The 113,088-nt window shown below is 58.4% G+C and carries 109 protein-coding genes and 2 pseudogenes (1 of these 111 cut by a window edge); 59 read left to right on the top strand and 52 right to left on the bottom strand.

What is annotated here, in order from left to right; genetic code table 11:
* Nucleotides 1–413: the final stretch of an alpha/beta hydrolase gene (locus OC605_RS06620; RefSeq protein WP_262136557.1), read on the top strand. It extends 535 nt beyond the left edge of the window; the window shows 413 of its 948 coding nt (coding positions 536–948); its start codon lies beyond the left edge, outside the window; the stop codon is at nt 411–413.
* 105 nt (nt 414–518) lie between these two features.
* Here OC605_RS06620 and OC605_RS06615 read toward each other — a convergent pair whose 3' ends face one another.
* Nucleotides 519–1,250 carry a DUF2059 domain-containing protein gene (locus OC605_RS06615; RefSeq protein WP_123441772.1) on the bottom strand — a complete coding sequence of 244 codons (732 nt, stop codon included), beginning with the start codon at nt 1,248–1,250 and terminating at the stop codon, nt 519–521.
* Between the two features lie 108 nt (nt 1,251–1,358).
* On the opposite strand from OC605_RS06615, the gene OC605_RS06610 reads away from it, so the two are divergent.
* Nucleotides 1,359–1,991, top strand: coding sequence for a 2OG-Fe(II) oxygenase (locus OC605_RS06610; protein ID WP_122692359.1), 633 nt, complete (start codon nt 1,359–1,361; stop codon nt 1,989–1,991).
* A 2-nt stretch (nt 1,992–1,993) separates the two neighbouring features.
* Nucleotides 1,994–2,479, top strand: coding sequence for a DUF523 domain-containing protein (locus OC605_RS06605; RefSeq protein ID WP_262136556.1), 486 nt, complete (start codon nt 1,994–1,996; stop codon nt 2,477–2,479).
* Nucleotides 2,480–2,703: 224 nt separating this feature from the next.
* Here OC605_RS06605 and OC605_RS06600 read toward each other — a convergent pair whose 3' ends face one another.
* On the bottom strand, nt 2,704–3,267 hold the full coding sequence (locus OC605_RS06600; protein WP_262136555.1) for a transporter substrate-binding domain-containing protein: 564 nt from the start codon (nt 3,265–3,267) through the stop codon (nt 2,704–2,706).
* A 135-nt stretch (nt 3,268–3,402) separates the two neighbouring features.
* Here OC605_RS06600 and OC605_RS06595 point away from each other — a divergent pair, with 135 nt between their 5' ends.
* Nucleotides 3,403–3,828, top strand: coding sequence for a DUF4399 domain-containing protein (locus tag OC605_RS06595; protein ID WP_039757489.1), 426 nt, complete (start codon nt 3,403–3,405; stop codon nt 3,826–3,828).
* A gap of 123 nt (nt 3,829–3,951) precedes the next feature.
* Here OC605_RS06595 and serA read toward each other — a convergent pair whose 3' ends face one another.
* A complete protein-coding gene (gene serA, locus OC605_RS06590; RefSeq protein ID WP_024014707.1) occupies nt 3,952–5,181 on the bottom strand; it encodes a phosphoglycerate dehydrogenase in 1,230 nt (409 codons plus the stop codon).
* Nucleotides 5,182–5,386: 205 nt separating this feature from the next.
* On the opposite strand from serA, the gene OC605_RS06585 reads away from it, so the two are divergent.
* From OC605_RS06585 to OC605_RS06570, 4 genes are all read left to right on the top strand, one after another.
* Nucleotides 5,387–6,781 carry an FAD-binding oxidoreductase gene (locus OC605_RS06585; protein WP_262136554.1) on the top strand — a complete coding sequence of 465 codons (1,395 nt, stop codon included), beginning with the start codon at nt 5,387–5,389 and terminating at the stop codon, nt 6,779–6,781.
* A gap of 41 nt (nt 6,782–6,822) precedes the next feature.
* Complete coding sequence (locus OC605_RS06580) at nt 6,823–7,488, top strand: fumarylacetoacetate hydrolase family protein (protein WP_024014705.1); 666 nt, start codon at nt 6,823–6,825, stop codon at nt 7,486–7,488.
* Nucleotides 7,489–7,803: 315 nt separating this feature from the next.
* Nucleotides 7,804–8,727, top strand: a complete 924-nt coding sequence (locus tag OC605_RS06575; RefSeq protein WP_136493139.1) for an SdiA-regulated domain-containing protein — start codon at nt 7,804–7,806, stop codon at nt 8,725–8,727.
* A 189-nt stretch (nt 8,728–8,916) separates the two neighbouring features.
* On the top strand, nt 8,917–9,834 hold the full coding sequence (locus OC605_RS06570) for an SdiA-regulated domain-containing protein (RefSeq protein WP_262136553.1): 918 nt from the start codon (nt 8,917–8,919) through the stop codon (nt 9,832–9,834).
* Between the two features lie 79 nt (nt 9,835–9,913).
* Here OC605_RS06570 and rpiA read toward each other — a convergent pair whose 3' ends face one another.
* On the bottom strand, nt 9,914–10,588 hold the full coding sequence (rpiA, locus tag OC605_RS06565; protein WP_007913886.1) for a ribose-5-phosphate isomerase RpiA: 675 nt from the start codon (nt 10,586–10,588) through the stop codon (nt 9,914–9,916).
* Nucleotides 10,589–10,905: 317 nt separating this feature from the next.
* Between rpiA and ilvA the strand changes: the two genes are divergently transcribed.
* Together ilvA and OC605_RS06555 are read left to right on the top strand one after the other, a co-directional pair.
* Entirely contained in the window at nt 10,906–12,420 is a 1,515-nt protein-coding gene (gene ilvA / locus OC605_RS06560; RefSeq protein WP_071172186.1) for a threonine ammonia-lyase, biosynthetic, read from the top strand.
* 41 nt (nt 12,421–12,461) lie between these two features.
* A complete protein-coding gene (locus OC605_RS06555) occupies nt 12,462–12,875 on the top strand; it encodes a DUF2269 domain-containing protein (protein ID WP_262136552.1) in 414 nt (137 codons plus the stop codon).
* Between the two features lie 120 nt (nt 12,876–12,995).
* Here the strand turns inward: OC605_RS06555 and OC605_RS06550 are convergent, their stop codons facing one another.
* Nucleotides 12,996–13,652 (bottom strand): HAD family hydrolase, encoded by a 657-nt coding sequence (locus OC605_RS06550; protein ID WP_262136551.1) that lies wholly within the window; start codon nt 13,650–13,652, stop codon nt 12,996–12,998.
* Nucleotides 13,653–13,795: 143 nt separating this feature from the next.
* Between OC605_RS06550 and OC605_RS06545 the strand changes: the two genes are divergently transcribed.
* Both OC605_RS06545 and ptsP read left to right on the top strand, forming a co-directional pair.
* Complete coding sequence (locus tag OC605_RS06545) at nt 13,796–14,275, top strand: RNA pyrophosphohydrolase (protein WP_003229203.1); 480 nt, start codon at nt 13,796–13,798, stop codon at nt 14,273–14,275.
* A 22-nt stretch (nt 14,276–14,297) separates the two neighbouring features.
* Nucleotides 14,298–16,577 carry a phosphoenolpyruvate--protein phosphotransferase gene (gene ptsP / locus OC605_RS06540; RefSeq protein ID WP_024014698.1) on the top strand — a complete coding sequence of 760 codons (2,280 nt, stop codon included), beginning with the start codon at nt 14,298–14,300 and terminating at the stop codon, nt 16,575–16,577.
* Nucleotides 16,578–16,812: 235 nt separating this feature from the next.
* Here ptsP and OC605_RS06535 read toward each other — a convergent pair whose 3' ends face one another.
* Entirely contained in the window at nt 16,813–17,559 is a 747-nt protein-coding gene (locus OC605_RS06535; protein WP_262136550.1) for an NRDE family protein, read from the bottom strand.
* 130 nt (nt 17,560–17,689) lie between these two features.
* On the opposite strand from OC605_RS06535, the gene OC605_RS06530 reads away from it, so the two are divergent.
* The 9 genes and pseudogenes from OC605_RS06530 to OC605_RS06490 all read left to right on the top strand — a co-directional run bounded on the left by OC605_RS06530 (nt 17,690) and on the right by OC605_RS06490 (nt 27,962).
* Entirely contained in the window at nt 17,690–18,472 is a 783-nt protein-coding gene (locus tag OC605_RS06530; RefSeq protein WP_016772682.1) for a sulfite exporter TauE/SafE family protein, read from the top strand.
* A gap of 79 nt (nt 18,473–18,551) precedes the next feature.
* Nucleotides 18,552–19,367 (top strand): prolipoprotein diacylglyceryl transferase, encoded by an 816-nt coding sequence (lgt, locus tag OC605_RS06525; RefSeq protein WP_016772683.1) that lies wholly within the window; start codon nt 18,552–18,554, stop codon nt 19,365–19,367.
* Nucleotides 19,368–19,417: 50 nt separating this feature from the next.
* Nucleotides 19,418–20,077, top strand: a pseudogene (locus tag OC605_RS06520) (thymidylate synthase); the annotation flags it as partial.
* Nucleotides 20,078–20,258: 181 nt separating this feature from the next.
* The gene (locus tag OC605_RS06515) at nt 20,259–21,443 is read left to right on the top strand and encodes a tyrosine-type recombinase/integrase (RefSeq protein ID WP_262136549.1); all 1,185 of its coding nucleotides are present in this window, start codon (nt 20,259–20,261) and stop codon (nt 21,441–21,443) included.
* Entirely contained in the window at nt 21,440–23,815 is a 2,376-nt protein-coding gene (locus OC605_RS06510; RefSeq protein ID WP_262136548.1) for an integrase, read from the top strand. The genes OC605_RS06515 and OC605_RS06510 overlap by 4 nt, the downstream gene beginning before the upstream one ends.
* Nucleotides 23,815–25,908, top strand: a complete 2,094-nt coding sequence (locus OC605_RS06505) for a tyrosine-type recombinase/integrase (protein ID WP_262136547.1) — start codon at nt 23,815–23,817, stop codon at nt 25,906–25,908. The genes OC605_RS06510 and OC605_RS06505 overlap by 1 nt, the downstream gene beginning before the upstream one ends.
* Nucleotide 25,909: 1 nt before the next feature.
* Nucleotides 25,910–26,422, top strand: coding sequence for a hypothetical protein (locus tag OC605_RS06500; protein ID WP_262136546.1), 513 nt, complete (start codon nt 25,910–25,912; stop codon nt 26,420–26,422).
* Entirely contained in the window at nt 26,419–27,252 is an 834-nt protein-coding gene (locus OC605_RS06495; RefSeq protein WP_262136545.1) for a thymidylate synthase, read from the top strand. Before OC605_RS06500 ends, OC605_RS06495 begins: the two co-directional genes overlap by 4 nt.
* Nucleotides 27,253–27,365: 113 nt before the next feature.
* Nucleotides 27,366–27,962, top strand: a complete 597-nt coding sequence (locus OC605_RS06490; protein WP_262136544.1) for a hypothetical protein — start codon at nt 27,366–27,368, stop codon at nt 27,960–27,962.
* Nucleotides 27,963–27,987: 25 nt separating this feature from the next.
* Here OC605_RS06490 and OC605_RS06485 read toward each other — a convergent pair whose 3' ends face one another.
* Both OC605_RS06485 and OC605_RS06480 read right to left on the bottom strand, forming a co-directional pair.
* Complete coding sequence (locus OC605_RS06485) at nt 27,988–29,565, bottom strand: ATP-dependent nuclease (protein ID WP_262136543.1); 1,578 nt, start codon at nt 29,563–29,565, stop codon at nt 27,988–27,990.
* Nucleotides 29,566–29,885: 320 nt separating this feature from the next.
* Entirely contained in the window at nt 29,886–30,287 is a 402-nt protein-coding gene (locus OC605_RS06480; RefSeq protein WP_262136542.1) for a hypothetical protein, read from the bottom strand.
* A gap of 269 nt (nt 30,288–30,556) precedes the next feature.
* Here OC605_RS06480 and OC605_RS28005 point away from each other — a divergent pair, with 269 nt between their 5' ends.
* On the top strand, nt 30,557–31,072 hold the full coding sequence (locus tag OC605_RS28005; protein ID WP_316044634.1) for a hypothetical protein: 516 nt from the start codon (nt 30,557–30,559) through the stop codon (nt 31,070–31,072).
* 75 nt (nt 31,073–31,147) lie between these two features.
* Here the strand turns inward: OC605_RS28005 and OC605_RS06470 are convergent, their stop codons facing one another.
* Nucleotides 31,148–32,437 carry an RES family NAD+ phosphorylase gene (locus OC605_RS06470; protein ID WP_262136541.1) on the bottom strand — a complete coding sequence of 430 codons (1,290 nt, stop codon included), beginning with the start codon at nt 32,435–32,437 and terminating at the stop codon, nt 31,148–31,150.
* A 152-nt stretch (nt 32,438–32,589) separates the two neighbouring features.
* On the opposite strand from OC605_RS06470, the gene OC605_RS06465 reads away from it, so the two are divergent.
* Nucleotides 32,590–33,066 (top strand): hypothetical protein, encoded by a 477-nt coding sequence (locus OC605_RS06465; RefSeq protein ID WP_262136540.1) that lies wholly within the window; start codon nt 32,590–32,592, stop codon nt 33,064–33,066.
* Between the two features lie 35 nt (nt 33,067–33,101).
* Here the strand turns inward: OC605_RS06465 and OC605_RS06460 are convergent, their stop codons facing one another.
* From OC605_RS06460 to OC605_RS06450, 3 genes are all read right to left on the bottom strand, one after another.
* The gene (locus OC605_RS06460; protein ID WP_262136539.1) at nt 33,102–33,923 is read right to left on the bottom strand and encodes a DUF5677 domain-containing protein; all 822 of its coding nucleotides are present in this window, start codon (nt 33,921–33,923) and stop codon (nt 33,102–33,104) included.
* A 116-nt stretch (nt 33,924–34,039) separates the two neighbouring features.
* On the bottom strand, nt 34,040–35,059 hold the full coding sequence (locus tag OC605_RS06455; protein WP_262136538.1) for a hypothetical protein: 1,020 nt from the start codon (nt 35,057–35,059) through the stop codon (nt 34,040–34,042).
* A gap of 34 nt (nt 35,060–35,093) precedes the next feature.
* Nucleotides 35,094–35,549 carry a helix-turn-helix domain-containing protein gene (locus OC605_RS06450; protein WP_262136537.1) on the bottom strand — a complete coding sequence of 152 codons (456 nt, stop codon included), beginning with the start codon at nt 35,547–35,549 and terminating at the stop codon, nt 35,094–35,096.
* Between the two features lie 158 nt (nt 35,550–35,707).
* Here OC605_RS06450 and OC605_RS28000 point away from each other — a divergent pair, with 158 nt between their 5' ends.
* Genes OC605_RS28000 through OC605_RS06440 form a run of 3 tightly spaced genes read left to right on the top strand, consistent with a single transcriptional unit; the run spans nt 35,708 to nt 37,008 of the window.
* Nucleotides 35,708–36,103, top strand: coding sequence for a DUF6957 family protein (locus OC605_RS28000; RefSeq protein WP_316044633.1), 396 nt, complete (start codon nt 35,708–35,710; stop codon nt 36,101–36,103).
* Between the two features lie 42 nt (nt 36,104–36,145).
* Nucleotides 36,146–36,616 (top strand): hypothetical protein, encoded by a 471-nt coding sequence (locus tag OC605_RS06445; RefSeq protein ID WP_262136536.1) that lies wholly within the window; start codon nt 36,146–36,148, stop codon nt 36,614–36,616.
* Nucleotides 36,617–36,618: 2 nt separating this feature from the next.
* Nucleotides 36,619–37,008 (top strand): hypothetical protein, encoded by a 390-nt coding sequence (locus OC605_RS06440; protein WP_262136535.1) that lies wholly within the window; start codon nt 36,619–36,621, stop codon nt 37,006–37,008.
* Nucleotides 37,009–37,476: 468 nt separating this feature from the next.
* Here the strand turns inward: OC605_RS06440 and OC605_RS28125 are convergent, their stop codons facing one another.
* Together OC605_RS28125 and OC605_RS06435 are read right to left on the bottom strand one after the other, a co-directional pair.
* Nucleotides 37,477–38,256 carry an HNH endonuclease signature motif containing protein gene (locus OC605_RS28125; RefSeq protein WP_410055984.1) on the bottom strand — a complete coding sequence of 260 codons (780 nt, stop codon included), beginning with the start codon at nt 38,254–38,256 and terminating at the stop codon, nt 37,477–37,479.
* Between the two features lie 28 nt (nt 38,257–38,284).
* Nucleotides 38,285–38,545 (bottom strand): hypothetical protein, encoded by a 261-nt coding sequence (locus OC605_RS06435; protein ID WP_057723467.1) that lies wholly within the window; start codon nt 38,543–38,545, stop codon nt 38,285–38,287.
* Nucleotides 38,546–38,643: 98 nt separating this feature from the next.
* Here OC605_RS06435 and OC605_RS06430 point away from each other — a divergent pair, with 98 nt between their 5' ends.
* Complete coding sequence (locus OC605_RS06430) at nt 38,644–40,317, top strand: DUF262 domain-containing protein (protein WP_262136534.1); 1,674 nt, start codon at nt 38,644–38,646, stop codon at nt 40,315–40,317.
* A gap of 243 nt (nt 40,318–40,560) precedes the next feature.
* On the opposite strand, the gene OC605_RS06425 is transcribed toward OC605_RS06430, so the two are convergent.
* Entirely contained in the window at nt 40,561–41,472 is a 912-nt protein-coding gene (locus OC605_RS06425; protein WP_262136533.1) for a hypothetical protein, read from the bottom strand.
* Nucleotides 41,473–41,768: 296 nt separating this feature from the next.
* Here OC605_RS06425 and OC605_RS06420 point away from each other — a divergent pair, with 296 nt between their 5' ends.
* The gene (locus tag OC605_RS06420) at nt 41,769–42,650 is read left to right on the top strand and encodes a restriction endonuclease (protein ID WP_262136532.1); all 882 of its coding nucleotides are present in this window, start codon (nt 41,769–41,771) and stop codon (nt 42,648–42,650) included.
* Between the two features lie 103 nt (nt 42,651–42,753).
* Entirely contained in the window at nt 42,754–43,239 is a 486-nt protein-coding gene (locus OC605_RS06415; protein WP_179599282.1) for a GIY-YIG nuclease family protein, read from the top strand.
* A gap of 123 nt (nt 43,240–43,362) precedes the next feature.
* On the opposite strand, the gene OC605_RS06410 is transcribed toward OC605_RS06415, so the two are convergent.
* Nucleotides 43,363–45,960, bottom strand: coding sequence for an AAA family ATPase (locus tag OC605_RS06410; RefSeq protein WP_262136531.1), 2,598 nt, complete (start codon nt 45,958–45,960; stop codon nt 43,363–43,365).
* A 275-nt stretch (nt 45,961–46,235) separates the two neighbouring features.
* Between OC605_RS06410 and OC605_RS06405 the strand changes: the two genes are divergently transcribed.
* Complete coding sequence (locus tag OC605_RS06405) at nt 46,236–46,586, top strand: hypothetical protein (RefSeq protein WP_179599286.1); 351 nt, start codon at nt 46,236–46,238, stop codon at nt 46,584–46,586.
* A 50-nt stretch (nt 46,587–46,636) separates the two neighbouring features.
* Entirely contained in the window at nt 46,637–47,206 is a 570-nt protein-coding gene (locus tag OC605_RS06400) for a type II toxin-antitoxin system PemK/MazF family toxin (RefSeq protein ID WP_262136530.1), read from the top strand.
* A 513-nt stretch (nt 47,207–47,719) separates the two neighbouring features.
* Here the strand turns inward: OC605_RS06400 and OC605_RS06395 are convergent.
* Complete coding sequence (locus tag OC605_RS06395; RefSeq protein ID WP_179599291.1) at nt 47,720–48,007, bottom strand: hypothetical protein; 288 nt, start codon at nt 48,005–48,007, stop codon at nt 47,720–47,722.
* Between the two features lie 225 nt (nt 48,008–48,232).
* Between OC605_RS06395 and OC605_RS06390 the strand changes: the two genes are divergently transcribed.
* A complete protein-coding gene (locus tag OC605_RS06390) occupies nt 48,233–49,129 on the top strand; it encodes a hypothetical protein (RefSeq protein ID WP_262136529.1) in 897 nt (298 codons plus the stop codon).
* Nucleotides 49,130–49,238: 109 nt separating this feature from the next.
* Here OC605_RS06390 and OC605_RS06385 read toward each other — a convergent pair whose 3' ends face one another.
* Complete coding sequence (locus tag OC605_RS06385; RefSeq protein ID WP_262136528.1) at nt 49,239–53,738, bottom strand: ATP-binding protein; 4,500 nt, start codon at nt 53,736–53,738, stop codon at nt 49,239–49,241.
* 345 nt (nt 53,739–54,083) lie between these two features.
* On the opposite strand from OC605_RS06385, the pseudogene OC605_RS06380 reads away from it, so the two are divergent.
* Nucleotides 54,084–54,398: pseudogene (locus OC605_RS06380) on the top strand (thymidylate synthase); the annotation flags it as partial.
* A gap of 120 nt (nt 54,399–54,518) precedes the next feature.
* On the opposite strand, the gene cadR reads toward OC605_RS06380, so the two are convergent.
* Nucleotides 54,519–54,968 (bottom strand): Cd(II)/Pb(II)-responsive transcriptional regulator, encoded by a 450-nt coding sequence (gene cadR / locus OC605_RS06375; protein ID WP_125916722.1) that lies wholly within the window; start codon nt 54,966–54,968, stop codon nt 54,519–54,521.
* 84 nt (nt 54,969–55,052) lie between these two features.
* Here cadR and OC605_RS06370 point away from each other — a divergent pair, with 84 nt between their 5' ends.
* From OC605_RS06370 to OC605_RS06340, 7 genes are all read left to right on the top strand, one after another.
* The gene (locus OC605_RS06370; protein WP_262136527.1) at nt 55,053–57,308 is read left to right on the top strand and encodes a heavy metal translocating P-type ATPase; all 2,256 of its coding nucleotides are present in this window, start codon (nt 55,053–55,055) and stop codon (nt 57,306–57,308) included.
* A gap of 15 nt (nt 57,309–57,323) precedes the next feature.
* Nucleotides 57,324–58,187 carry a LysR family transcriptional regulator gene (locus tag OC605_RS06365; RefSeq protein WP_122698648.1) on the top strand — a complete coding sequence of 288 codons (864 nt, stop codon included), beginning with the start codon at nt 57,324–57,326 and terminating at the stop codon, nt 58,185–58,187.
* Nucleotides 58,188–58,331: 144 nt separating this feature from the next.
* On the top strand, nt 58,332–59,408 hold the full coding sequence (locus OC605_RS06360) for a putative 2-aminoethylphosphonate ABC transporter ATP-binding protein (protein WP_262136526.1): 1,077 nt from the start codon (nt 58,332–58,334) through the stop codon (nt 59,406–59,408).
* On the top strand, nt 59,408–61,132 hold the full coding sequence (locus OC605_RS06355; RefSeq protein ID WP_186569335.1) for a putative 2-aminoethylphosphonate ABC transporter permease subunit: 1,725 nt from the start codon (nt 59,408–59,410) through the stop codon (nt 61,130–61,132). The genes OC605_RS06360 and OC605_RS06355 overlap by 1 nt, the downstream gene beginning before the upstream one ends.
* Before the next feature lie 37 nt (nt 61,133–61,169).
* Nucleotides 61,170–62,195: a putative 2-aminoethylphosphonate ABC transporter substrate-binding protein gene (locus OC605_RS06350; protein ID WP_034153698.1), complete on the top strand. Its 1,026-nt coding sequence runs from the start codon at nt 61,170–61,172 to the stop codon at nt 62,193–62,195.
* Between the two features lie 118 nt (nt 62,196–62,313).
* Nucleotides 62,314–63,447, top strand: coding sequence for a TIGR03364 family FAD-dependent oxidoreductase (locus tag OC605_RS06345; RefSeq protein ID WP_262136525.1), 1,134 nt, complete (start codon nt 62,314–62,316; stop codon nt 63,445–63,447).
* Complete coding sequence (locus OC605_RS06340; RefSeq protein ID WP_262136524.1) at nt 63,444–63,998, top strand: phosphonate degradation HD-domain oxygenase; 555 nt, start codon at nt 63,444–63,446, stop codon at nt 63,996–63,998. Before OC605_RS06345 ends, OC605_RS06340 begins: the two co-directional genes overlap by 4 nt.
* 96 nt (nt 63,999–64,094) lie before the next feature.
* On the opposite strand, the gene OC605_RS06335 is transcribed toward OC605_RS06340, so the two are convergent.
* On the bottom strand, nt 64,095–65,471 hold the full coding sequence (locus OC605_RS06335) for a GTPase/DUF3482 domain-containing protein (protein WP_076564462.1): 1,377 nt from the start codon (nt 65,469–65,471) through the stop codon (nt 64,095–64,097).
* Entirely contained in the window at nt 65,464–66,837 is a 1,374-nt protein-coding gene (locus OC605_RS06330; protein WP_133335864.1) for a DUF2868 domain-containing protein, read from the bottom strand. Before OC605_RS06330 ends, OC605_RS06335 begins: the two co-directional genes overlap by 8 nt.
* Nucleotides 66,838–66,922: 85 nt before the next feature.
* Between OC605_RS06330 and OC605_RS06325 the strand changes: the two genes are divergently transcribed.
* The 3 genes from OC605_RS06325 (at nt 66,923) to OC605_RS06315 (ending at nt 68,656) form a co-directional block, all read left to right on the top strand.
* Nucleotides 66,923–67,435: a dihydrofolate reductase gene (locus OC605_RS06325; RefSeq protein WP_262136523.1), complete on the top strand. Its 513-nt coding sequence runs from the start codon at nt 66,923–66,925 to the stop codon at nt 67,433–67,435.
* 82 nt (nt 67,436–67,517) lie between these two features.
* Nucleotides 67,518–67,823 carry a transposase gene (locus OC605_RS06320; RefSeq protein WP_225927690.1) on the top strand — a complete coding sequence of 102 codons (306 nt, stop codon included), beginning with the start codon at nt 67,518–67,520 and terminating at the stop codon, nt 67,821–67,823.
* Complete coding sequence (locus OC605_RS06315; RefSeq protein WP_241196157.1) at nt 67,820–68,656, top strand: IS3 family transposase; 837 nt, start codon at nt 67,820–67,822, stop codon at nt 68,654–68,656. The genes OC605_RS06320 and OC605_RS06315 overlap by 4 nt, the downstream gene beginning before the upstream one ends.
* Nucleotides 68,657–68,774: 118 nt before the next feature.
* Here the strand turns inward: OC605_RS06315 and OC605_RS06310 are convergent, their stop codons facing one another.
* A complete protein-coding gene (locus OC605_RS06310; RefSeq protein WP_262136522.1) occupies nt 68,775–70,166 on the bottom strand; it encodes an L-cystine transporter in 1,392 nt (463 codons plus the stop codon).
* Nucleotides 70,167–70,405: 239 nt separating this feature from the next.
* On the opposite strand from OC605_RS06310, the gene OC605_RS06305 reads away from it, so the two are divergent.
* Entirely contained in the window at nt 70,406–71,461 is a 1,056-nt protein-coding gene (locus OC605_RS06305; protein WP_262136521.1) for a haloacid dehalogenase-like hydrolase, read from the top strand.
* Between the two features lie 210 nt (nt 71,462–71,671).
* On the opposite strand, the gene ilvD is transcribed toward OC605_RS06305, so the two are convergent.
* From ilvD to OC605_RS06275, 6 genes are all read right to left on the bottom strand, one after another.
* Entirely contained in the window at nt 71,672–73,513 is a 1,842-nt protein-coding gene (gene ilvD / locus OC605_RS06300) for a dihydroxy-acid dehydratase (RefSeq protein ID WP_262136520.1), read from the bottom strand.
* A 256-nt stretch (nt 73,514–73,769) separates the two neighbouring features.
* The gene (locus OC605_RS06295) at nt 73,770–75,002 is read right to left on the bottom strand and encodes an MFS transporter (protein WP_186569327.1); all 1,233 of its coding nucleotides are present in this window, start codon (nt 75,000–75,002) and stop codon (nt 73,770–73,772) included.
* Nucleotides 74,995–75,972: a diiron oxygenase gene (locus OC605_RS06290; RefSeq protein WP_122698603.1), complete on the bottom strand. Its 978-nt coding sequence runs from the start codon at nt 75,970–75,972 to the stop codon at nt 74,995–74,997. Before OC605_RS06290 ends, OC605_RS06295 begins: the two co-directional genes overlap by 8 nt.
* Nucleotides 75,969–77,042: a SagB/ThcOx family dehydrogenase gene (locus tag OC605_RS06285; protein WP_262136519.1), complete on the bottom strand. Its 1,074-nt coding sequence runs from the start codon at nt 77,040–77,042 to the stop codon at nt 75,969–75,971. The genes OC605_RS06290 and OC605_RS06285 overlap by 4 nt, the downstream gene beginning before the upstream one ends.
* A gap of 450 nt (nt 77,043–77,492) precedes the next feature.
* On the bottom strand, nt 77,493–78,689 hold the full coding sequence (locus OC605_RS06280) for a class I SAM-dependent rRNA methyltransferase (RefSeq protein ID WP_016772700.1): 1,197 nt from the start codon (nt 78,687–78,689) through the stop codon (nt 77,493–77,495).
* A 163-nt stretch (nt 78,690–78,852) separates the two neighbouring features.
* Nucleotides 78,853–79,392 carry a type 1 glutamine amidotransferase domain-containing protein gene (locus OC605_RS06275; RefSeq protein ID WP_039757526.1) on the bottom strand — a complete coding sequence of 180 codons (540 nt, stop codon included), beginning with the start codon at nt 79,390–79,392 and terminating at the stop codon, nt 78,853–78,855.
* A 228-nt stretch (nt 79,393–79,620) separates the two neighbouring features.
* Between OC605_RS06275 and OC605_RS06270 the strand changes: the two genes are divergently transcribed.
* Genes OC605_RS06270 through OC605_RS06260 form a run of 3 tightly spaced genes read left to right on the top strand, consistent with a single transcriptional unit; the run spans nt 79,621 to nt 81,638 of the window.
* Nucleotides 79,621–80,433 carry an HDOD domain-containing protein gene (locus OC605_RS06270; RefSeq protein WP_160769650.1) on the top strand — a complete coding sequence of 271 codons (813 nt, stop codon included), beginning with the start codon at nt 79,621–79,623 and terminating at the stop codon, nt 80,431–80,433.
* A 12-nt stretch (nt 80,434–80,445) separates the two neighbouring features.
* Nucleotides 80,446–81,258, top strand: coding sequence for a bifunctional DNA-formamidopyrimidine glycosylase/DNA-(apurinic or apyrimidinic site) lyase (mutM, locus tag OC605_RS06265; protein WP_016772703.1), 813 nt, complete (start codon nt 80,446–80,448; stop codon nt 81,256–81,258).
* 56 nt (nt 81,259–81,314) lie between these two features.
* Complete coding sequence (locus tag OC605_RS06260) at nt 81,315–81,638, top strand: multidrug transporter (RefSeq protein WP_262136518.1); 324 nt, start codon at nt 81,315–81,317, stop codon at nt 81,636–81,638.
* 125 nt (nt 81,639–81,763) lie between these two features.
* Here OC605_RS06260 and OC605_RS06255 read toward each other — a convergent pair whose 3' ends face one another.
* From OC605_RS06255 to OC605_RS06235, 5 genes are all read right to left on the bottom strand, one after another.
* Nucleotides 81,764–82,015, bottom strand: a complete 252-nt coding sequence (locus OC605_RS06255; protein WP_003195146.1) for a YfhL family 4Fe-4S dicluster ferredoxin — start codon at nt 82,013–82,015, stop codon at nt 81,764–81,766.
* A gap of 148 nt (nt 82,016–82,163) precedes the next feature.
* Nucleotides 82,164–82,643 carry a pantetheine-phosphate adenylyltransferase gene (coaD, locus tag OC605_RS06250; RefSeq protein WP_003229157.1) on the bottom strand — a complete coding sequence of 160 codons (480 nt, stop codon included), beginning with the start codon at nt 82,641–82,643 and terminating at the stop codon, nt 82,164–82,166.
* Between the two features lie 115 nt (nt 82,644–82,758).
* Nucleotides 82,759–84,354, bottom strand: a complete 1,596-nt coding sequence (locus OC605_RS06245) for a GMC family oxidoreductase (protein ID WP_110644440.1) — start codon at nt 84,352–84,354, stop codon at nt 82,759–82,761.
* Between the two features lie 130 nt (nt 84,355–84,484).
* Nucleotides 84,485–85,030, bottom strand: coding sequence for a twin-arginine translocation pathway signal protein (locus OC605_RS06240; protein ID WP_122612356.1), 546 nt, complete (start codon nt 85,028–85,030; stop codon nt 84,485–84,487).
* A gap of 29 nt (nt 85,031–85,059) precedes the next feature.
* On the bottom strand, nt 85,060–86,490 hold the full coding sequence (locus OC605_RS06235; protein ID WP_262136517.1) for a coniferyl aldehyde dehydrogenase: 1,431 nt from the start codon (nt 86,488–86,490) through the stop codon (nt 85,060–85,062).
* Nucleotides 86,491–86,637: 147 nt separating this feature from the next.
* Between OC605_RS06235 and OC605_RS06230 the strand changes: the two genes are divergently transcribed.
* Both OC605_RS06230 and OC605_RS06225 read left to right on the top strand, forming a co-directional pair.
* Nucleotides 86,638–87,309: a TetR/AcrR family transcriptional regulator gene (locus OC605_RS06230; protein WP_016772708.1), complete on the top strand. Its 672-nt coding sequence runs from the start codon at nt 86,638–86,640 to the stop codon at nt 87,307–87,309.
* 31 nt (nt 87,310–87,340) lie between these two features.
* Nucleotides 87,341–88,195: a sulfurtransferase gene (locus OC605_RS06225; protein WP_024014673.1), complete on the top strand. Its 855-nt coding sequence runs from the start codon at nt 87,341–87,343 to the stop codon at nt 88,193–88,195.
* A 57-nt stretch (nt 88,196–88,252) separates the two neighbouring features.
* On the opposite strand, the gene OC605_RS06220 is transcribed toward OC605_RS06225, so the two are convergent.
* From OC605_RS06220 to OC605_RS06200, 5 genes are all read right to left on the bottom strand, one after another.
* Complete coding sequence (locus OC605_RS06220; protein WP_262136516.1) at nt 88,253–89,248, bottom strand: hydrolase; 996 nt, start codon at nt 89,246–89,248, stop codon at nt 88,253–88,255.
* Between the two features lie 65 nt (nt 89,249–89,313).
* Entirely contained in the window at nt 89,314–89,928 is a 615-nt protein-coding gene (gene rsmD, locus OC605_RS06215) for a 16S rRNA (guanine(966)-N(2))-methyltransferase RsmD (protein WP_016772711.1), read from the bottom strand.
* Complete coding sequence (locus tag OC605_RS06210; protein WP_262136515.1) at nt 89,928–91,418, bottom strand: M16 family metallopeptidase; 1,491 nt, start codon at nt 91,416–91,418, stop codon at nt 89,928–89,930. The genes rsmD and OC605_RS06210 overlap by 1 nt, the downstream gene beginning before the upstream one ends.
* The gene (locus OC605_RS06205; protein ID WP_262136514.1) at nt 91,411–92,766 is read right to left on the bottom strand and encodes a M16 family metallopeptidase; all 1,356 of its coding nucleotides are present in this window, start codon (nt 92,764–92,766) and stop codon (nt 91,411–91,413) included. The genes OC605_RS06210 and OC605_RS06205 overlap by 8 nt, the downstream gene beginning before the upstream one ends.
* A gap of 151 nt (nt 92,767–92,917) precedes the next feature.
* Nucleotides 92,918–93,112 carry a hypothetical protein gene (locus OC605_RS06200; RefSeq protein ID WP_016772713.1) on the bottom strand — a complete coding sequence of 65 codons (195 nt, stop codon included), beginning with the start codon at nt 93,110–93,112 and terminating at the stop codon, nt 92,918–92,920.
* On the opposite strand from OC605_RS06200, the gene ftsY reads away from it, so the two are divergent.
* The 4 genes from ftsY to rpoH all read left to right on the top strand — a co-directional run bounded on the left by ftsY (nt 93,111) and on the right by rpoH (nt 97,255).
* Nucleotides 93,111–94,595: a signal recognition particle-docking protein FtsY gene (gene ftsY, locus OC605_RS06195; RefSeq protein ID WP_130926538.1), complete on the top strand. Its 1,485-nt coding sequence runs from the start codon at nt 93,111–93,113 to the stop codon at nt 94,593–94,595. The genes OC605_RS06200 and ftsY overlap by 2 nt on opposite strands.
* Nucleotides 94,592–95,263 (top strand): cell division ATP-binding protein FtsE, encoded by a 672-nt coding sequence (gene ftsE / locus OC605_RS06190; RefSeq protein WP_262136513.1) that lies wholly within the window; start codon nt 94,592–94,594, stop codon nt 95,261–95,263. Before ftsY ends, ftsE begins: the two co-directional genes overlap by 4 nt.
* Nucleotides 95,260–96,285 (top strand): permease-like cell division protein FtsX, encoded by a 1,026-nt coding sequence (gene ftsX, locus OC605_RS06185; protein ID WP_016772716.1) that lies wholly within the window; start codon nt 95,260–95,262, stop codon nt 96,283–96,285. Before ftsE ends, ftsX begins: the two co-directional genes overlap by 4 nt.
* Nucleotides 96,286–96,400: 115 nt before the next feature.
* Complete coding sequence (gene rpoH, locus OC605_RS06180) at nt 96,401–97,255, top strand: RNA polymerase sigma factor RpoH (RefSeq protein WP_016772717.1); 855 nt, start codon at nt 96,401–96,403, stop codon at nt 97,253–97,255.
* Nucleotides 97,256–97,434: 179 nt separating this feature from the next.
* Here the strand turns inward: rpoH and mtgA are convergent, their stop codons facing one another.
* Nucleotides 97,435–98,157, bottom strand: coding sequence for a monofunctional biosynthetic peptidoglycan transglycosylase (mtgA, locus tag OC605_RS06175; protein WP_186569318.1), 723 nt, complete (start codon nt 98,155–98,157; stop codon nt 97,435–97,437).
* A 74-nt stretch (nt 98,158–98,231) separates the two neighbouring features.
* Here mtgA and OC605_RS06170 point away from each other — a divergent pair, with 74 nt between their 5' ends.
* The 4 genes from OC605_RS06170 to trmB all read left to right on the top strand — a co-directional run bounded on the left by OC605_RS06170 (nt 98,232) and on the right by trmB (nt 100,576).
* Nucleotides 98,232–98,603 (top strand): DUF423 domain-containing protein, encoded by a 372-nt coding sequence (locus OC605_RS06170; protein WP_262136512.1) that lies wholly within the window; start codon nt 98,232–98,234, stop codon nt 98,601–98,603.
* A gap of 181 nt (nt 98,604–98,784) precedes the next feature.
* Nucleotides 98,785–98,985, top strand: coding sequence for a sulfur carrier protein ThiS (gene thiS / locus OC605_RS06165; RefSeq protein ID WP_038861193.1), 201 nt, complete (start codon nt 98,785–98,787; stop codon nt 98,983–98,985).
* A 61-nt stretch (nt 98,986–99,046) separates the two neighbouring features.
* A complete protein-coding gene (locus OC605_RS06160; protein ID WP_130899347.1) occupies nt 99,047–99,841 on the top strand; it encodes a thiazole synthase in 795 nt (264 codons plus the stop codon).
* 9 nt (nt 99,842–99,850) lie between these two features.
* On the top strand, nt 99,851–100,576 hold the full coding sequence (gene trmB, locus OC605_RS06155; RefSeq protein ID WP_024014663.1) for a tRNA (guanosine(46)-N7)-methyltransferase TrmB: 726 nt from the start codon (nt 99,851–99,853) through the stop codon (nt 100,574–100,576).
* Between the two features lie 129 nt (nt 100,577–100,705).
* On the opposite strand, the gene OC605_RS06150 is transcribed toward trmB, so the two are convergent.
* From OC605_RS06150 to OC605_RS06105, 10 genes are all read right to left on the bottom strand, one after another.
* Nucleotides 100,706–101,254: an RNA 2'-phosphotransferase gene (locus OC605_RS06150; protein WP_262136511.1), complete on the bottom strand. Its 549-nt coding sequence runs from the start codon at nt 101,252–101,254 to the stop codon at nt 100,706–100,708.
* Between the two features lie 139 nt (nt 101,255–101,393).
* Nucleotides 101,394–101,717, bottom strand: coding sequence for a DUF3392 domain-containing protein (locus OC605_RS06145; RefSeq protein WP_008083808.1), 324 nt, complete (start codon nt 101,715–101,717; stop codon nt 101,394–101,396).
* Between the two features lie 22 nt (nt 101,718–101,739).
* Nucleotides 101,740–102,945, bottom strand: coding sequence for a radical SAM family heme chaperone HemW (gene hemW / locus OC605_RS06140; protein WP_122748360.1), 1,206 nt, complete (start codon nt 102,943–102,945; stop codon nt 101,740–101,742).
* A complete protein-coding gene (gene rdgB, locus OC605_RS06135) occupies nt 102,942–103,538 on the bottom strand; it encodes an RdgB/HAM1 family non-canonical purine NTP pyrophosphatase (protein WP_024014661.1) in 597 nt (198 codons plus the stop codon). The genes hemW and rdgB overlap by 4 nt, the downstream gene beginning before the upstream one ends.
* Nucleotides 103,535–103,969 (bottom strand): DUF4426 domain-containing protein, encoded by a 435-nt coding sequence (locus OC605_RS06130; RefSeq protein ID WP_262136510.1) that lies wholly within the window; start codon nt 103,967–103,969, stop codon nt 103,535–103,537. The genes rdgB and OC605_RS06130 overlap by 4 nt, the downstream gene beginning before the upstream one ends.
* Before the next feature lie 26 nt (nt 103,970–103,995).
* Complete coding sequence (gene metW, locus OC605_RS06125; protein WP_024014659.1) at nt 103,996–104,616, bottom strand: methionine biosynthesis protein MetW; 621 nt, start codon at nt 104,614–104,616, stop codon at nt 103,996–103,998.
* A gap of 7 nt (nt 104,617–104,623) precedes the next feature.
* Nucleotides 104,624–105,763 carry a homoserine O-acetyltransferase gene (locus OC605_RS06120; RefSeq protein WP_262136509.1) on the bottom strand — a complete coding sequence of 380 codons (1,140 nt, stop codon included), beginning with the start codon at nt 105,761–105,763 and terminating at the stop codon, nt 104,624–104,626.
* Nucleotides 105,764–105,968: 205 nt separating this feature from the next.
* Nucleotides 105,969–106,559 (bottom strand): YggT family protein, encoded by a 591-nt coding sequence (locus OC605_RS06115; RefSeq protein WP_016772729.1) that lies wholly within the window; start codon nt 106,557–106,559, stop codon nt 105,969–105,971.
* Nucleotides 106,560–106,569: 10 nt separating this feature from the next.
* Nucleotides 106,570–107,388 carry a pyrroline-5-carboxylate reductase gene (gene proC, locus OC605_RS06110; RefSeq protein WP_262136508.1) on the bottom strand — a complete coding sequence of 273 codons (819 nt, stop codon included), beginning with the start codon at nt 107,386–107,388 and terminating at the stop codon, nt 106,570–106,572.
* Nucleotides 107,389–107,411: 23 nt separating this feature from the next.
* Entirely contained in the window at nt 107,412–108,098 is a 687-nt protein-coding gene (locus OC605_RS06105; RefSeq protein ID WP_016772731.1) for a YggS family pyridoxal phosphate-dependent enzyme, read from the bottom strand.
* Between the two features lie 56 nt (nt 108,099–108,154).
* Between OC605_RS06105 and OC605_RS06100 the strand changes: the two genes are divergently transcribed.
* Nucleotides 108,155–109,189: a type IV pilus twitching motility protein PilT gene (locus OC605_RS06100; protein WP_016772732.1), complete on the top strand. Its 1,035-nt coding sequence runs from the start codon at nt 108,155–108,157 to the stop codon at nt 109,187–109,189.
* Nucleotides 109,190–109,338: 149 nt separating this feature from the next.
* Here the strand turns inward: OC605_RS06100 and OC605_RS06095 are convergent, their stop codons facing one another.
* On the bottom strand, nt 109,339–109,956 hold the full coding sequence (locus OC605_RS06095; protein WP_024014657.1) for a C40 family peptidase: 618 nt from the start codon (nt 109,954–109,956) through the stop codon (nt 109,339–109,341).
* A 248-nt stretch (nt 109,957–110,204) separates the two neighbouring features.
* On the opposite strand from OC605_RS06095, the gene OC605_RS06090 reads away from it, so the two are divergent.
* Nucleotides 110,205–110,639: an NINE protein gene (locus OC605_RS06090; RefSeq protein ID WP_016772734.1), complete on the top strand. Its 435-nt coding sequence runs from the start codon at nt 110,205–110,207 to the stop codon at nt 110,637–110,639.
* 158 nt (nt 110,640–110,797) lie between these two features.
* Here OC605_RS06090 and OC605_RS06085 read toward each other — a convergent pair whose 3' ends face one another.
* The gene (locus tag OC605_RS06085; protein WP_042606567.1) at nt 110,798–112,069 is read right to left on the bottom strand and encodes a dihydroorotase; all 1,272 of its coding nucleotides are present in this window, start codon (nt 112,067–112,069) and stop codon (nt 110,798–110,800) included.
* Entirely contained in the window at nt 112,066–113,070 is a 1,005-nt protein-coding gene (locus tag OC605_RS06080; RefSeq protein WP_262136507.1) for an aspartate carbamoyltransferase catalytic subunit, read from the bottom strand. Before OC605_RS06080 ends, OC605_RS06085 begins: the two co-directional genes overlap by 4 nt.
* Nucleotides 113,071–113,088 lie beyond the last annotated feature (18 nt).

Raw genomic sequence — 113,088 nt, 5'->3', positions numbered from 1 at the left:
GACCAAGGGCGTGGGGCTGGTCGCAGCTGAGTTATTACCTGCTGCGGCCGTTTGTACGCGGGGTCGCGCGACGCTTCAGCGAGAACTCCAACGATCCGGATTTTCTGCCATTTCTGCAGGCTGATCCGTTACAGCCAAGGCGCCTGCCGACGAAATGGGTGGGCGCGCTGTCGCGCTGGATCATCCGCGTCGAGCACGCGAAAAAAAGTCCGCGACGGCCGCTGATCATTCAGGGGCAGGCGGACATGACTGTCGACTGGCAGCACAATTTGCAGGTGTTGAAATGGAAGTTCGACCGGCCGCAGATTCTGCTTCTGGCCGAGGCACGGCATCACCTGGCCAATGAAACGGCGGAGATGCGTGAGGAGTATTTCGAATTCTTGAGCAAGCGGATCAGGGGCAGGAATCTGTAGTGCCTGGGAGGGCCTCTTCGCGAGCAGGCTCGCTCCCACAGAGGAATGTATTACAAGCTGTGGGAGCGAGCCTGCTCGCGAATGCGATCTTTCAGGTAACGAACATTACTGCCCGACCGCCAACCCCGCCCGAATCGCCGCCAGTGCCGCCTGGTAGTAAGCCTTGCCCTCGGTCGACTCGGCAAATGTCGCAAATTCTTCGAGCTCTTCATCCGACAAGTCGCGATAGACATAGAGCAGCGTGTTGTTCAGATCGGCGCCGATCTGATCCATCAGCCGCTGGCGCTGACCGTTCAACATGCCCTGTGCCTGTCCACCGCCGAGCAGTCCCGGGATCATCGAACTCAAGCTGTCCGCCGCTACGCCGGCAATCGCCAGGCTGACCTCGGCGCCCGCCTCACGGGCTGGCAGGGCCTGGGCGAGATGGCCGATGATCAGCAAGCGACTGTCGCTGGCCTGCATCTTCGGCAGGCCCTGGGCATTTTTGGCCAGTTGATCGCGGCGGGTCGCCAGCAGTTCGGCGGCGACGATTTTCTTGCCCAGCGGTGACTGGAAGAAGGTCAGCGCCGGTTTCGGGTCGGCGAGTTTCTGCCGCAGTTGCGCTTCGGCACGCTGATCCATGGCCTGCGCGGCGAAGCGCTGGTTGCTGTTGTTGACCAGCGCCTGAAACACCGCAGGCGGCAGGCTGTTCTGATAGCGCTGCTGGGCGGCGCTCAGGGCATCGTTGAAATGCGCGCGTTGTTCTGGCCAGCCGGCGACCTTGTACAACTGATCAAAGCCGTCCGCCCAGGCGGGCAATACGCAGAACATCAACAGTGAAAAAAGCAAACGGCGCATAGGGACTCCTGTCAGCAGCGGACTATTGTCCGTGCGGTGCCGGTACTTGTCGAGAATTCGTAGCAAGGCGCTGCGTGGCTCTGTCGGATTTGTTGCCGTCGGCATACTATGCGCGCCATGCCGATATCCTCTGAACACCCGCTGCTGTTACGCATTGTCGACGACCTGGCCGAACACGGCTGGTCGCAGCAGAACATCTTCCTGCCCGCCGATCTGACCCGGGCGCTGGCGGCCGAGTGCCGTAAACGTGAAGCCGAGGGTGAGCTGGCGCCGGCAGCGGTCGGTCGCGGGCCGTTTTCGGAGATTCGCGAAGGTATTCGCGGCGATCACATCCAGTGGATCGACCCAGGTCAGGCCGACGCCACTGACCGTTACCTGAGCCTGATGGACAGTCTGCGCGAGGCACTCAATCGTGGCTTGTTTCTGGGGCTTGAGGATTTCGAATGCCATTTCGCCCTGTACCCGCCCGGCGCGTTTTACCTCAAGCACGTTGATCGCTTTCGCGATGATGACCGGCGCATGGTCTCGGCGGTGATCTATCTCAACGAGGCCTGGTTGCCGGAGGACGGTGGCCAGTTGCGCATGTACCTGGGCGAGGAACGCGTGCATGACGTACAGCCGACCGGCGGCTGTCTGGTGGTGTTTCTCTCCGGCGAAGTGCCCCACGAAGTGTTGCCGGCCCATCGCGAGCGCCTGTCGCTGACTGGCTGGTTCCGTCGCCGTGGCAACGAGCCGTTCTGAACATGGAAAAGATCCTGGTCAGTCGCTGCCTGCTGGGCCGTCGCGTGCGCTATGACGGTGGCGCGAGCGGGCCGTTTGATCTGCTTGAGCAGTGGATCGAAGAAGGGCGCGTGGTGCCGTTGTGTCCTGAGGTGGCCGGTGGATTGCCGACGCCGCGGGCGGCGGCTGAGATTCCTGGCGGGCAGGGCGGTGAGGTGCTGGATGGCATTGCTGCTGTGATCACTACCGATGGCGAGGATGTCAGCGCGCAGTTTCTCGAGGGTGCACGGCAAGCGCTGAAACTGGTGCAAAAGCACGGCATTCGGGTGGCGGTGCTCAAGGCCAACAGTCCTTCTTGCGGGAATCTGCTGACGTATGACGGCACGTTCAGTGGGGTCAGAGTCAGTGGCGAGGGGGTGACGGCGGCGTTGCTCAAGCGTCATGGGGTTCGGGTTTTCAGTGAGCTTGAGCTGGCTGAGGCGGCGGTGACTCTGGCGGCTTTGGACTGATCCGCCATCGTTGCCCTCACCCCAGCCCTCTCCCGGGGGGAGAGGGGGCCGACCGAGGTGTCTGGCGCTGTCCATCGACCTGAAAGACCTTGGCGACCAGGGATTCGACAAAGCCATGATCAGTCGATTTCGGATTCGGTATAGCAATCCCAAGTCGGCGTACCTCTAAAGCATCCCCGGATCAGTTCCCTCTCCCTCCGGGAGAGGGTTAGGGTGAGGGACTCTTACGGTTTCAACCACTTCTCGGACAACGCCGCCAACCGCCCATCCGCCTTGATCCGTTCCAGCGCGCTCTTGAGGCTGGCCTGAAACGCCGGATTGCCCTTCTGGAAGGGAATCGCCAACTCGACCGGCACTGCCGCTTTCGGCTTCGCTTCGGTCAACGCCTGCACCAGCACCATCGGCCGCGGCGTCTCGTCCTTCTTCGCCAACAACTGCCCATCAACCTCGCCGTACGGCTCGCTGAAGTCGAAACGATCCTTGAGTTCGGGTGTCAGTGCTATGTGGTTGAGCGCGACGTCGTACTTGCCGCTTTCAACGCCCTGGAGCAGGTCGCCCTGGTCGGTGACGATGAAGTCGGCGCGTACATCCAGCTCCTGGGCCAGAAGTTGCCCAAGCTCGACCTCGAACCCCGTGAGGGTGTCGCCCTCCTTGTAATTGAAGGGCGGTGTATTAGCCTCAAGGGCTATGCGCAGCTCGCCACGGTCGTTGACGTCATCAATCAGTTCGGCGTGAGCCAGCGGGCTCAGAAGGGGTAGCAGGCAGATCAGGCCAGGCAGCAGGCGCATGGTCACTCCTTTGAAATCATTATCGCGACGCTCTGATTCAGGCTCGCTTTGCTATGGTTGTCGAGTGCCTTCGACAACGAATGGTCATGAAGTTGTCATGACCGTGCGGATTTTACGGAAAAACTGGAGAAGAAAATGAAAAGCTTTATGTCACGTGCAGCGTTGGCCGGTGTGCTGATGGGTGTTTCGGTGCTGGCCAGTGCGGCGACACCGGCGCCGAAGGATGCTGAAGTGTTCATCGTTTCTCCCGAGGACGGCGCTACCGTCTCGCAGGAATTCAAGGTCAAGTTCGGCGTCAAGAACATCGCGCTGGCCCCGGCGGGTGACACCACCAAGAACACCGGCCACCATCACCTGCTGATCGACGTCGACGACCTGCCGGCCGAAGGCGCGCCGATCCCGACTGACGCCCATCACATGCATTTCGGCAAGGCGCAGACCGAAGCCACGATCAAACTGGCCCCGGGCAAACACACCTTGCAACTGATCCTCGGCGACAGCGGCCACATGCCGTTCGACCCATCGATCGTTTCGGAAAAAATCACGGTCAACGTGAAATAAAAAAAGGGAGCCCTGCGGGGCTCCCTTTTTTAATTCAGCTTCAAGTGGCTAGCTGCAAGCGGCAAGGTAAAGCAAAAGCGCTGTTCACTTGCCGCTAGTAGCTTGAAGCTTGCCGCTGCTTCTTCAGAAGAGAACACGGCTACGGATAGTACCGTTGACGTGTTGCAGCTTCTCTTGCGCCAGCTCCGAGTATTCGGCGTCTACGTCGATCACCACGTAGCCGACTTTCTCGTTGGTCTGCAGGAACTGACCGGAGATGTTGATGCCGTTTTCGGCGAAGACCTTGTTGATCTCGCTCATCACACCCGGGATGTTCTCGTGGATGTGCAGCAGGCGGTGCTTGCCAGGGTGAGCCGGCAGGGCCACTTCCGGAAAGTTCACCGACGACACCGAAGTACCGTTGTCGCTGTACTTGACCAGTTTCTCTGCTACTTCCAGACCGATGTTGGCTTGCGCTTCGGCGGTCGAGCCACCGATGTGCGGGGTCAGGATCACGTTGTCGAGGCCACGCAGCGGGCTTTCGAACTCTTCGTCGTTGGAGCGTGGTTCCACCGGGAACACGTCGATGGCCGCGCCGATCAGGTGCTTGTCCTTGATCGCGTCCGCCAGGGCGTCCAGCTCGACCACGGTGCCGCGTGCGGCGTTGATCAGGATGCCGCCCTTCTTGATGGCACGGATTTCCTTCTCGCCGATCATCCACTGGGTCGCCGCAGTTTCCGGGACGTGCAGGGTGACGATGTCGGACATGCCCAGCAGCTCGTGCAGGTTGTTGACCTGCGTAGCGTTGCCCAGTGGCAGCTTGGTCACGGTGTCATAGAAGAACACTTGCATGCCCAGGCCTTCAGCCAGCACCGACAGCTGCGTACCGATCGAGCCGTAGCCGACGATGCCCAGCTTCTTGCCACGGATCTCGAACGAGTTGGCGGCGGACTTGATCCAGCCGCCACGGTGGCAGGATGCATTCTTCTCAGGGATGCCGCGCAGCAGCAGGATCGCTTCGGCCAGTACCAGCTCGGCTACGGAACGGGTGTTGGAGTACGGCGCGTTGAACACGGCAATACCGCGCTCACGGGCTGCACTGAGGTCAACCTGGTTGGTGCCGATGCAGAAACAGCCGACCGCGACCAGTTTCTTCGCGTGATCGAAGATCTCTTCGGTCAGTTGCGTGCGCGAGCGGATGCCGATGAAGTGAGCGTCAGCGATCTTTTCCTTGAGCTGGGCTTCCGGCAAGGAACCAGTCAGGTATTCGATGCTGGTGTAGCCCGCCGCCTTGAGGACGTCGACAGCCGATTGGTGGACGCCTTCGAGAAGAAGGAACTTGATCTTGCTCTTATCGAGAGAAGTCTTGCTCATCTGCGTAAACCTGTATCCCGGAGAAAAATGGCAGGGAGGGAGCAGCCTGGAGCTGACCCGCACGGCAACAAAGCCGTCACCGCGGATCTGGCCTTGGGCACTGTCCTGCGGGGTCGGTATGCTAGCATAGCCACCCCGCTAAACACTCATTCCTGCGACGTGAAGCGTTCTCAGGATGACCATGAATTGTTCGAGAGTTCTGTCGATGACCAATCCTGTGCTGATTGATGAACTGAAGACCCTGGTTGAGCCTGGCAAAGTCCTCACCGACGCCGACTCCCTGAACACTTACGGCAAGGATTGGACCAAGCATTTCGCGCCGGCGCCGAGCGCCATCGTGTTTCCCAAGACCATCGAGCAAGTGCAGGCCGTGGTGCGTTGGGCCAATACCCACAAAATTGCGCTGGTGCCATCCGGCGGGCGCACCGGGCTGTCCGCCGCAGCAGTGGCGGCCAATGGCGAAGTGGTGGTTTCGTTCGATTACATGAACCAGATTCTCGACGTCAACCTCACCGACCGCACCGCCGTGTGCCAGCCGGGTGTGGTCACTGAGCATCTGCAGAACGTCGCCGAAGAAAACGGTCTGTACTATCCGGTCGACTTCGCCTCGGCTGGTTCCAGCCAGATTGGCGGCAATATCGGCACCAATGCCGGCGGGATCAAAGTGATTCGCTACGGCATGACCCGCAACTGGGTGGCCGGCATGAAAGTCGTCACCGGCAAGGGCGACGTGTTGGAACTGAACAAGGACCTGATCAAGAACGCCACCGGTTACGACCTGCGTCAGCTGTTCATCGGTGCCGAAGGCACCCTCGGTTTCGTTGTCGAAGCGACCATGCGCCTCGATCGCGCGCCGAAAAACCTCACGGCGATGGTCCTCGGCACCGCCGATTTCGATTCGATCATGCCGGTGCTGCACGCCTTCCAGGGCAAGCTCGACCTGACTGCGTTCGAATTCTTCTCCGACAAGGCGCTGGCCAAGGTCATGGGCCGTGGTGACGTGCCGGCGCCGTTCGATACCGAATGCCCGTTCTACGCCCTGCTGGAATTCGAAGCGACCACCGAAGAAGTGGCCAACAGCGCGCTGGAGACCTTCGAACACTGCGTAGAACAGGGCTGGGTGCTCGACGGCGTGATGAGCCAGAGCGAAACCCAGTTGCACAATCTGTGGAAGCTGCGCGAGTACATCTCCGAAACCATCTCCCACTGGACGCCGTACAAGAACGACATCTCGGTGACCGTCTCGAAAGTGCCGGCGTTCCTGCGCGAAATCGACGCGATCGTTGGCGAGCACTACCCGGATTTCGAAATCGTCTGGTTCGGCCACATCGGCGACGGCAATCTGCACCTGAACATCCTCAAGCCGGAAAACCTGAGCAAGGACGAGTTCTTCGCCAAGTGCGCCACCGTCAACAAGTGGGTGTTCGAAACCGTCGAGAAGTACAACGGCTCGATCTCGGCCGAGCACGGCGTGGGTATGACCAAGCGTGATTACCTGACCTACAGCCGCTCGCCGGCCGAGATCGAGTACATGAAAGCGGTCAAGGCAGTGTTCGACCCGAACGGCATCATGAACCCGGGCAAGATTTTCCCGGTTTGATCGGTAATCTCTGTTGAATCAATAAAGGCAGGAGTCGGTAAATGAGCTATCAGCACCAGTACGTCGACGGCACGCGCATTCACTTCCCGATCGGGAAAGTCGTGTGCATTGGCCGCAATTACGCCGAACACGCCAAGGAACTGGACAATCCGGTGCCGACCGAGCCGCTGCTGTTCATCAAGCCGGGCAGTTGCGTGGTGCCGCTGGAAGGCGGGTTCAGCATTCCGACCGAGCGTGGTTCGGTGCACTACGAAGCGGAAATCGCCGTGTTGATCGGCAAGCCGCTGTCAACCAAGCCGAGCCGTGAAGAAGTCCTCGATGCGATCTCCGGCTTCGCCCCGGCGCTGGACCTGACCCTGCGCGACAAGCAGGCCGAGCTGAAAGCCAAGGGCTTGCCTTGGGAAATCGCCAAATCGTTCGATGGTGCAGCGGTGATCGCGCCGTTTGTGGTCGGCAGCACCTTCGCTGACCTGACCGACATCGGCATCCGCCTGACCATCAACGGCGAAGTGCGCCAGGACGGCAACAGCAGCGCGATGCTCAACCCGATCGTGCCGATGATCCAGCACATGGCCGGCTGCTTCTCGCTGCAGGCCGGCGACGTGATCCTCACCGGCACGCCAGTGGGCGTCGGCCCGCTGAACGTCGGCGATGAAATCGTCCTCGAACTGCCGGGGGCGAGCAGCTTCAGCAGCAGCGTGCGCTAACCGCAGAACCCCTTATAGGGGGGTGAGCTTTGTGGTGAGGGGATTTAGCGAAACGTCGCACCGCCCCGTTGGCGCGCGAAGCGGGCCCCTCTTGATCTTAAAGAGGGGCCTGCTGCGCAGTCCAACGGGGATGAATCCCCTCGCCACAAGGGCCATTCCATATCTGTAATGTGTTGCTGCTGGCAAATGCACACGCCAATCCCGCCATTTCCCGTTTTTTTCACATCCTCTCTGGATAATTCCCGCGATTCTGGCGTCTCAGCCGGCCTCTTTGTGCTATTACCCTTGGCCTGAATTAACGGAACGCATCCCTTGATGGCATCTTCAACTCAGCAGAAATCCCCCTCCCGTTCGCGCTTCGTCCTGCGCTGGTATGTCTGGCTGTTGCTGGTCATCGCCGCAGCCTATGGGCTGGCGTTCGCCATGCACTGGGATGATCGCGGCGTGCTGTGGGTGCTGGAGCGCTTCGAGAGCAAGGCCGAGCAGAAGGAGAGCGTGTGGCTGCCGGATTATCAGGTGGTGATCGATGCCAAGCCGCTGCCGGGCATGGAAAAGGACGAAGCTTCGGATCTGGCCTACAACCCGCAGACCAGGACCCTGTTTGCGGTGATGGGCAAGAATGCCTTTCTGGTCGAGCTGACGCTTCAGGGCGACGTGTTGCGCAAGATGCCGTTGGTGGGCTGGAGTAATCCGGAAGGCTTGACGGTCATGGAAAACGGTTTGCTGGCCATTGTCGATGAGCGTGAGCATACGCTGTCGATCGTCAAGGTCGATGCCGCGACTCGTGAGCTGAACATCGCCGATTTCCCCAAATACGACCTTGGGCCGTCGAAAGATCAGAACAAGGCTTTTGAGGCCATCACCTGGGATCCGCGCAACCAGCGCCTTATTCTGGGGGAGGAACGCCCACCGGCGCTGTTCACCTGGAAAAGCGATGGCGGCCAGACCCTGCAGGGCGACAAGCAGAAACTGGCCAGCGATCAGCTGGATCTGCGCAACCTGTCGGCGCTGGCTGTCGATCCGCGCACTGGCCATCTGCTGGTGTTGTCCGCCGATTCGCACCTGTTGCTGGAACTGGACGAAGCCGGCAAGCAAGTCAGCTTCATGACGTTGCTCGGCAGTTTCAACGGTCTGAAAGACACCATCCCCCGCGCCGAAGGCATGACCATGGATGAGGAAGGCACGCTGTACATGGTCAGCGAACCGAACCTGTTCTACCGCTTCGAAAAACATCGGTAATGCTTTCCCTGTAGGAGCCGCCGCAGGCTGCGATCTTTTGATCTTGCCTTTCAAAAGCAAGATCAAGAGATCGCAGCCTTCGGCAGCTCCTACACGGGTTGGCTTGTGGTCTGGGGCAAGTGGCCATTAAGCTTCAATTCAGACGGGCGTGATATTTCATCGGCCTGTCATGAATCCGAGCCTGCCTGCATGCGTCGACTTGCCCGCCCCAAACCGCTGATCCTCGTCCTGTTGATGATTGTCCTGATCGCGTTGCTCGCGATCGGCCAATACCTGCGCCTGTTCGAGCGCGCCTGGTTCAACCTGCACACGCTGTGGCAACCGGTGAGCAGCGAGGCGATCGGCCTGGATCAATATCGGGTGATCATCGAAGCGCGACCGATCGACGGGCTCGACGATGACGTCTCGGCGCTGACCTACGATCCGGTGCGCAAAAGCCTGTTCACCGTGACCAACAAGAATTCCGAACTGATCGAACTGTCGCTGGAAGGCAAGATTCTGCGGCGCATCGCTCTGGTGGGGTTTGGCGATCCGGAAGCCGTCGAGTACATCAGCGCCGACACCTACGTGATCACCGACGAGCGTCAGCAACGCCTGATCAAGATCCACCTTGAAGCCGACACCACTTTTCTCGATGCCGAAGATGCGGAGCAAATGACCTTGGGCGTGCACATGGCCAGCAACAAGGGTTTCGAGGGGCTGGCTTACGACTCGGTGGGCAAGCGGCTGTTCGTGGCCAAAGAGCGCGACCCGATGCTGATCTACGAGGTCCACGGCTTCCCGCATTTCAAACCGGACAAGACCTACGCGGTGCACGTGATCAACAACCCCAAGCGCGATGCCGGGATGTTCGTGCGTGATCTGTCGAGTCTGCAGTACGACGAGCGCAGCGGGCACTTGCTGGCACTGTCGGACGAGTCGCGGTTGATTATCGAACTGGATGTCGACGGGCGCCCCTTGAGCACCATGTCGATCAGCGGCGGGCGTCAGGGTTTGCAGAAAACCGTGCCGCAGGCGGAAGGGATTGCGATGGATGATGACGGCACGTTGTACCTGGTGAGCGAGCCGAATCTGTTTTACGTCTTCAAGAAGCCCACACAAAACTGACCAACACCACAAAACACTGTGGGAGCGAGCAGGCTCGCTCCCACAGGTTTATTTGTCTGCCCATGATTCGGGCAGTCTGTTACTCAGCCTTCAGGGTTTTCACGCCTTCACTGGTGCCCAGCAACAGCAGATCCGCCGGGCGCGCGGCGAACAGGCCGTTGGTGACCACGCCGACGATCGCGTTGATCTGCGCTTCCAGCTCCACCGGGTTGGTGATCTGCAGGTTGAACACGTCGAGGATGATGTTGCCGTTGTCGGTCAATACGCCTTCGCGGTACACCGGGTCGCCACCGAGTTTGACCAGTTGGCGGGCAACGTGGCTGCGGGCCATCGGGATGACTTCCACCGGCAGCGGGAACTCGCCGAGTACCGGCACCAGTTTGCTGGCGTCGGCGATGCAGATGAAGGTCTTGGCCACGGCGGCGACAATCTTCTCGCGGGTCAGGGCGGCGCCGCCGCCCTTGATCAGGTTCAGGTGCGCATCGCTTTCATCGGCGCCGTCGACGTAGAACTCCAGATCGCTGACGGTATTCAGCTCATACACCGGAATCCCATGGCCCTTGAGGCGCGCGGCGGTGGCTTCGGAGCTGGCAACGGCGCCATCGAACGCGCCCTTGTGCTGGGCCAGTGCATCGATGAAGCAGTTGGCGGTGGAGCCGGTGCCGACGCCGACGATGCTCTTGTCGTCGAGTTTCGGCAGGATGAAGTCGACAGCGGCCTGGGCCACGGCCTGTTTGAGTTGATCCTGGGTCATGCGGGCTCCGGAAGCGGGCAAGGGTTGGGCAGAAAGGCCGGCATTATAGGCCTCGCGGTGGTAGAGGGGGAAACAAGCTGTGGCGAGGGGATTTATCCCCGTTCGGCAACGCAGTCGTCGTAAGACCCTGGAACGCGGTGTAACTGAAAAAATGCAGGGGAGCGCTTCGCACTCCAGCGGGGATAAATCCCCTCGCCACGACAGTGCTCACTCAAGAATGGGTTTCCAGACCTTAAAACCACCTGTTTAGTGTGGTCGCCTCGGCAAAAGGCGGGTTAGACTCGCTGGTCCCGCCCAATCGCCAGTGATGCTTTCCGATGCTCGAACAGTACGTCAAGAAGATCCTCACCTCGCGCGTTTATGACGTTGCCGTAGAAACCCCGCTGCAGAACGCTCGCCAGCTCTCCGAGCGGCTGGGCAACGACATCTGGCTCAAGCGTGAAGACTTGCAGCCGGTGTTCTCGTTCAAGATTCGCGGCGCCTACAACAAGCTGACGCAACTGAGCGACGAAGAGCGCGCTCGTGGCGTGGTCACCGCGTCGGCGGGCAATCATGCGCAGGGGCTGGCCTTGGCGGCGAAAGTGTTGGGCGTCAAAGCCACCATCGTCATGCCCAAGACCACCCCGGAAATCAAGGTCGAAGGCGTGCGTTCGCGCGGCGGCAAAGTGGTGCTGCACGGTGACTCGTTTCCGGAAGCGCTGGCCTACTCGCTGAAACTGGTCGATGAAAAAGGCTACGTCTACATCCACCCGTACGACGATCCGCACACCATTGCCGGGCAGGGCACCGTGGCGATGGAAATCCTGCGTCAGCACCCGCAGCCGCTGGATGCGATTTTCGTCCCGGTCGGCGGCGGTGGTCTGATCGCCGGTATTGCCGCGTACGTGAAGTATCTGCGCCCGGACATCAAAGTGATCGGCGTCGAACCGGACGACTCCAACTGCCTGCAAGCCGCGATGGCAGCGGGCGAGCGCGTGGTTCTGCCGACTGTCGGCATCTTCGCCGACGGCGTGGCGGTGGCGCAGATCGGCCAGTACACCTTCGAAATCTGCAAGGATTACGTCGATGAAGTGATTACTGTCAGCACCGACGAGATCTGCGCGGCAATCAAGGATATCTACGACGATACCCGCTCGATCACCGAGCCTGCCGGCGCGCTGGGCGTGGCCGGGATCAAGAAGTATGTTGAGCAGCGTGGCGTCAGCGGCCAGACTTTCGTCGCCATCGACTCCGGCGCCAACGTCAATTTTGACCGCCTGCGCCACGTCGCCGAGCGCGCCGAACTGGGCGAAGGTCGCGAGGCGATCATCGCCGTGACCATCCCGGAAAAGGCCGGCAGCTTCAAGGCGTTCTGCGAAGCCATCGGCAAGCGCCAGATCACTGAATTCAATTACCGCTACAACACCGGCAGCGAAGCACACATCTTTGTTGGCGTGCAGACCCACCCGGACAACGATCCGCGCAGCGCCTTGCTGGCGAGCCTGACCGAGCAGGGTTTCCCGGTTATCGACCTGACCGACAACGAACTGGCCAAGCTGCACATCCGCCACATGGTCGGCGGCCGCGCCGCGCAGGTGGTCGATGAAGTGGTGCTGCGCTTCGAATTCCCGGAGCGCCCGGGCGCGCTGTTCAACTTCCTCAACAAGCTCGGCGGGCGCTGGAATATCTCGATGTTTCACTACCGCAATCACGGCGCAGCGGACGGCCGCGTGGTCGCCGGCCTGCAAGTGCCCCATGACGAGCGTCATCTGGTGCCGGCGGCACTGGCGGAAATCGGCTACCCGTATTGGGATGAAAGCGACAACCCGGCTTATCAGCTGTTTCTTGGCTGAGCGGCTACGCTGATGGGCATGGATCTACGGAAGAGAACGACATGGAAACCCTGACCACCCTGAAAGTCCTTCACGTCGCGGCGACCGTGGTCATCCTCGCGAGCGGGCTGGTGCTCGCCGCCCTGACCTGGCGTAATCGCAGCGAAGGCCCGGCCAGTACGATGCGCCGTCCGTGGCTGTTCATCTGGTGTCTGATGCTGATCGGCATGCTCAGCATGCCTTTCACCGGCTGGTGGCTGGTACACCTGGTGGGCTGGCCATTGGGCCAATTGTGGATTCTGGGTTCCAGCGTGATCTATGCCGTGGCCACGCTCAGCGCGGTCTGGCTGCTGGTCCGGCTGGATCGGCTGTGGACAAGCGGGGTGGGCAATCGCAAGTTCAATCTGGCCCTGGCGATTGTCAGCGGCGTCGGGTTTGTCGCCATAGCGGCGTTGATGGGGGCCAAGCCGGTTTAAGGCTTGAGACCGAGTTGACCTCCATCGCTGGCAAGCCAGCTCCCACAGGGGTATTCAGTGAACACTGATTAAGTGGACACTGAGCTCCCTGTGGGAGCTGGCTTGCCAGCGATAGCAATCTCAGCCGCGCAACGAAATCACCGGCCAGCCACGCTTCTCGGCTTCGGCCCGCAGATTCGGATCCGGGTCCACCGCCACCGGATTCGTCACCTGTTCCAGCAGCGGCAGATCATTCATCGAATCGCTATAGAAATAGCTGTCCTCAAGCGAATGCCCGGTCTCTTCCAGCCAACGATTCAGGCGCGTGACCTTGCCTTCACGGAAACACGGAATGTCGGTGCTGCGCCCGCTGTAGCGGCCATCGATCATTTCGCATTCGGTGGCGATCAGGGTTTCCACGCCCAGGCGCACGGCGATCGGCGCGGTGACGAAACGGTTAGTGGCGGTGATGATCACCAGTTTGTCGCCGGCATCGCGGTGCTTCTTCAGCAGCTCCAGTGCCTTGGGCAGCACGATCGGCTCGATGCAGTCGCGCATGTAATCGCTGTGCCAGGCGTCGAGCATGGCCATTTCGGTGCGGCCGAGAATTTCCAGGCAGAAGTTCAGGTAGGCAGCGTTGTCGAGCTTGCCGGCCAGGTAATCCTGATAGAACTCGTCGTTGCGCGCCTTGTAGGCGATCGGGTCGAGGAAGCCGCGCTCGCACAGATAATCGCCCCAAGCGTGATCGCTGTCGCCGCCCAGAAGGGTGTTGTCCAAATCGAATAAAGCCAGGCGCATTGCAGTTACCCGCTGAAAAGTCAGTAAAAAGGCGACAAGAATACGGTCTTTTCACAAGAGTGCACATAAGGTAGGAACCTTCGTTGCCGCCTGATCAAGCTTTGTGGAACAATGCGGCGACATGCGTTTGCGAGGTTGTTGCCGTGATCGACCCCGATGGTTTCCGCCCCAATGTCGGGATCATTCTGACGAATGACGCCGGCCAGGTGCTATGGGCTCGCCGTATCAATCAGGACGCCTGGCAGTTTCCGCAAGGGGGGATCAACCCCGAGGAGACGCCGGAAGACGCCTTGTACCGCGAGCTGAACGAAGAAGTTGGCCTGGAACGTGAAGATGTTGAAATACTGGCCTGTACCCGAGGCTGGTTGCGCTATCGTTTGCCGCAACGCCTGGTGCGTACCCACAGCCAACCGCTGTGCATCGGCCAGAAACAGAAATGGTTTCTCCTGCGCCTGATCTCCAACGAGCAGCGGGTGCGGATGGATCTGACCGGTAAACCGGAGTTCGATGGCTGGCGCTGGGTCAGCTATTGGTATCCGTTGGGCCAGGTGGTGACATTCAAGCGCGAGGTGTATCGACGCGCTCTCAAAGAGCTTGCCCCGCGCCTTTTAGCGCGCGACTGACGACGGAGTTCGACCCCGAGCCATGCTCAATACGCTGCGCAAGATCGTCCAGGAAGTTAACTCCGCCAAGGATCTCAAGGCGGCGTTGGGGATTATTGTGTTGCGCGTCAAAGAGGCCATGGGCAGCCAGGTCTGCTCGGTCTACCTGCTTGATCCGGAAACCAATCGCTTCGTCCTGATGGCCACCGAGGGCTTGAACAAGCGCTCGATCGGCAAGGTCAGCATGGCCCCCAACGAGGGTCTGGTCGGTCTGGTCGGCACGCGTGAAGAACCCCTGAACCTGGAAAACGCTTCGGTTCACCCGCGCTATCGCTACTTCGCCGAAACCGGTGAAGAGCGTTACGCCTCGTTCCTCGGTGCCCCGATCATTCACCACCGCCGCGTCGTCGGCGTGTTGGTCATCCAGCAGAAAGAACGCCGCCAGTTCGACGAAGGTGAAGAAGCCTTCCTCGTGACCATGAGCGCGCAGCTCGCCGGCGTAATCGCCCACGCCGAGGCCACCGGTTCGATCCGTGGTCTGGGCCGGCAGGGCAAGGGCATTCAGGAAGCCAAGTTCGTCGGCGTGCCGGGTTCGCCGGGTGCTGCCGTCGGTACCGCCGTGGTCATGCTGCCGCCGGCGGACCTGGACGTGGTGCCGGACAAGACCATCACCGACATCAACGCCGAGCTGGCGCTGTTCAAGACCGCCATCGAAGGCGTGCGCGCCGACATGCGCGCCTTGTCCGCCAAACTGGCGACCCAGTTGCGCCCGGAAGAGCGCGCGCTGTTCGACGTGTACCTGATGATGCTCGACGATGCCTCGCTGGGCAGCGAAATCACTACGGTGATCAAGACGGGGCAGTGGGCTCAGGGCGCGCTGCGTCAGGTGGTCACTGAGCACGTCAACCGTTTCGAACTGATGGACGACGCCTACCTGCGTGAGCGTGCTTCGGACGTCAAAGACCTTGGCCGCCGTCTGCTCGCCTATCTGCAGGAAGAGCGCCAGCAGAATCTGGTCTACCCGGAAAAAACCATTCTGGTCAGCGAAGAGCTGACGCCGGCGATGCTCGGCGAGGTGCCGGAAGGCACGCTGGTCGGTCTGGTCTCGGTACTCGGTTCGGGTAACTCTCACGTTGCGATTCTGGCCCGGGCCATGGGCATTCCGACGGTGATGGGCCTGGTCGATCTGCCGTACGCCAAGGTCGACGGCATCGAAATGATCGTCGACGGCACCCGTGGCGAGGTCTACACCAACCCCAGCGAAGTGCTGCGCAAGCAGTTCGCCGAAGTCGTCGAAGAAGAGAAACAACTGGCGCTGGGCCTCGACACCCTGCGCGACCTGCCGTGCGTGACCCTCGATGGCCACCGCATGCCGCTGTGGGTCAACACCGGCCTGCTCGCCGATGTGGCGCGGGCGCAGAAGCGTGGCGCCGAAGGAGTCGGCCTGTACCGCACCGAAGTGCCGTTCATGATCAACCAGCGCTTCCCGAGCGAGAAGGAACAGCTGGCGATCTACCGCGAACAGCTCGCCGCGTTCCACCCGCAACCGGTGACCATGCGCAGCCTCGACATCGGTGGTGACAAGTCGCTGTCGTACTTCCCGATCAAGGAAGACAACCCGTTCCTCGGCTGGCGCGGTATCCGCGTCACCCTCGACCACCCGGAAATCTTCCTCGTGCAGACGCGCGCGATGCTCAAGGCCAGCGAAGGCCTGAACAACCTGCGGATTCTGCTGCCGATGATCTCCGGCACTCACGAACTCGAAGAAGCCCTGCACCTGATCCACCGTGCCTGGGGTGAAGTGCGCGACGAAGGCACAGACGTGCCGATGCCGCCGATCGGCGTGATGATCGAAATCCCGGCAGCGGTGTACCAGACCAAGGAACTGGCGCGGATGGTCGACTTCCTCTCCGTTGGCTCCAACGACCTGACCCAGTACCTGCTGGCGGTAGACCGCAACAACCCGCGCGTCGCCGACCTCTACGACTATCTGCACCCTGCGGTGCTGCAAGCTCTGCAAACCGTCGTCACTGACGCCCACGCCGAAGGCAAACCGGTGAGTATCTGCGGCGAGATGGCCGGGGATCCAGCGGCGGCGGTGCTGTTGATGGCGATGGGTTTCGACAGCCTGTCGATGAACGCCACCAACCTGCCGAAGGTGAAGTGGATGTTGCGCCAGGTGAACCTGAGCAAGGCGCAGGAGATGCTGGCGGAACTGATGAAGATCGATAACCCGCAGGTTATCCACAGCTCGCTGCAACTGGCGCTGAAGAATCTTGGGTTGGCGAAGATGAATTCGCCGGTGGTGACCAAGGCTCTCTAAAGATCAAAAGCCCCTCACCCTAGCCCTCTCCCAGAGGGAGAGGGGACTGATTGGGGAATGCTGCAGAACTCCGTCGACCTGAAAGTGCTGTGTTGAATCCATAATCGACTCACACGGACAAAAAGGTGCTGTGTTGAATCCATAATCAACTCGGTCTTTCAGGTCGGTGTATGGCTCAAGACACCTCGGTCGGCCCCCTCTCCCTCCGGGAGAGGGCTGGGGTGAGGGTGAGCTCTTAGACACAAACCTCAACTTCCCCAAGATGCCCGCCATACGGCCCAAAGCTGCGCTCTACCATCCGCCGCGTGCCGTCCGCTCGCACGATCAACGCTGTACTCGCCCGGGTGCCATAGCTCTGGCTGGCAATAAACACGCTCGACAACAACGCTTCCGTCGCCATGCCAACCCCGGTATCCGGCAACTCGGCCTCCGGTGCGGTCTGCGCATCGCTCAGCAAGGCCAGCAATCGCTCAGGCTGCGGATCGTCCAGCACCGCGCTCAACGCCGCCTTGGCCTTGAGCAGTTTTGGCCACGGTGTATCCAGTCCGGCATTGGATAACCCGTAAACCCCGGGTTGCAACATCACCGGCTCCGACGCCCGCGCATTGAAATGCCACAGCTCATGGGCATTGCCCAGCAGCAGATTGAACCCGGCATATTCGGCGGCACGAGCCACCACATCGCTCAAATAATCATCAATCGACAGATCACTAGCAAGAAACCGCGCCACCAGCTCGCCCCGGGATTTGGTCGCCGGTGGCTGCTGTGGATCGCGAATATTGGTCAGCGCGGCGAAGCGTCCGTTGGCGCCGATCCCCAGCCACGTGCCGCCAGCTTCAAGATCACGCCCGGCATGCACATGCGGCGCCTCGGGCCACGGCGCCAATGGCAGGCTGGGGCGGGCGTAGAACTCGTCGCGGTTGGCCGCGACGATCAGCGGCTGGGCATGGTCCGGGCGCCAGGCGAAAACAATCAGGCACATAAGGTGGTCCTTGCGTGTTTTTTGCCCACTCTACGCATCCGGCGTCCGTGCATCCATCGCCAGTGGAGCAGAAGGCTGCGCATCCGTTAACATGCCGCTCCTGTTTTGCCGATGCGTGCTGGAGACGGTCATGGAATTTCTGCTCTACCTGGCGCTCGGCGCCTGTGCGGGCGTGCTCGCCGGGCTGTTTGGCGTCGGCGGCGGGATCATCATCGTCCCGGTGCTGGTGTTCAGCTTCACTTTGCAGGGCTTCGATCAGTCGATTCTTACGCACTTGGCGGTAGGGACTTCGCTGGCGACGATCATCTTCACCTCGGTCAACGCCGTGCGTGAACATCACCGTCGCGGCGCGGTGCGCTGGGCGATTTTTCGCTGGATGACCGTGGGTATCCTGCTCGGTGCCGGTTTCGGGGCGCTGACCGCAGAAGCCATCTCCGGGCCGAACCTGCAAAAGATCATCGGCGTGTTCGCTCTGGTGATCGCCGTGCAACTGGCGCTGGACGTCAAACCCAAGGCCAGCCGAACGGTGCCGGGCAAACTCGGTCTGACTGCCGCCGGTACGGTGATTGGCTGGGCCTCGGCGATTTTCGGCATTGGTGGCGGCTCGCTGACCGTGCCGTTTCTGACCTGGCGCAGCGTGCCGATGCAGCAGGCGGTGGCGACCTCGTCGGCCTGTGGCCTGCCGATCGCTCTGGCCAGTGCAGCAAGTTTCATGATTCTGGGGTGGCACGATCCGTTGTTGCCGGCCCATAGTCTCGGTTTTGTGTATTTGCCGGCATTGTTGGGCATCGCCCTGACCAGCATGGTCTTCGCCCGGCTCGGCGCGCGTCTGGCACACAGGTTGTCGCCGCGCTTGCTGAAAAGGCTGTTCGCCGCTTTGCTGTTCTGCGTGGGTCTGAGCTTTCTGCTCTGACCGCGTGGCAATCCTGGCTTAATCCTGAGGTGGCAGCGTCGCCCGGGAATTTCGCTTTCAACTCTAACAAGGAGTCGCAATGCTGCCTTACCCGCAGATCGACCCGGTGGCCCTGGCCATCGGTCCGCTGAAAATCCACTGGTACGGTCTGATGTACCTGATCGGCATCGGCGGCGCGTGGCTGTTGGCGTCGCGCCGGCTCAACCGCTTCGACCCGACCTGGACCAAGGAGAAACTCTCCGATCTGGTGTTCTGGCTATCGATGGGCGTGATCGTCGGCGGCCGTCTGGGTTACGTGCTGTTCTATGATCTGAGCGCGTACCTGGCCAACCCGACGCTGATTTTCGAAGTATGGAAGGGCGGCATGTCGTTCCACGGCGGATTCATCGGCGTGATGCTCGCGGCCTTGTGGTTCGGCAAGCGCAATGGCAAGTCGTTCTTCCAGCTGATGGACTTCGTCGCGCCGATGGTGCCGATCGGCCTGGGCGCCGGGCGCATCGGCAACTTCATCAACGCCGAGTTGTGGGGCAAGGCCACCGACGTGCCATGGGCGATGGTGTTCCCGCCGTTCAGCGATCCGGCGCAGTTGCCGCGTCACCCGTCGCAGCTGTACCAGTTCGCCCTCGAAGGCGTGGCGCTGTTCCTGATCCTGTGGATCTTCTCGCGTAAACCGCGTCCGACCATGGCGGTCTCCGGCATGTTCGCGCTGTTCTACGGCATCTTCCGTTTCATCGTCGAGTTTGTCCGCGTGCCTGATGCGCAGTTGGGCTATCTGGCGTGGAACTGGCTGACCATGGGTCAGGTGCTCTGCGTGCCGATGATTGTCGGCGGGCTGTTGCTGATCTGGCTGGCCTATCGTCGCGCCCCGGCAGCACCGCTCGCGCCGACGGCTTAAACTACGAACCCCGGCGCGCGACGCCGGGGCTCCAAGGACACAGGTAACTCATGAAGCAATATCTCGAACTGGTCTCGCACGTCATTCAGAACGGCACCAAACAGGCCAACCGCACCGGCATCAACACCATCAGTTTTCCGGGAGCGATGCTGCGTTTCGATCTGCAGGAAGGTTTCCCGGCGATCACCACGCGCAAAATGGCTTTCAAATCGGCCATCGGCGAGATGTGCGGCTTTCTGCGTGGCGTGAACAACGCCGCTGAATTCCGCGCACTGGGCTGCAAGGTCTGGGACCAGAATGCCAACGAAAACGCGCAATGGCTGGCCAACCCGTTCCGTCAGGGCGACGACGACCTCGGTGAAATCTACGGCGTGCAATGGCGCAAATGGCCGGCGTACAAGCAGATCCCGCTGAGCAACACCGCCGCCATTGAACAAACCCTGGCCAACGGCTACAAGCAGATCGCTCAGGGCGAAGAAGACGGCCAGGCCTACGTCGTGCTGTACAAGGCGATCGATCAGGTGCGCCAGTGCGTCGACACGATCATCAAGGATCCGGGCAGCCGCCGCATTCTGTTCCACGGCTGGAACGTCGCCCAGCTCGATGAAATGGCCCTGCCGCCATGCCATCTGCTGTACCAGTTCCACCCGAACGTCGAGACCAAGGAGATCTCCCTGACTCTCTACATCCGTTCCAACGACCTGGGCCTTTTATCTGACGTGGGAAAAAGCGCACAGTACACGCTCCTCGCCTAAAAAAATTTGTCTTTCGTGCTACTTCATCTTGACCTTGACAAGCTGCACATTCTGCATAGGATGGGCGGCCTTCAAAAAGGGGTAGTCGGTGAAGGTTGTAGTCGAAGAGAAGCACTTGCTCGACCTAGGTGGGTCGATGCTCAACGAAGATGGGCCCACAGTGGCAGACCGGGTGTCTGTGACGGCGGTGGGGCTGTTCGATTCAGAAGAGAGGCTTGTACCGCTTGTAAGCGAGTACCTGACCTTCGCAGTTCGCAGCGCCAACCTGGCGGCCCTGTCAGCCGAGACATATGGGCGTAACATTGGTTACTTGCTCGAACACCTGAAAGGCACGCCAACTTTCAAAAGCTCGTCTTATGACGAAATCCTTCTTGCCGTAACTAAACACGGTATCCAACGGTACTTTACCCACCTGCGTGAAGTGGATGGTTTGACCTCAACTACCATCCGTAACAGGGACGCTTGTTATATGGCCCTGTTCAATGACTTCCTGTGCGTTGGCGGAAAGCACAAAGGCCCAGCACGTGAGGACAATCCTTATGCTGGTGGTTTTCTTTCTCCTGCTCCAAAGAAGGATTTGGTTTATCCCTGTTCATTGCAGGAACTCAAAGCGCTTATTGAATCTGCGAGCAGCGAGAGGGAGCGATGCCTGATCCAAGCTATCTTTGATGTGGGTTTGCGTCGAAGTGAAGTTGGCAGGGTTACCTTGGGCGCTGTGAATAAAGCTTTGGGGTTTGCTCAAGCTAACTTTGTTCCGGATGATGACCTTGATTGGGTGCATCCTGATTACTGCCCACTTTACATTGACGGCAGTAAAGGACGTGGGAATGAGCTCAAGCCACGATACTCAATCGTGAGTCGAGCTGTGCTCGAGCGTATCAAGCGTTATCACGCATCTCCCTTATATAAGAAGCACGCTCGCCGTTATGAGACTGCTGATGTAACGCCGTGCTTCTTCAATTCGGAGGGAAAGCCCTTCAAGCCAGACGCTGTGAGCAAACTGCTTGAGCGACTCTCTAAGCGTACCGTCAGTAGTAAGCGGGTTGAACGCATGATTTCCCCCCACAAGCTTCGTCATGGTCACGCATATGCCATTTTGACTAGCCCTGACTTCGGCGATGACTATCTCAACAAACTACTGATGGCTCAGAAGTCACTCGGCCACTCAGACACATCCACCACAGGAACTTATACCAAGTTGCCGCAGGAAATCTTTCACCTGGTTTGCCCGAACACTGGAGAGGTTGCGACCAAAGCAAAAAGTATGGCGGATCTTGCTGCTCAGACGACGCTGAAAATCAGGTTAGGAGATAAGAAATGAATGTTTCAGAACGTGCAGTCGAGAGTGGCAAGATTTTCAGGTGGCTGAAGGAGCTGGAAGAAAATCCACTCCAATACTACCAAGTCGAGCTCAGCGATAACACCAGTGGTACTTATGCTCCGCTGATGCTCAGCGAGTCTTACATTGCAGGCAAGGATCTCGACCCATCAATCAAGATGTTCGAGCTTGCAGAGCAAAAGCTCATCCTGAATATGCTTATTGATGGCGTTATACATCAGGGAGAAACTGCTGCGGGTTGTAATTGGCGTTTGAAGCTTTTGGGCTGGTATAAATCGCTCTCTCAAGAAGAAAAGCTCGCGCTCCCGATTTTTGGCAACAAGCTAAAGCTCTCCAAATCAGTTGTGCCGGCTTCTGCGCTGGACGCGATCAAGTACGGCTACAGCAGGCATGAAAGTGTTCGGCTCGCCTACCAGGAGATCAACCTTGATCTTCAGTCTCTCGGGGTCGCCTCTGTGGACTATATGACCGTTAAGGAGCGGGTTGAATCCAAGGAGGAGTTTGTGCCGCAGGAAAATGCTCTTGTGGATTTTAAACGACTCCAGATGCTTGATTTTGCTGCCTTGGACGGTCTCGAAAAATCATCTGAAGGTAGGCCATTCAACGACTTGAAACATGCGTTTGCGACCGCTTCGCTGGGTACTACCAGCGACTCTGGTGCGAGCAATTATCATGAGGGGTTCAAATGGTTCACGAGGCTCCTCACTGGGCAAGGCTTCAGTGGCTTGGAGCCGCTGACTGAGGTTCTCGATCCGTTCAGCCTCCCGTTGTTCCGTTCGTATCTCGAGCGCCATATTGTCGAGGGCACCCTTTCTCCGATTACCGCGACTACCTTGGTGAGTGCCGTCCGTAGCACCTTGACGACCATCAAAAATATCAAGGGTTATGCGGGATCAGATTTCATCAACTGTCAGGGGTTTGATGCTGATCGTGTCACTGATGCGTACCGCCCATACTCGAGCGCTGAGCGTGTTCGAATCTCTACGAGCGTGAACGAGGATATCGAGCACTACAACACCCTTGCGCAGCCCTACCAGCGAAGCGGTATTGGTGAAGATCCCATTGATGCGAAAGGCAGCTTAAAGCCAGGCTGCAATACCCTTGAAAATGCTCGCTGGATTTTCGAGAACACGCTCGGTTGCACGCATGTTGGTCATGATCAAAAAGACAGTGAAGATCCTCATGTGAGAGCCTTTCTGCGTATCGTGAGCCGTTCAGGCACCGGGCTGCGGGAGGTTGTAGAGGGTTGGGGCGTTCACTATCTGGTGGACGCTCAGGTGATCACGCCTTATGCGATCAAGCTGGCTCAAGTCACCGGGCTGAACGCTGACTCAATCAAGCTGCTTGATGTGGATGACTACGAGCCTAAGCATCCGCTCACTGGGCGTCCTTGCCTCCGGTACTGGAAAGAGCGTTCTGACGGTGAAAAGCTGATGCATCTTGATATTTTCGAAGCTGACATCACCTGGCTCACTACGTCTCAATCGTATGCTGTCGCTCAGATTTTTGAGGACATCAAGGCACTGACAGCCAAAATCCGCGTATCTGCACCTCCAGTTATGCGAGATAAGCTATTCATTTGGCAGTCCAGTGCTCGGAAAAGCTTCATGGAAATCAAGTCCTTCGCCACTGGGAAGGACGGCGCACTAGGGGTTGCCTTTGCTGCTTACGGTAAGCGTAAAGGCTTCGTGGACAGCAATGGCCAGCCCTTGAGCCTCACTCCTGCCAGGTTGCGCCCCAGTTTCATCAGCGAGCTTGTGGAGCGTGACGTCCCCGTCCGTGAGATTCAGTTGATTCTGGGCCACAAGTATATTGAAACCACACTGGCCTACCTGGATCGTATGGACTTCAACTACATCGCACGCTCCAAGCTGGATGTGGCTCTCAGGGAGCTTCATGAGTCAGCAGCCGAGTTGGCTGATAGCCTCTCGAGCAGCGAGGCTGAAGCCAACCTCATTGATGTCATTAATCTCGATGGGCCACAGGTTGTTTTCAAAACTCCTCTAGCGAGCTGCCGTAACATTTTCAACCCCCCGGAGTTCATCAAGAAGCTGAGCTCCTACGTGCCCGGCAGCCCTTGTGCGTTGTACAACATGTGCCTGGGATGCGAAAACGTTATGCTCACTGCGTCGAACCTGCCAGAGCTGTTCGCGATGGAGCGGGACTACCTCACGCTCAATGAGATTTCTCGCATCATGGATACGCCGTATGGACGCGTAGTACGCGAAAACCTGGCGTTGCTGGATGGCATCCTGCACTCAAAATCTGATTTCACGCCTGAAGAGTTGGCCGAGGGCCGTCGTCTTTCGGAGTTCGTTGACACGACTGTGCTGGTGGACGGGGTGGCGATGTGATGATGGAGCAGATTAATTTTTCTACCCTTTTGAGGTTCTCAAGTTTTCGCTCGAGCCTGTCACTGCTGCAAGGCCAGCTTTCTGCTATTGAAGCAGAGACCGACCAGCAGGAAGCCTGGGCTTTCCTGTCCTACCTCAATAACTTGCAGGTATCTCAGAGCTCTGCATTCGTGGACGGGGTTTGGGACTTCAATAAGGATTACCCAAACGCCTCGCGCTACATTCGTGGGGCTAAACTTCGCATCGATTTCACGAAGTATTCCAACATTCCAGAGCTGGCGATTCTCGAGCTCAAAGCTGCATTCATGATCATCCTCAAGGCCCTGAGCGGGATTCCAGCGGATGGGAAATCCACCAGAGTCAGCAAGAAACCGCTCAAGCCCAATTCGCTGATCAGTGACTATGAGAGCGGGCTTCGGTTTTTGGATAAGGTTTATGCCGTCGCGGCTATTGAGCTTGGAAAGGAGCACGTGGATCGTGAGCTGATCTCAATTCAATGCTTGCCTGCGCATTTCTATGCAGCAGCTGCCGAAGATTACGACTACGTATACGACGAATACACTGAGAAGCTGTTCAAGCACCTCAAGTCTGGCTACCTGCAAGCGAACGTGTTCGGTGCGAGCCTGCCATTCGTCGACTTTTCCAAGCTGAAATGGAAAGTCCTAGGTGGTAAAAATCGGCCTGCAAAAGATGCCGAAAAAAAGTCGCAAATATTACCAAACAACGTCTTCGAAATTTCATCCCAGATGGCCTCGCTGTCCATTGTCGATTTTTTGGATGCGATGGGAGAGGATGTTGTTGATGCGGCTAGCCTCAAGCGTCGTAACGCTAAGGAATACTTTCCTTCGCAACAGAGCGGGTTGAATCGGCTCAAATTCAACTTGTATGTGTATAAGCGGCTTTCTAACAAGGGTTTCTCTTTTGATGAGGTCGCTAAAGTTCTGGGCAGCGATGTGATGAGCTCTAGCAAGCTGTTCTCTGTAATAGCGCCCTATGCTGTTAAGCAATATGCGAAAGACACCGGATCGGCTCTCGATGATCAATTCAGGCTTTACCTGAACTTTGTTAACTACTCATGTCTCTACATTATTGGTCAATATACCGGGATGCGTCCTTCAGAATATGCAGAGCTGCTCGCAAGCTCGAGCCCCCGACCTGATGGCCGCTACTGGGTTTTGGCGAGTAATGTGAGCAAACATCAAGACAACCTTGTTGAGTTGTTTGATGATTTCTGGCTGGCTATTCCGATTGTGCGTGATGCTGTACGGGTGTGCCAGTTGATCAGCAAATACAAGAACAATGATTATATATTTTCAAACGTGGATACCGTCGCGTTTGGGGAGCAAGGACAGCCGTTCTCTGCCAGCGGCACGAAGCTTACGCTGGAGAAATTTTTCGAGCGCATCTTGCCGCCAGAGACCTTTGTCGGCCTAGACTTCAATGCCTATATGATGCGTCATACCTTGGCCTATCAGCTGTATCGTGCCGACCTGGGGCTGCCGTTTATCTCTCATCAGCTTAAGCACTTCGGTGAGATCGTGGGTGTGGGGCATTCTGATCGTGGGTTCAGCAAGACCACCCTGCTGTATGGCGAAATTGCGGACAAGATTTCCAAGGGGGGTGGTGCCCGAAAGACGAAAGGGAGGTCTCTTCGTCAGGATGCGGAGCTTGAGAGCATTCATCAGCGGTTCGACCCTGACGGTAGCTATGCAGGTGTGAATGCCGAGGCCCACAAGGAGAGTCTCAGGAAGGTTTTCCGGGGTTACATGGCCTCTGGGCATACCAAGGAGGACATTTTCGAAGCCATGCTCGACCAGCACATTGCGGTTATCAACGTGGGCTCTGGCTTCTGTTACGGTGGAGGTGTGGATGAGTTCGACAGTTTGCTGCCTTGCATTGGAGGGCTGCGCTGCAACCCCAACCGTTGCCAGAATGCCATCGTCAGCAAAGCCAATGCTCCGGCTTGGCGAGACGTGTATTACCAAAACAAGGCGATGCTTGGTAACCCAGCGTACGCACACGCCCATGCGCAGAACAAAGCGGCGATGGAGGAAGCTTACGGCGTCCTTCAGTTGCTGGAAGAGGAGCTCTGAAATGAGTGATCCACGGGCATTCGATCAGAAGAACAAGGAAGACTTTGATCAGTACACAGAGTTGTTGACTCGGGCACTCTTTGATATCGGTGCGAACGAATCTCTGAAGGCAACTGTTGCCGAACTTAGCCGCATTACCGGTATGCATCGAAATACTATCCGGCAACGTGTTTGGCCTTTAGAGCGCCTTGAGACTATCAAGGAAAATCGCCGTATCGAAGTTCTGCGGAAGAAAGTTTCTAACAAAAAACCAGTTGAGCCACTTGTAGTGCTAACTGAGAAATTGGAGGCTGCTCGAATTGAGATTCTTCATTGGTTTACAGAGGCTAAAGTGGCCCATGATATTGCTCAGACCAACGAGAATAAATATCAAGGCATGGTGAGTTCGAGAGATACCTATAAAAGCCTTTTGGCCGATGCCAATAAACGTCTCTTGGAGTCTCAGCGAGACATTGATAAACTTAAGCAGATTATCAGTATCCTGGAAGCTGCCCAGGCGGAGGAGAATGCGTGAAAAGCTATCTAGAATTACTGACAGACGTTCTTGAAAATGGTGCTGTTAAAGGTGATCGAACCGGTACAGGTACTATAAGTGTATTTGGTAGGCAGTTCCGCCATGACCTATCAAAAGGCTTTCCTTTGCTCACAACAAAGAAACTGCATTTCAAAAGCATCGTTAATGAGCTTATTTGGTTCCTTGGCGGCGATACCAACGTCAAATGGCTCAATGAGAATGGCGTAAAGATCTGGAACGAGTGGGCCACCGAGGAGGGTGACCTCGGGCCTGTTTATGGGAAGCAGTGGACAGCTTGGCCAACCAAAGATGGCGGGACGATCAACCAGATCGACTACGTCGTGAACGCCCTGAAGACTAACCCCAATAGCCGGCGAATCTTGTTCCATGGTTGGAACGTAGAGTACCTGCCCGACGAGAAGGTGAGCCCTCAGGAAAATGCCCGGCAAGGCAAGATGGCGCTGCCTCCGTGCCACCTGCTTTATCAGTTCTATGTCGTGGAAAACAAGCTATCTGCTCACCTGTTCATCAGGTCGTCCGACACCTTCTTGGGGCTCCCATACAACACGGCGTCCCTGGCGTGTCTGACTCACATGCTCGCCCAGCAGTGTGATCTCGATGTTGGGGAGATCGTAATTTCGCTCAGCGATGTTCACATTTACTCCAACCACATGGAGCAGGTGAAGACTCAAATCGCTCGTGAGCCACGTCAGTTGCCTGAGCTGAAGCTGCTTCGCAAGCCTGCATCCATCTACGACTACAAGTTCGAAGATTTTGAGGTGGTGGGCTACGATCCGCACCCGCATATCTCTGCGCCTGTATCGATTTGATCCTCAGCGGCATCGAGCTATAAGACCGGTCTTAGGGCCGGTTTTTCCTTTTCTGCGCCTGGAGAAAACCAGTGCGACATCCAAGCCCTGATCACACTCTTTAGGGCTGTCGTATGATCGCAGCAACTACGGTCATCACCTCATCTAAGGGTAATGCTTTGAAGCTCCTCGCACGCCTCTGGAACCTCATCAATCCCGACCGCCGCCCCGAGTGGGAGAAAGCGCGTGAGCGTGAGTTCATCCGGGCAGCGAACAGCTTCAAGACCCTCCGGGTGACTCAAGAGGGAGGGATTTTCATCGATCCAGAAGAGCTCCGTGAACAAATTGTCGCCTCCCGTGAGCAGTTGAAGCATCTTGTCCACAAACCCGGAGCGTCTAGTGGGCTATGCCAAGCAGTGGCAGCCGTTGAGGTGGGGCAGGAGGCTGATACCTCTGCTGAGGCCACTGTCGAGCTGCAGGACGGTATTGAGGTAGTGGCTTGGCGTCGGCTCTCTAGTGGCGCTGCTGTGCGCTACGTGTGCCTTCAGTCTACAAGTACGGGGCGATTCGCTGTCGCTACAGCCAGTCTGTTCACAGAAGCCATAGAGAGTCTCCCGACTTGGGTCGAAGCCAACACAGCCAGGCACGTCGCCATTGCCATACAAAACGATCATCTCCGCTGGTTGGCTACTGTGAGCGAGGCGATGGATGCTTGGGATGCAGACCTATGATTTCCTTTCGAGGCGAGGCTTAGGCCTACAACTGCCATGCCTCAATAGTGTTGAAAAGCCTTTCAATCTGAGTTGGCAAGTCGGTTTGTGGATCATGGCTATGGTTGAAAGTGCTGCTCCCAGTTATGAATTTGTCGGCGACAGTAACTTTTGAATAGCTGGTAACCTGCTTTAGTCTAGCGCCGAAAATCCGATAATGCTTGTCTCGAAAAGCTGCTGGCAAATAACTTTCAATCGTATAGCCCTCAGTCACCCAGCAATATCCTGTCTTCGACTCATGTTCAGCAATGTCTGTCCAAACCTGATATTTCACGCAGCTTTGGTTAATACATTCATCAGTGCCGTCAGCTGCGCGCTGAAAGTCCAGATCTCGATCCATAACTACTATGGAATTCCTATTTATACTGAATATGTCAATTAATCCTGGCGTAGCATTTGATGTGAAATGGCCGAGCATAGACCCGCCGTAAAGAACGAAGGAGAAATCAAGGTTTTCCATGGGCATGGATTTACCATGTGTCGAGCACCAGAGCGAAAGCCAGTGCAAAATGTAGATTCGATCAGACGCCCCTTCGACCCATATCACGCCGTTGGCTTGGAAAACATCGCTTGGCTTTATGCCGAGCCCTGACAGAGCCCTTGCAGGTGATGTTAATTCTGATAATGCGTAACCATTGACTTCAAATAGCTTTGTGTCTGGTACAGACCAGCTTGATATGTCTAGAAGCACAGACGAGTGCGTAGAGATGAAAAGCTGAAGGTTCTTGCGGGTGACGATTTCAGAAACCCTAGCCATCATGAGTCTCTGAAGTGTTGGATGCAGGTGGACTTCAGGCTCCTCGATGACACATATCTGGTTATCATTAACAGAGTTCAGCCATCCTATTAGCCCAGCAAACGCCCGCCATCCAGACGGCAGCATCTTTATTGGGATATGGTTGTACTGACCTAAATCATCGTTGAGGTAGACACCTAATGTGTTCTTGTCAAGAAAGCTAACTGGGTTGGCATGCTTGTAGGCGTCATCGGCATTCGGAGGCCTTTTATAGTCTACTTGGTCGGGCTGCAATGGGTGCGGCGCGAGTCCCACTAGATGCTTGCCATCATTATTGAGCGCGTTGATGATTTTATTAATACAAACTCCGCGCTCGTCGTGTGATGAGCGAAAACTAATTATTGCTTCCAGTTTATCTAAAACCTTTAAAAGTTCTTTTGGAGGTTTCGACGATTTACTGTAAATGCTTCCCTTGAATAAGTGCCTGTCGTCTTGTGTAGTAACGGCTATGTATGTGCCAAATTCATCAATATCTAGCTTGTTGAATACTGAAGCTACCCGAGTTCCATTGTCAAAGTAGATGATGGAAGCCGCCACGGTAGTGGATCGCATGTTTTCACGAGCAATCGTTTTTATAATCTCAACATCCTTGAGTGCGCGCACCATATCTAGCACAGTTGACTTGCCGCCGCCGTTTGGGCCGACAAAAATATTAACCTGTGAAGCTTTGACTTGTGGAACATCACGCGGATCGAGGGAGTTGGTCTGCATGATGTTGTTGAGGCAGAGTGTTCGAAGCCCCAACAGACCAAAGCTTTTAATATGCAAGATCGTATTCCTTTACTAATTGATGTTGGTAGACGCACTCATTAAACATCTTCTGAAAATGAGCCTCCGAACGGTGCAGGCGTCACGCTCGTATTGTACCTAGAGAGACGGAAGCAGAGGTGCTGGCAAGAGTTCTACTCTCTGGCATCGGGAGCTTTCACACTGGTGGTTTAGGATAGCTATCAGGAGCTATCCCAGAGCCGTCAAAATCAATGAAGAAAGTTGGACTTCCACAGTGTGCCTCCTGTCTGAGGGTTGTGACTATTTGCGGCTACACCTACTGCTTATGCATACGCTTTACATCGCTCGAACCAGCTGTTTTAGTCGCTAGCAGCCTGTACGAGCCGGTGATTTTGCAGATGCTGCATCTCACGCACCCATTCAGTCAGAAATTTATCCCAGTTTGTGGCGTAGGGCCCGTCAGGAACTCTGGTTGATCCGATGCTCGCTTGCAGAAAACGTTCTCGCCAGGGCTGCGGGATAGTCTGCTCCAAGATGATGTCGATGCCGGAGTGGTGATGCTGCACCGTGACACAATCCCGAACCTGGTTGAGATCAAGCGCCTTGTCAGTATGAGGGGAATATTTTCGCTCTTGCAGGTCTAGGTCATCAAGGATGGATAAGGCATCGAACGCCTTCGGATCGCCTGGGGATATGCTCGCAAGCATCCACAAAGCCTTTCGTCTCTTGGCTTCCAGCTCGCGGAGGTCATTGTGGCGCATTGGGTTACCTCTTGCTTGAGCCAGGCATCGCTGACGGCGTGCCGCCTGCGGCGAATTGAGCCCCGCCACGGCGTGTCTCGCCCCCTACGAGCTCGCATCCCTTACGCCTGCGCGCTCCGTTTGCTCTGGGTTTACGTGTCTAGGAAGCATAGATCGTAACGCATCCCGCCCCACTGATTCGCAGCGCAGCATCTCTATTCAGAGCGTTCTGTTATCGTTCTAAAAGTAATTTAGCCGCTCTTAGTCATCAGCCTTCTGGGGAGCCGGGAATGGACACAACTCGACGTATACCAGGCAGAGCCTACCAAAAGGTTCGCGATCCCGAGCGCCTACTCATTGAAGAACGCGCCGAAGCTCTATCCGCTGCAGGCTACCCGCTGCCAGCTGATGACCCGGCTATGTACGCTGAGCGAAGGCTGAAAGAGGCAAGAGCGGCAGCGCGTTCATCCCAGGTAGGTAGCGTTAGCGAAAACACTGCGGCTGAGCTCTCCGCAAGAGAGGTATCCCAGGTACTTAGGGAGGTGACTTTCGGTCGAACCGTCATGAGTAAGGTGGGTCATGAATCGTGGGACGAAATTTATGCCGGCCACTTCCAGATCAATGTAGATGGTTGGGAGATATCGATTTACAACGACTGCGATCAGTTGGATTACTGCGAACAATGCATCAGCGCTGATGGGCGGCGCTGGTCGTTTGACTCCGGAGATCGCTTTGGCACAGACCCCATTGCACTGCTATCTGTATGGGAGCAACAGATGCTTGAGAAACTGCTGAAGGATCTCTAGCGTTCGACTTTTAGTCGGCCACGACGACTGCCGCAGCCGCGCATCTTCTAACACCTACGTCAGCGTACATAGCCTTTAGTAATCATCCCAGTCGTCGTAATGCTCGTCGGATTCTGGCTGACCATCATCGCGCTGCAGGTCTTCAGTTATGAATTTGACACGACAAACCTTATGCCTTACCAGCGTGTCAGGCACGTACTCAATCGCAGCCGTCTGCGATGAGGTGCTGCTAAGCAAATCATCTAGGTTTGTGAAAGCAGTTCTAGGCTCGAGTGAAGCCACCACGGCATGATTAAAAAGGGTCAGGTTTGTACCTTTCCGCACTTGAGCGGATTCGAACAGTACACCGTCGAGCGGCGGGTCGAATTGTGTAGCTAGGTACTCCGCCATGACTTGTGTAGCTAGGTATTCGTGTTCCTGGTTTGGAAGTACCGGAACGGTAATTTTTGCGTGGAGTGTTTTCAAGAAGATGCGCCTACCCATTTGCTCTTCGTAGCTGGCTTCAAACGCACTCAACGGCCTCGCTTCGTAGGCTTCATCCAATGCGATGAAATCCAGTACGCGAACGGGTCTTGTGAGTTTGAATTCTCCGCTTACGACTCGTCCTCCTACTGACGGGCGAAGCTCGGCAACACAGGTCTTTCGGTCAAAAGCGCCATAAAAAGCGGCCAGCCCTTTAGGGTTCATTCGGCCAGCACCTGCGGACTCCTTGGGTGGAGGGCCGAGTTCTGCAGCAGGCTTGCTAATGATCGAGTCGTATTCTGAAGCGGAATCACAGCGCCTGGCACGAAAGATCTGGTCGTCGACAAGCTCTCTGACAACGGACATCGAGCCATTAGGGCTTTTGAAGGATGAAAGCCCTCGAAATAGCCAGTCCAGAAAATCCTTGGCATGCTGACTAAAAAATCGATTTCCATGCTTCATTTCGTTCTGAAAATTCAGCCATCGAGCTTCTGCTTCTCTTGGTCGAATCACTCTCCACTCATAGTTTTCATCATCGCTGTACCTCGCTTCACCTCCTTGCATGATGTCGTAATGGGAGCTTTCGTTGAGGTCGCAGAGAACACGCTCGGCAACCGGGTCGTCCTCATCCAAACCAAGCAATTCTGCGACATGGAAGATAAGGGGATCGCCAGTCTGCTCTGTTTCAGAGCGTTTTCCATTGTCATCGTACTGATCGTATATTGCTCCAGGATGGCAATACTTCTGGAGGACATCGTCGACCATGCTGATCAGGTCTTCGAATGGGATAGCCTTAAGCTTTTTTAGGCAGAACGAGCACTCCGCAGTCACGCCGGTTCGTCTGATCAACCTAATGAGATAGGCTTCGTTCAAGCATTGGTGGCAGATCAGGTCTTCGTCCATGGGGCTGTGCCTAGCAAAGTTCAGATGGCGGTGATTCTAAGTCACCTCAGAGGCTGAGCCCGATGGAAACTTGCTGCGCCTCAGTCTTCCGTCTTCAGGGTGTGTCCTAGCAATCAGTAGCACAGGTGCACATGTGCACAGAGGCTTGTCACATGGTGCAACCGCTCTTCGATTTTGACCTCAAACGCGTTTCTCGCCGGCACTACATAACTGGAAAGGCCGCAATCAATTTTCCCCACCCAGGATGTATGACTGGTGGTTGGCATTTCCTGTCTTACTTCGACCGAGATTCGGGCGTTGCAAAGGTGTCGCTTGCAGGGATTCACTACCCAGAAACCGATGTGTTTTTTGGCGACATGGGGATCAGCGACGTGACCGAGCAGCTCAGGAAGCGTGGCTGGCCCGTAGAGGACAAAAAGCTTTTCATGGCTGACCACTACAGAGCTGCAGCAGACATGATCGTGAAATGGACGTTGAGCGACTCAAGATACTGCAACGTAGAAGTCGCCGAATGGTTTCCTTCCCCTGAAGCGCGAAGTCGGCTGCTTGAGTTACTGGATCTTGGCAAGCCCAAGCTTTTGGAGCTGAACAGGCTGCAAAAATTGGAGGTTTGGCTAAGCTCACGATAGGTGATGACGTCAGGTTGGTCAGGAAGGCACCCGCCTCACCGATGTTCCCCTGAAGGCTCCTCGTACAAAGGATCCATTTCAACATTCGTGAAGCCCCAAAAACACGCCACTTTCTGGGCGTCCTCTGGAGACGTCTCTAGCGCAATACGGCCCGCTGGGAAAAGAACTGCGTAAAGCGCTATCGCTCGAGCCAACACATGTACGCAGGTTTGCAGGGCGACTAAGCCAAGCATCTGCTGATCCTCGATTGACTGAGCCAGCCCCATTTGCATTGAGCTGATGTAGGACGTGTGCGCGTATCCGCAAAAATGTGAATACACGTTCTGAAAATATTTTTTGCTGAAGCCTGCCCTTACCGCTTCATCCGTCCATGACCAGCCAACTCTCCAGTCTCCTTTCATCAACCGCTTAATCTGATCCGGACTGTAGCTGCTAAGGAAAGGCGATGGCTCAATTTCTGCGATTTGGTCGGCGGCTTGAAGCCGTGCCACCTTCAGTGCCTCTCTAGCCTGATCGGTGGAAGGGTGGAGCTTGAGCCTGTCCATCAACCCGCCTAATCGCCAAACACCGTGTCGAAATCTGCGCAAGGCTGGGTCTTGGCTTTGGAATATCCAATGGAAGACGATGAACGTTTCCAAGCAGGCACGAGCCAGGATTGTCGCTGAGGAATGATCGACGAAGACAATTTGCGAGCCGTCGCGGAAGTCTAACTGCGTCGGATCAAGTATCAGCCTGACTGAGCAGGCCTGCTTGAAAAGCTTTACAGCCAATATCTGTGCGTCATTCGTCCAGGCATCTGCGGAGCTCAACACCTGACCTCGCTGAGCTTCGACCATCCTCGCAAACAGCTCGATCAACGTTCCGAAATCTTCTTCAGGATCGCGATGGGACTTTGGCGTTGGCTCTGGCTGTCCGTGCCGATCTAGCACTCTTGATCCCTCATTCTACCGAACCTAATTCACTAACCCTGCTATTAGACCCGTGGCAAAGTCTGAAGGGTGAATGGAATCTCGACATATGCACTTCCATCAGGCTGCGGCGTCACATGCAATCCAGCACGGTAAACGAGCTCGTCTAGAATGTCGCTGATAGATAAAAAAGCGTCCATGTTTGTCCATTCCCCATAGCTTTCGGCAAGCTCGGCGCACGCATCGCTGAGTTCCTGGAAGATCGGCTCAAACCAGTGGCCCTGCAATACGGAGGTCAAATCATAGCGCTCGCGCCAAGGGATGTTTTTGCCTCGCAGATTACCTAAGCAGTAGCCGCCAAATTTCAGGAGGTTTCCGCAATTGCGATACACCTCCGACAAAATCTGATCAACATTCCCGTGGGCGCGGTAGGCACTGATCAATTCGTTATTCAGATCATCCAGATCTTTCAGATCGGCGAGGAACGTCTGGTTGTATCCGTCGGTTTGGTCTGCGCCAAAAGTGGCCGAAATCCAGGTCACCGCATACTCGTCCCATACGGCAAAAATAGTATTCCAGCGCAGGGTATCGAGTAGCGGCAGCTGACTCCGCAAAATCACGCCAGGAAAGCATTGGTCGAACTGCCGCGTAACCTCAACATGGCCGCATTCGTGAGCAAGTACATGGACGGCGGTGCGAATACCCTCCTGGTCTGCATCATCAAGTAAAGGAAGTAAAATAGCTGCTCGCACAAGTATATGTGACTTCAACTCACCATCTCGGATCACAGAAGGAGTCATGGCTACGCCTAATACGTGGGAGTTGGTAGCCTGCAGTCGGTGGGAAGACTCGTAACCTCTGTCCAGATCGAGAAGCGCTTGATCGTAATCAAACGCTATGGTCACCCCATCGAGCGACTGCAGTCTTATGTATCGCCCGAGCTCTCGAATGATTTTCCCCACAAGGGTCGCAACCTTTGTTGCTGTCTCAGCGTCGTCAAATCCCCGAGCCTGCACTGAAAATGATGGCGGAGCAGTAGAGACCGATTCCTCCACACTGCCAACGCCAGACGGGTCATTTTCCATATGCTCTCCTGTAGGTGATGGGTTTAGCACACCATCAGTCTTCAGCATGCCACATTCGGCGAACGGTGGTTCTGGGCATACCTAGCTGCACGCTGATTTCAGTTTGCGAGAGCCCTGCGCGTTTCAGTTCCTGTACCTGTCGCAGTTTCTCTGCCAGCGCTGCTGTCTGGGGAGGGACAAGCGATTGAGGCTCGCGTGGCATAACCTCGTCCAATACACCGAGTTGGCGCAATTCGACTAGGACTTCGTCCAGGGCGGAGCGCGCTGTCTTACCCTCATCAGCTGCAGCTACAAGCGTAAGAAACGAAAGAGGCCGAAGACCCAGGGCCTTAGCTAGATCTGCGCTGAGATCGACGCTGGCTGAGACCGACGAGGCTTCCAGCCGACTGATGTGACCTTGATCAGCTTTATCCTGAAAATCGGCCTGCGATAAGCCACGCCGCACCCTCAGCCACTGCAACGTCGCCGCGTAAGCCTTGCGCAATGACATCAGAGCATTCCCTCCCAAAAAGAGGACGGTATGCCGGGTTTGATTGAGGCCAAACAAATGTATATAGTCATTGCGATGGCCTTTTAGCCGTAATCGCTGGCTGATTAGCGCCCGGAGAATGCTCCATTTCTCTCCGCTGTTTTTAGGAGCTGCAATTTATGGGTAATTCTTCAGAGCCTGGACTGATTCGGGAGGGTGAGATTTCCTCTTTCGGAACACAGCTACCCAGAGCCGAAATCGAGGCGTTGGTGGAGGATCGCTTCGGTCGAAAGCCGTATTGCCTAGTCGAGGATTGGCTCATTTTTCACGTCGACGAGTCTCCCGAGTCCCTCGCGAAGGTACGAGCTACAGGCCTGCAACCGATGTTCATGTACGCACATTGCGTAATCCATGACCAGCAAGGCCGATTTCCGCCAGGAGGATGGGTGCGCTCGACTCTGTGCAAGTCTTTCGACGGTGTTTGCCTGTTTGAGACGCGGAACACCGTTTACGTGCTGGTAGGCGAAGGGCGCGAGATGAAGGCCTCGCTGAAGACAATATTTGGCTTATGTTAATCGCAGGTGCCCTAGGCGGGCCTGCATCACTCGAGAAAGACGATGTTCAGGATTAGCATGCAAGACCAAGCCGGCCCAGTAGGGATGTTCGGCGACGGCTTGGCTCACTTTCACGCGGTCTCACGATCTCTCGCGACGCATTGGTATCACGTCAGTCTCAAACGCCGGCATGAAGAGCGATTCGTGGCCTATGAGGAAATGGTCAGCGATGAGCCCCGTCTTGTAGAGCTACTCATTGCTCAGAATGAGAGCTGCGTTGTCCAGGAAGTCCAGGTCGTAACACCTGGCTGGATGAACAAAGGTTCGGGCTGGAAGATGGAGCACTTGACGTCTTTGTCGATGGGACTCAACCAGGTAGAGGTGCCGATCTGCGTTCTTCAGGTCGAGAGCGGTGATGTGTACGTCAATACACATCAGCGTGAACTCGATGTCGGCTCACTGACTGGGTTGAAAGAGCTGTATCGGCGTAGTGCAGTGGCCAATGGTGTGCATTGCACCTTTGGGGCAGCGTAGTCATGTCAGAGATCAACACTGTTGCGGTCGACCTGCACGTAAAGCGTTATTCGGACTTTGACCTCCTTCGTATCGCAAAGGCTGTCAGCCACGATTACGAAGGTTTGGTCACCGCTTACCTGGTTAATGTGCATATCCATGCGTGCAGTGCCGTTGGCATTGTATTTGGCCACCTTCTCGCGATAGCAGATCCGCGATTCTCGGATGGTCGACTACTCCGGACTTCGGACATCCAGCGTGTGAAAAAGGAGGGAAGATTTTGGGTGATCACTACGGTCAATTCCAAGTACGTGATTGCGACCTTCAGGCGTGATGTGGGACGGCGAAGCTTGCGTGAATTCCTGCGCATTGCGGGGGATCGTTACATCCCAACGCCTCGTCGCCTTCAATAGCCGATGCGCTGTTTTTTTGAGCTTGTCCCGCTTCGGGTATGGCTGTCGTGAACCCTGCCCCGATAAGGCCGGGTTTTGGCCTTGGCGGACGTCGATCCTCAAGCCATCGCCTGCGCGCACTGCTTCATCTTGAACGCCTGAATGATGCCTGGTCTTCAGCCCTGACGAACCTTGGACACTATGAATCAGAACACTGAAGCTCTGCCCGAGATCGACATCAAAGAGTTCAGAGAACGCTTTCCCCGGATTTTCTCTGACCCTGCCGTCGACGAGATCTACTGCGACCCCGGCTGGAAGAATCTCCTGATTGCGGTATGCGAAGTTCTTCAGGACTACCGAATAAGTAACCAACGACCTTCGGGAGGCGGAAGAAACTGCCCTTCCAAAAGTAAATTAGAACTCACATGGTTCCACCTTTGATTAGAGTAAAGCTACGTACGCTGCCAGGTGGAGTGCGCTCAAAACTTTCTAAGGCATATCTCTAAAGTCATGTGCTTGTCGAATTAGGATCTGTAGTTCATGGTTCAGATTGTCAGTATATCTACTGTCCAAATTCGAAAATCTGGACTCTCGAAAAGAGCAGAAATTGATGTCCTCCAACCAAGTGTAGCGTGCCCACCTCCGTTGATAGAGCAGAGTTGTTAGTCGCTCCATTGTTGCCACCAGCCCGTCTTGACGGTAAGCGATGCGCGCGTCATGGGAGCGGTCGGGATGGTTATGTCCCCATTCTCCGAATGAAAATCCGCGAGATCCTCTACAGATATTTTGATAAGCAGATTGCGAGAGGATGCCTTGGCCAAGGAGAGGCTGGTGATCCCAGAGAGAGTCGAGAATCATGCCCAAATTCTCGGCAAATTTTCGCCTCACCCCTCTTTCCGTATTGGGATCAAAAAAAGGCACATTTATAGGCTTATTTCGACGCATTCTAGCCATCTCTTCTGCATCGAACTTCCATTCCTGTAGTACCTCTACTGTATACATCTTCCAGTTTTGAGGATGGTCGATCAGCCTGTGGCAAGAGCGACACAAGGGGATACAGTTAGATATGTGGTCGTAATCAAAATCGAGTATGAATTTGTATCTTGGCCCTTTAGAGGCCCCCGAGATTATGTGAGCGGCTTCAAACACGTCGACCTGGTACGGCCCATCATCACCGGGGCCAAGCAGGTAGCAAGAGCAGCGAGGATTAGCACATATACCACCGGTTCGTGCCGCCGCGATGAGACGGACGTCAGCTTTGAAAGGCATGGGTACTCCCTAAGTAAGCGATCAATTCTTAAGCCAGCCCACGCTCAATCATTCGATCCAAAAGTGCTTGAGGATGAATGCGGTAAGAGCCTACACCGACCCGCTGTGTGAAATGGTCATAGGTTGGGCTGCTAACGCCAGTGGTCATCTCCGAATTGGATAGGAAGACGCCTGTATAGGTTTCAGCGACATCGCTGAAAAGCTGGATCACAGCTTGTCTCGTGACAACAAGACCTTTGCCTAGGTGACCGTCGATTACAGCATCCAGCACATTGGTGCGCAGACTCATGTCGTGTTCCTTTTGTCAGGGGAAACTGGCCGGGGGGCGCTAGCTATTTTTGCTGGCTAATGGCTATTCTCTCATCATTTCTACAGCAAGGAACGCGCATGAAGCTCAATCCGCTACACCTGAAGATCGCTGGTTTACTTGAAGGCAGGCTTTTTCGAATTCCAGAATACCAACGCGCCTACTCATGGACATCTCGCCAGCGTAAAGACTTATTCGGCGACATCGAGGAAGCATTTCGATCTGGCCGGGAGCATTTCATGGCTACTTTGGTCGCCCTGGCAAAGGAGAAAGAAACCCGCCTTCTCGGCGTCGACGAGTTCAAGACTGTCGAACTGGTGGATGGCCAACAACGTGTAACGACTCTCATCATCCTTATGAAAGCGATTGAAAAGGCTCTAGACAAGGATGATGTAACGCAAGCCAAGGTGCGGCGGGAGTTGGGTGAGCTGCTTGTAAAAGGAGACGACCATTCTCTGATTCTGCTCCAGACAAATCATGATGCGAGTCAGGTTTTCACCAACTACATCCGTAAGGGGGTGGTGGAGGAAGGCTCCGCAAAAACTGCTGCAGATCAGAACTTGGTTGAAGCCGCCCGTGACTGCGAGCTCTTTGTGAGCAAATGGTTGTCTCGTGGAGACACGATCTTTGAGCTGTTGGTGACCATCAGGAATAAGCTGACGATTATTTACCATGAGATTTCGGACGAGGCTACGGTATACCGAGTCTTCGAGGTTCTTAACAGCCGAGGGCTGGATGTGAAATGGATCGACAAGCTCAAAAGCCAATTAATGGCGCTGATTTTCGAGCATGTTGAGGGTGGTACTCGCGATGAGGCAGTGGCCGAAATGCAAGACGTCTGGCGGGGCATCTATCGCTCGCTGGAAAACAGTACAAGAATTGGAGACGAAGCTCTTCGCTTCGCAGGCGCATGGGCCTCTGACGCGAGACCTAATCGAATTCCCAGTGAAGCAGATTCGACCGCACTGCTAACCGTAAAGGCGGGCACCCAGTTAAGAACAATTGCAGAGGTTGGGCATGAACTCGAAGCGGTAGTGCAAGCGAACCTGCGCCTGTTCCGAGATCCGCGCCTCCGGGCTGTTACGCGCATTGTGCACGCTCGATTTGTTGCCGCAGCGATCCTCCTGCGGAAATTCGACAAGAAGACAGAGCAAGAACTACTCGGCAAATGGGAGCGCGCTACTTTCAGAATCTACGAGCTGGCAAGCCGGGATAGCCGACACAAGGTTGGGGAGTACATTCGTCTTGGCTATGAAATTTACCGGAATAATCTAAGCAAGGATCAAATCCTCAGTGGGTTGGAAAAAATCTCCAAGGGTTATTCGATTGACGAAGTTTTGAACAACATTGAGTGGGTGAGCAGCTACGATGGCTGGCAAAATCAGCTGCGCTATGTGCTGAACCGTTATGACGAACACTTGGCCAAGCTCGCAGGGCAGAAGCTAAATGAGAGCCAATGGGGAAAGATCTGGGAGCAGGATGCCGCTAGCTCAATAGAACATATTGCACCGCAGAGCAGTGGCGTTGAGTGGATGCACCACCTCGGGAATCTGACGATGCTGCCACCTGGAACAAACTCTTCGCTAAAAGCTAGGCCTCCGGTTGAAAAGCTAGACGTCTATCGAAGCTGCGGACTGATTGCCACGATCCATGTCGGCCAACAGATTCATGACGCTGAATCTTGGACTGAAAATATGGTTCTAGCTCGAGCAAAAAGCATCGAAGATTTCATCAGGCTTGAATGGGCCGACTGATCACAGTTTAAGTAACAGGCCATGATCGCAAGCGGAGCGCGCCGGCCCACGATGGGCCAAAGGCCTAAGGATGGACGCCCGGAGGGCCAAACCCTGGCGAAGCCAAGGTTTGGTTCACGACAGCCGTACCCCGACAGGGGGCTGGCCCAAAGCGGGGATACTTCAGATCGCCGTCGACCCATAGGGCAGGGAAACCGCTAATGGCCTCGCGAATGAAGCTCTCTACCATTTCCGAGTATGGGCCTATTGAACAGTGCTACTGGTTGTAGGTAGTCCGACTGCGTATGCCAATGAGGTGTTGGCTGAGTGGTGCCCCATCTTCTCGCTCATTTGGCGCATCAAGTCCGCATAACCATCCGTGGTCTTGCGCACACTATGAGGTGTGACCAGGGACGCATCAATACCCGCTTTCCGAGCCCACGAGACGCAGATTTTTCTCAGCGCTTCAGACGATAGTGGACGCTCAGGGCCATTAATCGCACGGAACAGATACTCTCCGTCCGACAACTTCGAGGTCTTGATGTACTGCTCGAACACCGACCTGTGCCTATCGGGAATTGCATCGAGTACCTTCTTGGTATCAAGGCTCTTCACGCCATACACCGCACCACCGTGCCGCATTCTTGCCGATAGAAACTCGCCTGCCCGCAGCGCACCCAGCATGCATGCGAACAGCGCCCGATCTCTCAAGCTGCCGGATTCGGACAAGATATTCTCCAGCGTCTGAATGTGTTCTTTGGACAGTCCTGACTGAGCCCGGCTAACCCGTTCAGGTAACGGGCTATGACCAGCACTTGGAGAAACCTGCGCACGTTTGAAGGCTACGAGTTTTTTCAGGGACAGATCGTTTACAAGCCGTTCCAGCTTCTGTTGATCCAGAGGGAGCAATGTTTCCGGCTGCAGGGTAGTGCCGATGGCTGAACGAATTGCCTGCCTGACATCGGCTTCTGGCGGTACAGGTTCACCGGGTTGACAGACTTTTGAGGCCTCGCTGAGATCGTGAATGCTTTGATAACCCAGTCCCCGTGCGAGCGCTTTCTGAGCATCTGCAAGCGAGATCGGGGTTGAGCCATACCATCGCTCTTGCAACTGTTTGGACAGGCTTTTGAAGCCACGATTACGGATCAGATCGTCTGGATAGACTGGGACGCGCATAGCAATTCTCCGGTAGCGTCAGGGTGTCGGCTGCCCGCTGACTATCGTCGAAATGCGTGCGATAAAGAGGGTGTTGCAACCTGTGGCACTAGAGCCTTCACGAGCCGACCGTTTGATCCAGGAAGATCAGAGGCGGCAAAGCTAGCATGCGAATCTGCAGCGCGTCTACGATAGGCATTAGCCGGGTGGATCGCGGAACCGCGTACTAGACAACTTGAGCCGTATTGGTTGTCAGATTAGCAACGTGATCCTGGAATAGGTTTATGCCTTCAGCGAGCTGAAAAATGAGGATAGGTGTGGCGAATTTCAAATCGACAGAGATGCGATTTCTTGATTCCATCTTCAACATGGGCGGCGGATACGTCCTCGATTTCTCCAACCGCACCATGGACGAGTTCTTCATGGAGGAGCTTGAGATCGACATCTCCCACGAGATGTTTTCCAAGGATGGCACCTCCAAGGCCAGGCGCGTCAGATGCCTCCTCCAGAACGCCGATCACTCCACGGTAACTCGAGTGCTCGAAGCCCTCTGGAAACATCGGCAAACCATTCGGGCGGAGAGCAAGTCCACGGAAGACGTGGTAAACGCCGAAGGCCGCTTTCTATCCCTGCTCGAATCTATCAGATCGCCAGGGCAGCACGCCCAGGTGGTAAAAAATCCTTTCGCTGCGGCAGCGGTGATTGATCAGGGCGCGCTCCTTGATGCCCTGAAGCAGCGTTTATATGATCTGCGCGACCTAGCTCCGCAGAAGCGTGGCTATGAATTCGAAGGATTCCTCAAAGAGCTTTTTGACTCCTCCAAGCTTCAGGCGCGTTCGCCGTTCAGCCTGGTTGGCGAGCAAATAGACGGAAGCTTCCAGCTAGGAAACGAAACGTATTTGATCGAGGCCAAATGGGTCAGAGATCCGATTGGGGCAGCTGAGCTTCATACGTTTCAAGGCAAGCTCGATCAGAAGGCTGCTTGGGCGCGTGGCGTTTTCATCAGCTATGGCGGGTTTACACAGGAAGGCCTTCACGCGTTTGGCAGAGGCCGAAAGGTGATCTGCATGTCCGGCGAGGATATCTACAAAGCACTGGGACGGCGGATACCCATTGCGGAGGTGATTGACCGGAAGGTTAGAGCTGCCGCAGAAACTGGCGCTGCGTTCGTGCCGTTGGATGAGTTGTTCAAGCCGTGACCTCACTTAGGCGCAGGATCGGCAGTCTGGTGTCACCTACTACTCATGCGGTGGGCTGCTTTCTGAAAGGACACAGGATAATGGATCTACGGAGGGCGCGGCGATGATCTACTTCTTCATTGAAGACAGTAATGAGCAAGTGAAAATAGGCCGGGCCAAGGACATCGAGAAACGCAAAAAAGGTCTCCAAACCGGGAATCCAAGGAAACTTTTACTTCTGGGGTGGATTCGTACCGATGATGACGTGCGGCTGGAAAAGGAGATTCATCGACATTTCTCGCATCTGCGTGGTTCTGGTGAATGGTTCACCTTGGATCCGGCGGACATTTTGCCGATCCTTAAGCACTTCGACATCGATGGGTTCGTCGGTACTACTGATGACTCGTTTGAGGTCATCGGACATGATCGGGATGGTGTGCCTGAATACCTGGGGGTTTGGAACTGGGGTGATCTGGAATGGGATGAATGCTGCCCTTTCTGCGGAAGCTTTTGCGGCATGCACTTTCAAGACGCATCGAGTATGTACCACTGCCTAAACTGCGACACTCTGACAACCTTTGATTTCCTGAGCCACCAGGAAGAGGAGTGACTGGGTCAACAGTACGTTGCCATTTGAGCTTCAGGCGGGATGTATCCAGTGGGATCTCTGAACTAGGCCAAGGTCAAAATCAGAGCGCTCGGCTTGATTCTGACCCTTGCTCAATTGGCCGTGCTAGCTGGCTCTCGAGGAGAACTCGGCTAGCCATTTTTGCAACGCTGTTACGTCTGCCTCAAACACATCCAGGTCGAGCGCGCTGCTGGGCAACTCGTCCGACTGGGCATGTTCAAACACTGAGTAGCGTGTCATCAGGTCATCAATGAATACGCAGTCTTCATTTGTCACCTTGGCAACCTTGTGCAGTTTGCCCTGGGTGTTGATCGCACGCCTGAAACGTCCTACGACATCTGCCAGTAAGATGTACTCCACCGTCTTTTCCACGATGATTCTGAAGTCACTGCAAGCGCTCTTGCCAAGCGACTCATACGCCTCGACCTCAGCCTTCTCCAGATGCTTTTTGAGGCGTGTAATAGTGTTATCTATCAATCCGCGCACCGCGCTTTCCGGCTTCAGGTCTCGAGCGCTTGCAGTCGCGACAATGCCGGCAGTTTTCGCTAACCGTTGAAGTGACGTCAGCGTTGGCTTGATGGTGGGCATACCAGGGGTCTGCTCCCACTTCTTGGTAACAGCTTCTACCTGAGCTACTAGAGAAAGTCGGTGAGTGAAAATGATGACCTGCCTCGTCTGAGATAGGGCCACGAGACGCTCGACTACTTTTTCTTCGAAGTCCTGATCCAGCGAAGAAATCGGGTCATCAAAAATGAACGGGGCCAGTTGATTTGAGCCTGTGGTGTCCGCAAGGAACGCTGCCAGCGCAGCGATCCTGGTCTCTCCTTCGCTCAAGATGTAGTCCAGGCCATGGGTGCCATTTGCGCCCACCAGGTTCAAGCCGAAGGTGATCTTGCCTTTGCCCCCGGATTTACTTTGCGGCGCGATTGGAAGGCGGTGTCCGCCGAGGCGCTTCAACTCATCCAGGAATCGAGATTGATAGCCGGCATCAAGCTCGGTCTTCGCCAGCTCGTTTTTCTTCGTAGTCAGGGCATTGGTGGCGGCTGAGCGCGAAGCTTTATCAATCGCTGCAACGGCGATCAACCTAGCCCTTTCTGCAACAATTGACGCTTTGTTTTGAGAGAGCCACTGCTTGGCTTGGAGTTGCTGAACTCGGCTCTGCACGGCTTGGCGATGTTCATCTTTCAACAAGGCCGACAGGCTCAGCTCCTCTTCGATGAGTTTTGCAGACTTGGTCTTTGCCGCCTCGTTTATGCCCGACCAGTCGAAAGGTTGCAGGGTGCCTACAGGGCTGCCCAGTGCAATTTGATCAAACCGTGCTTTCAACAGGTCAAGCCAACTGACCCCATCGGCCTCTTCAAAACCTAGAGTGGACATGTGGACAATCCAGTCAGCTTGTCCGGGAAGAATTGGCAGCCGCTTTTTGCGATCAGCAAAACCATTTTCAGCCGTCTTGGCGGTTGTTTCGAGACCGTCGGTCACGAACTTCTCAAACCCTGTCAGTCGGGCTTTGGCGTCCTCGCTGAGGCTTTGGTGGCAAAGTACGCAACGTGAGTCAGCTGAGACGTTAGGGAACGCTATATCGACGTAGGCTGTGCCCGTGGAATAGGCACGTGCTTGCTCCCACATTTTCTGCCAGGTCGCTGAGCCAACACCCTCAAGCTCTGCTTTCCCGAAAATAGCTGCCGCTGCCTCTTCGCAGGTGCTCCTCGCTTTGACGGCGGTATTCTTCAGGTTTTCCAGTTCACCCGCCGTCGCGTCGTTCAAGCCCAACTGAAGTGTCGACATCGCTGTCTCGATACTTTTCAGGGCAGTTTTTTCTTTGTTGATAGCCAAAAGACGACCGGCGATGTCTTTCTCTGCAAGCAAGGCTTCGCTTTCTATACGCTCCCGATCAAGTTGGTCGGTATACAGACATTCCTTATCAATGCTCGCGGGCGCAGTCGTGCTCTTCAAGGCGGAAAGCCATTTCGCTTCGACTGTTTGACTAAGGCTCTGAGCCATAGCGGGTAGCGCTTTGCTAAGCAACGCCTTTTCTCTAGCAAGCTCCGCGCTAACGGCATCTGCGGTGGCGATCAGCGCGGATACAAACTTCATCCGACTTGGCTCATAGCAAGCCTCAGTCCTGGTCATGTACTGCTGGGCAGCCTTGGTATCGAACACCTGTGCATGTCGTAGCGCTTTGTGAGGCCCACTGGGAATGTCCCAGTGAACATCAGCCGATTTACCGTCAATCGATACCTTGAACTGTGCACGGCACGGAGTCGGTGCTGGATCGAAGACATTTCCGTGAATGTCGTCCTTGGAACGTGATCCGCAGATCTGCTTGAGCAACCTTGCAAACCCGCTTTTGCCCGTTCCATTCTGTCCGTAGATAACAGACAGGTTACTCTTGCCGAAGGGGAGGTTGGCGCCAGGCTTGATTGCGTTCAACCCATGCACATCCAGGATCTCTTCAATCCGAAGCATGGGTCTATTGGCGACCTGCGATAACGTGCCGGGCGTAACGCTCAGAAATCCTGTATCAGCCTCACCCTTGGCTTCGACCTTGCAAAGCCTGGACAGCTCTTTGATTTCGTCCTGGTTCAGCTGCCGCTTCGAGTCGATAAGCATTCGAGCTGCAGTCTGCAACCATTTGGGGCGCCCATTCAGCCACGTCTCAAAATCATCAGCTACAACTGGCCCTGCCTCAATCTTCGTCATGGTGCGCTCATCTCACAGAGTAATTCCTGAGCGTAGGCAAGGAATGGCTATTTGCCATGTTTTTTTGCCTCCAAATTGGTTGCAAGATGTGGAAGGGAACGCCTCGCGAAAGCGTTGGAGAGGATCAAGTTACGTTCACGGATCGCGCATTTTCGGCCCTCCTGAACCGGATATCGGTAATTGATTTGGCAAAATTGACGTAGAGGTGCTAGGATTTCTTCGCGTTCATTGATTTCCTTGATTTCAATGAAATCTACCACTAAGGGAGTCAGTCCATGGCACGAACTCCAGCGAAGCTGGCTGCTGACGGAAACGCACTTATGGCCACAATCGACGGTTTAGGCATCGACGTGACCCGAGATAAGTTCAAGGTTACCGGGGCAGCTGGTGTGATCGTCGCGCACGTTGCCAAGGCATCTGGTCAGGTGGTTTCTGCACGGATTCGGGGACGCTCGTTCAAGCAGATGACCCAATTCGACCCGAACGAGATTTCCGTTTCGGAGCGTCGTCAGCTTGAGAAACAGATGTATGACGATGGTCTGACTCAGTCAGAGATAGCTGACTTGCTGGGGGTGTCGCAATCTTTGGTGGCTAAAGATCTGAGCCTGCTTCGGCAAGGCAAATAGGCGTCAATAAACGGCTGAGTCAGAAAAGCAGTGATGAAGGAGCAAGCGAAGTGGCGCAAACGCGGGTAGCCGGACAGGTCAGGATTGGTCACATCTACGAATGTGAATTTGGGCTCTTCAAGAAGGGAGCTGAGGGTGCGGATACCACGGTCGCGCGCGATGAGGCTGATGACACTGCCTACAATTATCGGATTCCCAACGAGCTCATCAAGCGCAGGGCGGTAGTGGTGATCGGGAAACACCGGGGTCTATACTTGGTTGTGCCTGTCAGCAGTACGTTTGAAAATGGCCCGAAACCACACAAGGTGCCAGAAAATTCTGGAATGCATGTCCAGATGGGTGGCGACTTTCCGGTGACAGCTCGCTACGCTGCCGGTAAACCTCGCTGGGCGAAAAGCAATCTTGTGCAAGCCGTTGACGGTGGTCGATTGACTGATGTTTTCGATCCGGAGACTCGAAAAAATATCCCTGCCCACCAGGTGTCCGAGAACACATTGCTGAAAATCCGCTATGGAGTGATGATCTCCATGGGTATGGGAAAAATGGTGCCTGTCGAAGAGCCCGTCCCTGTTGAGGCTGCAGCGGCCAACGTCGAAGAGGTCTTGGCCCAGCCCGCTTGAATGTCAAAGGTATTGACATAGCCTCAGCGTTTTCCGTATTCTTTGTCTGTAGCCGCAAGGCAAGATTCGTTTTTCGCCGCAAGGCAAGATCAAAAAAGCCACCTTAGGGTGGCTTTTTTGTTTTCTAAATTAATTTAAATCATCTGTGACTGCTTGCTGCAGATGATAGAGATCTCCCTCACGGTTCCCCGCACAGTGGGAATGGTCGTTTTTGTTCAGGGTTCATCTGAGCTTCAGTTGGCTTGGATCGCAGTTCTAGTGTCGCCTGCACGCCAACCGCCGTCGAAAGATGAGGGTTCTTGGCTGTACCAACGAGCGCAAGCGGAGCGCGCCGGCCCTCCGGGCCAAAGGCTGGAGGATGGACGCCCGAAGGGCCAAAACACTGCACAGCAGTGGTTTGGTTCACGACAGCCGTACCCCAGCGGGGGCAAGCCCAAAACTGCAACGGCGTCATCGCCATCGAGCTGCAGTCATGAAGACACGCGGCATGCCCCGCGTACGCGTCAGCTTTGTTTACCAGCCCAAAATTTTCTCCACCCCTCCGGTGAGGTCAACCCGATCAGTGACCTTGCTCAAGTCTTTGTGATGAAGGGCGTCTTCTGCGGCGTGCAGCTCGTTAACCTTCGTCTTGTCGTGCTTGTTCAGGAGTTGCTCTAGGAAGTACAGGACTTCATAGCCCTCATCCTTGTCCACCTGGCGGCGATCTTGAATACCTGCGTAAGGTGAATCGCCTTCATCTCGAGTCCAAGTGTAGGTATAGACATCAGTCTGAAGGTTCGAGCGTTTCAGTGTTACAGCCATGTGAACTCCATTTACGCGTACAGCTGTTGGGAATTGAGCGCTCCGTGCGTTCCAAGGCCCCGCCTCGTAGGGCGAGCACGATGGTGCTTGAGCGCGATAATCCTGCCTCAGCTTTGACGCAGTGTCACGGGGTTGGTGGCTTCTTGCTATCGCATTTGTAAGGAAGTGCTGCCATGATGCAGGTGGGCCATGCTAAGCGCCTACCTGCCTATAAGGGCCTCTGTGATGGAAGAGATAACGCTTAACTACGACCAGAAGATTGCCTCCGACGCCAACACCATTTTTCTCATCGATTGCCTCAGAGAGGATGATAAGCAATCTGCTCGTACTCGCCATGAAGGGATCTGCGACTCATTGATGGCTCTGTCGGCGCAAAACATTATCCATGACACATCGCGCGTGTATCACGTGCAATGCAGGCATCGAGATAATTGGTCTGCCGCCATGAAAAAGATCCGGGACTCTTGCAAGGTGGGGCTGCTTCCGCTGGTTTTCATCGATGGCCATGGAGATGCCGAGAAAGGCTTGGCCATGCCCAGTGGCGGCTTCATTTGCTGGCAACAGTATGGTCAGGATCTGCGGGCGATTATGGACGCAGCCCGTGGCGAGTTAACAGTGGTTGCAGGATTCTGCCACTCATTTGCGTTCATCGCGACGGCAGCAAATGAGGATGGGAAACTACCCTTCGGGTTCTACTTTGGTTACAAGGACGAGGTGCTCACTTCGGTAGTCGAGGATGAAACACAGATCATCTACGAATCGCTGATTAACGATGGAGGCCAAGTTCTAAACTCCCGCTCTCTGGAGATTTCAAGTTTCAACGAATACGACCATGCAGAAAAAATTGTCGGGCAGGTGGCCTTCATGCGGCTTAGACCTGAAGCGCTGGTAGCTGAGCAGCCTCAATTGTCTAAAGCGAATTTGCGCAAGGTGCTTGAGAAGTACCTCGCCCAACAGGGCAAGCCATTGGGTGAAATGCGGGAGATAGTGAAGCATGTGCTGAGCAATACTCCCCGGATCGCAGAGAGACTCATCGACACATACATGCACGACACCACACGGCGAAGCCACTTCAAAAAGCAAATTCTCTCGCAAATGGAAGAGGCCGACTTACCACGCTAGGAATTGGCCGCTCATTTTAAGGGCTAGCAAGGTTGCTGACAGCCTTGAGGTAGGCCGGACTTAGTGGGGGGAGGGCCCAGTTTCAGCCTACCCCTACTGAGCGGGTCGGTTACGATTTTGCTGGAACATAACGCTCTGAGCTGCCCCTAGCCCAATCATCGCTCCAATGAACCATCTGCAGTTTGCCGTGCTTTTGCCACACCACGCCTTCTGAACGTCGCCGGGATGCATGTTCATTATCACCGCCCGGCCATGCGCTACGTTCCGTCACAAAAACCCATACACAAGCAAGCCCGTCTTCCGCCAGAAATGTCTGGAAAAGCTGCTGGTCGATAAACGCGTGTGAGCCGTCACCGGGACTTCTGCCGCAAATGAAGCGAGTTTCTCCAGAGTGATCCACGTAGACAGCTTGATCTGTAGGATGGGGCGTCAGGTTGAGCCTCTGGGCCAGCCAAGGCGCTGGTATTAAAGCCTGCGCGCCTTCGGGCATTGAGACATCCAAATGAGACTCCCAATAGTGGCGGAAGCAGGGATAGGCGACTTCTATTTCCCCCAAGTCGTAAAAGTCGTAGGTTGACCATTGCTCTTGAGCCCATGTCGAGCGCCATGGCGCTTCTCTGAGATAGCCATCATTGGTGAAATCACGGGCTGTCCAGGAGTCCACTTCCAGCTTTTGCTTTTCCCGAATGTAATCGAGAAGCTGTTGCTCGTCCTCCTCCCTCACCAACACCGGCAACAGGAAGCGCCACTGCTGTTGCCTGGAGCCATGCTCCCCACCTTCCTTCTCTGGGTACTTCACTGTCACAGAGCGATGTTCGTGTAGGACTACCCATGCCGCATGGGTTGAATCAGTACGGATTACCAGGTCTGCCATGCCGTCGGAGGGTTCTTCCTCGAATGGCCATTTCCCCACGTCGTTTTCGACAGTCTCTCGTATGGATATCCGAAACTCATCGATCACTGGATGGTGTACATCAGGCCGGCTGTGCTCGTCAGTGAGCAGGATGGTTGGATCTATGTCGCGATGAGTGCCGATGTCTAGAGGGCTGGCATAACAACGTGCCCCCTGTTCACTCGTTTCAGATAACCACTTGTTGTCGGCAAGGCTGCAGAGAAGCTCATCGAGAGCGAGCCACTGGTATTTTTTCCCGATGCGCTCGATCAATGGTCGATTACGGCTGTAGTCATACCGACCTGAACGATCATCTGGAAACAGTCTTTTTGTCCAGCCTAGCCCATAAGCTCGTTTGGCGACCCAACGCTGCGCCGCCTGTATATCGACGTGAGGTAACCGGTCATCCCCAGCCGTAGAGGGTTTGAAGCGTTTTTTATACTCCTTTTTATACCTTGCCCGCTCGTCAGGGCTCAAAATATCCAGAAGTATTTTTTCAGCCCTTGCGAAGTAAGTTGAGCGCTCAGCAGTATCTTGCTCAGAAAGCTTGAGCCTGAGATCCCTGAAGGCATTGGGCCTGAAATCGTTCATCATTCTCAGGACGTCAGTTCTTAGATCGCAGTGATTGATGACCTCATCCTCAAACCGCTCGTATACCTGAGTGGCGCTCAGAGGCTCCGGCAAACTCAATGGCACGTTCAAGAACGAGCTGATCCTCGGTTGGATCTCATAGCTGGCGAAATCGCCTCCCCATCCTGCGCAAGAGTCTTGGATCTGCGAGTCTCCAGCCTGCTTCACCGCTTTTTCAAGGGCCTCTTCGGACACTGACAGTCTGATGTTTTTGGAGTGGTAAGGGGGCATTGCTTTCACGATATCAACCTGTTCGGGCAGGTGATGATTTAGCAATGCGTGCTCGATAATGCCTAACGCGCTGTCCCTGAGTAGAATCGAGAGCGGAACATCCTCTCTGTCGAAGACCTCGTTGTACGCGACCTCAGAAAAGGTGCTCAGTCGATGCTGCTCTGGATCAATGCAGCATGCTCCAAAGGCGGCTGTGTGTAGGCGCTCGAGGACGTAGAGATCGTCTACCTGGCTGAAATCCCTGCAAAGCATCCCATACAGGCTGGGATTCCAGATCATGAGCGACGTAAGCGCCTTGGTCGCTTTGTCTCGCAGCTCCCGGTGAGAGCAAGTGAAAAACCAGGTCAATGTTATTGCGCAGAGGTACTGGACTTCTGGGTCTGTTTGATCGCTTTGCTCGAAGGCACTCCATTCAATCAAACGCCGCCCGGTATTTTCCTCATCCATAGACAGGAAGTTTAGCTGAGTTGTCCATGACGCATCGCGCTTGGGCATGCTCTGAGCCGCCAGCCGATTGTGCAAAAACTTCGCATTCCACGGGTGGCCTACACTCGCACTCACTTGAAGCATGATATCTAAATAATCTTCGTTCTCAGATAGGAAATGCTCAAAGAGTTCAAGTGTACGGTTGCTGAACGACTTATTAGCTCGCCACCGCAAACTTTCAATGAAAGCATTTTCGCTAGCGTTGTCGTTTACCCATTGATTCGCGCCTCTAGGCATAACATCGAGAAATTCCTCTTGGAAGCGTTCAGGTAACTGTACGGACAGCGCTTCGGCCAAACCGGCCCACTTGGGATGAAGCCGCTTTCCATTGTGAATGAACTGGAGCGAGCCGTTTATTAAGGCTTCTGCAGGGTCTTTGACCTCGTCTAGAAGCCCCGAAGCCATCAAATAATCCTGTAGCCTCTGGAAGCTAAAGCGGACAATGTCTTCCGACGAGTCGAACGGGTCGATATCTCTGCTTTTTGGATCTGGATCAATCCTGAACAATCCACTTCGCTGAAGTACCTCAAACCAGGTTGTTCCTGGTGGAGGCGGAAAGGCGTGAAACTTATCAGCAACGATGCGTATGGCGTGGGAGTAACAAACGTAGTCTTGCCGCTGTGCGGCCATCTCCATAGCAATCGATAAAAGGGCTTGATTGGTTGGTTTGACGAGATCATCGCTGCCGTCTCTTCCCGCACCTAAGTGTCGAGCAATACTTCTCAGATAAAAAGAGAAAACCTGCTTAGTACCAGTCAATCCTCTCGGAAACCATTTTTGATTTTCTTTGTTCAGCGCAATACAGGCACTTCTCAAAAATAGTGGATTGACGAATTCTGCAGCTAGCCAGGGAACATTAGGTTGTGAGATTCCTCGTTTACCTAGGTATATGCGAGCAGCGCGGGCCTGTTCTTCAGGAGTCACGAATCCGCGAATTAGAAAAGATGGGACTTTTTCGTCAAGGCTGGAAGGTATGACGTAAGGTGTATATTCACTTCTGCAACTGAACACAACCAGTAGGTTTTTATGCTTCTCAATCCTAGCAATGAACGCTGCAAGCTCCTTACGCCACAGGGTTATGCCAGATCCCTCGTTTAGAGCATCAATCAGAATCAAGCCGCGCTTGCCCGTGACCTCTGCAGCAGCACTCAATGCTTGAAGGAAAGCGTCAGGATCTATATCTCCAAGGCCTAAACGGTCAGTGACTTGGCTCCAAATGCTTTCGTTAGTTAAGTGTTGGCCGAGTATAAGGACAACGACCCTGCCAACCGAGATGGCTTGCAGAGCAATGTTACCAAGTAAGTGAGATTTGCCGGTGCCGGCCTTTCCGTTAAGGAAAAAACTGCGGCTATGCTCTACAGAGAAATATCTGTCTTGAAGTGATGACCTTAGTGCGTATGACGCGTCGCTAAGCTCGCTCAACTGATGATCTAAGGATTCTAAAGATTCGTTTCGGGGCTTTTTCGCATTACGTCTCTCTTCCTTGATTGTCCATGCCGTACGTTGGAGATCATGGACGCTGTCCGAAATTTGTTCGATGCATGCAAGACATTCCGCCAGTGGCCAAGTAAGCCAAGCGTCAGGTGTGATTTTTACTTTAAGCGCATCAAGCTTTTTCACCTGGTATACAACGCTTCCCATGAGAGCGGTGCTGGAACTGCCCAATTCATTTGTGGTGTTGCTTATTTTTGCTAAAGCGCGGACTTTGTCGATCTTAGCCTGGAGCTCTGAAATGATGTCCTGATCGTGCAAAATCACCTTGAATAGCTTTTCAATCCCAACTTCGACATGATCTTCAGGATGAAACCTTTCATCGAGAGACTTTACAGCCCATTCGACTTTTTCTGACAACCAAGTCGGTGAGAATTCGATGTCCCCAAACCAGTATCTTCTCAGGCCTTCGGCATTTGATAGGGAGAGTCGGTGAGTCAGGTCTGAGGCAGTCCAAGGAACAAACTCCACTGTCTGACCCGATGGAACATAGGATGTCCATTTTTCCTTATGGGCTTCCCAATGTTCCCAACCTCTTCTGCCGCCCCCTTGCTTACCGCTCCTATCAGTCAGGTCGCAGGCTAACGCCACAACGTATTTGGTTAGCGATGGATGTGACTGCAGGGCGCGCTGAACGGAGTCGTCAATATTGGCCCAATCAATGTCACCTGCCTTTAGGTAGTATTTGGCTTGGTAACCTATCTCGCTTCCATCGCTCAACAGCCAATACGCCTCGATACCGCCGTCACCCCCAGCGCCCTCTATTCGCCTGAATTCCGCGTCAGCGGCTGGTGGTTCGCGTCGTGCAAGCTGGCAAACGAGTTCTTCAAAGGCGAGGCGCTGTCCTGAGTCCATGCCTCTGATGCGTCTGTAATCCATGGAGTGTCCGTTGCAAAATCAGGTTGTCGTAATGGCAGATCGCCTGCGCCGAGTGTATACGTTACAGGCGGCTCAGAGTGACTTGACCATCGACGAGGAGACGTTCCCAGTTGGGAGGTTGGTCGAGCTGAGGTCTTCAGATACCGGCAGCAGGGACGTGGGCAGAGCGACACGTTTTCCTAGGCATTCACCGTGGGTAGGGCCTGCAGAAGAACGTGCAATCAATGAGCGCAAGTGCTTGTTATCTATAGCGTAATGTGCAATTATAATAATGCACTCCGAGATGCTCTGGGTATTACCTAAGATTCTCATCGTAGTGTGCATAAAATGGGTAGCACGAACCCACTGGGCACACCGTTCAACCTCACCGAGGGCGCCGCGCTGCTGAGCCTGATCGGTCGCCTCACCGGTTACACGCCGCGCTGGTTCACCTATTTCATCGGCGATGCGCACGTCTACGAGAACCACCTGGACATGCTCAACGAACAGCTCAAGCGCGAGCCGTTTGCCATGCCGAAACTGAAGATCTCCGATCGCGTGCCGGAGTTTGCCAAGACTGGTGTGTATCAGCCGGAGTGGCTGGAATTGGCCGAGCCGAGCGACTTCTCGCTGGAAGGCTATGAGCACCATCCGCCGATGACCGCGCCGATGGCGGTCTAGTCACCATTGATCGTTCCCACGCTCCGCGTGGGAATGAATCCCGTGACGCTCTGCGTCACTTTGGACGCGGAGCGTCCATGGCGGCATTCCCACGCGGAGCGTGGGAACGAGCTTCGCCCGTCAGTGGCCGTGGCTACGGCCGACGTGGGAATGTTCAACTTCGGTCGCGACAACCCCGCCACTCACCTCCAGCCGCTGCAAGATCCCGCACTGATCGGCCTCCGGCCCTTCGCCACAGCGTTGGCGCAGGTCGAGCAGTTGTCTCTGCAACGCCAATAACCCATCAATTCGCGCCTTCACGTGCTGAATATGTTCGTCGATCAACGCATTGACGCTCTCGCACTGATCCTGCGGGCTGTCGCGCAGGGCGAGGAGGCTGCGGATTTCTTCGAGGGTCATGTCGAGGGTGCGGCAGTTGCGGATGAAGGTCAGGCGTTCAGCGTGGGCTTGGGTGTAGACGCGATAGTTACCGTCGCTGCGCGCCGGTTCCGGCAGGAGGTTTTCGCGCTCGTAGTAGCGGATGGTTTCCACCGCACAGTCGGTGAGTTTCGCCAGTTCGCCGATCTTCATGACCGCCATCTCCAAAAGGGTGCTTGACCCTATAGTGGCTACAGGGTCTTTACTTGGCAACAGGCACCTTCATGGACGCGACCAATGAGCGATTCCCTGCACACCCACAAGCCCGGCGACGGTCACGATCACAGTCATAAATTGCAGCCCGTGCATAAACATGCGCATGGCGGCGATGCCTGCTGCTCGTCAAAAGCCGCCGCACCTGCGCGGGTGCAATTGAGCGAAAAGACCAGCGCCGACGCGCGGCTGAGCAGCTTCCGCATCGAGGCAATGGACTGCCCGACCGAGCAGACGCTGATCCAGAACAAGCTCGGCAAACTGGCCGGGGTGCAGCAGCTGGAATTCAACCTGATCAACCGCGTGCTTGGCGTAACCCACAATCTGCCGGGCACCGAGCCGATCACCGACGCGATCAAATCCCTCGGCATGCACGCCGAGCCACTCGAGGCGGGCGTCGATGCGCCGGTACCGGCTGCGGTGAAAAAACACTGGTGGCCACTGGCGCTGTCCGGCCTGACCGCGCTGGGCGCCGAAGTCATCCACTTCACCAGCGCTGCCCCCGACTGGGTGGTGGCGATTGTTGCGCTGGTGTCGATCCTCAGCGGCGGCCTCGGCACCTATAAAAAGGGCTGGATTGCCCTGAAGAACCGCAACCTCAACATCAATGCGCTGATGAGCATTGCCGTGACGGGCGCGATCCTCATCGGCCAGTGGCCGGAAGCGGCGATGGTGATGTTCCTCTTCACCGTCGCCGAGCTGATCGAAGCACGCTCGCTGGACCGCGCGCGCAATGCGATCAGTGGTTTGATGCAAATGACTCCCGAGCAGGCCACGGTATTGCAGGCCGACGGCAACTGGCGCGAACAAGAGGTAAAAAGCGTCGAACTGGGCGCCCGCGTGCGGGTGAAACCCGGCGAGCGCATCGCGCTGGACGGCGCGGTGGTCAGCGGCAGCTCGACCATTGACCAGGCGCCGATAACCGGTGAAAGCCTGCCGGTGGAAAAAACTGTTGGCGATAAAGTCTTCGCTGGCACCATCAATCAGGCCGGCTCGCTGGAATACACGGTCAGCGCTGCGGCCAACAACTCGACGCTGGCGCGGATCATTCACGCGGTCGAACAGGCCCAGGGCGCGCGGGCGCCGACTCAGCGCTTCGTTGATCAATTCTCGAAAATCTACACCCCGGCGGTGTTCGTCTTCGCCTTGGCCGTGGCGATCATCCCGCCGTTGTTCATGGGCGCGGCGTGGTTCGACTGGATCTACCGTGCGCTGGTGTTGCTGGTGGTTGCCTGCCCGTGCGCACTGGTGATTTCCACCCCGGTGACCATCGTCAGCGGCCTCGCGGCGGCGGCGCGCAAGGGCATTCTGGTCAAGGGCGGCGTGTATCTGGAAGGCGGCTTCAAGCTCGACTATCTGGCACTGGACAAGACCGGCACGATCACCCACGGCAAACCGGTGCAGACCGATTACCTCTCACTCGACCCGACGGCCGATGCCAGCGCACCGGCAATCGCCGCCGCGCTGGCTGGGCGCTCCGATCACCCGGTGTCGCTGGCGATTGCCAATGCCGCTGTGGATAAAAACTTCGCCGCGCTAACTGTGGATAACTTCGCCGCGCTGGGCGGGCGCGGTGTTAAAGGTGACATCAACGGCCAGACTTATCACTTGGGCAACCATCGTCTGGTCGAAGAGCTCGGCCTGTGCTCACTGCAACTGGAAGAGAAGCTGTTCGCGCTGGAAAAGCAGGGCAAATCCGTGGTGCTGCTGCTCGACAGCTCAGGCCCACTGGCACTGTTCGCCGTGGCCGACACGGTCAAGGAAACCAGCCGCGAAGCGATTCGTCAGTTGCATGAGCTTGGGGTGAAAACCCTGATGCTGACCGGCGACAACTTCCACACCGCCCAGGCGATTGCCGCTCAGGTCGGCATCGACGAGGCGCGCGGCGACTTACTGCCGACCGACAAGCTGCAAGCCATTGAAGATCTGTACAAGCAGGGCCACCGGGTCGGCATGGTCGGCGACGGCATCAACGATGCCCCGGCATTGGCCCGCGCCGAGATCGGTTTTGCCATGGCCGCTGCCGGCACCGACACGGCGATCGAAACCGCCGATGTCGCCCTGATGGACGACGATCTGCGCAAGATCCCCGCATTCATCAGCCTGTCGCGCAACACCGCGAGCATCCTCAAACAGAACATCGCACTGGCGCTGGTGATCAAGGCGATCTTTCTTGCGGTAACCTTCGCCGGGCTCGCCACCATGTGGATGGCGGTGTTTGCCGATATGGGCGTGAGCCTGCTGGTCGTGTTCAACGGTTTGCGCCTGTTGCGCAAATAACAATGAGGGATGGTTGTGCTGAGTGCCGAGCTGAAAGCGTTTTACATGGTCGCCCGCCTGGGCAGCATCACGCTGGCGGCGAAAAAGCTCGGCCTCAGCCAACCGACCGTGACCACGCAGATCCGCAATCTGGAGAGTCAGTATTCGGTGGAACTGTTCTACCGTGGCGGGCGCCGTTTAAGCGTCAGTGACGAAGGCGCGCGGCTGCTGCCGATGGTCAAGACCCTGTTGCAGCAAGAGGCGGACATCGAGTTCTTCCTGCGCAACAGCGGTCAGGTGCAGGGCACGCTGCGTATTGCCGCGACGGCGCCGTATTACATCCTCGATCTGGTAAAAACCTTCCGCGAGCGTTTGCCGCAGGTGGAAGTGTCGGTGGAAATCGGCAACTCGCAGCAGGTGCTTGAGGCTCTGGAGGATTACCGTGTTGATGTCGCCGCATCGTCGCAGTTGCTTGATGACACGCGGTTGATTCGCCGGGTGCTCGGAACCGATCCGCTGGTGCTGGCGGTGCATCGCAATCATCCGTTGGCGGCGCAGGAACATGTGACGCTGAACGCGCTGGCCGGGCATACGTTGTTGATGCGCGAACCGGGTTCGACCACGCGGCGCTTGACCGAAGAGTTGCTGGCCAGCGCCGGAGTGAGCTTCGGCCCGCTGCTGGAGATCGGCAGCCGCGAGTCGATCCGCGAGGCGGTGCTGCGCAATATCGGCATCAGCATCATCGCCCGGCAGGAGGTGCCGCATGATCCGCAGTTGCGCGTGCTGACCATCGAGAATGCGCCGCAGATTCCGGAGTATCTGTATTGCCTCAAAGAGCGCAAGGGTGCGCGGTTGCCGGCAGCCTTTCTCGGCTTGGCCCAAGAGATGTCTCCTGCGTAATGATCGTTCCCACGCAGAGCGTGGGAACGATCTGCAGTGAACCAAAATCCCCGAATACCACTATCAGCGGTTTTTGCCTCGCTGCCACATGACGGACGCATTACAACTCTAGGATTGGCCTCATTCGTTTGCTGAGGTCCGTCCATGAATCCTGCCATCGCAACTGCCCTGACCAACCCCGGCGCGCCGATGAAAGTGCGCGGCGTGCACAAGCGTTTCGGTGCGTTCACTGCGCTGGACAACGTCTCCCTCGATGTCGCCGCCGGCGAACTGGTGTGCCTGCTCGGCCCGTCGGGCTGTGGCAAGACCACATTGTTGCGCTGCATTGCCGGGCTGGAGCAGCAGGACAGCGGCGAGTTGTATCTGGGCGATCGCGATGTCTCGCATCTTGCTCCGCAAGCGCGGGATTACGGGATTCTGTTCCAGTCCTACGCGTTGTTTCCCAATCTGACGGTCGAGGCGAACATTGCCTACGGCCTAGCCGGCAGCGGTCGCGATGAAGTGCGCCGGCGTGTCGGCCAGATGCTGGAACTGGTCGGCCTCACTGGCAGTGAGAAAAAGTACCCAGGCCAATTATCCGGCGGTCAGCAACAGCGAGTAGCGCTCGCTCGTGCATTGGCGCCGGCGCCGTCGCTGCTGTTGCTCGACGAACCGATGTCGGCCCTCGACGCGCGGGTGCGCGAGCACTTGTGCACCGAGCTGCGTCAGCTGCAACGCAACCTCGGCATCACGACCCTGATGGTCACGCACAATCAGGACGAAGCGATGCTGATGGCCGATCGCATCGCGGTCATGAATAACGGCCGCGTCGAGCAGTACGCCACCCCGCAGGAAATCTACAACCGCCCGGCCACGCCGTTCGTGGCCGAGTTTGTCGGCCAGGGCAACTGGCTGCCGTTTCAGCGCAGCAGCGACAGTCACGCCCAGGTCGGCGGGATGAATCTGCGCCTGGCCGAGGGCAGCGCGCACGGCGCTTCGGGTCGACTGTTCTGCCGCCCGGAGGCGATCAACGTCAACCCGCTGGTGCACGAAGAGAACCTGTTCCCGGCCAAGGTTCGCGAAATCACTTTCCTCGGCAACCGCTGCCGGATGAGCTTCGAACTTGATCAATTGCCGGGCCATGCGCTGCTTGCCGAACTCGCGCCAGAAACCATGCCGCGCCTCGGCGCCCAGCAGATCATGGTCGCCTTGCCGCCGCGCAGTTTGCAGGTGTTCGCCTGATGAACAGCAACTTCGCGCTGCCGCTACCGCACAAGCAGGTGCGACAGTCCTCGAAAGCCGAGATCGGCGATCGCCTGTTCGTGCTCGGCGGCAAAGTCCTCTTGCTGGTGTTGCTCGGCCTCGCGGTGCTGCTGCCGTTGCTGGCGATCTTCTGGCGCGGTTTCAGCAATGACGCCGGGCAGGGCGGTGGCTGGCTCGCGGCGAAAGAGTTGGTAACCAGTGCCAATTTCCATTGGCTGCTCGGCAACAGCCTGAAAGTGTCCCTCAGCGTTGCGGCCATTGTCGTACCGCTGGCCTACCTGTTTGCCTACGCGCTGCAACGCACGCTGATTCCGGGCAAAGGCATCTGGCGCGGGATCTCGCTGCTGCCGCTGATGGCGCCGTCGATGCTGCCGGGAATTGCGCTGGTCTATCTGTTCGGCAACCAGGGCATGCTGCGTGGGCTGCTCTCGGACAATATCTATGGGTTCTGGGGCATTGTGCTGGGCGAGGTGATCTACACCTTCCCCCATGCGCTGATGATTTTGCTCTCGGCATTGTCGCTGGCCGATGCACGGCTTTTCGATGCCGCATCGAGCATGGGCGCCAGTCCGGCCAAGGCGTTTCGCAGCATCACCTGGCCGGCGACGCGCCAGGCGGTGTTCGCCGCGTTCTGTCTGGTGTTCACCCTGACCATTACCGATTTTGGTGTGCCGGTGGTGGTCGGTGGCGACTATCAAGTGCTGGCGCTGGAAGCCTACAAAGCCGTGGTCGGCCAGCAGCAATTCGGTCGCGGCGCGTTGATCGGAATGGTGCTGTTACTGCCGGCGCTGTTCAGTTTCGGTGTCGATGCGTGGTTGCGTCGCCGCCATGGTGACTCGATGAGCGGACGCGCGCAGGTGTTCAAGCCGCTGCCGTCCAGGCTGCGTGACGGCTGCTATCTGGCGATCGTTTTGCTGATTTGCGCCGCGCTGCTGCTGGTGTTCGGCATGGCGGTGTTTTCGTCGCTGGTGAAGTTCTGGCCGTACAACCTGTCGCTGTCGCTCAACCACTATCAGTTCAACGAAACCGCCGGCGGTGGCTGGCTCGCTTACGGCAACAGTCTGAAAATGGCGCTGGGCACCGCGCTGATTGGCAGCGTGCTGATTTTTACCGGCGCCTATCTGATGGAGAAAACCCGCACTCAGCGCGGCTTGAACCTGGCTTTGCGCATGCTCAGCTTCGTGCCGATGGCGGTGCCGGGGCTGGTGCTGGGCCTGGGTTACGTCTTCTTCTTCAACCTCAGCGGCAATCCGCTGCACGTGCTCTACGGGACGATGACGCTGCTGATTGTCTGCACCATTGCGCACTACCTGACCACCGCACAAATGACCGCGACCACCGCGCTGCGCCAGCTCGACGCCGAGTTCGAAGCCGCCGCGCTGTCGCTGAAGGCGCCGCTGTACCGGCATTACCTGCGCGTGACCGTGCCGATCTGCCTGCCGGCGCTGCTGGACATCGTGCGCTACCTGTTCGTCTCGGCGATGACCACGGTTTCCGCTGCGATCTTCCTTTACAGCCCCGACACCATCCTCGCGGCGGTGGCGGTGCTGAACATGGACGACGCCGGCAACGTCGGCGGTGCGGCGGCGATGTCGACCCTGATTCTGTTCACTTCGGCCGGCGTGTCGCTGCTGCTGGCGTGGGCTTCGCGCGGCCTGTTGCGCCGCTCCCAGGCCTGGCGGCAAACCGCGCCCGGTCACTGATTGCAAACCCGATCAACTCATCTACAGGAAAACGCTCATGTTTAAGCCTATGGCCCTGGCCGCTGCTGTGCTCGCGACTTTCAGCCTGAATGCCTTCGCGGCAAAAACCGAGTTGACGGTGTACACCGCCCTCGAAGCCGAACAACTGAAGTCCTACAAGGAGGCCTTTGAGAAGGCCAACCCGGACGTCGAGATCAAATGGGTGCGCGATTCCACCGGGATCATCACCGCCAAACTGCTCGCCGAAAAGGCTCGTCCGCAGGCTGACGCGGTGTGGGGCCTGGCCGCGTCGAGCCTGGCGATTCTCGATCAGCAAGGCATGCTGCAAAGCTATGCACCGAAGGATCTCGGCAAGATCGGCGCGAACTACCGCGACGCCGCCAACCCGCCAGCCTGGGTCGGCATGGACGTCTGGGCCGCGACCATTTGCTTCAATACCGTCGAGGCCGAGAAGCAGGGTTTGAGCAAACCGGTGAGTTGGCAGGACCTGACCAAGCCTGAGTACAAGGGCAAGATCGTCATGCCCAATCCGGCGTCTTCCGGCACTGGTTTCCTCGACGTCAGCGCCTGGTTGCAAACTTTCGGCGAGAAGCAGGGCTGGGCCTACATGGACGGCCTGCACCAGAACATCGGCCAGTACGTTCACTCCGGTTCCAAGCCATGCAAACTGGCGGCGGCGGGGGAGTTTCCGATCGGGATTTCCTTTGAATACCCGGCGGTGCAGCTGAAGCGCCAGGGCGCGCCGCTGGATATCATCCTGCCGAAGGAAGGTCTGGGCTGGGAGATCGAAGCGACGGCGGTGATCAAAGGCACACCGCATGAAGAGGCAGCGAAGAAACTCGCCGACTTCTCCGCCAGCGCCGAGGCGATGGATCTGTACAAGGAGAACTTCGCCGTGCTCGCCCAGCCGGGGATTGCCAAGCCGCAGACCGAATTGCCGGCTGATTACGAGCAGCGCCTGATCAAGAACGACTTTGCCTGGGCCTCGAAGAATCGCGACGAGATCCTCACCGAGTGGCGCAAGCGTTATGACGGCAAGTCCGAGAAAGTTGCGGCCAAGTAAGATCTTTATCGACTGACACGGCCCCTTCGCGTGCAGGCTCGCTCCCACAGTTGCAATGCTGTCCCCTGTGGGAGCGAGCCTGCTCGCGAAAGCGGTTTCTCATTCAGAGCACCTCTACATGACACAACCCAAAGACCTGCTCATCATCGGCGCCGGCATCCTCGGTCTGTCCCACGCCTATGCCGCTGCCAAACGCGGCCTGAAAGTCGCGGTATTCGAACGCACCGCCACGCCCCTCGGCGCTTCGGTGCGCAACTTCGGCCAGGCGCTGGTGACCGGTCAGCCGCCCGGCATCATGCTCGAACTGGCCAAGGCCAGCCGCGATATCTGGGGCGACTGGGCGCAACTTGCCGGCCTGCAGGTCAAGCGCAACGGCTCCTACCTGTTCGCCCGCAGCGAGGCCGAAGAACACCTGCTCGAAGCCTTTTGCACCGGCCGCGCGGTCGAGCATGGCTACAACGTCGAGCTGCTGCGCGGCGCGGCGTTGCGTGATTTGTATGGCGGCCAGTTCAGCCATCACCGCGCCGCGCTGCACGGTGTCGATGATCAGCAGTTGTACTCGCGCGAAGCGATTCCGGCGCTGATCGATTATTTGCGCCGCGACCTGGGCGTCGAGTTTCACTTTTCCACTCTGGTGCGCGACGTCGAGCCGGGGCTTCTGCACAGCACCGCTGGCAGTTTTACCGGCAAGCAGATCATTGTCTGCTCCGGCCACGATTATCAGACCCTGCTGGCCGAGCCGATTGCTGCGCTTGAGCCGCAAGTCTGCCGCTTGCAAATGCTGCGGGCCAGACCAAGCATCGAGTTGAACCTGCAACACGCCGTGCTCACCGGCCTGAGCTGCGTGCACTACGGCGCCTTCGCCGATCTGCCGCAAGCCGCAGCGGTGCAGGCGCAGATCCTCCGTGAGCAACTGCACCTGCACGCCAACGGCATTCACCTGCTGATCAGCCCGACGCCGTATGGCGAACTGATCATCGGCGATTCGCATCATTACGGCAGCGATGCGTCACCGTTCAATGCCGAGCAGATTGACAACTGGATGCTCGAACTCGCCGAGCAGACGCTGGGCTGCCAGGTGCGAGTGGTCGAACGCTGGCAGGGCGTCTATGGTGCTCGTGGGCCTGGTCCGTTTTCGTTCCTGCGCCCGGCACCGGGCCTGAGCGTGGCGCTGATGCACACCGGCGTCGGCATGAGCGTCGGCCCGGCGCTGGCCGAACGCAACATCGCGCAGTTACTGGAGGAGGCATGAATCACGAACAGGTGATCGCCCGGGTGTTCGGTCTGTATGAACGCTTCGGCGCCAGCGATTACATCGGCGAACCGGTGTCGCAGCTGGAGCACATGTCCCAGGCCGCAGAACTGGCCATGGCTGAAGGCTGTGACGATGAAGTGGTGCTGGCGGCGTTCTTTCATGACATCGGCCATTTGTGTGCCGAGGGCGCGCAAAACATGGGCGGTTATGGCGTGGTCAGCCATGAACGGCTCGGTGCGGATTATCTGCGTGAGGCAGGTTTCAGCGAGCGGCTGGCGCGAATGGTGGAATATCACGTCCAGGCCAAACGCTATCTGACCTTGCGCGAGCCGGGCTATTACGCGCGGTTGAGTGAGGCGAGTCGGCGGACGCTGGAATATCAGGGCGGGATAATGAGCGCGGCTGAGGCGGATGCGTTCGAGGCTGATCCGTTGTGTGCGCTGAGTTTGCGCATGCGGCGCTGGGATGAGTTGGCGAAGGAGAGGGCGGTGCCGGTGATGGATCTGGCTGGATTGAAAGCGAAAGCGGCGCGACTGCTGGCTGTTTAGGACTGCGCACCGAGGTGCTGCATTCGCGAGCAGGCTCGCTCCCAAAGGGATCCATATTCCAAGGTGGGAGCGAGCCTGCTCGCGAATGGGTGAGCGCTACAAATTTTCAGCCAACGCCTCAACCTGCTCCTGCCTTTCCGCCTGATTCAACTTCGCCTGCGGATTGAGCGACGACCACTGCGGATGCGCGCGCGCCTTGTTCAGCGCTTCCGGCAACTTGCCTTCGCGCCAGGTTTTATCCACAGGTGTGGCCACCTGAATGCTGTCCATCGCCGCATGCCCACGCTGATCGAGTGCCAGCAACAACTGGCGCTGGCGCAGCGCCAACAGGCGCAGCACGGCGTCATCCACCGTCAATTCCCGCTGGCCTTTGATCTTGCCGAGCAGGCGACTGCCATAACTGCGCGCCGTTTGCAGCGCACCGCCGGCAATCGCGCCGGCCAATGCTGCTGCGCCGAGGGTAATCCCGCCGACCAGCAAATCCACGCCAGCCCCGGCCGCTGCACCGGCAGCAATGCCGCCGCCGACGCGCACGCCGAGTTGCTTCAGGGTTTCCGGGTTGAACAGGTCATCGCCCCAGCGCCCGTCGAGCAACGGCAAATCACTGGCCGCCGCGTCCTGCGGGCGAAACGCGTAGAGCTTGAGCAACGCCTCAACGCACTTCTGCTCACGCTGGCGTACGGCTTTGCGCAGCTCGCTGATCGCCTGCTGTTCCTGCTCGGCTTCGCTGACCACACTGCGCCGGCACGCAGCGCAGTCGATCAGCAATTCGGCAATCAGGCGTGCGGCGCTTTGCTGACGGGCGAGGCGCTGCGCCTGCTGGTCGGCGATCAACCGCTCCAGTTGCGGCCGGGCGTTTTCCAATAGCAGGGCGAGGCTCTCGTACAAGCGCCGCTCGCCATCTTCGGGCGGTGCGACGCTGTCGAAACGTACCAGCGCATGCAGCCCCAACCGCGCCAGCGCCTCGCGCCAATCGGGTTCGCGATGGTTGGCGCTGCTGACGAAATTCAGCACCGGCAGCAGCGGTTTGCCGCAACTGGCGAGCACTTCCAGTTCGTCGCGATACTTGGCCAGCACCGGTTCACGGGCGTCGATCACATACAGACCAGCGTCGGAGGCGAGCAACTGCCGCAGTACCTTGGCCTCCTGCTCGAACCGCTGGCGCGCCTCGCTGCCGTCGAGAAACCGCGCCAGCCGCGCCGGGCCGTCGAGGCGTTCGCCGGGGCGTTCCAGACGTTCGAGAAAATCCAGCAGGGCGATCGCATCTTCCAGCCCTGGCGTGTCGTACAGATCGAGCAACGGCTCGCCGTCCACCGACAACCGCGCGCCTTCGACATGTCGGGTGGTGCTCGGCCGGTGCGACACTTCGCCGAAGCCGACATCGCGGGTCAGGGTGCGCAGCAGCGAGGTCTTGCCGACGTTGGTGTGGCCGACCACCGCGAGTTTCAGCGGGGCCTTGCGTGCATCAGTCATGTCCGCTCTCCAGCCAGTTCATCGGCGCGCAATCGGCGAATGGCAGTTCCAGCTGTTGCAGCGCCGCGTGCCAGTCACCCAGACGTTGCCCGTCCAGCGCTTCGCCAGGCGGCGCTTGCAGCAGCCAGATGCGAGTGGCGCCGGCGTTGCGCGCGAGTTCGGCGATCAATGCGAGGCTGCCGCGATCCGGTGAACGTCGCGGATCACAGGCGATGGCCAGCCGCGCCGGCGGGAAGCGACTGAGTTGTTCGAGCAGTTTGTGCCGCGATTCGCGACTGTCGAGGATGCCCGCGTTGCTGACGTTTTTCGGCAGCGCGGGTGGCCATGGGCGCTGTTCGTCCAACTCGATCGCCACCAGCAGCGCGCCTTCACTGGCGAGCTCGCCGACGTTGCTTTCGACGCGATGCAGTTGCGCCGGCTCCGGGTCGTTGACACCAAGGCGCTCGCTGGTCGGCATCAGCCTTTCGCGCAGTTGCGCGTAGCCGGGCAGGTTCAGATCCAGGCGCAGCGCGGCTTTGCCGCTGTTCCAGCGCCACAGGCACAACAGCGCGAGCAGCAGGCGCGGCAGCACGCCGTAGACCACCAGCACACCGACCAGCCACGTCGCCCAGGCCTGTCGCGCGCTTTCAATATCCAGTGCGCCGGCGCCGCTGGCGCGGATCATTTCCTCGGTCGGCACGTTGAAGCCGAGCAGCGACGGCAGATAGCCAAGGGCCTGGGTGACATGGATAAAGGTGTCGGCACCGAGGATCGTGGTTTCCCAGACAAAGCCGTAGCGTCGCGTGGCCATCAGCGTCAGCAACAGAATCAGCGCGCTGAGCATTGCCAGCAGCCACAAGCCATTGACCAACGCGCCGAGTGCCCAGCGGTTGAGTTTCTTGCGTTGCAGCAGCAACAGCAGGGCCGGCGCCAGTTGCGCGGCTTTGGCGTCGCGGGCGAATTTTTCGCTGAGCCACAGCCACAAGCGCCCAAGGGTGGCGCCGTGTTCGCCAGCGAAAATCAAGCCCAGCGCCCAGCTCAGCAGCAAAATCAGATTGATCCCGAGCAGACTGCCAAGCGCCCAGAACACATTCACTGGCGTCTGGCCAAGCGCGGCGAAAGCCAGGCCGGCTCCGCTGAGCACGGCGAAAATCATCAACAGCACCAGCGCCAGGCGCGCGCCTTGCAGCCAGTGCTTGAGGGCGGCGGTGAGCCCGTCGCGCTCGGCCAGCCATAGCGCCCGGCGCGCAATGCGGCTCGGCAGATCGCCGCCAGCGGCGCGGGCCAGACGATTGGCTTCCAGATCGTCCAGCGGCCCCGCGTGTTCTTCGCGCAGGCGGATGGTTTCGCTGAGCCAGAGGTTTTGCAGTGGAGTCAGTTCAGTCACGCGGCGTCCCGTCGCTAAATCGAGCGCTGAGCATAACCGCTGTGGCGCTTATCGGGGTAAGCGCGGCTCTGGTATCCTCGCCGGCATGACTAAATCACTGCCCCTCAGCCTGATCGCAGCCCTCGGTGAAAACCGCGTGATCGGCGTCGACAACAGCATGCCCTGGCACCTGCCGGGGGACTTCAAATACTTCAAGGCGACCACGCTCGGCAAGCCGATCATCATGGGTCGCAAGACCTGGGATTCGCTCGGCCGGCCGCTGCCGGGGCGCTTGAACATCGTGGTCAGCCGCCAGTCCGATCTGCAGCTCGAAGGCGCCGAGGTCTATCCGTCGCTGGAAGCCGCCGTGGCCCGCGCCGAGGAATGGGCGAAGGCCCAGGGCGTTGATGAACTGATGCTGATTGGCGGCGCGCAGTTGTATGCGCAGGGACTGGCGCAGGCCGATCGGCTGTACCTGACCCGCGTGGCGCTGAGCCCGCAAGGGGATGCGTGGTTTCCGGAGTTTGATCTGAGCGAATGGAAGCTGGTGTCGGATGTACCGAATCCGGCAGAGGGCGATAAACCTGCATATAGCTTTGAGGTTTGGGAGAAAGCCTAACAGCTTCGCGAGCAGGCTGAACTGGCCTAATAATTCCGGACACCTCTTAAGGGCGATATGATTTCGCCAATCTGGAGGTTTCATGAACGAAAGAAAGATTTATACCCGCGAATTCAAGCTGCGTGCTGCCAGCATGGTGCTTGACGACAACTGCCCGGTTCCAGACGTTTGCGCATCGCTGGATATAGGCCCTACTGCCTTAAGGCGGTGGGTGGATCAAGTTCGCAAAGAGCGCGAAGGACAGCCGGTCAATGGCACTAAAGCGATTACCGAAGACAAGCGCGAGATTCAGGAGCTGAAAGCCAAGATCAAACGCATGGAGATGGAAGCCGATATCTTAAAAAAGGCTACTGCTCTCTTGATGTCGGATCCCGATCGTTTTCGATGATCGCGGAGCTAAGAGAGTCTTTTCCGACTGCCACTCTGTGTCGTGTTTTCGATGTGAAGCGCAGCAGCTTTTACGAGTGGCTTCAGCGGCTAGCCAAGCCACAGATAAAACGCGAAGAACTCAAGCTGAAAGTGGTTGAACTGCACAGCGAAAGCCGGGGTGCCATGGGCTCCAGAATGATCAGCAAAGGTCTGCAGGCCCAAAACATAGCGGCGGGAAGGAGTCTTGTCAGAGCGCTAATGAGAGAGGCAAACATTGTCAGCAAACAGCGCCAACCGCATCCATTTAGATCCAGGGGAGTTGAAGCATTTGTCGCACCCAATCTACTCAAGCGAAATTTCAAGCCAACGGCGGTTAATCAGGTCTGGTGTGGAGACGTTACCAGTCTGATGGTGGGCAAGCGCTGGGTTCATCTAGCCATTGTGATCGACTTGTTTGCTCGCCGGGTCATTGGTTGGGCGTTCTCGCTGGTCAATGACGCTAACTTGGTCAGCAAGGCGTTACGCATGGCGACACAGATACGAACATGCCCGCCGGGACTGATGTTTCACTCGGATCAGGGTTGCCAATACACCAGTCGCAAGTTTCAACAGGAACTAATGAGCCATGGCATCTTGCAAAGCATGAGTCATCGTGGCCAGTGCTGGGATAACGCTCCGACAGAGCGTTTTTTTGGAACCTTGAAATCAGAATGGGTGCCTCGCAGCGGCTACAGCCTGATCGATGAAGCAGAAACCGACATGGTGCGTTTCTTCGTGTATTACAACCGCACCCGGCTTCACAGCTACAACAGTTATCTGTCGCCAATAGCGATGGAGCAAAAAGCTGCCTAAAACACCGTAACCGGTGTCTGGGATTACTTGACCAGTTCAGGCTCGCTCCCACAGGGGAACGCATTTCAGTGAGGGAGCGAGCCTGCTCGCGAAGAGGCCCGCTCAGTCGCTGAGAAGCTTAAGCCTGGGCCAACTCTGCGTGTTCATCGGCATCCAGCAATGCTTTATCAGTCTGCTGCATGACCTGACTGGTAATCGCCCCAGCGGTAATCGAGCCACTCACGTTCAACGCGGTGCGACCCATATCGATCAGCGGCTCGACCGAAATCAGCAACGCCACCAGTGACACCGGCAGGCCCATCGCCGGCAGCACGATCAGTGCGGCGAACGTCGCGCCGCCGCCAACTCCGGCGACACCGGCCGAACTCAACGTGACAATCGCCACCAGCGTCGCGATCCACAGCGGATCCAGCGGGTTAATGCCGACCGTTGGCGCGACCATCACCGCCAACATCGCCGGGTACAGGCCTGCGCAACCGTTCTGGCCAATCGTTGCGCCGAACGAGGCAGCGAAACTGGCGACCGACGACGGAATACCCAGACGGCGGGTCTGCGCTTCAATGCTCAGCGGAATGGTCGCCGCGCTGGAGCGGCTGGTGAAGGCGAAGGTCAGCACCGGCCAGATCTTGCGGAAGAAGCGCAGCGGGTTGATCCCGGCGGCCGACACCAGCACGCCGTGCACGACGAACATCAGGCCCAGGCCGATATACGAGACCACGACGAAACTGCCGAGCTTGATGATGTCCTGCAGGTTGGAACCGGCGACCACTTTGGTCATCAGCGCCAGCACACCGTACGGGGTCAGCTTCATCACCAGACGCACCAGACGCATCACCCAGGCTTGCAGGGTGTCGATGGCGTTGATCACTTTCTGACCTTTCTCGACGTCGTCCTTGAGCAGTTGCAGTGCAGCAACCCCAAGGAACGCGGCAAAAATCACCACGCTGATGATGGAGGTCGGCTTGGCCCGGGCCAGGTCGGCGAACGGGTTCTGCGGAATGAACGACAGCAGCAATTGCGGCACGTTGAGGTCGGCAACCTTGCCGGCGTAGTCGTTCTGAATGGTTTGCAGGCGCGCCATTTCCTGGGTGCCGGCGACCAGACCTTCAGCGGTAAGGCCGAACAGGTTGGTCAGGCCGATGCCGATCAACGCCGCGATGGCGGTGGTGAACAGCAGCGTGCCGATGGTCAGGAAACTGATTTTGCCCAGCGACGAAGCGTTGTGCAGGCGTGCCACGGCGCTGAGGATCGAAGCAAACACCAGCGGGAGCACGATCATTTGCAGCAACTGCACGTAACCGTTGCCGACCAGATCGAACCAGCCGATCGAGGCTTTCAGCACCGGGTTGCCGGCACCGTAAATCGTGTGCAGCGCAACGCCGAACGCCACGCCGAGGACCAGTGCAAGCAGGACTTTTTTCGCCAGGCTCCAAGTGGTGTGGCGGGTTTGCGCCAGACCGAAGAGCAAGGCGAGGAACACCAGCAGGTTGAGAATCAACGGTAGATTCATGAGAACTCCAGTAAAGACTGTGCCAACAGCCGTCCGGGGCTGCTGCGAACCGGAAAGCCTAACAGCTTGATTTGCAATGATTTAATACCGAAATGGCAGGGCGTCCGTCGTTTTTGGAATAAGCGCGTGTCGCTGTCGGCGATGCAACTGACGCGCAGGGGACGCAAGCGGTCGCTGACAGGCGAGGGTTGTCACACTGATTTGTTAGCGTCGAACTCTTTGCATCGGGGAGTAGCGCTATGAAAATTGCACGCACGTTGTTGGCTGTAGCACTGGCGGCTGGCCTCGCCGGCCATGCATTGGCCACGGACCTCAAGCATTGGCCGGCAGATCAGGCCAAGGCGCTGGACGCGATGATCGCTGCCAACGCCAACAAGGGTAATTACGCCGTGTTCGACATGGACAACACCAGTTACCGCTACGACCTCGAAGAATCCTTGCTGCCGTTCATGGAAAACAAAGGCCTTATTACCCGTGACAAGCTCGACCCCTCGCTGAAACTGATGCCCTTCAAGGACACCGCCGAGCACAAGGAAAGCCTGTTCAGTTATTACTACAGGCTCTGCGAAGTCGACGACATGGTCTGCTACCCATGGGTGGCGCAGGTGTTCTCCGGCTTCACCCTCAAGGAGCTCAAGGGTTACGTTGACGAACTAATGGCTTCGGGCAAACCAGTGCCGGCGACGTATTACGAAGGCGATGTGGTGAAGAAACTCGACGTCAATCCGCCGAAGATCTTCACCGGCCAGCAGGAGCTCTATAACAAACTGATGGAGAACGGCATCGAGGTCTACGTGATGACCGCCGCTTCAGAGGAACTGGTGCGTATGGTCGCGGCGGATCCCAAGTATGGCTACAACGTCAAACCGCAGAACGTCATTGGCGTTTCACTGCTGCTCAAGGATCAGAAGACCGGCGAGCTGACCACTGCGCGCAAACAGATCACTGCCGGCAAATATGACGAGAACGCCAACCTGGGCCTGGAGCTGACGCCGTACCTGTGGACCCCGGCAACGTGGATGGCCGGCAAGCACGCGGCGATCCTGACCTATATCGATGAATGGAAAAAACCGGTACTGGTCGGCGGCGATACCCCGACGAGCGACGGTTACATGCTGTTCCATGATGTCGATGTGGCCAAGGGCGGCATTCACTTGTGGATCAACCGCAAGGACAAGTACATGACGCAAATCAACGGCATGATGGCCAGGCACGCGGCGGCGCAGGCCAAGGAAGGCTTGCCGGTGACAGCGGACAAGAACTGGGTGATCGTCAAGCCTGAGGAAATCCAGTAACTCACGATCGCATGTAGGAGCTGCCGAAGGCTGCGATCTTTGATCGTTCCCACGCTCCGCGTGGGAATGCAGCCCGTGACGCTCCGCGTCACTGGACGCGGAGCGTCCCTTGAGGCATTCCCACGCAGGAGCGTGGGAACGATCAGTGTCAGACGGATAAAAAAATGCCCCGCACGTTGGCGGGGCATTTTTGTTTCTGCACCTGGACGCTTACAGCCCGTCGAGCATCGCCTTGTTGCGCACAGCACCCTTGTCGGCACTGGTCGCCAGCAGGGCGTAGGCCTTGAGCGCGGTGGTCACTTTGCGTGGGCGCACTTCAACCGGTTTCCAGCCTTTCTTGTCCTGCTCGGCGCGGCGTGCCGCCAGTTCTTCGTCGCTGACCAACAGGTTGATCGAGCGGTTCGGAATGTCGATCAGCACCTTGTCGCCATCCTGCACCAGACCGATCGCGCCACCGGCCGCAGCTTCTGGCGAAGCGTGACCGATCGACAGGCCGGAAGTGCCGCCGGAGAAACGCCCGTCGGTGAGCAGCGCGCAGGCTTTGCCCAGACCTTTGGATTTCAGGTAGGACGTCGGGTAGAGCATTTCCTGCATGCCAGGGCCGCCTTTCGGACCTTCGTAGCGAATGATGACGATGTCGCCTTCCTTCACTTCGTCAGCGAGGATGCCGCGCACGGCGCTGTCCTGGCTTTCGAAAATCTTCGCGTTGCCTTCGAAGACGTGGATTGACTCATCAACCCCGGCGGTTTTCACCACGCAGCCGTCCTGCGCGATATTGCCGTACAGCACGGCGAGGCCGCCTTCTTTCGAATAGGCGTGCTCGAAGCTGCGGATGCAGCCGTTTTCACGGTCGTCGTCGAGGGTTTCCCAGCGGGTCGACTGGCTGAACGCGGTCTGGGTCGGAATGCCCGCCGGACCTGCCTTGAAGAAGTGATGCACGGCTTCGTCGCTGGTCTGGGTGATGTCCCACTTGGCGATGGCTTCTTCCATGCTGCGACTGTGCACGGTCGGCAGGTCGGTGTGCAGCAGGCCGCCACGGGCCAGCGAACCGAGGATGCTGAAAATGCCGCCGGCGCGGTGCACGTCTTCCATGTGGTACTTCTGGATGTTCGGCGCGACTTTGCACAGCTGCGGCACGCTGCGCGAGAGACGGTCGATGTCGCGCAGGTCGAAATCGATCTCGGCTTCCTGGGCAGCTGCGAGCAAGTGCAGGATGGTGTTGGTCGAACCGCCCATGGCGATGTCGAGCATCATCGCGTTTTCGAACGCCTTGAAGTTGGCGATGTTGCGCGGCAGCACGGAGTCATCGTCCTCGCCGTAGTAACGCTTGCACAGCTCGACGATGGTGCGACCGGCCTGGAGGAACAGCTGTTCGCGGTCGCTGTGGGTGGCCAGAGTCGAACCGTTGCCCGGCAAGGCCAGACCCAGTGCTTCAGTCAGGCAGTTCATCGAGTTGGCGGTGAACATGCCGGAGCACGAACCGCAGGTCGGGCAGGCGCTACGCTCGTACTCGGCGACTTTCTCGTCAGAAGCGCTGGAGTCGGCGGCGATCACCATGGCGTCGACGAGGTCGAGGCCGTGGGAAGCGAGTTTGGTCTTGCCCGCTTCCATCGGACCACCGGAAACGAAAATCACCGGGATGTTCAGGCGCAGCGCGGCCATCAGCATGCCCGGGGTGATCTTGTCGCAGTTGGAAATGCACACGATGGCGTCGGCGCAGTGGGCATTGACCATGTACTCGACGGAGTCGGCGATGATCTCGCGACTCGGCAGCGAATACAGCATGCCGTCGTGGCCCATGGCGATGCCGTCATCGACAGCAATGGTGTTGAATTCCTTGGCCACGCCACCGGCGCGTTCGATTTCGCGGGCGACCAGTTGACCCAGGTCCTTCAGGTGCACATGCCCCGGGACAAACTGGGTGAACGAGTTGGCAATGGCGATGATCGGCTTCTTGAAGTCGTCATCTTTCATGCCGGTGGCGCGCCACAGTGCGCGGGCGCCGGCCATGTTGCGGCCGTGGGTGGATGTTTTCGAGCGGTAATCTGGCATGGAGCACTCCGGGCGGCTAATCACGTACTAAAGGGGAGTGAGCTTCTGTTGACCTCTGAAACACCCGAAAAATGGCCGTGTGTCCGGAAGCTGCCGATGACGTTGCGGGATCGCCGCTGGTCTCAGCCTGAGCTCATAAACCCGCCGGGGATGAATGGCGATGAATGAGGCGATTCTACACCGCTGGCGTCGCGAGGGAATGGCGCAAAGCGTTGTTCCCCCGTTGAAGAGGCACGCGGGATGACGACTGGCAGGATCAGTGGTCGCCTCCCGGCATCACCGGATTGCTGCGCAGGTTGCTGACGCGACGGCCAATCACGCTGTTGAGCAACAGCGATACGCCGCTCAACACCACGAAGCCGTAACCCAGTGTCGCTTGCAGGTTGGCCGGGCCAAGGCTGATCAAGGCGCTGACCAGCCCGCCACAGATAAAGATGATGGTGCTGCCGGCGGACGCCGATGCGCCGGCGTTTTCGGCAAACAGGCTCATGGCGCGTGAGGTAGCCGGCGGGCGTGAAATGGTCGTGCCTACCGTGCAGATCAGCATCGGAATCAGCACAGTCGCCGCTGACAGATCATGACTGGCCGCCAGATAGAGCATCACCAGCCCCGAGAGCAGGATCAGACTCAGCCCGGTGAAAATCTGCTGTTGCGCATTGATATGCCGATTCAGCACGCTGGCGAACAGGCCGCCAAAGACATAGGCGGCGCCGTAGATCAGCAGGATCAAAGCGAAATCGTAAGGTGCCATCTGCAGCTGCTCCATGAAGATCAGCGGGGAAATGACAATGAAGGAAAAGTGGCAGGCGAAAGCGAAGGCGGAAATCAGCCAGCAGCCGACGAATTCGAAATTGCTCAGCACCAACCTGTAGGGCTTTATGAAACCCACGTGTGGCCCATTCTGAACGGGCCGGCTGTTATCGAGCAGCCGCCACGTCTTCACCAGAACCACGGCGGCCAGGGCGATGAACACCCAGAAACTGCCGCGCCAGCCGAGCGTGGCCTGCAGAAACGTGCCCGCCAATGGTGATACCGAGATGAAGATGCCCGTGGCGGTGACCATCAGGATCCGCAGGCGATCACGCTCGTTGCCTTCGAACAGATCCTGCACCAGTGCCTGGGACAGCACGAAGCAACCGCATCCCAGCGCCTGCATCACCCGGAAAATCAGGAACAGCGTGTAGTCATTGCTCAGCACGCAGCCCAGTGCGCCGAGCAGCGACACGCTCATGCCCGCGAGCAGCAGACCTTTGCGGCCGATCACATCGGACAACGGGCCGATCAACAACTGGGCAAATGCGATGCCCACGGCAAACAGACTGATCGACAGCGCGATGTCGTTTGACGATCGGCCAAAGTGGGCTGCCAATGCCGGAAAGGAAGGCAGCAGCACATCCAGCGGAAACACGCCAAGCAGGATCATCGCCAGCAGCAGGCTGATTGCTCCGCGCTGTTGTCGGCGGGTGGTTGCACGGCTGTGTTTATCCATCGATCAATCCTGCTTTGGCGAAGAGTGTCTGGTTATGGGGCAATGCAAAGAAGCCGGCCTTGTGCAGGGCCTCCACAGTAGGTTTGCAGCCAGCGCGTGCACGAGCGCGGTTGGCCTGCACCGTTACCGTGCTGCCGACAATCTCCATCACGTCGATCTCGGCAATACCGGCCGAACGCAGGCTTTGTTGCAGCCAGCTTTCATCTGCTTCGAAGAAGATGGAAATGATCTCCACGAGGGTCTTGCTGGCGAACAGGCGCTGACGACTGTTCATCGCAATCCAGAAGTAATGGAAGGCTTCGGCGAAATACCGGCTGTGCCGGGCTTCGTCGGCAAGGTGATCACGCAGCATGTCGTTCACGCTGGACACCAGCGTGTCGCGGCACACTTCCAGCAATTCACGGGCAATGATGGTTTCCGAGACAAACCCGAGCAGGAACCAGGCCAGAGCGCGGTTTTTCTCTGGTGTCCGCGCGATCAAGGCGTTCATGCGGCTGATCCGTCTCGGAATGACCGGACGCCGGGTGATGCTGTAATACGCAGCGATCTGCTCGGCAATCTGGTTGGAAAACAGCGCGTGGTAGCCCTCGTCGGTATACAGCTGAAGTGCTGCATGCTTCATCGGTAACGGTATGTAGATGGGCAGTTCGCGGTGCGCGATGACTTCCACCGCGCGGTTGACGATGCGGTGTTCAAGCAGGGTGGTGTAGTCGAGGAAATACACCAGATGATTGGCGGTGAGGCGGTGCAGGGTTTCGCGACCCTTGGCCTGGATGGCCGGATGCGCCAGATAGGGCACAAAGGCCGGGGGGAACCAGTAGCGGGTTTGCAATTGCTGCTCGACATCGCCCGGTAACCGGTAGTCATGGGTACTGCTGCGTACCGATGCACGGCTCTCCCAGTCTGGAAGCGTGAATTTCAGCGACCATGACACCGGGGCTTCGCTCTCGTCCATCGCCGTGGGAATCATGACTGTGCTCCGCTGAGCAGATCACGCATTTCCTGGCACATGGTGTAACCATCGCTTTCGCCGCAACCGACAAAGAACAACGGTTGCTCGGCGCTGCCCGCGATGCCGAGCAGGGTTTCAACCTGTGCGTCGGCAAATGCGCCGGTCAGCCAGGTGTTCAGCCCCAGCGTTGTTGCTACCAGTTGAAAGGTTTGCGATAGATGACCGGCCTCGATGAATGCCATGCGATAGGCGCGCGAGTGTTCGTACTTCCACCAGAGACGATCAAACCTGGCGGTGATGAACACGCCCAGCGGCAGGTTGTTGATGAAGTGCTGGCCGCCGAGCAATTGGCCCAGTTCCGGATCCGGCAGCGCATTGATCCGACTCAGAGCATGTTCGGCAGGGTGGTAGGCGTAGATGCCGGTTTCCAGCCCGCTGACATTTTGCGCCAGGACAAATCCCTCACAGGCGTTCAATCCGCCGCCGGACGGGCAGCTCCGGCGGGCTTCGAGACCCGGCGCGACCGGATCGGCGTGGGCGTCTGCGCGCGGGGGAAGATAGCCGAGGGTCAGATACAGCAGCGTGCCGACCTCGTTCAGTGTCACCGCGGCACCGGTGTAGGAACGACAGGTTTTGCGCCTCATCAAGGCCTGAGTCAGGCTGTCATCATTAATGGCGCCCGGTACGGGCAGGGTAATCAAGGGCTGCACTGATCGCGGCGCCGGGGTGTTCGCAGGTTCCGGCTTTGCCAGCACTTCGCTGCAGTGCGCCAGATATTGCCTGGACCACTCGTGGATATTCCGAGGCGTATGTGCGCAAGGTATATTTTGTGTGCCGATGTGATAGATCTTCGATAGTTCATCCCAGCCCCAATCCGGGCTGTCTATTTTTGAAGTTGTTAGAATGCCTGCGTTCAGAAGTTGTCTGTCTATTATGTTGTTGGGGTCAAATATATCAGGGTTGTGTATAAGGCTGGCGAGGCGATGGGAGTATTCAAGATCAAGTTCATGTTGAGTATGGTTCTTGTAGTTCCAGACAACTTGTCCGGGCGGGCGCGGCAATATAAAAAGAAAAGGATTGATATACATGGGTTCAGATCACTCAGGAAAAGTCTGATGGACGCCAGAGTGCCGGCACTCTCCAGCGTCCAGGCTACTTAGCGGCCGGTGGCTGCAACCAGAAAGGCCAGGTTGGCGAGTTTGTCTGTTTCGAGATAAATGGTTTTCATGATGTGAACTCCTTGTTTGTTGGTAGTTGAGTCGCTTCGTTGCGACAACTTCATATTAGTTTGTAATCGGATATTGGCAAGCGGATATTAAGTAGGAATATTCCAGTAATTTTGTCGGAGTGATCTTTTGCAAGCGCCTTATTGTGTAGGTTTAATTTCCATGATTGACGGGCGTGACGAAACTTCCTGCAAGGCAGCGAGAAAGAAGTTGTAGGAAGAGGGCAGGGCACTCATGTCGAGTGTAAAAACTGGGGGAGGGAGGGCGCAAAAAAAACGGGGAGCTCAGTGGCTCCCCGGTGTTCAAGCGCAATCAGCTGTTGGGCAGCAGACGGCAGGTGATGCTTTTGATGTAGCGGGTTTCAGCGATGGCCGGATGTACCGGATGATCCGGGCCCTGACCGCCACGCTCGAGCATCTGGATGTTGCGGTCCAGATGACGGGCGCTGGTCAGCAGGATGTTCTGCAGATCGTCTTCCGGCAGGTGCATGGAGCACGAAGCACTGACCAGAATGCCGTCCTTGGTCAGCAGGCGCATGGCTTGCTCGTTGAGACGACGGTAGGCGCCTTCGCCGTTCTTCATGTCTTTCTTGCGTTTGATGAAGGCCGGCGGATCGGCAACGATCACGTCGAAGCGCTCTTCGCTGGCTTTGAGTTCCTTCAACGCTTCGAAGACGTCGCCTTCGATGCAGGTCATCTTGTCAGCGAAGCCGTTCAGCGCGGCGTTGCGCTCGACACCGTCGAGGGCGAATGCAGAGGCGTCGACGCAGAACACTTCGCTGGCGCCGAACGCAGCGGCCTGCACGCCCCAGCCACCGATGTAGCTATAGAGATCAAGTACGCGTTTGCCCTTGGCGTAAGGTGCCAGGCGCGCGCGGTTCATACGGTGATCGTAGAACCAGCCGGTTTTCTGCCCTTGGATGACCGGCGCTTCGAACTTGACGCCGTTTTCTTCCAGCGCGACCCATTCCGGTACCAGACCGAACACGGTTTCGACGTAGCGGTTGAGGCCTTCGGCGTCGCGGGCGGCGGAGTCGTTCTTGAACAGGATGCCGCTTGGCTTGAGCACCTGGGTCAACGCGGCGATCACGTCGTCTTTATGCGCTTCCATGGTCGCCGAGGCGATCTGCACCACAAGGATGTCGCCGAAACGATCGACCACCAGACCCGGCAAGAGGTCGGAGTCGCCGTAGACCAGACGATAGAACGGCTTGTCGAACAGACGCTCGCGCAACGACAGTGCGACATTCAGGCGATGCACCAGCAGCGACTTGTCGAGTGCCAGTTTGATGTCGCGAGACAGCAGACGCGCGCAGATCAGGTTGTTCGGGCTCATGGCGACGATGCCCAACGGCTTGCCGCCAGCGGCTTCGAGCACCGCCTGATCGCCGGCCTTGAAGCCGTGCAGAGGCGTGGCGGCCACGTCGATTTCGTTGCTGTAGACCCACAAGTGGCCGTTGCGCAGGCGACGGTCGGCGTTGGCTTTGAGGCGCAGGCTAGGCAGGGACATGACGTCGCTCCGGAAAAAAGAGCGGGAGTATAGCGTGTTGAGGTTTGCGCAGGGCTGAGGATGCGATGAAACGCTGATGATGCCTTCGCGGGCAAGCTCGCTCCCACACTTGGAATGCATTCACCTGTGGGAGTGAGCCTGCTCGCGAAAGCGATTTCAGCTCTTACGCAGCCAATGCGTCAATCAGGGCCTGACTGAACGCCGGCACATCATCCGGCTGGCGGCTGCTGATCAGGTTGCCGTCCTTGACCACTTCCTGGTCGACCCAGTTGACCCCGGCATTGACCAGATCGTCCTTGACCGTTTTGTAGCTGGTCATGGTCTTGCCATTGACCAGTCCTGCCGAGATCAGCAACCAGCTGCCGTGGCAGATCACGGCAATCGGCTTGCCCGCCGAAGCGGCAGTCTTGACCAGATGCTGAGCATCCTGATCGATACGGATGGTGTCGGAATTCTGCACACCGCCGGGCAGCAGCACGGCATCGTATTGATCGATGCTCACGGCCTGGAAGGTGTTGGCGACCGGAAAGTCGTCCGCCGGTTTGTCATGGTTCCAGCCTTTGACGGTGCCGGCCTCGGCCGAGAGGATATCGACCTGCACGCCGGCCTGCTCGAGGGCATCCTTGGGGCCGGTCATTTCGACCTGTTCGAAACCATCGGTAACCAAAATAGCGACGCGTTTGCCATTGAGGGAAGTTGCCATCGGTAAGCTCCTGAGTCTGTGGAGATTTTGCCTTCGCAGCGAACCGTTGAGGTCCGATGCGCCCTACAGATTCCGAAGCCTGGGCACAGATGAAAGTTCCGGCGATGTGCCCATCGGTGTGTCGCCCTGCGGTTTCAGCGGTTAGAATCGCCGCCTGCCCCGGAGTGTGTACTTATGTCCCAAGAGCTGACCACCGAACAGATTCAACAATCGCTGCAAGGCATCAGTGTGCCGGCGCAACCGCAGATCATGGTGGATCTGCAAATGGAGCAGTACATGCCCGACCCGGACCTGGAGGTGATCGCCAAACTGATCTCCCAGGACCCCGGTCTGTCCGGCGCGCTGCTGAAAATCGTCAACTCGCCGTATTACGGCCTGAGCAACAAGATCACCTCGATTCAGCGTGCGGTGAACCTGTTGGGCAGCCGCTCGATCATCAACCTGATCAACGCGCAGTCGATCAAGGGCGAGATGAACGATGACACCATCGTCACCCTCAACCGTTTCTGGGACACCGCGCAGGATGTGGCGATGACCTGCCTGACCCTGGCCAAGCGCATCGGCACCCAGGCCGGTGACGAAGCCTATGCGTTGGGCCTGTTCCACGATTGCGGCGTGCCATTGATGCTGCAGCGTTTCCCCAATTACATGACCGTGCTGGAAGAGGCCTACGCCAGCGCCAGCCCGGAATGCCGCGTGGTCGATACGGAAAATCGTGTGTTCAACACCAACCACGCCGTGGTCGGCTACTACACCGCCAAGTCCTGGCGCCTGCCGGAGCATGTCAGCGCCGCCATTGCCAATCACCACAATGCGCTGGCGATTTTCAGCGACGAATCGTCGAAGAACAGCCAACTGAAAAACTTGCTGGCGATTCTGAAAATGGCCGAGCACATCTGCGCCTCTTATCGCGTGCTGGGCAACCAGAGCGAGGATTTCGAGTGGAGCGCGGTGGGCCCGCTGGTGCTCGATTACGTCGGTCTGTCGGACTACGACTTCGAAACACTCAAACAAACGATTCGCGACCTCGGCGCGCATTGATCCGAGGACACCATGCCTGAACTGCCGGAAGTCGAAACCACCCGTCGCGGGATCGCCCCGCACCTGGAAGGCCAGCGTGTCAGCCGGGTCATCGTCCGTGACCGGCGCCTGCGCTGGCCGATCCCCGAAGACCTCGATGTGCGCCTGTCCGGGCAGCGCATCGTGCTGGTCGAGCGGCGCGCCAAATACCTGTTGATCAACGCCGAGATCGGCACGCTGATCAGCCATTTGGGCATGTCGGGCAATCTGCGTCTGGTGGAGGCCGGGTTGCCGGCGTTGAAGCACGAGCACGTCGATATCGAACTGGAATCGGGACTGGCCCTGCGCTACACCGATCCGCGACGCTTCGGCGCGATGCTGTGGAGCAACGACCCGCTCAATCACGAGTTGCTGATTCGCCTCGGGCCGGAGCCGCTGACCGATCTGTTCGATGGCGAGCGCCTGTTCCAGCTGTCACGCGGGCGCTCGATGGCGGTCAAGCCGTTCATCATGGACAACGCAGTGGTGGTCGGGGTCGGCAATATCTACGCGACCGAAGCGCTGTTCGCCGCCGGCATCGACCCGCGCCGCGAAGCCGGAGGCATTTCTCGCGGGCGTTACTTGAAACTGGCGATCGAGATCAAACGCATCCTCGCCGCCGCCATCGAGCGTGGCGGTACGACGTTGCGCGATTTCATTGGCGGAGACGGTCAGCCGGGCTATTTCCAGCAGGAACTGTTTGTCTACGGCCGCGGTGGTCAGCATTGCAAGGTCTGCGGCACCGGCCTGCGCGAAGTGAAGCTGGGCCAGCGCGCCAGCGTGTTTTGCCCGCGCTGCCAGACCTGAAAAAATCCTTCGGTCTATAGTGAGAAGTCTCACTGCGCAGCCCGAAGGATCGTGCCATGAAAGTCCTGCAAGTCTTCTTCGTCACGCTGCTGTTGTGTTCCAGCCTGGCCGTTCAGGCCTCGGAAACCGGCAGCGGTGATCCGCGTTACACCATCCAGAATCCCCCGGCCTACGCCATGCTTGGCGACCTGTTGATTGCCCGACCTTTGCTGGTGGTGGCCACGGTGATCGGTGCGGGAGCGTTTGTGGTGTCGTTGCCGTTTACCGCACTGGGCGGCGGTGTTGGCGATGCCGGTCAGGCGCTGGTGGTTGACCCGGCGAAAGCGGCGTTTGTGCGGTGTCTGGGGTGTACAGGGGAGGGGGTTGAGCAGCGCGAGTGAGCTGATCGGGTTTCAGTGGTGTGGCTGATGGCCCATTCGCGAGCAGGCTCGCTCCCACAGGGGAATGCATTGCAAATGTGGGAGCGAGCCTGCTCGCGAAGAGGGCGGTACAGGCGCTGAAGTGATCAGGCCTTGCCGGTGATCTTGCGGTACTTCTCCATCAACTGTTCTTCAGTCTCCGGATGGGCTTCGTCCAGTGGAATGCAATCCACCGGGCAGACCTGCTGGCACTGCGGTTCGTCGTAGTGGCCGACGCACTGGGTGCACAGGTTCGGGTCGATCACGTAGATCTCTTCACCTTGGGAAATGGCGGCGTTCGGGCACTCGGGTTCGCAGACGTCGCAGTTGATGCAATCGTCGGTGATGATCAGGGACATGCTAACTCCAGCCGGGGCGGCAGGCCCGGGCGCTATAAATCAATGCGCGCAATTGTGCCGCATTGGCGCTCGCAGTGCACGCGGGGGCGATCAAGGGCACTCTTTGGCTGCGATCCAAAAACGAAAGGATCGCAGCCTGCGGCAGTTCCTATTTCTTGAAGCGCAGGGTCAGCGCGTCGGCCACGGCCGGGTGGACGAACTTGCTGATATCGCCGCCCAGCGCGGCAATCTCCCGCACCAGCGTCGAGGAAATGAACGAATAACGCTCCGACGGCGTGAGAAACAGGCTCTCCACATCCGGCGCCAGTTGGCGGTTCATGTTGGCCAGCTGGAATTCGTATTCGAAGTCCGACACCGCGCGCAGACCACGCAAGAACACATTGGCGTTCTGCTCTTTGGCGAAATGCGCGAGCAGCGTCGAGAAACCGACCACTTCCACGTTCGGCAGGTGTTTGGTGACCTCGCGAGCCAGTTCGACCCGTTGTTCCAGCGGGAACAGCGGGTTCTTTTTCGGGCTGGCGGCGACCGCGATGATCACGTGATCGAACAGGCGCGAGGCGCGTTCGACCAGATCGCCATGGCCCTTGGTAATAGGGTCGAAGGTACCTGGGTACAACACTCGGTTCATCGCGTCGTCCTGGCGGGAGTCCGTTGGGGAGTCGGATGGTATCGCAGCCTTCCCGGTCGGCCAAGTCGCCTGTTGGGTAAGAAAGCACTATAGACGATAGGAATATTCTGCTTTTTCATGGATTTTTCAGCCGATCAGCCAAGGCTGTCGCCAATTGCGCGGTCAGGCCATACACCGACAGCTGCGGGTTGGCGCCGATGCTGGTGGGGAACAGCGAGCCGTCGTGAATCGACAGATTGCGCAGTTGATGATGGCGACCGAGGCTGTCAGCGACCGCGCTTTGCGGATCTTCACCCATCGCACAACCACCCATCACATGGGCGCTACCGAGTCGCGTGCGGTACAGCTCCAGGCTCAGTCCATCGATCATTGAGCGCGCCTCGGCCAGTGTCTTCACATAGCGGCCGTCGGCGTGCATCGGCATCACCGATTGCGCGCCGCCGGCGAACTGAATTTCAGCCATGACGTGAAAGGCCCGGCGCAAACCGTCCCAGGCGTACTGCGAAACCTGATAGTCGAGCACTGGCGAGCCATCACCGCGCAGCTCCACCGAGCCACCGCTGCTGTCCGGGTGGAAGCCATCGCGCAGCAGCGCCAGCATTGCGTGGGTGTGCGGCAGGTCGGCCATATGCTGCGCGTTTTCCTTGCCGAAACCGCCGAGCAGTGTGGCGGCCAGCGCCGGGTGCAGCGGTGGCACTTCAAGTTTGAACGCCATCGGCCCGGTGGTGCCATCCTTCCATTGAAAATGGTCGGAATAAATCGACTGCGGCGCGCCGTAGAACGGATTGACCACCTCGGCGAAACGCGCGGCGGACATGTTCACCGGATGTAGAAAGGTGCGCTTGCCCACGCGCTCATGCGGATCCGGTGCGTCGGAGCGCAGCAACAGCGCCGGGCTGTTGATGCCGCCGCCGGCCAGCACGTAATGCCGCGCCTTGACGGTGATGCTGCGCCCGGTCGGCTCGACGCAGCGCTCGTCCATCGCCACGCAATGCAGGCCGGTGACCTTGTCGCCACTGATCAGCAGTTTCTCCACCCGCGCCAGATACAGCAGCTCGCCGCCCTTTTCCAGCGTCGCCGGGATGGTCGTGACCATCATCGATTGCTTGGCGTTGCTCGGGCAGCCCATGCCGCAATAGCCAAGATTCCAGCAACCGCGAACGTTGCGAGGAATCACGTGCCAGCTGTAGCCGAGTTGCTCGCAGCCTTTGCGGATCACATCGTTGTTGGCATTGGGCGGCACCATCCACGGCGCGACGCCGAGGCGCTGCTCCATTTTTTCGAACCACGGCGCCATCTCTGCCGGACTATGGCCTTTGACGTTGTGCTCGCTGGCCCAGTGTTCGAGGGTCGGCTCGGGTGTGCGGAAGCTCGAGGTCCAGTTGATCAGCGTCGTGCCGCCGACCGCGCGGCCCTGCAGGATCGTGATCGCGCCGTCCTTGCTCATGCGCCCGATGCCTTCCTGGTAGAGGCTGCTGTAGGCCTCGTCTTCGAGCAGTTTGAAATCCGAACTGGTCTTCAGCGGGCCTTCTTCGATCAGCAGGACTTTGTAGCCGGCCGCGCTGAGGATCTCCGCCGTGGTGCCGCCGCCGGCGCCACTGCCGATGATCGCCACATCGGCTTCGAGGGTGAGGTCGTCGCTCAGTTGCGCGCCGTTGTAGGTTTTCCAGCCTCGGGCGAGGCCTTCGCGGAAGGGATCGGGTACGGGCATCGGTCAGGTTCTCTTTATTATTCTGGATGCTGAGGTGATGCAGCGGGCCCCTTCGCGAGCAGGCTCGCTCCCACAGGGACATGCGTTTCAATATGGGAGCGAGCCTGCTCGCGAAGGCCGCGCCCCGGTTTCAGACCTTAGGCGGCCCGGGATAACCGCAATGCGCCCAGGACTCGGCGCGGGTGTACCAGGCCATCATCACCATCTGCTGCAACGAGCTATGGCCCATGCGCAGCAAGCTCAGTGAGCTGTTCTCCCAGCGTTCAAGGAAGTGCCGCATCGCTTCAGGGCTGGCGTTTTCCCAACTGCCCCAGATGCCGGTGAGCGGGCCACGGGTCACGGCCATACCCAGCACATCGAACAGTTGCCGAGTGAGCTTGAGCATTTCCGGCGACACGTGATCAAGGCTGTAGTCCAGCGACTTCAGCGTGCCGTCGACCGCCGCGGGCATTTCCCCGGTGGCAACGGCGCCGTCGAGCATCACCGGGATCAGCGCACGCAGGAACAGTAGATCGCCGTCGCGCAAAACGACAAAGCCGTTGGCGCTGACGCTCGACGAGCAGCCAGTGAGGCTGGCGCCAAGGCCGGCGGTGGCGAGAAACGCGCTGGCGCCGAGGCTGAATTTCAGCAGGCCACGGCGCGACAGGGCAGGTGTTTCGGTCAGGCTTGGGTGCATTGTTGTTATTACCCGGCGTCGACGAACGTTTAGCGAATGAACAGCTTCTGAATCAGTTTCTGAATCGATCTGCCGTAGGGCGGGTAGATCAGCCGGGCCGCGTTGAAGCGCTGTTTGATCAGCACGCCCTTGGCCTTGCTGAAGGTCAGGAAACCTTCGTGGCCGTGGTAATGGCCCATGCCCGAGGGACCGATGCCACCGAAGGGCATGTCGTCCTGAGCCACATGCAACAAGGTGTCGTTCAGGCACACACCGCCGGAATGGGTCTCGTGCAGTACGCGATGCTGCTCGCGTTTGTCGTAGCCAAAGTAGTAAAGAGCCAGAGGACGAGGCCGCTGATTGATGTAAGCGAATGCCTGCTCCAGATCGCGGTAAGGCACGATCGGCAGCAACGGGCCGAAGATTTCGTCCTGCATTACGGTCATCTCATCGCTGACGTTGAGCAGCACGCTGTGCGGCATGCGTCGGCCCTGGCCTTGTTCGAACAGCGGGATCAGCAGCGCGCCCTTGCTGGTCGCGTCGCTGACGTATCCGTTCAGCCGGGCCAGTTGGCGTTCGTTGATGATTGCGGTGTAGTCGGCGTTGTCGGCCAGGGTCGGGTAGAAGCCTTTCACAGCCTGACGATAGGCCTCGACGAAAGCGCCAACGCGGTCTTCCGGCACCAGCACATAGTCAGGCGCGACGCAGGTCTGCCCGGCGTTGAGGGTCTTGCCGAAGGCGATGCGTTCGGCGGCGTCCTTGAGCGGTACGTCTGTGGAGACGATGGCCGGTGACTTGCCACCCAGTTCCAAGGTGACTGGCGTGAGGTTTTCCGCCGCCGCACGCATAACGTGCTTGCCGACGCTGGTGGAGCCGGTGAACAGCAGATGATCGAAAGGCAGGCGCGAGAACGCCACGCCGACGTCCGCCTCACCCAGCACCACGCAAACCAGGTCTTCGGGAAAGATCCGCGCGAGCAGGTCTTTGAGCAACAGCCCGGTCGCCGGGGTCGATTCGCTGAGCTTGAGCATCACCCGATTGCCCGCCGCCAGGGCGCCGACCATCGGCCCTACGGCCAGATACAGCGGGTAGTTCCACGGCACGATCACACCGACCACGCCCAGCGGCTGGTAAACCACCTTTGCCGAAGCAGGCTGGAACGCCATGCCAACCTTGCGCCGCGAGGGCTTCATCCAGTTTTTCAGGTGACGGCTGGCGTAGTGAATGCCGTGCAGGCTCGGCATCAGCTCGGCGAGCAGGGTTTCGTCGGCGCTGCGGTGACTGAAATCGGCGCTGATCGCGTCGATCAATGCCTGCCGCTCAGCACTGAGCAGATCGCGCAAAGCCTTGAGCCATTGCTGACGTTGCGCGGCCGGTGGCATCGGGTTGGCGGCGTACGCGGCCCGTTGTGCCTGGAACTGCCGATCAAGGGTTTCAAGAGGCTGTTGCAGCGTTTGCAGGTAGGCAATGTCGGCAGTCATCGCAGGCTCCGGATTTTATTGTAGTGGGCACTTTTTAGAGTCTAAGCTCTAGAAAGTCAAACGACTTACGCGCACGTCAGTGTTTTATCCATTTCCGGTTAGGTCGTAAGATGCGCCGTCTACGCACTCTGAATTAAAGCTCAAGCCATGGCCCCACGAATAAAAACCAGCGAGCGCATCGTTCAGAACAGCCTGGAGCTGTTCAATCAGCAGGGCGAGCGCAGCGTCAGCACCAACCACATCGCCGCGCACATGGAGATTTCTCCGGGCAACCTGTACTACCACTTCCCCAACAAGCAGGCGATCATCGCCGTGTTGTTCAGTGAGTACGAAGCCCTGGTGGACAGCTTTCTGCGTCCGCCTCAGGGCCGCCCGGCGACCGTCGAGGACAAGCGTTTCTATCTCAAGGAACTGCTTTCGGCCATGTGGCGCTACCGCTTTCTGCACCGCGACCTCGAGCATCTGCTCGACAGCGATGCGGAACTGGCCGCGCGTTATCGGCGTTTCTCCCAGCGCTGCGTGATCCAGGGGGCCGCAATCTACGAAGGTTTTGTCGCCGCCGGCATCCTGAAAATGGATCGCGTGCAGATCGAGTCGCTGACCCTCAACGCGTGGATCATCCTGACCTCGTGGGTGCGTTTTCTGTGCACCACGCGGGAAAACTCCAACCACCTCAGCGAACAGGCCGTGAAGCGTGGCGTGTATCAGGTGCTGGTGCTGGAAGCAGGGTTTGTTACCGATCAGGCGCGGGATGAAGTCAACGCACTGTTCGACGAGTTCTACGTGCCGCTGGCGCAGGCCCTTGAAGACGTGAAATAAACCGTTCAGCCGAATTCCACAGGAGCCCGTTATGTCGATTGCGCAGTTGATCAGCCCACAAGCACTGGACGCTCGCAAAGAGCAGCCGGGGCTGGTGATTCTCGATTGTCGTTTTGCCCTCGAAGATCCGGATTACGGTCAGCGCAGCTACGCCGAAGGGCACATTGCCGGAGCGAGTTTCGCCGATCTGGAACGGGATCTGAGCGGTAAAGTCGAGAAGGGCGTGACCGGGCGTCATCCGTTGCCCGAGCCGGCGGCGCTGATCGAACGCCTGCAAGCCTGGGGCATCAGCAACGACAGCGATGTGGTTCTGTATGACGACGGCCCGGGTGCATACGCGGCGCGGGCGTGGTGGTTGCTGGCTTGGCTGGGCAAGCGCGACGGCGTATTCATTCTCGATGGCGGGCTCAAAGCCTGGCACGCCGCCGGCCTGCCGCTGAGCCTGGATCCGCCGAGCGTGACGCCGGGCAGCTTCAGTGGTCAGCCGGACATGAGCCTGTTGCTCAGCGCCGAACAATTGCAGCAGCGCCTCGGCCAGCCAACCCTGACCCTGCTCGACGCCCGCGCCTTGCCGCGCTTCAAGGGCGAAATGGAACCGATCGATCCGGTCGCCGGACACATTCCCGGCGCGCAGTGCGCGGCGTTCACCGACAACCTCGGCAGTGATGGACGGTTTTTGCCGGCCGAGCAGCTCAAGCAGCGCTTTGCCGCGAAACTGGGCGATCGCTCACCGTCGGAACTGGTCGCCTACTGCGGCTCCGGGGTGACGGCGTGCCATAACCTGTTCGCACTGTGCCTGGCTGGCTATCCGCTGGGTGCGCTGTATGCCGGATCGTGGAGCGAGTGGATCAACGAACCGTCGCGCGGCATTGCCACCGGCGAATAACATCGCTGATCCCATGTGGGAGCGAGCAGGCTCACTCCTGCAAGGGACATGCGGCGCTCATTGACCGAGTGCGGCCAGCCATTGCGGGATACGCCGCTCCAGGTAATACCCGGGCCTGCGCACCGAGCCGCCGACGAAACCGACATGACCGCCACGCGCCTGCAATTCGAACCGGGTGCAGGCTGACAACTCGTCGGCTTGCGGCAGGCTGTGGGGAAATACGAACGGATCGTCCGCCGCCTGAATGATCAGCGTCGGCGTGCGGATCTCGCCGAGGTAGTAGCGGCTCGAGGCGCGGCGGTAATAATCCTCGGCATCATTGAAGCCATGCAATGGCGCGGTAACCCGGCCGTCGAAATCCCAAAACGTACGCATGTTTTCCAGCGAGCCGAGCGCGGCCAGTTTCGCCAGGCCGTCTTCGCGCCCGTCATGCTGGAACTGGCGCTGCTTGTTCCTGATGTAGGCGACCATCTCTCGCATGAAGTGCGCCTGATACACCCGCGAAAACCCCTGGCCGATACGATCGGCACATTGATCGAGACGGAACGGTACCGACACCGCCACCGCGCCGAGCACACCGCTGTTGCTGCCGGTTTCGCCCAGATGCTTAAGCAGCACATTACCGCCCAGCGAATAGCCGACCGCGTACAACGGCGCCAACGGTCGTTTCGCGCGCAGATGCTGGATGGCTTCGGCAAGGTCTTCGCTGGCGCCGGAGTGATAGCTGCGCGGCAACAGATTCGGCTCGCCGGAACAACCGCGCCAGTTCAGCGCGACGCTGGCCCAGCCCTGCTCGGCCAAGGCCTTTTGAATGCCCGCCACATAGGGCGAATTGGAAGAGCCGGTCAAACCGTGCAGCACCAGGACCAACGGCGCCTCGGCGCTGTGCGGGCCGTGCCAGTCGAGGTCGAGGAAGTCGCCGTCCTCGAGCCACAGGCGTTCGCGTTCGCGCTCGATGTGCACGGTCTTGCGCCACAGCGGCCCCCACAGGGTTTGCAGATGCGGATTGCCGAGGCCGAAGGCGGGGATGAAGCGTTCTGGCGAAGGGGGCACGATGATTCTCGATGGGCTTGTGGCGAGGAAGCTTGCCCCCTCGCCGCAGGTTGCTTGCGACCTTGTCAGCCGGCGATGTCCGCCGTGCGCTGCCACAGCGCGTAAAAAACCCGACCGGATTTCTGTTCACGATGCAGACGCCAGTTGCCCGGCAGGCCCAGCGTCGATGGCGCTGTTTCGCTTTCAGTGTAGATCCACGAATCGGCCGCCAGCCATTGGCGCTCTTCCAGCAAAGTACAAACCGCTGGCAACAGGTTCTGGTTGAACGGCGGGTCGAGGAACACCAGATCGAACGGCGTCGCGGTCTGGGTTTCCAGGTAGCGCAGCGCGTCGGCGGTTTGCACTTGGCCGTTGCTGCAACGCAGGGTGCCGAGGTGTTCTTTCAGGCTGGAAACCGCAACGTTGCTGGCGTCCAGCGCCTGGGCCGTGGCCGCGCCACGGGACAGCGCTTCGAGAAACAGCGCGCCGCTGCCAGCGAACGGGTCGAGCACTTTTGCCCCTTCGACATACGGCGCGAGCCAGTTGAACAAGGTTTCACGCACGCGATCCGGGGTCGGGCGCAGGCCCGGTGCGTCGGGGAAGCTCAGCTTGCGGCTGCGCCACTGGCCGCCAATGATGCGCAGCTGGTTCACGCCGTTGTGCACGTTTTGCACAGGTTTTTTCGGTGCTCGAGTGGCCATTAATGCTCCGGAACCCCGAGCGGTTGCTCGGCAGGTTTATCAGATGGGGCCGGTAACGGCTTTTGCGGCACGGTCGGGCCAGCGGTGACGATGACCATTTTCTCCGTGCTCAGGTGTTTGTTCAGCGCATCGCGCACTCGCTCCACAGTCAGGCTCTGCGACTGCCGCATGAAATCGTCGAGATAGCTCAGTGGCAGATTATAGAAGCCCATCGCGCCCAATTGGCCAACGATGTCGGCGTTGCTCGCGGTGGACAGCGGGAAGCTGCCGGCCAGTTCGCGCTTGGCATCGTCGAGTTCTTTCTGCGTCGGCCCGGTTTTCAGGTAGTCGGCGAGCACGTCCTGCACCAGTTTCAGGGTGCCTTCGCTCATCTCGGCGCGGGTCTGCAGGTTGATCATGAACGGGCCACGGGCCTGCATCGGACTGAACGCCGAATACACGCCGTAGGTCAGGCCACGCTTCTCGCGCACTTCGCTCATCAGGCGCGTACCGAAACCACCGCCGCCGAGGATCTGATTGCCCAGCGACAGCGCGGCGTAATCCGGATCGTCGCGATGGATGCCCAGTTGCGCGAGCATCAGGTTGGTCTGTTTCGACGGAAACTCGATGTGGTTGACGCTGGCCTTCGGTTCCTGCGGTGCGGCGATTTTCGCCAGTGCCGGGCCTTTCGGCAGGGCAGAGGAGACCTGATTGGCGATCGCCTCGGCTTCGGCTCGCGACAGGTCGCCGACCAGTGCAATCACAGCGTTGCCTGCGGCGTAGGCCTTGGCATGGAACTCGCGCAATTGCGCGACCGTGATCTTCGGCACGCTCTGCGCATTGCCATCGCTGGAATGCGCGTATGGGTGATCGCCGTACAAACGCTTCATCAGCTCCAGGCTGGCGAGTTTGCCGGGGTTCTGTTTCTGGTACTCGAAACCGGCGAGCAGCTGGTTCTTGATGCGCGCGAAGGAGTCGGCGGGGAAGGTTGGTTTGCCGACCACATCGGCGAATAGCTTCAACGCTGGTTCACGCTGCTCAGGTGCGCTCAGACTGCGCAGCGAAGCCAGCGCCATGTCCTTGAACGCACCGTTGCCGAAGTCGGCGCCGAGGCTTTCAAAGCCTTGAGCGATGGCGCCGACGTCTTTGCCAGCAATGCCTTCGTTGAGCATGGCGTTGGTCAGCACCGCGAGGCCGGGGACGTTGCCATCCTGGCTGCTGCCAGCGGCGAAGATCAGGCGCATGTCGAACATCGGCAACTCATGGGCTTCGACGAACAGCACTTTCGCGCCTTCAGCGGTGTTCCAGGTCTGTACGTCGAGCTTGCGGCTGGCCGGAGCCTTGCCGTCGAGTTCGGCCAGCGATTGCAGTTTCTGGCTGGACTTGGCGTTATCCAGTGCTTCGCTGGCCTTGCTGTCAGCGCTTGGCGACAAATAAACCGCTGCCGAGCCGATCACTGCGACAGCAATCAGGCCAAGCAGCATCAGGCGTGGGGTTTTGCGCTCACTCATGAGTCGTCTCCATTGGCAGGACGTGGGCGACGCTGAGACGTTCGCGGGTGAAATACTTTTTCGCGGCGTTCTGGATGTCTTGCGGGGTCACGCTCTCCAGATCGGCCAGTTCGGTGTCCATCAGTTTCCACGACAGGCCGACCGTTTCCAGTTGACCGATCGCGGTGGCCTGGCTGGTGATCGAATCACGCTCGTAGACCAGGCCGGCGATGACTTGAGCGCGGACGCGTTCCAGCTCTTCGGCAGACGGCGCGGTGGTTTTCAGTTGCTCAAGCAGTTTCCACAAGCCGGCTTCGGCCTGGGCGATAATCTTTTTCTTCTGCGTATTCGGCGTGGCCGACAGGGTGAACAGGCTGTCGCCACGGGTGTAGGCGTCATAGTCCGACGAGCCGCCAGAGACCAGCTCTTCGCCGCGTTCCAGTTGCGCCGGGATGCGTCCGCTGTAGCCGCCGTCGAGCAGCGCCGAGATCAGGCGCAAGGCGTTGACCGAGCGTTTGTCTTCAGCGGTTGCAATGCTCGGCACGTTGAAGCCAAGCATCAGGCTCGGCAGTTGGGTCTGCACGCGCAGGGTGATCTGGCGTTCGCCGGGCTCGGCCAGTTCCAGCGGTTTTTTCGCCGGTGGCACGTCGCGTTTGGCGACCGGGCCGAAATAACGCTGGGCGAGGGTTTTCACTTCGTCCGGAGTGACGTCACCGACCACCACCAGCGTGGCGTTGTTCGGCGCGTACCAGGATTGATACCAGTGGCGCAGTTCCTCGACTTTCATACGGTCGAGGTCAGCCATCCAGCCGATGGTCGGCGTGTGATAACCGCTGGCCGGGTAGGCCATGGCCTTGTAGCGCTCGTAAGCCTTGGACATCGGCTTGTCATCGGTGCGCAGGCGGCGCTCTTCCTTGATGACTTCGATTTCCTTGGCAAACTCGTCGGCCGGCAGGCGCAGGTTGGCCATGCGGTCGGCTTCCAGCTCGAAGGCCACGCCGAGGCGATCGCGAGCCAGCACCTGGTAATAAGCAGTGAAGTCGTCGCTGGTAAAGGCGTTCTCTTCGGCGCCAAGGTCGCGCAGGATCAGCGAAGCTTCGCCGGGGCCGACTTTTTCGCTGCCCTTGAACATCATGTGCTCGAGCGCGTGGGACAGACCAGTCTGGCCCGGAGTCTCGTAGCTGGAGCCGACCTTGTACCAGATCTGCGAAACGACCACCGGCGCACGATGGTCTTCGCGCACGACGACCTTGAGGCCGTTGTCGAGGGTGAATTCATGGGTCGGTTGCGGGTCGGCCGCCAGGGCCGAAAGGGGCAGGCAGACTGCGCTGAGCAGCAGGCCAGCAGCGCGGCGGGCAAGAGCATTCATTCGTTTTTCAACCTGTTGGGCTGCCCGCTTGGTCTTAGCGTCGGCGGGCGAGAGGGTGCTAGGATACTGATCCGTTTTACTGGCGGCCACGCCTATCAGGTTTCGATACCCGGTCAGGCTGTATGGGTTTGTCGCGGATAGCAGCAGTTTTTCATCTGTACTGCGCGTTTTCGCCGACGATGCCGCTCCAGTCCTTCGTGTTAATTGAAGTTTGAGGTGCCTTCGGTGCCTCGACAAAATGTTGCGCGTGAACAAGCTGGGTGAAACACAGTCTGTTCTGCATCGAATATTTATTTGCCGGGGCGCCCTGTTGGCGCGTCGCTACCGTGAGATAGCCGTCCTCCATGTTTGGTTCCAACGACGACAAGAAGAGCCCAGCTGCGGCTGGCGAGAAGAAAAGCCTGTTCGGATGGCTGCGGAAGAAACCGCAGGAACCCGTCGTCGAACAGCCGCCCGCGATTCCTGAGCCGGCCCCCGCGCCAGCACCTGTAATAGAAGAAGAGCCGGCGCCGATTGTGCTGCCGATCGCCGAGCCGGTGCTGCAACCGGAGGTTGACGCCGAGCCCGAAACGCCGGCCGCTGCCGAGTTGCCGCTGACGCCCGCCGCCGAGCCGTGGCTGACCCTGCCAGTGGCAGAAGAACCGGTCGCGCTGGTTGAAGAAGCAGCGCCGCATGTGACGCCAGTGATTCCTGCGCCGGTTGCCGAAGTGGCTGCGCAGCCTGTGCCTGAGCCGGTTGTCGCGCCAGCGCCGATCATTTCTGAACCCGCCGCCCCGGTTGTTCCGCCGTCCGAGCCTGAGCCCGCACCGCTTGCCGCTGCGCCGGTTATCACTCCGATCGTGCCGGTCGAAGCACCTGTAGAAGCGCCCGTCGAAACCCCGCGCACCGAAGAAACCAAAGCCGGCTTCTTCGCCCGTCTCAAGCAAGGCCTGTCGAAGACCAGCGCCAGCATCGGCGAGGGCATGGCCAGCCTGTTCCTCGGGCGCAAGACCATCGATGATGACCTGCTCGACGACCTCGAAACCCGCCTGCTCACCGCCGACGTCGGCGTTGAAGCCACTACGCAGATCATCCAGCGCCTGACCCAGAAGGTCGCACGTAAGGAGCTGGCCGACGCCGACGCCCTGTACAAATCTCTGCAGGCCGAATTGGCAGCGATGCTCAAACCGGTTGAACAGCCACTGAAAATCGCCTCGCAGAACAAGCCTTTCGTGATCCTGGTGGTCGGCGTCAACGGCGCCGGCAAAACCACCACCATCGGCAAACTGGCGAAGAAGCTGCAACTGGAAGGCAAGAAAGTCATGCTCGCCGCTGGTGACACCTTCCGTGCTGCGGCGGTAGAACAATTGCAGGTATGGGGCGAGCGCAACAAGATTCCGGTGATCGCCCAGCACACCGGCGCTGATTCCGCTTCGGTGATCTTCGACGCAGTGCAAGCGGCCAAGGCCCGTGGCATCGATGTGCTGATTGCTGACACCGCCGGTCGCCTGCATACCAAAGACAACCTGATGGAAGAGCTGAAAAAGGTTCGCCGGGTGATCGGCAAGCTCGACGCCGACGCGCCGCACGAAGTGCTGCTGGTGCTCGACGCCGGCACTGGCCAGAACGCCATCAACCAGGCCAAGCAGTTCAACCAGACCGTCGAACTGACCGGCCTGGCCCTGACCAAACTCGACGGCACCGCCAAGGGCGGGGTGATTTTCGCCCTGGCCAAGCAATTCGGCTTGCCGATTCGCTACATCGGCGTCGGTGAAGGCATCGACGATTTGCGCACCTTTGAAGCCGAACCCTTTGTCCAGGCACTGTTTGCCGAGCGGGAGCGTTCATGATTCGTTTCGAACAGGTCGGTAAACGCTACCCGAACGGTCACGTCGGCTTGCATGAGCTGAGCTTTCGAGTCCGTCGTGGCGAGTTCTTGTTTGTCACCGGTCACTCCGGTGCCGGTAAATCCACGCTGTTGCGCCTGTTGCTGGCGATGGAGCGGCCGACCAGCGGCAAATTGCTGCTCGCCGGGCAAGACCTGAGCACCATCAGCAACGCGCAGATTCCGTTCCTGCGCCGACAGATCGGCGTGGTGTTCCAGAATCACCAGTTGCTGTTCGATCGTACAGTGTTCAACAACGTCGCCTTGCCGCTGCAGATCCTCGGCCTGTCCAAGGTCGAGATCGCCAAGCGCGTCGATTCGGCGCTGGAGCGCGTGGCGCTGTCGGACAAATCCGATCTGTACCCGGGCGATCTGTCCACCGGTCAACAACAGCGCGTCGGCATTGCCCGCGCCATCGTCCATCGCCCGGCCTTGCTGCTGGCGGACGAACCGACCGGTAACCTCGACCCGCGTCTGGCGGCGGAGATCATGGGCGCGTTCGAAGACATCAACCGTTTGGGCACCAGCGTGCTGATCGCCAGTCACGACCTGGCACTGATCGCGCGCATGCGTCATCGCATGCTGACCCTGCAACGCGGCCGCCTGATCGGCGACGGGGAGGCCGGGGTATGAGTGCGACACGCAGTCCGAAGGTTTCCGAGCGCGTGGCCCCGAAGGCCGCCGATCCGCAACCGCAGAAAAAGAAAAAGCACGACGATGACGACGGCCCGGACTTCGCCACGCTGTTTCGCGCCTGGATCGAAAGCCATCGCGCCAGCCTGCTCGACAGCCTGCGCCGTCTCGGCAAACAGCCGATCGGCAGCTTCTTCACCTGCATGGTGATGGCTGTGGCGTTGAGTCTGCCGATGGGGCTGTCGCTGTTGCTCAATAACGTCGAACGTCTCGGCGGTTCCTGGCAGCGCGCGGCGCAGATTTCACTGTACTTGCAACTCGACGCCAGCCCGGAGCAGGGTGAAGCACTGCGTGAGCAGATCAAAGGCATGCCCGGCGTCGCTGATGCCGAATATGTCGGCCGCGATCAGGCGCTGGAAGAGTTCCAGCAGCAGTCCGGCCTGGGCGAGGCCCTGCGTGAGCTGCCTGACAACCCTTTGCCGGGTGTGGTGCTGGTGACACCGAACGAAGTCGACAAGCCGACACTCGAAGCATTAAGACAAAAACTTTCCGAGCTGCCGAAGGTACAACAGGCGCAACTTGATCTAGTCTGGGTCGAGCGTCTGGCCGCCATCCTCAAGCTTGGCGACCGCTTTGTCTTCGGTCTGACGGTGTTGTTGGTGTCTGCATTACTTTTGGTGATAGGCAATACTATTCGTCTTCATATTGAAAACCGCCGCACCGAGATAGAAGTGATTAAACTCGTCGGCGGCACTGACAGTTATGTGCGCCGCCCTTTCCTGTATATGGGCGCGTTGTATGGCTTCGGTGCAGGGCTGTTGTCCTGGGGTGTATTGGCGTTTGGCCTCAACTGGCTGAACGATGCGGTGGTCGGACTGGCCGGTTTGTACGGCAGTGATTTCGCCCTGGCCGGCGTGCCAGTGGCCGACGGTCTGTCGCTCTTGCTTGGCGCGGTGCTGTTGGGTTATATCGGTGCATGGATTGCAGTCGCACGTCATCTCAGGGAGCTGGCGCCGAAGTAGAATCTTTTTTGCGCGTGATTGACCTTGCGGTTTTTATGGGAACTTGTACCTGAGTTCCCGGTCAATTTTTCGCAGTGCCGAGAGGCACGAGTATGTGAGTGGGAGGTTTTTTCGTATGACCAATTCTTTGCAACCTGCGTATGCGCTGGTTCCGGGTGCGAACCTGGAAGCCTATGTGCACACCGTCAACAGCATTCCATTGCTGACGCCGGAGCAGGAGCGTGAACTGGCCGAGAGTCTCTACTATGAGCAGGATTTGGGGGCGGCTCGGCAGATGGTGCTCGCCCACCTGCGTTTTGTCGTACACATTGCCCGTAGCTATTCCGGCTACGGTCTGGCTCAGGCTGACCTGATCCAGGAAGGCAACGTCGGCCTGATGAAGGCCGTCAAGCGCTTCAACCCGGAAATGGGCGTGCGTCTGGTGTCGTTCGCCGTGCACTGGATCAAGGCGGAAATTCACGAGTTCATCCTGCGCAACTGGCGCATTGTGAAAGTCGCGACCACCAAGGCCCAGCGCAAGCTGTTCTTCAACCTGCGCAGCCAGAAGAAGCGTCTGGCGTGGCTGAACAACGAGGAAGTCCACCGTGTGGCGGAAAGCCTTGGCGTCGAACCACGTGAAGTGCGCGAGATGGAAAGCCGCCTGACCGGCCACGACATGGCCTTCGACCCGGCTGCCGAAGCCGACGACGACAGCGCTTTCCAGTCGCCGGCCAACTATCTGGAAGACCACCGGTACGACCCGGCCCGTCAACTGGAAGATGCCGACTGGAGCGACAACTCGAACACCAACCTGCACGAAGCACTGGAAGTGCTGGACGAGCGTAGCCGCGACATCCTCTACCAGCGCTGGCTGGCAGAAGAGAAAGCCACGCTGCACGACCTGGCGCAGAAGTACAACGTGTCGGCCGAGCGAATCCGTCAGCTCGAAAAGAGCGCGATGAACAAGCTCAAGTTGTCGATCGCCGCGTAACCGGCGCATCAGCAATAAAAAACGCCCCGATCAGCGATGATCGGGGCGTTTTTATTTCTGTTTCAACACCAATCCCTGTGGGAGCGAGCCTGCTCGCGAATGCGGTTTATCAGTCACATCAACACAGGCTGACACACCGCTTTCGCGAGCAGGCTCGCTCCCGCATTGGTATTCCGGTGTTATTCAGCCCAAGGCGCCCGTCGCGAATCATTCAGCCCGAGCAAGTAACTGTCCCCGCCCAACTGACTCATCTGCTGCCGAATCCACCCGGCACGGCGCGATACATAACCGGTCGGATGACTCGCGCTCCACACCCGTGGATTGGGCAGTACCGCCGCCAGATAACTCGCCTGCTGGCGCGACAATGACTTCGCGCTCACGCCAAAGTGGTGGCGGGCCGCCGCTTCAGCGCCAAATACGCCGTCATCCCATTCGACGCTGTTCAGGTACACCTCAAGAATCCGCTGCTTGGGCCAGAACACCTCGATCAGCGCGGTAAACCACGCTTCCAGGCCTTTGCGCAGATAGCTGCGGCCGGACCAGAGAAAGAGGTTTTTCGACACCTGTTGGCTCAAGGTGCTGGCACCGCGAATCGAACCGCCCAGTTCGTTGTGGGCCAGAGCGGCCTGTATTGCGCGCAGATCGAAACCCCAGTGCTCGGGGAATTTCTGGTCTTCGCCAGCAATTACCGCCACTTTCAGGTCATCGGAGATTTCGCCCCACGGTTTCCAGGTGCGCTGCAGGTCAATCGGCTCGCCGTCGACCCAGGATTCGACCTTGCGCTCGACCATCAGCGCCGTGCCTGGCGGTGGCACGAAGCGAAACACCAGCACCAGCAAGACACTGCCGCCGGCGAACCAGAGTAGAGCCTTCATGAGACGACGGAAAATTGAACGCAGCATAGAGATGGCTTGGCCGAACCCGTGGAGCGGGCCATTATACAGACCCTGCCGATGGCGTCTGACTGGAGTTCCCCATGCTGCGTGGCTTTTTGATGATGGCCGCTTTTTTCGGATTCACCGGTGTTGCGCTCGGTGCGTTCGCCGCCCACGGCCTGAAAAACCGTCTGACCCCGGAATACCTGACGATTTTCCACACCGGCGTCACCTACCAATTGGTGCACACACTCGCGCTGTTCGGCGTTGCGCTGCTGGCCACGCAGATTCAAGGGCGGCTGGTCACTTGGGCCGGCGTGTCCTTCACCGTCGGCATTGTATTGTTCTCCGGCAGCCTGTATCTGCTGACCATGACCGGCATCAGCAAACTCGGCATCATCACGCCGTTTGGTGGCCTCGCGTTTCTCATCGGTTGGGTTTGCCTCGGCCTCGCCGCCTGGCGCCTATCCTGAATCTGACGCTCCCTCCTGTAGGAGCTGCCGAAGGCTGCGATCTTTTGATTTTGTTTTTCAAGATCAAAAGATCGCAGCCTTCGGCAGCTCCTACACGGACGTGTTTCAAGACGAATGGCTTGGGTCAGCCTGATTGATCGGGCTAGAATGCCAGCCCCTAAAAATGATGGCGGCGTTGTGCATGCGCATTCAGTTGAACGGTGAGTCCTTTGAATTGCCCGACGGTGAAACCGTTGCGGGCCTGATCACCCGTCTGGATCTGGCCGGACGTCGCGTGGCGGTCGAGCTCAATCTGGACATCGTCCCGCGCAGCCAGCATGCCGACACCACATTGAACGACGGCGACAACGTCGAAGTGGTCCACGCCATCGGCGGCGGCTGATTGTCCCGGCCCGCAAGGGCACAGAATTCTGCAAGACCCTCACCCTTAAAGAGGATTCCCCATGAGCATCGTTCGTAGCGACAAGCCTTTTGTGCTGGCCGGTCGTACTTACCAGTCGCGTTTGCTGGTCGGTACCGGCAAGTACCGTGACATGGAAGAAACCCGCCAGGCCATCGAAGCCTCGGGTGCCGAAATCGTCACCTTCGCCGTACGCCGCACCAACCTGGGCCAGATCGAAGGCGAGCCGAACCTGCTCGAAGTGCTGTCGCCGGAGCGCTACACCTTCCTGCCGAACACTGCCGGTTGCTACGACGCCATCGAAGCCGTTCGCACCTGCCGCCTCGCGCGTGAACTGCTCGACGGCCACAATCTGGTGAAGCTGGAAGTGCTGGCCGACCAGAAAACCCTGTTCCCCAACGTGATCGAAACCCTCAAGGCCGCCGAAACCCTGGTCAAGGAAGGCTTCGACGTGATGGTCTACACCAGCGATGACCCGATCATCGCCCGGCAACTGGCGGAAATCGGTTGCATCGCCGTGATGCCGCTGGCCGGTCTGATCGGCTCCGGTCTGGGTATCTGTAATCCGTACAACCTGCAGATCATCCTCGAAGAAGCCAGGATCCCGGTGCTGGTGGATGCCGGTGTCGGTACCGCTTCCGACGCGACCATCGCGATGGAGCTGGGTTGCGACGCCGTACTGATGAACTCGGCCATCGCCCACGCCCAGCAACCGGTGATGATGGCGCAAGCCATGCAGCACGCCATCGTTGCCGGTCGCCTGGCGTACCTCGCCGGCCGCATGCCGAAAAAACTCTATGCCAGCGCCTCTTCGCCGCTGGATGGTCTGATCAAGTAAGAGCCATTGATGACTGAATCGAACGACACGCCTGTCCAGCCGGACGAAGGCGACGAGCGCCAACACCGCCGCATCAAGAGTTTCGTGATGCGCGCCGGGCGCATGACCGAAGGCCAGCAACGCGGCCTGGACCAGGGCGCGCCGCTGTATGTGCTGCCGCTGGCCGATGCGCCGGTCGATTACGACCAGGTGTTCGGCCGCTCGGCGCCGCGCTCGCTGGAAATCGGTTTCGGCATGGGCCACTCGCTGCTGGAAATGGCCGCTGCTGCTCCAGAGCAGGATTTCATCGGTGTTGAAGTGCACCGTCCGGGTGTTGGCGCGCTGCTCAATGGCGTGTTGACCCAAGGGCTGACCAACCTGCGGGTCTACGATTGCGACGCGATCGAAGTGCTCAACCGCTGCATCGCCGACAACAGCCTCGATCGCCTGATGCTGTTTTTCCCGGATCCGTGGCACAAAAGCCGCCACCACAAGCGCCGCATCGTCCAGGCCTCGTTCGCTGAACTGGTGCGCAGCAAGTTGAAGGTCGGTGGCATTCTGCACATGGCCACCGACTGGGAACCGTACGCCGAGTACATGCTGGAAGTGATGAACGTCGCCCCGGGCTACCGCAACCTCGCCGAAGACGGCAAATGCGTCCCGCGCCCGGCCGAACGCCCGATCACCAAGTTCGAACGCCGTGGCGAACGCCTTGGCCATGGCGTGTGGGATCTGAAGTTCGAAAAGATCGCTTAAGCATCACGCAATAAAAACTGTGGGAGCGAGCCTGCTCGCGAAAGCGGTCTGACAATCAACGATGATGTTGGATGTTAAGACGCCTTCGCGAGCAGGCTCGCTCCCACAATTGTTTTGTGTATGAGGAGATTACAGGCGGGCAAGAAATCGAGCGGGCACCTGCTCTGTCAACCAGACGCCATTTTCGGCCTGATAAAACTTGAAGCCCTGTTCTTCCATCTGCTTCGCGGCAACCTTCAGAACGACTGGCGTTCCGTAGCGTTGACCCACGGCCGACGCGGTGGCGATCTCATCGGACAGATGCACCTGATGGCGTTGTCCTGGAATCAAGCCTTGTTCGTGGATCGAGTCGAGAAAACGCGTCGCTGTTCCGTGGTAGAGCGTTTGCGGTGGCTGTTTCTGCTCGAATTGCAGATCAACGCTTTTCGTCGAGTGGCCTTGAACAGCGCGTATACAGTGGCCATCAGCGGAAATCGTAAAACGCTTCTTGTCACTGCTGGTCACGACGTTTTCAATCAGCTCACGACTTAAATGTCTGCCATCACGCGCCGCGCCGCTGATCAGTGCGTCGATATTTGCCCAGCCATCCGAATCCAGCGTAAGACCAATCGCTTGAGGCTGGTGACGCAACACGAAGCTGAGAAATTTGCTCGTCTCATCCAGTAGTTTTTTACTCATGAACTTCCCTTTCATTGCAATCAACTGTGGGAGCGAGCCTGCTCGCGAAAGCGGTCTGACAATCAACGATGATGTTGGATGTCATGACGCCTTCGCGAGCAGGCTCGCTCACACATTTCGTTTTGGGGTGTTTGCGGGGTCAGCGGCGGTCGGCTACGACGCCGATCAGCACCAACACCACCAGCAGCACCGGCGCCAGGCTGTAGTTGTTGAACTGGCTCAGGCCTTTGATCACCCACGGCGTGGCGTAGATCAGCGCGGCGCCGCTGCCGATCAGGCAGAGCAGGGCCATCAGCGGCACGCGCAGGGCGCCGGCGATGCTGCCCAGGCGTTGCTCGACCCAGCCTTTGAAGTCAGCGCCGAACAGCACCAGCAGGCAACCGACCAGCGCCAAAGCGATTTCCGAGAGATTGCTGCGGCTCCAGCGGGAGACGGTGGCCAGCAGGTCGAGTATCAAATCCATGCGTTTTCCCTTTGAGCTGAAGTCAGTTCAGAAATTGTTGCAGCAAATCGTTGAGGAACAGCTGGCCGCGTTCGGTCGCCGCCAGGCGTGACGGTTCGACCTGCAACAGGCCGCTTTGTTCGGCCTCGCGCCGGCCTTCGGCGAGGGTCTCCAGCGACAGGCCGGTGCGCTCCGGATACAGGCGCGATTCGACCCCGGCGGTCAGGCGCAGGGCGTTCATCAGGAACTCGAAGGGCATCTCGTCATTGCTCAGCGATTTCTCGCCAGCCTGAAAGCTCTTCGCGGGATTCAGATAGTCCTTCGGCAAGCGGGTTTTCCATGTGCGCACGATGCGCCCGTCCGGATGACTCAGCTTGCCATGGGCACCGGCGCCGATGCCGATGAAATCGCCAAAACTCCAGTAATTGAGGTTATGCCGCGCCGGGCGACCGGCCTGGGCATACGCCGAAACTTCATACTGCGCGTAACCGTGCTCGGCCAGCAGCGCCTGACCGGCTTCCTGAATGTCCCACAGGGTGTCGTCTTCCGGCAGCACTGGCGGCTGGTTCCAGAACACCGTATTGGGCTCCAGCGTCAGTTGATACCAGGAAATGTGCGTCGGCTTCAGCGCAATGGCCTGGCGCAGATCGCTCAAGGCATCGTCCAGCGACTGATCGGGCAAACCGTGCATCAAGTCCAGGTTGAAGTTATCGAACCCGGCCTGCCGCGCCATGCCCGCCGCACGCACGGCTTCGTCACCGTTGTGGATGCGGCCGAGGGCCTCCAGCTTTTCTTGCTGAAAGCTCTGGATGCCGATCGACAGCCGATTGATCCCCAGCTTGCGATAGGCAACAAACTTCTCTTGCTCGAAGGTGCCTGGATTGGCCTCAAGGGTAATTTCGATGTCGGCGGCGAACGGGATGCGCTGCTCGACACCCTTCAACAACCGCCCGAGGGCTTCGGCGCTGAACAGGCTTGGCGTCCCGCCACCAAAGAAAATCGAGGTCAGCTCACGGCCATACACCGCATGCAGATCCTGGTCGAGATCGGCCAGCAGCGCGTCGACGTATTCCTGCTCAGGCAGCACCGGGCTGGCGGTGTGCGAGTTGAAATCGCAATACGGGCATTTGCGCACACACCACGGGATGTGGATGTACAGCGCCAGGGGCGGCAGGGTTGGCAGCGGTGCCCGAGGCGAGGACGCGGCGCCGCCGATGATCAGCGACGACGCGGAAGAATCAGTGGTCATTTCAAGCCCAGACGCTGGCGCAGCAGGTCCATTGCACGGGCGCGGTGGCTGATCTGGTTCTTGTCGGCCGGGCTCAGTTCGGCGCTGGAGCAGTCGCGCTCCGGCACCCAGAACAGTGGGTCATAACCGAAGCCGTGCTCGCCGCTGGCAGCGGTGAGGATGCGCCCGTGCCACAGGCCTTCGCAGAGGATCGGCAGCGGATCATCGGCGTGGCGCACCAGTGCCAATACACAGACGAACTGCGCGCCGCGCTCGGCTTGTGGCACGTCCTTGAGCGCATCGAGCAGTTTGGCGTTGTTCGCCGCATCGCCCTGGCCGTCGGCGTAACGCGCCGAATAGATGCCCGGCGCACCGCCAAGGAAATCCACTGCCAGTCCGGAGTCGTCGGCCAGTGCCGGCAGCCCGGAAATGCGCGCGGCATTGCGGGCCTTGAGGATCGCGTTCTCGACAAACGACAGGCCGGTTTCTTCCGGTTCGACCTTGCTCCACTCGCCAATCGAGCGCAGTTGCACCGAGTCGCCGAGCATGGCCTGGAGTTCTTTGAGTTTGCCGGCGTTATGGCTGGCCAGTACGAGCTGCTTGATGTTCATCATTCGCCGGGAAAGAGTTCTTGGTTGAAATTGATGGTGTCGATCTTGTCGCCGTTCTGCACCTTGATTTCAAAGGTGCGGGTTTCCTGCTGCGGCACCGGGTACTGGGCGATGTAGTAGATCGCGCCCTGTTCGGTGACCTGGCGGAATTTCAGCGGCACGCTGTTGCTGGTCAGGTCCTTGACCGTGCCGGTGACGCTGGCGATCAGCGGTTTGCCGTCCTTGACCACCGAGACGTTGATCACGCCCTGATTCTTGCTGCGGATCAGCTCGGCAGCCTTGGCGATGTCCGGTTGCAGGAACGTCGAGTTGAACGTGTTGTAGTGCACCGTGATGTCGCCGAAGGTTTCCTTGCGTTCACCTTTGATGACGTCCGCCGCCATGGCGCTGGCGCTCAGGCAGGCGGTGAATAACAGCAACGCTAGACGACTCATGTCCGTGCTCCTTCAAATGCCCAGGCTCAGACCGCGACTCGGTGGTCCGCCAACTGCGGACTGCTGACGCGGTAGATACCGATTTCACCTAACAGATTAGGCCATAGCTTACTGGCCCACCCGTGCCGGTGCTGTTGATCCACGGCAAGCCGATCAATGACCTTCGCATCACGTTCGCGGCACAGTTCTTCGAAGTCCTCGAAGGTGCAGAAGTGGATGTTCGGCGTGTTGTACCAGGTGTAGGGCAGGAATTCCGAGACCGGCATGCGGCCCTTGCTCGCCAGATACCAGCGGCAGCGCCAGTGGCCGAAGTTGGGGAAGGTGATGATGCACTGACGGCCGACCCGGAGCATTTCGTCGAGGATCTTGTCCGGGTAATGCACCGCTTGCAGGGCCTGGGTCATGACGACGATGTCGAAACTGTTGCTGGCAAAATTGCCCAGGCCTTTGTCCAGATCCTGCTCGATGACGTTGATGCCCTTGGCCACGCACTCGGCGATGTTGTCAGCGTCGTTTTCCAGGCCATAACCGGTGACGTTCTTGTTGTCGCGCAGCCAGGTCAGCAGCTCGCCGTCGCCACAACCGAGGTCGAGGACGCGGCTGCCAGCGGGGATCCATTCCTGGATGATTTCCAGATCAGCTCTCATGGCTTTCTCACAACGAAATGCGGTTCATGTAATTGCCGAACGCCTGCAAGTAACGCGGGATCGGAATCAGAAAGGCGTCGTGGCCCTGCGGTGCGTCAATTTCCAGATAACTGACGTCCTTGCGCGCGGCCATCAGCGCATCCACCAGCTCCCGCGAGCGCGCCGGGGAGAAGCGCCAGTCGGTGGTGAACGACATCACGCAGAACTTGGCCGTGGCGTTTTCGAAGGTTTTCGCCAGGTCATCGTCGAAGTTAGCCGCTGGATCGAAGTAATCCAGCGCTTTGGTCATCAACAGATAGGTGTTGGCATCGAAGCGCCCGGAGAACTCTTCGCCCTGATAACGCAGGTAGCTTTCGACCTGGAACTCGACACTGTGGAAGTCGTAGTTGAGCTTTTCGCTCTTCAGACCACGGCCGAATTTTTCGCCCATCGAGTCGTCGGACAGGTAGGTGATGTGGCCGACCATCCGCGCCAGCATCAGCCCGCGCTTGGGAATCACGCCGGCTTCCTGGAACGAACCACCGTGGAATTCCGGATCGGTGAGGATCGCCTGACGCGCGACTTCGTTGAAGGCGATGTTCTGCGCCGACAATTTAGGCGCCGAGGCGATCGCCAGGCAATGCCGCACGCGATTCGGGTAGGTGATGGTCCATTGCAGGGCCTGCATGCCGCCGAGGCTGCCGCCGATCACCGCTGCCCACTGGCCGATGCCGAGCAGGTCAGCCAGACGCGCCTGGCTGTGCACCCAGTCTTCCACGGTGAGCACCGGGAAATCGGCGCCGAACGGCTTGCCGGTTTCCGGGTTGACGCTGCTCGGGCCGGTGGAGCCGTTGCAGCCGCCGAGGTTGTTCAGGCTGACGACGAAGAACTTGTTGGTGTCGATCGGCTTGCCGGGGCCGATGCAACTGTCCCACCAACCGGGCTTGCGGTCGTCGACGCTGTGATAACCAGCGGCGTGATGATGACCGGACAGCGCGTGGCAGATCAGCACGGCGTTGCTCGCCTGGGCGTTCAGCGTGCCGTAGGTTTCATAAATCAGGTCATAAGCGGCCAGCGAACGGCCACAGGCCAGCGTCAGCGGTTCGCTGAAATGCGCGGTTTGCGGCGTTACCAGACCAACAGAATCGGCGGGAAAGGCAGTTGGCATCGACCCTGCTCTCGTTGAAATGAGGCGTAAGTCTAAAGACCGTGGGGGTTAGCGGCAAGCAACGATCAGGTCCGGCGTTTTCGCTTCGGATCGAGGTGCAGCCATTCGCGAGCAGGCTCGCTCCCACAGTTGAAATGCATTCCAATGTGGGAGCGAGCCTGCTCGCGAAAAGGGCGACTCGGTCAGTCAGACCGACCGCACTGGCTTACATCAGCAAACGCAGAATCTCCGGCATCATCGTCATCGCCGCCAGATTGTTGATCACCAGCATGTCGATCAATTTCAGCGCAAGGAAGGCGAAGATCGGCGACAGGTCCAGGCCGCCGAGGTTCGGCAGGAAGCGGCGGAACGGTGCCAGTGCCGGCTCACAGATCTGGTTGACCAGTTCGGCGCCCGGATTGTGGCTGCCCGGTGCGACCCACGACAGGATCACGCTGATGATCAGGGCGAAGAAGAAGATCTTCAGGAACAGCGCGGTGACGCCGATCAGCGACCAGATCACCAGTTGCAGCGGGTTGCCGGTGGTGCCGTAGGTCAGCAGCAGGGTCAGCGCCATCAGCAGCAGTTGCACCAGAATCGCCAGCACCAGCGACGACATGTCGAGGCCGAACAGGCTTGGGATGATCCGGCGCAAAGGCTTGAGCAGCGGCTGAGTGGCCTTGACCACGAACTGGCACAGCGGGTTGTAGAAGTTCGCCCGCACCAGTTGCAGGACGAAGCGCAGCAGCACGATCAGCAGGTACAGGCTGCCGAGGGTTTGCAGCACGTAAACCGCTGCGGTGTTCAATCCGATCATGTAAGGCTCCTTATTTGCCCAGTTGTTCGGCCATTTCGGCCGAGCGGTGCGCGGCGGCGCCGAGTGCGGTTTCAACCAGCGCTTCAAAGCCGCCAGCCTGGAATGATTTGATCGCCGCTTCCGTGGTGCCATTCGGCGAGGTCACGCGGCGACGCAATTCGGCGGCGTCGACATCGCTGGACACCGCCATGTGCGCGGCGCCCAGTGCGGTCTGCACGGTCAGTTGCTCAGCGATCTCTTTTGGCAGGCCAAGTTTGACGCCGGCGGCGGTCATCGCTTCGATCAACAGGAAAAAGTACGCCGGGCCGGAGCCGGACACTGCGGTGACTGCGTCCAGCTGCTGTTCTTCGTCCAGCCACAGCGCAATGCCGACGGCGGACAGCAGCTCTTCGGCTTGCTGGCGCTGCTCGGCGCTCACTTCGCTGGTCGCGTACAGACCGCTGACACCCTGACGCAGCAGCGCCGGAGTGTTCGGCATGCAGCGCACGATCGGTTGTTCGCCGAGCCACGCGGTCATGCTTGCGCAGGTGATGCCGGCGGCAATCGACACCACCAGTTGATTCGACTTCAGACTTGGCCGAATTGCCTCGCACACGGTTTTCATCGCCTGTGGCTTGACCGCCAGCACGATGACATCGACGCCGTCGATGGCCTGGGCGTTGTCAGCGAAGGTTTCGATGCCGTGTTCGGCGCTGACCTTGGCGCGGGTGTCTTCGCCCGGATCGCTGGCGCGGATCTGCGCCGCTTCCAGACCTTTGGCGCGCAAGCCGCCAATCAGACTGGCCGCCATGTTGCCCGCACCGATAAACGCAATACGTGTGTTGCTCATGTGTGGTCCTTATCTGGAAACGTTCAAGACTGGGAATAATCTCTGGCGCCAAACAGCGCGGTACCGATCCGCACCCAGGTGGCGCCTTGGGCGATGGCCGACTCAAGGTCGTGGCTCATGCCCATGGACAGTGTGTCGAGCGGCAGAGCGAGGCTCGCCTGCAATGCCTGTACGGCGGCGAAGGCAGCGTCCTGTTCAGCGCGCTCCTCGGTCGGCTCGGGAATCGCCATCAGTCCGCGCAGTTTCAAGCGTGGCAACGCGCTGATGGCCTCGGCCAGCGCTGGCAGATCGGCCGGGGTGCAACCGGATTTGCTCGCCTCGCCGCTGACATTGACCTGAATGCAGATGTTCAGTGGCGGCAGTTCGGCCGGGCGTTGTTCGGACAGGCGTTGGGCAATTTTCAGACGATCCACGGAGTGCACCCAGTCGAAATGCTCGGCAATCGCGCGAGTCTTGTTCGATTGAATGGGGCCGATGAAGTGCCAGATCAAGGGCAGGTCGGCCAGCTCCAGCTGTTTGCCCAAGGCTTCCTGCAAGTAGTTCTCGCCGAAGTCGCGCAGGCCGGCGGCGTAGGCTTCGCGCAGGGCCTGGGCGGGTTTGGTCTTGCTCACGGCGAGCAAATGGATGCTGTTTTCGTCGCGGTGCGCAGCTTTGGCCGCTGCCTGGATGCGCGAACTAACCTGAAGGATGTTGTCTGCTATCGTGGACATCAAGAGGCGCCAGCGGTCTGTAGGTTCGCGGCATTCTACTGGAATTGAGGGACGCTATGGATATCACTGAACTGCTGGCCTTCAGCGCCAAACAGGGCGCTTCCGACCTGCACCTGTCGGCCGGCCTGCCGCCGATGATTCGCGTCGATGGCGACGTGCGACGGATCAATCTGCCGGCGCTGGACCACAAGCAAGTGCACGATCTGATCTACGACATCATGAACGACACCCAGCGCATCGAATTCGAGAAAAATCTGGAAACGGATTTTTCCTTCGATGTACCTGGCGTGGCGCGCTTTCGGGTCAACGCCTTTAACCAGAATCGTGGTGCCGGCGCGGTGTTTCGCACCATTCCGTCGAAAGTGCTGAGCATGGAAGACCTCGCCATGGGCGATGTTTTCCGCAAGATCACCGATGCGCCGCGCGGGCTGGTGCTGGTCACCGGGCCGACCGGCTCCGGCAAATCGACCACGCTGGCGGCGATGATCGATTACCTCAACACCCATCGCCATCACCACATCCTCACTATTGAAGATCCCATCGAGTTCGTCCACGAATCGCGCAAATGCCTGATCAATCAACGCGAAGTCCATCGCGATACCCGCAGCTTCGCCACCGCACTGCGCTCTGCCCTGCGTGAAGATCCGGACGTGATTCTGGTTGGCGAGATGCGTGATCTGGAAACCATTCGCCTCGCTCTGACCGCCGCCGAGACCGGGCATCTGGTGTTCGGCACGCTGCACACGACCTCGGCGGCGAAGACCATCGACCGCGTGGTCGACGTGTTTCCCGGCGACGAGAAGTCGATGGTCCGTTCGATGCTGTCGGAGTCGTTGCTGGCTGTGGTGTCGCAGACGTTGATCAAGAAGATCGGCGGCGGGCGGGTAGCGGCGCATGAAATCATGCTCGGGACGTCAGCGATCCGTAATCTCATTCGCGAGGACAAGGTGGCGCAGATGTATTCAGCGATTCAGACCGGTGGGTCGTTGGGCATGCAGACACTCGATATGTGCCTGAAGGATCTGGTAACCAAGGGCTTGATCAGCCGCGAGCATGCGCGGGAGAAGGCGCGTACGCCGGATAATTTTTGAGGGTCGCTGGTGTGGCTGCCGGCCCCTTCGCGAGCAGGCTCGCTCCCACATCAAACCGCATTCCTTCAGCTGGAATGCATTCTTCTGTGGGAGCGAGCCTGCTCGCGAAGGTGGCGGTACTGCTTGAGCAGATTTCCGGATCAGTCAGCTCAGCGCTGGACTACGCGCAGCTGCTGTTGCTCTTTCGGCAATACGCGCTTGGCCACGACGTAATGCTTTTCCCAGTACGGCTTGTTCAGCGTGTCGATGCTCACCGCTTTGCCCCGGCGCGGGGCGTGGATAAAGCGGTCGTTGCCCAGGTAGATGGCAACGTGATTGACCCGACGGCTCTTGATGTTGAAGAAAATCAGATCGCCCGGTTTCAGATCCTTGCGCTCGACTTTCTCGCCGTGACCGCTGGCCATGGCATTGGAGGTGCGTGGCAGGTCGAACGTAGCGTCGTTGAACGCATATTTCACCAGACCGCTGCAATCGAAGCCTTTACTTGGGCTGCTGCCGCCCCAACGATAAGGTGTACCGAGGACGTTTACCGCACGGCTCAGCACATTGCTGCTTTCCTTGCTCGCCATCGGTGGCACCAGCTTGCTGCGGCTCTTGCTGCTCAGCGTGGTGGTCTTGCTCTTGCTGCTTTTGCTCGAAGGAGCCGAAGCATGGGATTTAGGGGTGAATCCGTTGACGTTGGGAAGACGTTGCTCACGATTGGTGGCGTGGGCGGCCAGTGGCATTAATAGGCAAATAGTCAGCCATGTCTTGAAAAATGGTCGCATTAGGCGTGGCTCATAAGTGATAGCGCGCAACTTTATAACAGCTTTTTTTGCCGTTCCGAGGCCGTTCATCGATTCATTCGGCTGGCTACGGAACCAAAAACGCTCAAAAAGTACGCAATTGTCCGACAGAAGTCAGGTTCTACAAGGGTTTCGCGCTAGCAACGGTAACATTTGCCATACGTCGGCCACCTGTAAAAAAGTCACAAAGAAATGAAGAATATTTATCTATCGAGTGCAATGAGGTCTTAATGAACAGCTATCAGCTACCCCGCGTGAAAGAAAAAGACACTCACAGCAAAGTCATCGGCTACCTGCTGTGGATTTTCGGATTCACCGGTGCGCACCGCTTTTATTACGGCAAGCCGGTGACCGGAACGATCTGGTTCTTCACCTTCGGTTTGCTGGGGATTGGCTGGCTGATCGACCTGTTTCTGATCCCGGCGATGGATCGCGAAGCGGATTTGCGCTTTGCCGCCGGGCCGATCGAGTACAACGTCGCGTGGATTCTGCTGACTTTCCTCGGTGTGTTCGGCGTGCACCGGATGTATCAGGGCAAATGGATCAGCGGCTTGCTGTATCTGCTGACCGGCGGGTTGTTCTTTATTGGTGTGCTGTATGACTTCTGGACCCTGAACGATCAGGTGTCGGTGCGCAACGCGCAGAATCGCGGCGCCTTCCAGTAACCAGTAAGTAGTGGCGAGGGGATTATCCCCGTTGGGCCGCGAAGCGGTCCTGAATCCGAGAACGCGGTGGATTTGCTCCACCGCGTGCAATGGCTTCGCGACTGCTACACAGCCGAACGGGGATAAATCCCCTCGCCACAATCTCCCTCAGCAGCAAGTCATGCCTGGTGAGTAATCCGCCCATCCACCAGCGTATAGCGCACCACGCCCGGCAGACTGTGGCCGATGAACGGGCAGTTCTCGCCCTTCGACAGCCAGTGTTCACCGGCCACCGTCGATGCCTTCGGATCGAACAGCACGATATCCGCCGCACCACCTACCGCCAGTTTGCCCGCCGGCAGGCGCAGGGCTTCGGCCGGGCCTGCGCTCAGACGTGCCAGCAGCGTCGGCAAGTCGAGCAAACCATCCTCGACCAGCGTCATCGCCAGCGGCAGCAGCAACTCAACACTGCTAATGCCCGGCTCGGTCGCGCCGAACGGTGCCAATTTGGCGTCGCGCTCGTGGGGCTGGTGATGGCTGGAGATCGCCGAAACCACCCCGGACTTCACTGCCTCACGCAGGCCATCGCGGTCGGCACGGGTGCGCAGCGGCGGTTGCACGTGATAAAGGCTGTTGAAGTCGATCAGCGCTTCGTCAGTCAGGATCAGCTGATACAACGCAACATCCGCCGTTACCTTCAAGCCACGAGCCTGCGCCTGAGCAATCAGCGCCACACCGCGCGCACTGGTCAGCTGGCTGAAATGCGCACGCACGCCGGTCTGCTCGACCAGCAGCAGATCGCGAGCCAAAGCCACGGTTTCGGCGGTTTCCGGGATGCCCGGCAGGCCAAGGAAACTGGCGACCGCGCCTTCGTGGGCGAGACCGCCCTCGGCCAGATCGTGATCCTGCGAGTTGAAGATCACCGTCAGGTCGAAAGTCGCCGCGTATTCCAGCGCCCGGCACAGGGTGCGGCTGTTGCGGAAGCTCTCCAGACCGTTGCCGAACGCCACGCAACCGGCGTCGCGCAGCGCGACCAGTTCGGCCAGTTGCTCACCGTCCAGACCTTTGCTCAGCGCGCCAATCGGGAACACTTTGGTGTTGCCGGCCTCGCGGGCACGGTCGAGGATCAGCTCAGCCACGGCGGAGGTGTCGAGCACCGGTCTGGTCTTCGGCGGGCAGCACAGGCTGGTCACGCCACCGGCGGCGGCGGCGCGGGTTTCGCTGACGATCGAGCCTTTGCGGCTGTAGCCCGGCTCGCGCAGGGCTACGTTGAGGTCGACCAGGCCAGGCGCGGCGACCAGGCCTTGAGCATCGATGGTTTCCACTGCGCTGAAACCGGCCGGTGCGGCGCCGAGGGCGACGATCTTGCAGGCTTCAACGTGGATGTCGGTGATTTGATCCAGGCCGCTGCTGGGATCGATGACGCGTGCGCCGAGAATGCTGAGCTTCACTGGGCGTTCTCCTGCTCGAATTGACGTTGCGCAGTCTGCCCGCTCATGGCCATGGACAGCACGGCCATACGAATCGCGATGCCGTAGGTCACTTGATTGAGGATCACCGAGTGCGGGCCGTCGGCCACCGCCGACTCGATCTCCACGCCACGGTTGATCGGCCCCGGGTGCATGACGATGCAATCGGGTTTGGCTCCGGCCAGACGTGCGGTGGTCAGGCCGAACAGGCGATAGAACTCGCCTTCGCTGGGCAGCAGGCCGCCGGTCATGCGCTCACGTTGCAGACGCAGCATGATCACCACGTCGACGTCTTTCAGGCCTTCGGCCATGTCGGTGTAGACCTTGACGCCGTATTGCTCGATGCCGATCGGCAGCAGGGTTTTCGGCGCGATCACGCGGATGTCCTGGCAGCCAAGGGTTTTCAGCGCGAGCATGTTCGAGCGCGCCACCCGCGAATGCAGGATGTCGCCGACGATGGCGACCGAGACGTTTTCGAAACCGCCCTTGTGCCGACGGATGGTGAGCATGTCGAGCATGCCCTGGGTCGGGTGCGCATGCCGGCCGTCGCCGCCGTTGATGATCGCCACCTGCGGGCAGACATGCTCGGCGATGAAGTGCGCCGCGCCCGAGTCGCCGTGGCGCACGACGAACATGTCGGCGGCCATCGCTTCAAGGTTGCGCAGGGTATCGAGCAGCGTTTCGCCCTTGCTCGCCGACGATGTCGACACGTTCAGGGTGATCACGTCCGCCGACAGGCGCTGGGCCGCCAGTTCGAAAGTGGTGCGGGTGCGCGTGGAGTTCTCGAAGAACACATTGCACACGGTCTTGCCGCGCAGCAACGGGACTTTCTTCACCGCCCGGGCGCCGACTTCAAGGAACGAGTCGGCAGTGTCGAGAATTTCCGTCAGCAACTCGCGGCGCAAACCGTCGAGCGAGAGGAAGTGGCGCAGCTGGCCCTGATCATTGAGCTGCAGCGGGCGCTTGGTATCTAGAGGCGTCATCGCGAGGGGGACTCTCAA

This window comes from Pseudomonas sp. Marseille-Q5117 (genome assembly GCF_946901175.1).
In the GTDB taxonomy this organism is placed as follows: Bacteria; Pseudomonadota; Gammaproteobacteria; order Pseudomonadales; family Pseudomonadaceae; genus Aquipseudomonas; species Aquipseudomonas iranensis.
The sequence above is the reverse complement of the archived record's forward strand: the minus strand, read 5'-3'. Positions and strand labels throughout refer to the sequence as shown.

Bases quoted from the DNA above. Each gene is read 5' to 3' on its own strand.
- OC605_RS06615 (WP_123441772.1), bottom strand. From the start codon at position 1,250: ATGCGCCGTTTGCTTTTTTCACTGTTGATGTTCTGCGTATTGCCCGCC.
- OC605_RS06610 (WP_122692359.1), top strand. From the start codon at position 1,359: ATGCGCGCCATGCCGATATCCTCTGAACACCCGCTGCTGTTACGCATT.
- OC605_RS06605 (WP_262136556.1), top strand. From the start codon at position 1,994: ATGGAAAAGATCCTGGTCAGTCGCTGCCTGCTGGGCCGTCGCGTGCGC.
- OC605_RS06600 (WP_262136555.1), bottom strand. From the start codon at position 3,267: ATGCGCCTGCTGCCTGGCCTGATCTGCCTGCTACCCCTTCTGAGCCCG.
- OC605_RS06595 (WP_039757489.1), top strand. From the start codon at position 3,403: ATGAAAAGCTTTATGTCACGTGCAGCGTTGGCCGGTGTGCTGATGGGT.
- serA (WP_024014707.1), bottom strand. From the start codon at position 5,181: ATGAGCAAGACTTCTCTCGATAAGAGCAAGATCAAGTTCCTTCTTCTC.
- OC605_RS06585 (WP_262136554.1), top strand. From the start codon at position 5,387: ATGACCAATCCTGTGCTGATTGATGAACTGAAGACCCTGGTTGAGCCT.
- OC605_RS06580 (WP_024014705.1), top strand. From the start codon at position 6,823: ATGAGCTATCAGCACCAGTACGTCGACGGCACGCGCATTCACTTCCCG.
- OC605_RS06575 (WP_136493139.1), top strand. From the start codon at position 7,804: ATGGCATCTTCAACTCAGCAGAAATCCCCCTCCCGTTCGCGCTTCGTC.
- OC605_RS06570 (WP_262136553.1), top strand. From the start codon at position 8,917: ATGCGTCGACTTGCCCGCCCCAAACCGCTGATCCTCGTCCTGTTGATG.
- rpiA (WP_007913886.1), bottom strand. From the start codon at position 10,588: ATGACCCAGGATCAACTCAAACAGGCCGTGGCCCAGGCCGCTGTCGAC.
- ilvA (WP_071172186.1), top strand. From the start codon at position 10,906: ATGCTCGAACAGTACGTCAAGAAGATCCTCACCTCGCGCGTTTATGAC.
- OC605_RS06555 (WP_262136552.1), top strand. From the start codon at position 12,462: ATGGAAACCCTGACCACCCTGAAAGTCCTTCACGTCGCGGCGACCGTG.
- OC605_RS06550 (WP_262136551.1), bottom strand. From the start codon at position 13,652: ATGCGCCTGGCTTTATTCGATTTGGACAACACCCTTCTGGGCGGCGAC.
- ptsP (WP_024014698.1), top strand. From the start codon at position 14,298: ATGCTCAATACGCTGCGCAAGATCGTCCAGGAAGTTAACTCCGCCAAG.
- OC605_RS06535 (WP_262136550.1), bottom strand. From the start codon at position 17,559: ATGTGCCTGATTGTTTTCGCCTGGCGCCCGGACCATGCCCAGCCGCTG.
- OC605_RS06530 (WP_016772682.1), top strand. From the start codon at position 17,690: ATGGAATTTCTGCTCTACCTGGCGCTCGGCGCCTGTGCGGGCGTGCTC.
- lgt (WP_016772683.1), top strand. From the start codon at position 18,552: ATGCTGCCTTACCCGCAGATCGACCCGGTGGCCCTGGCCATCGGTCCG.
- OC605_RS06515 (WP_262136549.1), top strand. From the start codon at position 20,259: ATGCTCAACGAAGATGGGCCCACAGTGGCAGACCGGGTGTCTGTGACG.
- OC605_RS06510 (WP_262136548.1), top strand. From the start codon at position 21,440: ATGAATGTTTCAGAACGTGCAGTCGAGAGTGGCAAGATTTTCAGGTGG.
- OC605_RS06505 (WP_262136547.1), top strand. From the start codon at position 23,815: ATGATGGAGCAGATTAATTTTTCTACCCTTTTGAGGTTCTCAAGTTTT.
- OC605_RS06500 (WP_262136546.1), top strand. From the start codon at position 25,910: ATGAGTGATCCACGGGCATTCGATCAGAAGAACAAGGAAGACTTTGAT.
- OC605_RS06490 (WP_262136544.1), top strand. From the start codon at position 27,366: ATGATCGCAGCAACTACGGTCATCACCTCATCTAAGGGTAATGCTTTG.
- OC605_RS06480 (WP_262136542.1), bottom strand. From the start codon at position 30,287: ATGCGCCACAATGACCTCCGCGAGCTGGAAGCCAAGAGACGAAAGGCT.
- OC605_RS28005 (WP_316044634.1), top strand. From the start codon at position 30,557: ATGGACACAACTCGACGTATACCAGGCAGAGCCTACCAAAAGGTTCGC.
- OC605_RS06470 (WP_262136541.1), bottom strand. From the start codon at position 32,437: ATGGACGAAGACCTGATCTGCCACCAATGCTTGAACGAAGCCTATCTC.
- OC605_RS06465 (WP_262136540.1), top strand. From the start codon at position 32,590: ATGGTGCAACCGCTCTTCGATTTTGACCTCAAACGCGTTTCTCGCCGG.
- OC605_RS06455 (WP_262136538.1), bottom strand. From the start codon at position 35,059: ATGGAAAATGACCCGTCTGGCGTTGGCAGTGTGGAGGAATCGGTCTCT.
- OC605_RS06450 (WP_262136537.1), bottom strand. From the start codon at position 35,549: ATGTCATTGCGCAAGGCTTACGCGGCGACGTTGCAGTGGCTGAGGGTG.
- OC605_RS28000 (WP_316044633.1), top strand. From the start codon at position 35,708: ATGGGTAATTCTTCAGAGCCTGGACTGATTCGGGAGGGTGAGATTTCC.
- OC605_RS06445 (WP_262136536.1), top strand. From the start codon at position 36,146: ATGTTCAGGATTAGCATGCAAGACCAAGCCGGCCCAGTAGGGATGTTC.
- OC605_RS06440 (WP_262136535.1), top strand. From the start codon at position 36,619: ATGTCAGAGATCAACACTGTTGCGGTCGACCTGCACGTAAAGCGTTAT.
- OC605_RS28125 (WP_410055984.1), bottom strand. From the start codon at position 38,256: ATGCCTTTCAAAGCTGACGTCCGTCTCATCGCGGCGGCACGAACCGGT.
- OC605_RS06435 (WP_057723467.1), bottom strand. From the start codon at position 38,545: ATGAGTCTGCGCACCAATGTGCTGGATGCTGTAATCGACGGTCACCTA.
- OC605_RS06430 (WP_262136534.1), top strand. From the start codon at position 38,644: ATGAAGCTCAATCCGCTACACCTGAAGATCGCTGGTTTACTTGAAGGC.
- OC605_RS06425 (WP_262136533.1), bottom strand. From the start codon at position 41,472: ATGCGCGTCCCAGTCTATCCAGACGATCTGATCCGTAATCGTGGCTTC.
- OC605_RS06415 (WP_179599282.1), top strand. From the start codon at position 42,754: ATGATCTACTTCTTCATTGAAGACAGTAATGAGCAAGTGAAAATAGGC.
- OC605_RS06410 (WP_262136531.1), bottom strand. From the start codon at position 45,960: ATGACGAAGATTGAGGCAGGGCCAGTTGTAGCTGATGATTTTGAGACG.
- OC605_RS06405 (WP_179599286.1), top strand. From the start codon at position 46,236: ATGGCACGAACTCCAGCGAAGCTGGCTGCTGACGGAAACGCACTTATG.
- OC605_RS06395 (WP_179599291.1), bottom strand. From the start codon at position 48,007: ATGGCTGTAACACTGAAACGCTCGAACCTTCAGACTGATGTCTATACC.
- OC605_RS06390 (WP_262136529.1), top strand. From the start codon at position 48,233: ATGGAAGAGATAACGCTTAACTACGACCAGAAGATTGCCTCCGACGCC.
- OC605_RS06385 (WP_262136528.1), bottom strand. From the start codon at position 53,738: ATGGATTACAGACGCATCAGAGGCATGGACTCAGGACAGCGCCTCGCC.
- cadR (WP_125916722.1), bottom strand. From the start codon at position 54,968: ATGAAGATCGGCGAACTGGCGAAACTCACCGACTGTGCGGTGGAAACC.
- OC605_RS06370 (WP_262136527.1), top strand. From the start codon at position 55,053: ATGAGCGATTCCCTGCACACCCACAAGCCCGGCGACGGTCACGATCAC.
- OC605_RS06360 (WP_262136526.1), top strand. From the start codon at position 58,332: ATGAATCCTGCCATCGCAACTGCCCTGACCAACCCCGGCGCGCCGATG.
- OC605_RS06355 (WP_186569335.1), top strand. From the start codon at position 59,408: ATGAACAGCAACTTCGCGCTGCCGCTACCGCACAAGCAGGTGCGACAG.
- OC605_RS06350 (WP_034153698.1), top strand. From the start codon at position 61,170: ATGTTTAAGCCTATGGCCCTGGCCGCTGCTGTGCTCGCGACTTTCAGC.
- OC605_RS06345 (WP_262136525.1), top strand. From the start codon at position 62,314: ATGACACAACCCAAAGACCTGCTCATCATCGGCGCCGGCATCCTCGGT.
- OC605_RS06340 (WP_262136524.1), top strand. From the start codon at position 63,444: ATGAATCACGAACAGGTGATCGCCCGGGTGTTCGGTCTGTATGAACGC.
- OC605_RS06335 (WP_076564462.1), bottom strand. From the start codon at position 65,471: ATGACTGATGCACGCAAGGCCCCGCTGAAACTCGCGGTGGTCGGCCAC.
- OC605_RS06325 (WP_262136523.1), top strand. From the start codon at position 66,923: ATGACTAAATCACTGCCCCTCAGCCTGATCGCAGCCCTCGGTGAAAAC.
- OC605_RS06320 (WP_225927690.1), top strand. From the start codon at position 67,518: ATGAACGAAAGAAAGATTTATACCCGCGAATTCAAGCTGCGTGCTGCC.
- OC605_RS06315 (WP_241196157.1), top strand. From the start codon at position 67,820: ATGATCGCGGAGCTAAGAGAGTCTTTTCCGACTGCCACTCTGTGTCGT.
- OC605_RS06310 (WP_262136522.1), bottom strand. From the start codon at position 70,166: ATGAATCTACCGTTGATTCTCAACCTGCTGGTGTTCCTCGCCTTGCTC.
- OC605_RS06305 (WP_262136521.1), top strand. From the start codon at position 70,406: ATGAAAATTGCACGCACGTTGTTGGCTGTAGCACTGGCGGCTGGCCTC.
- ilvD (WP_262136520.1), bottom strand. From the start codon at position 73,513: ATGCCAGATTACCGCTCGAAAACATCCACCCACGGCCGCAACATGGCC.
- OC605_RS06295 (WP_186569327.1), bottom strand. From the start codon at position 75,002: ATGGATAAACACAGCCGTGCAACCACCCGCCGACAACAGCGCGGAGCA.
- OC605_RS06290 (WP_122698603.1), bottom strand. From the start codon at position 75,972: ATGATTCCCACGGCGATGGACGAGAGCGAAGCCCCGGTGTCATGGTCG.
- OC605_RS06285 (WP_262136519.1), bottom strand. From the start codon at position 77,042: ATGTATATCAATCCTTTTCTTTTTATATTGCCGCGCCCGCCCGGACAA.
- OC605_RS06280 (WP_016772700.1), bottom strand. From the start codon at position 78,689: ATGTCCCTGCCTAGCCTGCGCCTCAAAGCCAACGCCGACCGTCGCCTG.
- OC605_RS06275 (WP_039757526.1), bottom strand. From the start codon at position 79,392: ATGGCAACTTCCCTCAATGGCAAACGCGTCGCTATTTTGGTTACCGAT.
- mutM (WP_016772703.1), top strand. From the start codon at position 80,446: ATGCCTGAACTGCCGGAAGTCGAAACCACCCGTCGCGGGATCGCCCCG.
- OC605_RS06260 (WP_262136518.1), top strand. From the start codon at position 81,315: ATGAAAGTCCTGCAAGTCTTCTTCGTCACGCTGCTGTTGTGTTCCAGC.
- OC605_RS06255 (WP_003195146.1), bottom strand. From the start codon at position 82,015: ATGTCCCTGATCATCACCGACGATTGCATCAACTGCGACGTCTGCGAA.
- coaD (WP_003229157.1), bottom strand. From the start codon at position 82,643: ATGAACCGAGTGTTGTACCCAGGTACCTTCGACCCTATTACCAAGGGC.
- OC605_RS06245 (WP_110644440.1), bottom strand. From the start codon at position 84,354: ATGCCCGTACCCGATCCCTTCCGCGAAGGCCTCGCCCGAGGCTGGAAA.
- OC605_RS06240 (WP_122612356.1), bottom strand. From the start codon at position 85,030: ATGCACCCAAGCCTGACCGAAACACCTGCCCTGTCGCGCCGTGGCCTG.
- OC605_RS06235 (WP_262136517.1), bottom strand. From the start codon at position 86,490: ATGACTGCCGACATTGCCTACCTGCAAACGCTGCAACAGCCTCTTGAA.
- OC605_RS06230 (WP_016772708.1), top strand. From the start codon at position 86,638: ATGGCCCCACGAATAAAAACCAGCGAGCGCATCGTTCAGAACAGCCTG.
- OC605_RS06225 (WP_024014673.1), top strand. From the start codon at position 87,341: ATGTCGATTGCGCAGTTGATCAGCCCACAAGCACTGGACGCTCGCAAA.
- rsmD (WP_016772711.1), bottom strand. From the start codon at position 89,928: ATGGCCACTCGAGCACCGAAAAAACCTGTGCAAAACGTGCACAACGGC.
- OC605_RS06210 (WP_262136515.1), bottom strand. From the start codon at position 91,418: ATGAGTGAGCGCAAAACCCCACGCCTGATGCTGCTTGGCCTGATTGCT.
- OC605_RS06205 (WP_262136514.1), bottom strand. From the start codon at position 92,766: ATGAATGCTCTTGCCCGCCGCGCTGCTGGCCTGCTGCTCAGCGCAGTC.
- ftsY (WP_130926538.1), top strand. From the start codon at position 93,111: ATGTTTGGTTCCAACGACGACAAGAAGAGCCCAGCTGCGGCTGGCGAG.
- OC605_RS06200 (WP_016772713.1), bottom strand. From the start codon at position 93,112: ATGGAGGACGGCTATCTCACGGTAGCGACGCGCCAACAGGGCGCCCCG.
- ftsE (WP_262136513.1), top strand. From the start codon at position 94,592: ATGATTCGTTTCGAACAGGTCGGTAAACGCTACCCGAACGGTCACGTC.
- ftsX (WP_016772716.1), top strand. From the start codon at position 95,260: ATGAGTGCGACACGCAGTCCGAAGGTTTCCGAGCGCGTGGCCCCGAAG.
- rpoH (WP_016772717.1), top strand. From the start codon at position 96,401: ATGACCAATTCTTTGCAACCTGCGTATGCGCTGGTTCCGGGTGCGAAC.
- mtgA (WP_186569318.1), bottom strand. From the start codon at position 98,157: ATGCTGCGTTCAATTTTCCGTCGTCTCATGAAGGCTCTACTCTGGTTC.
- OC605_RS06170 (WP_262136512.1), top strand. From the start codon at position 98,232: ATGCTGCGTGGCTTTTTGATGATGGCCGCTTTTTTCGGATTCACCGGT.
- thiS (WP_038861193.1), top strand. From the start codon at position 98,785: ATGCGCATTCAGTTGAACGGTGAGTCCTTTGAATTGCCCGACGGTGAA.
- OC605_RS06160 (WP_130899347.1), top strand. From the start codon at position 99,047: ATGAGCATCGTTCGTAGCGACAAGCCTTTTGTGCTGGCCGGTCGTACT.
- trmB (WP_024014663.1), top strand. From the start codon at position 99,851: ATGACTGAATCGAACGACACGCCTGTCCAGCCGGACGAAGGCGACGAG.
- OC605_RS06150 (WP_262136511.1), bottom strand. From the start codon at position 101,254: ATGAGTAAAAAACTACTGGATGAGACGAGCAAATTTCTCAGCTTCGTG.
- OC605_RS06145 (WP_008083808.1), bottom strand. From the start codon at position 101,717: ATGGATTTGATACTCGACCTGCTGGCCACCGTCTCCCGCTGGAGCCGC.
- hemW (WP_122748360.1), bottom strand. From the start codon at position 102,945: ATGACCACTGATTCTTCCGCGTCGTCGCTGATCATCGGCGGCGCCGCG.
- rdgB (WP_024014661.1), bottom strand. From the start codon at position 103,538: ATGATGAACATCAAGCAGCTCGTACTGGCCAGCCATAACGCCGGCAAA.
- OC605_RS06130 (WP_262136510.1), bottom strand. From the start codon at position 103,969: ATGAGTCGTCTAGCGTTGCTGTTATTCACCGCCTGCCTGAGCGCCAGC.
- metW (WP_024014659.1), bottom strand. From the start codon at position 104,616: ATGAGAGCTGATCTGGAAATCATCCAGGAATGGATCCCCGCTGGCAGC.
- OC605_RS06120 (WP_262136509.1), bottom strand. From the start codon at position 105,763: ATGCCAACTGCCTTTCCCGCCGATTCTGTTGGTCTGGTAACGCCGCAA.
- OC605_RS06115 (WP_016772729.1), bottom strand. From the start codon at position 106,559: ATGATCGGATTGAACACCGCAGCGGTTTACGTGCTGCAAACCCTCGGC.
- proC (WP_262136508.1), bottom strand. From the start codon at position 107,388: ATGAGCAACACACGTATTGCGTTTATCGGTGCGGGCAACATGGCGGCC.
- OC605_RS06105 (WP_016772731.1), bottom strand. From the start codon at position 108,098: ATGTCCACGATAGCAGACAACATCCTTCAGGTTAGTTCGCGCATCCAG.
- OC605_RS06100 (WP_016772732.1), top strand. From the start codon at position 108,155: ATGGATATCACTGAACTGCTGGCCTTCAGCGCCAAACAGGGCGCTTCC.
- OC605_RS06095 (WP_024014657.1), bottom strand. From the start codon at position 109,956: ATGCGACCATTTTTCAAGACATGGCTGACTATTTGCCTATTAATGCCA.
- OC605_RS06090 (WP_016772734.1), top strand. From the start codon at position 110,205: ATGAACAGCTATCAGCTACCCCGCGTGAAAGAAAAAGACACTCACAGC.
- OC605_RS06080 (WP_262136507.1), bottom strand. From the start codon at position 113,070: ATGACGCCTCTAGATACCAAGCGCCCGCTGCAGCTCAATGATCAGGGC.